Source organism: Natronomonas marina (assembly GCF_024298905.1).
GTDB lineage: Archaea > Halobacteriota > Halobacteria > Halobacteriales > Haloarculaceae > Natronomonas > Natronomonas marina.
Map to the genome: position 1 here is coordinate 57,672 of NZ_CP101155.1, position 89,606 is coordinate 147,277.

The following is an 89,606-nucleotide window of genomic DNA, read 5'->3' on the forward strand; positions in this document are numbered from 1 at the left end:
CGACACTATTCAAGGAACAGCCGACTCCCTCCTCCCCCTCCACGCAAACACTTTCCACGGAGTCGTCATCGTCGACGCGAACACCGATCCCATCGAGTATGCCGACGAACACGACCTCGATGTAGACGACATCATTCGGGAAGCCCAGCTCGATAACCACATCCTGCCCGCCGAATACGGGATCACTCTCCCGGCACCGCTTCTCGTCGGGGAATTCGCCAGCGGGTCCACTTACGCATTCCTTCCCTGGTCAGACGCTGTCGTCTGTGGCTGTCCCTACAAGCAGACGAACAAGTGGGCGGTGATGTGCAAACACGAACTGGCGGCTGCGTCTTGTCTCGCCAACGCTTACGAAGGAGACGTTGATGCCAAGTACCTTCTCCCGATCGACGTCGGTGTTGACATCCCGCAGCGCGCCCGTCGGTTCGTCAGCCCGACCGTCGCCGCCACTCACACGCCCCGGAAGCAACGGTGATCACGATGACGCACTCTATCGCAGACTCGGGGAGCCACCCCCAACTGCAGTGGCTTATTCGCGGGTCGCCCGCGATTACGCTCACTGAAGCGCTCTACGACGCCATCCCTGTTGAGGTCCTCGACAACACCGTTGTCGACGCTGACGTCTATTATCACGTCGCGACTGACACCATCATCGTCGTCCAATTCGATACGGTCCAAACCGTCCTCGAACGGGACGGTGCTCCTCTCCGTTGCCCACACGACAACGACCCTGCTTCTTGTCCGTCGTGTCCCACTCAAGGCAATACGACCGATTGCGATTCACTCGATAGCACCGACCACCAGCCACACGACCCGTCACCAGCCTGTTCATGAGTCCCGATGTCCTGCAGACTTCACACGGTCGACGAGAGCCTTCCCAAGCACCCCACTCCTCCTGACTATGCAGATCGACACAGCCACCTTCACCAAGATCCAGACTTATCGCGTTACCGCTGACCCGGTCGTCGCGAGTGACCACGCCGCCGGCGCCGCTAATTTCGAAGACGGTATCCACGAGGAACGCTGCGCACTCGTTGAGGACACTCCGACAGGTGAGCGTGTACCCGTCGCAACGTGGGGCGAGCTCGCGGCACTCTGTTCGACGGCCTCCCTCACGCACGCCGCATTCACGAACGCGGAGTTCGTCAGCCTCTACCAGTACGCCTTCCGCCAGTACCTCGACGGGATCGCCGGCAATGACCAGGAAATGGACGCGATGCTTCCCTCGAACTCCCCGATCCTCCCCGCAGACGACGAAATTCGCGATAGAGCCCGTGACCTCCGCGAAGCGCTCAAGCGCGACCGCGACCGCTGGTTCACCGAGCACGTCAATGAACTCGACATCGAAACCGACGGTGTCCCGACGGCATTCTGGCTCCACGATTCCACGACAACGGCAGCAGAATTTCTCGCCGAGTGGTTCGCGGCCGGTGAGGACTCCGAACGGCTTCTCCAAAGCCTCCCCAGTCTCCCCGGACAGACACTCGGCGTCGAAGTCGAGACGTCCGAGAGTACGTCCACTGGGACAGCAGGTCCAACCGACCCCGTGCAGGCCGGTCTCGATATGTTCTAATGGGATTGTAAAAAATCCAGAGATTCATTTAGTACAACTCTAAGGACTGATAGGATAGGTGTGCGATATACACTGTGTTTGAGTAAAAACGCCTCTCGAGAGATTTTAGAGGTGCTCGAGATCTACGTAACGTTCATTCAGGAGAACAGAGATATTGACAACTTGGGCTAGGTGAGATCGAGAACCAAGTACCTTCACCCAGCCAATTTATTGTCATCCCAGTGGCTGAATCTCATATGGCTGACGAAAAATACGGTCGAATGAGTGAGGAGGCACGTTCATCCTTAGACCACTTAATCGAAAATCAGAATCAATTCAGTGATCATTCGATTGAGGTAATTAAAATTAACCTCTTAGTAGGGAGCCTGGTTCTTACAGCAGGTTCGTTCTTAGCAAACAGTGTCGGTATAACTCCAATCCCGACGAAGGCGTACATATCTGGGGGTGTCGCGGTCTTAGCGTGGTTGGGTTCAATTCTGATGGCTGAACTCACCTATTTTGGAATCCGGACGCACATCGGCGTTAGTCACTCGGCTATTGAGCACTTTCCCGATGTAGAAATTGAAGATATAGAAGAAGTATTATTGAGGAGTTATTCAGATATGCTCCAATATAGCGCTGAAGAGAACCGATCCACCGCTAGGCACATTATGCTTTCATTCGCACTCACGACGCTCTCGATAGTTGCGTTCTGTTTGACCGGAATCTTCCTAACCTGATACGTTGGGACGGATCTCAGTCGAAGCTGAGGGTCAAATTCCGACTCAACGGGTATGAGACATTTTATTTTGTTGCTGTTTGAATTCGAGCACTATGAGTCGTGTGATGACTTTCCTCTCAAATAAGAGGCTGACTCTCTCGTTCATAGTGATTCTCCTCATTACCTATCTACTAGAACTTCTCACCATCGCCCAGTTGGGAATAGAGACGTTCGAGTTCTGGTTTCTCTTTACTCCAGGATTCGATCCCACACCGGCATGGATACTCTCCTTGTTTGCTCACGGAACAGTCCGACACCTGGGCATCAATATCGTTGGGATTCTGGTATACGGACTGGTGCTGGAGCGATACGTAGCGCGGAAGACGTATCTTGGTGTCTACGTCTTAACTGGTCTCCTCGCAGGACTCATCCACACAAACCTGACTGACAACATCGGAGCTGGGGCGAGTGGTGCAATTATGGGAGTCGTCGGCTTCTATGCCATCGTGTATCTGGCGTTGTACCGGCCGAATGGGTGGAACGATCCATTGGAGAATGTCCGCTATGTCCTTGCCATCCTCGGGCCATTCGTAATTGGTTCACAGTACGCTGTTGACATCTACGTCAACAATGGTGGATATGCCCATGTCTCCGGTGGAATCATAGGAATTCTTCTGGGACTCGTCTACGCGAGGTCTCAGGTGGAGAGTTCTATCTCCAGAACAATCGAGGCAGCCAGAGAGTCTCCGTTCCGAACGGCGCTCTTGGTACTGATCTTGGCCGAGACAGCAGTGATAGTCTACCTCCTGATAGTGATTCCAGAGAACCCAGCAACCTCAACGGCAGTCCAAGCCGGAGCCACGATCATCCTGGTTCTCATCACGATCTGGTACGCAGACCACACGAGACGGAGCGCCGACCTCTTCCGACGTGAACTGGAATTGGAGACCCAACGGAACCATGCCGATACCCTCCAGATTCGTACTGACAAGTGGTTAGAATATTTCCCATCCGTTCGTGAGACTGATGTCCCGCTATTCGTAGATAGAGATTCGATGCACGCAGTTCCGGTGAGTCTCCGAGGGGATCCGTACTTCGAAGATCTCACAACGAATCACGCCTCAGACCTCCGAGACTCTGTAGATCATATAGACAACCTATACTCTGAATTTTTGGATATTCGCGATGATTTCGTGAATACCCTAAGTATCGACGTGTATCCTGATATGAGGCAGGTCGATGTTCTTGAGGAGAACTACGCCAAATGGCTGTTCGAGCGAGTGCTACTGTTGGAGCGGACGGGCAAGGACAAAGAGGATCTCAAATCAGCAGTCGGTGACGCCTTCGAAACCAGCGCAGAGGAGGAAGACGAACACTTCCGATTGCTTGGAGATACTGACCAATTTCGGAGGAGACCGATCATGCTCTATCACTACAAGCGGTCCCTTGCGAACAGCCGAAAGGAACCGTACATGTTCCGTATGTACGCCAGAGCTCCGCAGATGCATATTGACGATATTGAGTCGGTATCAGGATACTCTGATGCAGTCGACGCTGCTGAACTGCTTGACGACATCGAGATGGAACTCGGGGAGTTAGAAAAGAAACTGATTGAGTATAATGAAGCTCCCAGGTTCGAGGGTGAGTGCGGTCTGATACTGGACATCGAATAGGTACTGGATTCTTTCACGTCTGGACAGCTCCCGATGCCCCTCAATCAGTCGCCGGCTTCGACCACTTCGACAAGGTAGCTGTCAAAGCCATCGACGACCGCGTACAAGACTTCCACAACCGTGCTCCGGTCGCGACCGTCGACGCCGTGGAGGACCACCGTTCGGGTAGTGTTGTCCGAGCGATCGACAAAGCCGTCGATTGGATGGAAGCAGTCTCTCCCGGCGCTTGGAAGCACCCTGCTGATAACGAGGCTGTGTTCGACCCTCCACCCGGTTATGAACTCACGCACTACTACATCGAGAGCAGAGAGGAAATCGTCTACTACCATAGAGAAGGTACTCACGAAGGTCAGCGACCTACGGGGAGCACGACCGCAGTCGGTCTCGAAGTGACCACTAAAACAGATCCATACTTTGTCGTCAAAGTGGGGCGAGACAGCGGTAACGCTACCGTCGCGCTCGCCCCGTGGGACTATGCACACGAAACTGAGATGGTCGACATCCGAAATCCACCCGACGGATACGGACCCAACATCGCATTAACGATCGCTCGCAACTATGCTGCCGCCGTAATCGGCAATGACACCGATCCGCCTGCCGTCCGGCAAGCAAACCTCACAGCGTGGACACAGTAGTTTACCATCTATACGCTGTACATCACACCCTTCACCGAGAATTTCTCACCCTCCACGAAGAGTGGAGGTTCCATCGATAGATGCACCAGCTTATCCGCGTACTTGTTCCCGGTACCACTCAAGACGACGCCCTCGCCCGCGCTCACAGCGCCCTCGACAAACTCGTCGGTGTCGGCGTCGATACTGCCAGTGTCTACGACTACTACGGGACGTTCGATCAATCGGACTCACGTTACAAGCCGCACGTCGCGAACGTCATCAGTGATGGCAGCTCTGAGACTGTCGACGAGACAACGGTCGCTCCAGCGTTCCCACTCGACAGCGAAGAGGGACAAGCACTCCTCGATGATGCGCTCAAGGAACAAACGGAGGAGTTCGGAGATACATTGTCAAAATTCCAATCGGAAGTCGACGATCTCTCCGTTGAGGACGTGATGAACAACGTCGACGGAGTACGATTCCACCTGGGACAGCTCGCCGAATGTCGAGGACCGTCAGTGTACATCTATAACGAATACGGAGGCGGTCTCGTATCACCGACGGCCGTCGACAAATACGTCGATCGCCTACACAACGCCTCGTCCGGTACTTCCGGCGGCGACGGTGACGCCGCAGCGGCCACAAAAGAAGATGATCAGATGTCCCGGGGATGGCTCGTCCCCGCCGACGTCCATTTCTAGCGCTTTATGCCGAGTGAGCCACAGCTCTTCGAGACGCTTAACGACCCGAATCGGATAGCCTTCCGGGTAGAGCTTCCGGACGGGAAATTAACAGCGTTCGCGACGACTGGACGGACCGACGTTGCAATCGGCGAGCGGTACTGGAATTCCTACGACGGCGAACTATACCGCGTCACGATCGTCGACGACAAGACGGTCGAAGCAGTCCTCGAATTCGGCTGTGGGGATATCCCCCGATCAGTCTCCTTCGACTGCGAGTGGTTTACCCCAGACGGTCACTCCCTCCACCACATCGCTCCGGAGACCGAGTAACCGCCATCACTCTGTCGACTCTTCAGTATGTCAGAACTTGCTTTCCCCGTTCGTGACGGGTCAAAACCAGCACCTCTTGACCATTCCTCGCTGGCCAGCAACAAACCAACCGAGCTCGCATCGACGATTCGCGCCGGCGATCACATCTTTGAGCGAACCGTCATCGACTCTCGAAGTCGATTCCCAATTCCCGAGGTGAAGGCTGTTTACCGACGTCGCGTCATCACTAACATTCAGCTCACTCGAGGAGGCCGTTCATTGGTCGTTCACTTCCAGGAACGGCTCCCTGCCGATGAGTCGATGGTCGCAGCGCTCCATTCGAGTGATCCTGAGTGGCGTACATACCCACCAGCGGGAATGCCGGATTTCCCACGGATGGACGTCGAACCTGGTGAAAAACCGGATTGGAGGGTCTCCCATTGGGAACCCGAGCGTGTCACGCCACCGCCTCTCGAGGACGTCACCGACCTCACAGTCCACCGCGTTTGTGGACGAGGGAGTCGGCAACTCGTCAATCACCTTCTTATCGGTGGTCCGGACGGCCGCATCGACCACCGCCTCGGCGGTGTCGCGAAATGGAAGGCCGGATTCATCGCTACCCACGAGGGGCATCCGTACTCAGTGGCGGTACTCGCACAGCCGTACACATACAGTTACGACGGGGCTCGTGAAGAGCTGTATGTTACACGGCTTGCGAATCACCCGAATCGCCCACCGAATACGTCGAGTTGGATGCTTGCGCGTCTTCGAGACTGGGTACGTGAGAATACCGACCGAAAGCGGCTCGTCGCGATCGCCGGCGTCGACGACAACACTGGAGTCTGCTACCGAGCCGCTGGGTTCGAACTCGATCGGATCAAACCCGTCTCGAGTACTGATTGGGAGAACCGTGAAGGACGTACTGTGCCCCGTCGCGACGAGTGGACTAAACGAAGGTACATCTCATCAGTATAACATCTAATTAGTCAGGCGAACCGTTTCAGCGAGGATTTAGAGATATCTCCGAATCGAGAATCCTCCATTACGATATCAAGGATAGCCTCAGGATTGTGGAGTAACCGATGAGAGTTGTGGCGGCCACCGCCTTTTCCCATATTTACCTCCTTAGTTTCGATTACCTGGCTGAGCTGCATCTCATCAAGAATATCCCGGAACCGCCGTATCCCAATCGTGTCCATATCTATCGCGTTAGTGATCTGCTGGTACGCATCGTAGAGTTCACCTGTGATGATGTAATCATCACGCGAGTAAAGTGACTTAGCAGCGATCGAGAGACAAGCCGCTTTCATTTGAGTGGGGGTTCCCTGGAGGAAGTCGCGGAATCGATCCTTTTCAAGTGCGTCTTGGGCTCTTCGCACGTGGTCTTCTTCGACCATGTCAGCTCCCTCACGATCGGCTAGCTCTCCTGCGGTCCTGAATAACCGCATTGCTTTCCGTGCATCTCCGTGTTCCTGGGCTGAGAAAGCCGCGACAAGAGGAATGACCTCATCAGTAAGAACACCATCACGAAATGCGTCATCACGCCCGCGAAGAATCTCTTGAATCTGATTTGCATTATATGGGTCGAAATTGAGTTCTTGAGTCTGGAAGGCACTCTTGGTGCGTGGGTTCAACTCGTCGAAGAAGTTGATTTGATTGCTTATTGCTATAATTCCGATTTGACACGACGTATCATTTGATTCGACTGCCTTCGCGAGACTCATCAGAACGTGGTCGCTCTTGAGAAGGTCGACTTCGTCGAGAATGATGATAGCCGAATCGTAGTGATCGAGAATCTGCCAGAGGCGTTTGTAGAACTTGTCTTTCGGTAGCCCGGTATCGGGCATTTTCACGACGTCCTCATCCTCGTCATAGATATCCTCGTCGTTCAGCTGTTGGCCGATTGTCGAGATGACTTGGACTTCAGTTGAGGATTTCGAGCAGTCTAGATACGTATGGCCTATTCGGATATCATCAACTGCCGCATTGACAGCTCGACGAGTGACGTATCGGGAGACAAGAGATTTTCCCGTTCCTGTTTTCCCAGTAATTGAGATGTGATTTGGGGCACCACCATAGACAGCGTCGTTCAGACAGCTGCTGATAGTGGAAATATAATCGTCACGTCCGACAATTCGATCGCCATCAGGTACCCAACCGACACGGACCATCTCCTTATTTTGGAAAACTCCCTTCCGTTTAGAAAAGAGCGGGTCGTCAACCTTGAATTGTTGACCGTCCCCGTCGCTTGATGGCGGTTTTCCATTCTCGTCTGGACTCCCCTTCGGTTCCGATGTTTGGACGCGAGATTGGTCGTCTTGACCGTCTGAAGACGTAGAATCCAAATCTCGACTTTCATCGGAAGTCGAGGTGCCGTTTGACATAGAGGCACCGACGAAACCCGATTACTTAAAAGTATTCCCACCTCGACTTCCGACGTAAATCTACCACGAAAGAAGGTCTACTGGAAGGACTATCTCGATTTTCGAACAATCACGGAACCCAACACACACACCCCTTCGGTTCCGTCGTTACCGATGAACGTGTACCCCCCACGGGAAGGATACGTACAATCGCGGTTTAGTGGATAGAACGCGTCTCTACGGCGTTTCTGGACGTTCCACCCCGTTACTGATTTTCATCTCGAACCTACCAGTCGCTCCGCTTCCTCCTCTCTAGTATTTCGTCCCGCGGAGTTATTCAAGCTGTATTGTAATAAAGCTAGGGTTAACTAACTCAACTTTTACATATTCTTATCGTGGGACAGAATACAGACGGCTTCTGCTATTCTCAGTCTAGTTACCGCTTTTCACGGCCGCTAACGTCGGAACCGGTGGGGTGTGTCTGGTCATCGTGATCTTGAGCTGCGTTGCCCTTGTCTATCTAACGACGGAACCGAAGGGGTGTGGGTCCGTCATCGAGTAGTGATAGGATTTTCCCGAGACCAATTCTCGTCTCTCATCTGTCCGTGGTATCCTAAAGTATTCATTCTTGACGAGGGTTCTGGAGCTATTCTTCCGTCTTTTGGTTCCACTCATCCCGCTCTTACTTTCATCTAAAGAGAGTAAATTCGCACGCTAACGCCGGAACTGGTGGGGTGTCCCCTCCCGAGATCTGGAGACTTCATACGATTTGTCCCTCGTTTACGACGGAAGTCTAGGGGTGACCCCATTGCGATAACGCCGGAACCGGTGGGGTGATTTTCGCCTCTCCTTACGCCGGAACTGGTGGGGTGTCCCCTCTCTGGATTTTTCCCTCCCCATGTTGAACTGAGGCGATTCGTCGATGGCTTCCATCCCTGACCCGAGTACATACGAACCAATCACCGAGCATCTCGATGAAGTCCACAAGAAAACGGGCCTTCGCACATACGACATCTTCACGAACTGGCTAAACTTCATCGTCACCGCTCTTAGTCGAAACGACGACGACTACCTTGAACTCGTTCACGACCTCACAGATCGTCTCCACGATGACGACGATCTCACCAGAGATGTTCTCGAGACCTATGGGACTGCACTCGGAGCCCTCGTCAATACAATGGAAGAAACGACCGTTCCGGGATACCCGCACTCGGCGGAACTCCTCGGTGGGATTTACGAATACTACGGAGCTAACAGTGATGCCTTCGGCCAGCACTTCACATCCCAGAATATCGCCATCGCGAAGGCTCAGATGCTCTTCAGCACCCCCGAAGGCATTCGTGATGCCTCTCAGGAGGACCCTATCACGATCAGCGATCCGGCGTGCGGGAGTGGTCGACTCCCGTTCCACGCTGTCCAGCAGCTCCGTCACATCTCACCTAACACGCCCACCGTTGTCGTTGCACGCGACATCGACAAGACGTGCGCTCATATGGCCGTCATCAACTTTGCACTCCACGCCATCCCCGCGTACGTCGTCCACGGAAACTCCCTCACCTACGAGACGTGGCACGTATGGCGAGTAAACCATCCCACGCGAATCCTTACCGACTCAACCGTCAACGGGGCTATCACTGAACTCGACCCTGACAACGCACCCATCATAACGAGCTTTGAGAAGGCCGATGGCTCCGCTCAGGACGACACCAACAACGATAGCGACCTCTCCGAAGGAAACGTTGAGGACGCCGTCACGATTGATGATCCCGATACCATCGAGAACGTCACGCTTGACGCCTTCAGCGAATAACTATCTGTATTCCACACTCCACAATGTCCGTTGTTCTCCAATCCGAGGCGAACCGGCGTCAAGCCCTTCGAGAACTTTTCCAGGCCCTTGAGGACCATACGCCGCCTCCACGAGGTCTCGCACAAACCGAGTCTGGCGTCGTAGCTGCAATCGGGCCCGCACCGATGACCACCCGTGCGTGGTTCCTCGAGCGAAACCCTCATCTCAAGGCCAGCGAAGAAACCACCGAAGCGCAGGTCTACCGAGCGTACTGTTTCGGCCCGACTCACATCCGAAAACCAACTACGGATCCCCGCGATCACGTCCAAGGGAACTTCGTAGACGATCAGCTGGTCACCTGTCAAGTGTTCGTCCTCGACCTTCCTGCTACCCACTTCGAAAATTGCACGAGATTGGACGCCATCCTCCGGATCGCCAGCGAGCAATTCTCTCCTATCATCCGTGACGGGCGACGTGTCCTTGAGAAGACGATTGTTGGCTCCGCTCGAGACGTCCACACACTCTATCAGCGCACTCGATATCAACCAGCTTGCGACCCATCGACGAATATGTGAACAACACTGCTACCTCGATAGGAACGACGACTACACGCTCACTCGCGTCGACGACCAGCCCGATCCCGCTGCTCGCTCGTAACATCACGGAGTTCACACGATGCCATCGAATTCCCAATCCCAGCTTGATGCGTTCACGACGACCGAGGAATCGACACCCGATCGCTCAGCAAGTACTCCCGCAGCCGCGTCGACGACTGACAAGTCTGATACGACCCAATCCACGGTGGAAACGCCGCTGGACGACTTCTACGAGGTGGTCCGCGCGTCCTTCGAGGAGACATCCCCCTCGGCGCTCTTGGATGTCGACCAGGTCATGGCACTCACCCCCGACCGTGACGTCTTCAGTACGTCCGATCTTCCCGACGGCCTCGAGGTCACCCCGACTCGTGTCGGCCAGTGGGAACTCGACTATCACGACGACACAACCGTCACCTACCGAGCCTCGGGACGCGTCTTCGACGAACGATGGGGAGAAGGCGGGTCGATCGTCCGTCACCGCGTCTACTTGAACGACTCCGGAGCGAACCGCGACGGGATGTGGCACTATATGACCGAACTCGTGACCGGCTACGGGAACCCCTCACAGGTTCGGAAGGCAGACACCAGCGATAAGGCGCGACTCTCCGGGATACGCGGCCACAGCGTCCAGAACAACGACGGCGACTACGGCGTCTCCGGAGGGACGAACGCACGCTTTGAAGACATCAAGACCGCAGTCGCGACGGTCGTTGCCCAACTCCATACAGAGCCCTCCACAATCCGAACGCACCTCCCCGACACCGACGAACAGGAATGGACGCTCACCAAATACGGCCTCAGAACGGCTACTTACGAGCGGCTGGCACCAAACGAGACAGATTACGACTACTTGCGTCTCACCGCGACGCAGGATCGCGTCTACCTTAAGGGGGCCAAGGAGAATGAGCCATCAGCTCACCACGACCGCGTGCCTGTCCCCATACCTGATTCGATCCCGCCCGCCTGTGCGACTCAGACCGAGCGAGCGACCACCGTTGTTGCCTCCTCGCTTTCCCCGCTGCTCATCGAGCCTATCCTCAAACAGCCAGTCGAGGAGGTTCTTGAAGCCATCGCGCTTCCACAGTGAGGATGAGACATTATCACCCCCCGGAATAGTCTTTTTGTCGGACGAAGAAGATGGAGCTACGGCTCCAGAGATGCATCGACGTGGTCATTACGGACTCGCTCTTCTCGTCTTCTCATCGCTAGCGTTTTTCCTTACCGTTAGTCACGCATCTGGAGAAGCCCTCGTAGGAATTCTCATCGTCGCCGGCGTGGCACCGATCCCTGATATCGACCAGCGTATCCCCTTCGTTTCGCACCGGGGCATCACGCACACCGTCTGGTTCATTATCGTCGCGTCCACGATCGCTACGGCCGTGACGTGGGCCGCGGCGCTTCAGGGAACACATACAGTAAACGGGACGCTGTCAACAGCAAGCGCTCCATCTCTCGTTCTTCCTGCACTCGGCGTCGGTTTTCTCGTCGCGCTGGGGCTCACGACGCACCTCCTCGGTGACGTGATCACGCCGATGGGGATCAAACCGTTCGCGCCCGTGGACGACACGGAGTACACGTGGAAGCTTACGACGTCAGCGAACAGCACGGCAAACAACGCCCTCTTCGTCGCTGGACTCGGTGCCACAGGAGCGGCCATCTATATCCCGCAGGTCCTCGCGACGATTGGCGCGTAACCGTGGCTCTAACGCGCTTATCGAGCAGTCTGTCTCTAATAGTTACCCCACGAGAAGGGGAGGACCGCCCCCAACGTGGGGTAACTCGGATAGATCATCGAGCGAATTTCTATCTCCCCTCTGTTGATGGAGGAATTCACGTATGGGTAGTCTTTCCCGACACCGCGCAGAGCAACGCTTCCGCAAGGCTCTCGACCAGCGACTTCCAGATACGTCGAATCCGACCGGGACGCGTTCCGCCTACGAAGAAGCCACCGAGGAACTCCTCGGGATCGCCGTCGACACCAACGAACTCAACAAGGCAGCTTGCCACCTCGTGACGGTTCCCGACGCGATCGACTTCCCCGACTGACAGCACACATATGTCTGAATCCGACCTGACCGACGACCGATGGATCGACGCTCACAGTGTAACCTGCGCCATCTGTGGTGGGCTCGCTGACGAACGCGAAACGAAGAACCTCTATGAAGATGACGACACCCACCTCGAGGGCGAGACACACTGGGATTGCTGGGAAACCCACGAATGCCTCGAGGGTGGCTGGCTGATTCGCGACCCCTCCCCCGACATTGAGGCAGACATCGATCCGCAGTCTGAAACTGTCTCACTTCCCGTCGTCTGCAAAGTCTGCGGGAAGGCCTACCGGATGTGCTACGACTTCGCTGCTCTCTACGATCCAGAAGCCGATACCTTTGAAGAACAGATGCAGATCAACGCGCACATCCAAGCCCTCCACAATACCGTCAACAGCCTGGTCAACAACGGACAGATCAACCCCCAAGAAGCCCAGTACCTTCGGGACAACATCATCGCGGTCAAGGACCGACTCGAACAGCATCGCTCACACGAGTAGTATAAGCCGTAATTCAGTAATGACGATCGAAACCGCACACGACGCTCCCGAGACTGTCATCGCCCCGGCCGAAGAGATCCACGATTTCCTCGCGACTCGATTCGGTCGCGAAGACGTCCTCGTCGAAGTTGAGTCATCCGGCGCTGTCCAGACCACAATCAATCAGGACGCTGGGATTGAGTACCCCAGTGAATGGGACACTCCTCAAAATACCATCCCCTCGCCAACTAAGACCGCCTAATAAGGTGTCATAGAACAGTTGTCACACTATTTCTTCACCTCTCGTTCACTCAATACAACGGCCTCCTTGATTGAATCATCGAGTCGGGAACGTCCCGATTCCCGAGAACCAGAAGGAAGACCTTTCGTGGTACAGCATCCGTCACGGGGTCGCAATGTATTGGGCGAACCACGTTGACCCCACACCACGTGAAAGAACAACTCCGGTACAAAAGCGTCACGACGACGATGAAGTACCTCCACTCAGACTCGGACACCCGAGGGAGTGCGGTCGAACAAATCTGGTAATCTTCGCAGTTTTTCTCTATCTCTTTGACACCCGCAAAACTGATATATCGAGATTTACAGCTTTGATGTATGAGTGGAGACGATAGAGAGCCAATTAAGCGATATGTAACTTGTTCAAAGCCCGGTTGCGACAATCAAATTGGCCGGGAACACGATTTCTGCCCCCTACATCGAGAATAATGTCAGATGATGAGAGGCGGATGCTCCAAGGAGTTTGTAGGGAAAATGGCTGTGACAATCGCATTGGTCGGGAACACGATTACTGCTTCAAACACCGGGAGGCTTAATCTACTCCGCTATGTCTGATGATGAAGATAAACTGAGTATATCGGCTAATGTTAAAGTGTGCCTCGAAGACGACTGTGAAGCCAGCATTGGGCGAGAACACAAATTCTGTCCGAAGCACCGAAGGTGATTATGTCGGACGATGACCCCTTTGAGATAGATCGAAAGCTTAGCTTGTGTGCTAAGTCGGGATGTGACACTCCCATAGGCCGAGAACACGAATTTTGTCCAAAACACCGAGATTGAGTATGTCTGACGACGAATTTGAAACCGAGGCATTACAGAAGACCTGTGCTGAATCGGGATGTAAAACCGCAGTAGGGCGAGAACACGACTACTGCTTTGAACACCGTGAATAGTTAGATGATTTCCATAGGATTGGTATATCTCATTTTACTTGGCGCTTTTATATCCGTTCCCGCTGGTCAGATTTTGATCAATCCAGCATCGACTACCGAAGCTCCCTCCTCTGAGGATTCAATGTCGGTGGTTGATAGAACAGCATCAGAATCGGTCGCCCTGTTTGCTATCGTATTAGTGGTGATTCAGTTTATACTGGAAGATAACCAGATGGGCTACTATCAGGAACTTACGATTGGAGTTCTGACTGTCTGTGCTGGTTTCTTGATGCTCACGTTCATTCTAGAACTCTTTAGTGACATTCGAGTAGTCCTATTTCATCTACAAATCACAGCTCTCAGATACTCCGGACTGCTTCTGTTTTCTGGACTGTTTTTCCTCCTCCAATCATACCAATTGAATCCGCAAATACAGTTACTATTCGGTGTGTTCGTTCTCCTTTCGTGGGTCACTTGGATAGTCCACGAGCTGAACTACCTATTCAGAATCCAGCGTAGGGAGTGGGATAACAGAGATATAGATAGAGGTGAGTGGTTCCGCAAAGCAATTCGCAAAAAGCTCCCATCCTCGTGAGATCTGGCTCTGTTGAAATCCTCAGCATATGATATATTCTGACCCGGTTGCGGTCAATACAGACAATTAAGTAATCACTTGATGGCGACGGCGAGCGCGAAGACGCGCAGAACCAGATCAATAACCATGATTCGCGTCGGGGCGCGTCATCCCGGTCACCCAACGAGCCCGGATTTGTAGTCGTCGCGGTCGTCGGACAGTTTATCTAACCGGGCTTGCGGGAGGCGCAGCGTGAATTCCGTATTCCCAGCTGATTTCTCGTCTATGTCTGAGACGTGGCCTTCGAGCGGCTTGTCCTTGATGACTTTCGTTGTCCCGACGAAATTCGACCCGGTGTAGGTGAGCCCGCTCTCTTCGACCGTGAGCTCGACCGCTGTCACCCCCGCGGTGTGCGGCGTGCCGCTCGTCCGCCATTCCTCGACCGTTACTTTCGACCCTTTTGAGATATCCACAAAGTCTTCCATAGTAACGTCGAGCTCAACGCGATCCACGCCCTCCACGTCGTCCAGGTTCGGCGTCTCGTCGGGCGACTCAATAGCGTTGTACAGCTTCGCAGTGATCTCGTTGATATTGTCCTCGGTGACTTTGTCGCCGATTATATTAGCGAGACTCGGACTTTCCTCTTGGAGTTCTTCAAACTCCATCCCGTGCAGTAGTGGGAGAATGACGTTCTCGTCCGCTTTATTGTGCTTCTGCACGAGACCATCGAGCTCCCATTCGGACATCCCCTCGAAATACGACGGGGAGATGAGGATGACAGCGTGTTCGGATTCCGTGAGGGCGCGGTCAATTGAGGAGCGGATGTTGTCTCCAATCCCGAGTTCGACGCCGTCGTACCATACATCGAGGCCGTACGCGGTGAGTTCGTCGTAGAGCGCGTTTGCTACGGGTTTGGAATCTTCGTGCGAGTAGGAGATCATCGCGTCGTATTCTTCCTCCCGTTCCTCCGCGGATTCGCCGGTTTCAGGTTCTTCGGTCATTATCTCCCACGTTGCGTGTGATGCATTAAAAATTCACCAACCAGCACACCAGTTTGGTGACGTCCTGTTGTTATGGCCGGTATTCTTTGATGATGTCGGGTGGTTCTTGCCATTGCAGGAACCGGTGGAGTGGGTACGCGAGGAGCGCGCCGAACACCACCATTCCGGCGAGCGCCGCGATGAAGACCATCAGGAAGGCGACTAGTGCTTCGAGTGATGGGAGCGTGTACGAGGTGGTGGCAATGCCGTTCACTGTGAGCATCCCGGCAAAGAGTACGGCGGCAAAGAGCATTACGCCGATCCCGCGGGTCGTACTCCAGTTGAATGCCTCGTCGCGTATGAAGCGGTTCATGATTGCGTAAGCCGGCACGATGCTCGCGCTCACTGCAAATGCGCTGATGAGTAAGATGCTCGCCGCGGAGACGACCTCAACCATTTACTGAAGGGAGTTCTCAGGGTCAGATATTCAATTTTGTTCTGCTAGATGGCTCAAACTCTTTCTCCAAGAAGAGATCAAAATCCCATTACTCACAATTAACTTGCACACCTTACTGAGCAACGTATTCAGCCAGTCCACGCTGAAATAACTACTTTGTGAAGAGCCCTCTGAGGCCCTCACCGTCTAACCCCATCATCCCAGCAGTCTCTCGATTAACGCGTCTTTGTTTGCGGCCACGGACCTGAACCGCTTATGGCAACCCTGCAAGCAACTACCGCATCGAACCATCCAACTGTCGACCCCGACGCTGTCGAGACAATTGAAGCAATAATCGACGACTACGACTTCTACGGGAGTTTCGATTCCCTGACCATCGGCGTTGTCGAACCCAGCCAGGAGGACACTAACCCGTACCTCGAACTCTACGGGTACGTTGCCTTCGAGGTCACCAAGCCCATCCTCGACGAAGATGGGACTGTCGTTGATCGGGAAGACCACTGCACTGAGGAGTTCCTCGAACGTCTCGCGCCCCACCTTGAGGAACAACTCGTCGTGGAGACCGTCGGCTTCGAGAAGTGTCGCTTCCCGCTACTTGCCGGCCAGTGGGTCGCTTGGCCCGATGGGACTATCACCTATAATTCGTTCGATCACGCTCCCGAGAACCCGTCCGTAGAGTCGGCTACGGAAACTCCCGACGCTCGGTCTGAATCGTCCGCGTAATCCCACACCCAGCTCATCATTATGGAATCTACTGATACGGCGTCCGAGAACAACGACACTGACGAGCAAGCAGACCAGGCCGCTGAGCCGACATACATCAGTGTACAGCCAGCGTGTCCAGTCTGTCAGAACTCCAAGTTCGAATCTACCGAAGAAGGGGTGCCGAACAATTTCGACACCCACTACGTCCACGTCAGATGTGCGAGATGCAAGACCCAGCTCACCATCGAGTATCGCGCTATCGATGTCTTCTGGCACGGCGGATTCGACGGCCAGCACAGCGCCGTTTCGCAGGACCTCCTCACCCCAACCCAGAACGAGTACATCGACGAAGCATCGTATGGGGTACTTCCAGCCAGCGACCTCCTCTCATCCCTCGACTGGCCGCTCACCTGTGACTGCGGCGAGAAACTCACAGGGAACGAGCTCGTCTCCGATCCGACCGTCCTCCCCGACCACGATGTCGACTACGACGATCCCGACTGCGAGACCATCCTCTTTCGATGCGTGAACTGCGAAACCATCGTCACTGTGTAGCGTATCAAACGGCGGCTACAGAAAGTGCAGATAACAACAGCGAATCAAACGAAATGGGGTGACGAGATCGGATTAGAGGTCTCGAGTTTGAACGGTCTTCCTGTCGTTCGCTTCTGCACGACGCGCAGCATCGTCAAGGAGTTCAGCGACTTCCTCGTCGAGCACGTCGAAGAAGTCTGCCGAGACATTCATTCCGTCGAGGTGCTCTCGAATCTTCGATTGGACAATCAGGTCTGCCATACGCGTTCCTAATTCTCAGACCCTAACTTAATAATTAACGCCTCTATCGCCTGTTTTCTCTCGTCCTATATGCTCCGAGGACTCATCATGCTCGACATCGAGTCTCCCCCGTCTGGTAACTCACATATCTCACCACCATCAGATACCTCAGATACATATGATACAATCTCGGTAGAACCGGCCAAGCCTCCAACGTAACCCCTCAGTAACACTCACCCCTCCTCACAGCGCCCGCTCCGCAAACCATTCTCCACTCACCAGATGCCTCCCTCGCTCTCCTACTGGACGGTCCAGCCTGACCGCTGGACGTTCGGCGCACAGAAGCTCCGCGACTGGGTCGAATCGCAACTCGACGGTCGCGTCCTCAATGCGTGTGCTGGACGGACCCGGCTCACCCACGATGGGCGGATCGTCCGGAACGACATCAATCCCGATATCGACGCCGACTATCACGTTGACGTCCGCGACCTTCCTGACATCCTCGAGGCTGAATCGTTCGACACGATCGTCCTCGACCCGCCATTCTCGAAACGACAGAGCACGACCACCTACGACTGCGAGGAGGACACACTACCCACAGTCACCGAACTCGCTCGCGTTGTCGACGCCCTCCTGAAACCCGGTGGTCGCGTTATCCGGCTCGGTTATACGACGTCGCTTATGCCGCCTGAAGAGGAGTACACGCTCGAAGAAGTCGCCGTCTGGAATACCCTTGGCCGCCAGCACGACTGGCTCAGTGTCGTCGCTCAGAAACCCAAAAACGAGATCACGTCGGCACGCCGCCCAATACACGAAACCGACGTAGCACTCCCGAACGCAGAAGCCACCGCGTCAGGTGGCGCCGCGACCAGCGGAAATGGGAACACGCCCCTCACCCTCGAGTACATCCGCCTCAGCCCTGAGATTATGCCTCAAGCCGGCGTCGCCGACTACCTTGCCACCCACCTCTCCGGGCGTGTCCTCAACGTCTCGACGCGTGAACGGTCACTCCCCCACGACGGCCACCTTGTGCGGATGAGCGTTGACGAATCCGTCGACGCCGCGTACCACTTCGACGAGCGCGAACTCGCAGCCGAATTCGCTGCCGGCATCTTCAACACCGTCCTCGTGGACCTCCCGAGTGAGGCGTTCCAGCAGACCACCGATTACGCTGGCCGCACTACTGGCCGGGATACAGCACTCAAACAGGAACTCCATCCACTCATCGCCGCGGGCGGCCAGATAATCCAAGTCGGCCACACCGCGACCTGTATGCCGCAGCGCCTCGACTATCGTCGCTCCCACGTCGCCGTCATCGAGCATCCCTGCGTCGAGCAGGACTGGATCATCAGTATAGACATGAAACAGAACACGGGACTCGATGTCCACGCGACCGACCGCTCACCCCTGGACATCCACGTGCCCGACTCAGACGCCGAGGCACAGCACTCGTGTATTCGGTGTGGCGAGGGCTGGTATCTCCACCCCTCCTGGTACGTCGACTGTCCTACCTGCGGAGCGCGACCCGAGAACTACTGCGTCACCGACGACGACACCATCCTTTACCGCCCACACTCCGAGCGCCTTGACTACCTCGAAGAGCACCACAACCGACACGAATGCGATCCCGGCGTCACTTCCAGAGCGCCATCCACTCTTTCCACCGACCAGGAAGACGACTCCACAACCGCCTCGACAGCCCCAACCGAACAGGAATCCCTCGAACAGTTCGCTTCACAGAAGAACTAATCTCTGTCCCCCACCCTTCCCAACACTATGTCCTCTCGCGCTCACTCTACGACAACTCGCCGCCAACACCATCAGCGCGCCTCAGCCCACGCCTGTCCCGAATGCGGAGCTGATCCGCTCATCATCATCTTCACTGACCCCGCCCCGAACGAGGACGCGACCTACTGGTTCGACTGTCCACACTGCACCTTCGCTTCGGCGCTTCGTGCGATCCCAACAACTGACGACGAACCCACTCCTCATGCCCCGTTACCACAGGAAAATATCAACGAGTACGTCGCAGCGATCGACGTCGAACCACCGTTCTAACCGCCCCCTCCTCGCTCGGTGTGTTTTTCTCGCTCTTCGAGCCTGAAAGCCCGTCGAACGGGCTGCGTGATCCATATGACCGAGACAGGCTCCACCACGTCCCCCGACACCCGCAGCGAGACCTCCTACCAGCTCACTGGGCCCCGTCCAAGCGACGAACCGTACTCCGTCACAGCCATCGCACGCGACGACTGGGAGCCGGGTCAGCCTTGTCCCGAGTGTGGGACGTCCCACCTCCACGAGATGCATCTGAACGAGGAATGCGCGATTCATCACGATGGGTCGAGCGCGTTCAGCGCCGCCCTCAATCGACTCGGCACCGTCGAGTACTGGTGTCCCGAGTGTGAGACCGTCCTCTACCGCCACGCCGCATACGCTCTCTGGCTCGCCCTCACAAACAACCTCGACCACGACGCCTCAATATGAGCTCTACTGCCGCCGTCTCGTCGACGTCGGACTTCCGGCTGGGTTTCCCCGACGACGTCAACGCCGAGGCTGCGAACACCGCTCGTCGCGTGATCGAGGCCGCCCCTGAAACAGACCGTGTCTACGCGCTCGTCTCTGGCGGCCACGATTCATTGACCGCGATGCACGTCGTCTATCAATCTCACTACCTCGATCTGGATGGTGTCATCCACATCAACACCGGGATCGGCATCCCGGAGACGACCGCATTTGTCGAGGAGCGAGCAGAAGCGCTCGACATCCCGTACTACGAGGTCGGGGCACCCTGCGACGATCCGGGCCGAGAGCACGAGTACCGTCGGCCGCACGAGGAATACACGGCGCTCATCCAGCGGTTTGGCTTCCCTGGCCCCGGAGCGCACAAGTATATGTACTGGAATCTCAAGGAGAAGCCGCTCTCGCGCTTCCTGAAGATGCTTGAGGACGACCTCCTTCTCATCTCCGGTGTCTCCCGGCACGAATCGCAGAACCGGATGGAAAACGTCGACGCGAGCGGTCAGCAGGAGTTCCTTGGCTATCCGACGATCTCTCCGCTCGTCGAATTCACTCCACTCGATGTTCGCCGCTACCGACGCAGCCTCGACCTCCCGATGTCACCCGTAAAGGAGACGCTCGAAATCTCGGGAGAATGCCTCTGTGGGGCGTTCTCCAAACGGAAAGAACTCCGGATGATCCGGCTCTTCTATCCCGATGTCTATCGGCGCATTCTCTGTCTCGAAGCAACCGTCGGCGCGTTCGCCGCCCTGGACGACGGACCCGACGAGGCGTACAACCGCTGGGGCCATAACCGACTGAAAGACCACGAACGCGAGGCGATGGACGATCCCGACCAGATGCTCCTCTGCCAGAGTTGCGAGCAGCGCCATCAGTGCAATACCTCCTAACCGTCGCACTAGACCACAACTCGTCACCTGAACGCTCGAGATATAAATTCCTCCATCTATCGGGACAGTACCTGTCTCGCGAGTCTTTCTTCACGGCAGCTGGCCTGAGCCGCTGCACAGCACGGCATCCGTATCGTTCGTCAAGAACCGTCGCAACCAGCTATTCACACTTCCCGCGTATGGCTTCCAGTTCTCTTCAGGTAGCTTCGGCTTCGACCGAGATACAACGTCCGTTCCCACCACCGCACGCGGCACCCGAGCCGGACACCCTCGAGTCGGCCCGTCGCCCCGCATATATCGGCTTCCTCTTCAGAGCGCCGTTCGCGACAGACGCCTACAAACTTGGCTTCACCACGGGCATCCGTGAGGACTATCGCCTCCAGATCGACTCCTACCGGAACGTCGACCTCCCGGTGGTTATGCTCGACAACGAGTTCCACGACCCCGATCCCGACCGATACGTCGACCGGTTCCGCGAGTACGAGCCCGATGTAGCCGTCATCGGTGACGCTGACACGCCGCAGGACGCTCGCGAGTACACCCAACTCGCTCGCAACCTCCGCGAAGAGTACCCGTCGACAACGTACATTATCGTCCCGAAGTGCCATGAGGCAATCGAGATTATCGACGACGACCAGGTCCTCGGGTATCCGCTCGGCTACTCGTCCCTCCACGCAGACGACTACAGCGACCCTGTGGACTGGCGTGGCCGCCATATTCACCTCCTCGGTGGGAGTCCTCCCGTCCAGTACGAGGCGCTCCAGGATCTCACGCAGCCAACGCTCACAGGTGCGCCGCCGGCGAACATCGTCGGGATGGACTGGAACGGGCCGGCGAAGGTCGCCTACCTCGGAGAGTACTGGAGTCGCGATGGCTGGCAATCCGCTGACAGTCTCGGGATTCGTGAAACTGTCCGTCGGAGTCTCCGTGAGATGCGTGCCTTCTGGCAAGAACGCGACCTCTGGCCGGAGACGACCCCCTGTGACGTCTACGGAGAAGCGATTCAGGAGCCACAGGACCCCGTCTGGGCAGCGAGCGGGCGAAACATCTACGAAGAGCCGAGTCCGTTCGTTCCTGACGATGCACCGGTCTACGACCCGGAGGATCCCGACTACGATCCGCTCGAGGATGCGATCGTTATCGCGTACGAAAACGGATGGACGCTTGCGTACCGCAACGAGTCGGAACGGCAGCGTATCGAGTACCAGGAGGGACTCACGCCCGTCAACGGTGATTAGTCTCTCTCAAGTTACCCCACGGCGAGGCATCCGCAACGTTCTTCGTGGGGTAACTACGGAGACCGCTATCACCTCTGAACGGGAATTCACCCAGACACGCGGGTTTCTCCCCACCGCCAAGCAGGTGAAGTGTTTCATATGTCAACAGCTGCCTCTACCGTCGACCCGGACACGATCGCACAAGCCGGTGACTCGCCTGAAACCATCCACGACAAGGTTCTCTACACGCTTTATTACACCGTCCCGGGAATCGAACTCGAGGATGTCCTCGAACTCCGGGTGCTCATTGACCTGCCGACGAACGAAGATTCACATTCGAGGCAAGCGCAAGCCGTCCTCACAGCCGTCCAGGAGGAAGTAGAGTCGTGGTCTGACCCGCCGGCGATCCACACCTCACCCCCTGCCTATGAGTAAGGCGTCATCCAACGGAGGTGAAGACATCGTGACTGACTCAGACGACAAGATCCTCGAGGAACTCCCACCGGACCGATTTCTTGACACGTCCAACGCATGCCTCATCAAGGCGGGCCTGCACTGTATGCACTCCCGAGAAACAGTCCAGCAGTACCTCGCTTACGAGAACCAGCACGAAAACCGAACTTGGATACAACGCCTCCTCGCGAGACGAGCTCGCGAACTCGCCGACGAACAGTCGGAGTAGTCCCGAACACACCACTGCTTCAAGTGGTCACTCAGAACACAAAAAAGAGTTCCATCAACTCCGTCCCAAAGAACTACTACACAATCGGACATCAAGGGTATACAACTACAAATGTCGGCTGAACCATTCAGCGAGTTCTCTACTCAGGCCGTGAGAATTCTGGAAGACGAATTGACGGATATTGGTGGTACCAAGCTCCAAGTCTCTCCAGAACTCCGATTATCCTACTTCAACCCGTTCCTCTTTGACTCCGGTGAGAAATTCACCAAGCATCCATTCGACGCCATAGTATACCGCGAAGTAAGCTGGGAACCGACTGGGTTAGATCAGATTGACGATCTCGAAAGATGGTTCCTCGAAGGAACCGACTCCGTTGAGATACCGATCGCAGTCGTCGAATTCACCGAAGAACAACCACTCACATCGAGTGCAGCGGTAAATCAGATCGCTCTCGAATCTCTTTCGAAATTTGACGCTCTCTTACCGATAAGAGTACGATACGCACGTTTCGGTAGCTCTTCTCCCACCTTCGAAAAAGACAACAACATCGTCTATTCCAAATTAAACTCAGCGAATTATTCCACAATACAGCACAGCATAGTCGAACCGATCAAGGCTCATATAGCCAGATATTCCGATCAAGAACTGCTTGAAACTTTCAATTTAGAAGAAAAGGTCCGACGATCCGATCCCGAGATATTCTACCACTTCAACGACGTCCTCTGGGCCTACAATCACGACCGAAACAATATACTCGTAATCCTGCTGTCTGTCTACTTCGAGAACTATGTCAAAGACTCGCTAGAGGATTACTTTGAGGAGGCTCAAGACAACCCTGCTGCCTCAAATTTCTATGACGACGACTGGGGATTCGACCGATGTCTCAACGGGTGCAGAAGCTTCGGACTCATCGAAGATGAGGACTACAACACCATCAATAAAATCCGAGACGCAAGAAACGACTACGCCCACGACATCGAATCTTTCGACAGCACCTATAGCACTGACGCAGAAGACGAAGGACTCATCGAAGACGGAATCCAATTATACGAAGAGCTGATTGGCGTCAAGAAATCTATTATAGACGAATAGCCCTAACTCACTCAATACGTCTACATTTCCGCAGGGTCTCGAGCCCGTTTCCGATAGTGATTATAGAGCTCTTCACCCCATTGGACTACCGCTTCATTTGAACTGAGGATCATCGCGATATGTTCTCCCTCCCCAATTTTATTGTACGCCCCAACCGCGATCTGCTCCCTATCGTAGATACCAATGCCGAGCGTCAGTGGTTCGTCGAGACAGAATATCTGAAAGTTGTCGTAGTTTGAGTCGTCCAGAAAGTACTCCATCTCTTCTTCATGGAGTCGCTGGTAGAGCGAGGCGTCGACGATTGCCTCCCCTTTCAGACCAAGTTTGAGCAGTTTATTGTACGCGCTAAAGAGCGTCGGGTTGAAAATCGATGTCAACACGCGGAAGTGGTCAAGCCGTGGATCGCAGAGTTTGAGAGCTGTCGCCAGGACGATTCCCGGAGAGTGGGGTGAGGAGACATACAGCTTTGCGTCAGCGAGGGCTCGAACTGGAATATCCGTTCTAATTGGATTGAGCCGTTGGAACCAAGGTGCTTTATCCAACACCTGCTCGATTGTCTCGGCCAGTTCCTCATACCGTTCTACTGTTTGTTGCCCAGCGGGCGTGAGCCTGTGAACACCGTCGCTCTCTACACTCCATCCTTCCGTCTCAAACATCCGTAACGCTCTCCGAACAGTTGCGCGAGACGGAGACCCGTTGGTTATGTCCACCAATTCGCTCGGGCGGCTGGGTTGCTCTGCAAGCGTTTGTAACAGCGGGATGGTATGTTCTGACCGAGTTAGCTGGGTGAGTGGCTCGCGATCGAGACCATTTGGACACGATTCAAACGCTTCCAGCGTGATTTTCCCACCTGCCGTCAGCTCATATCCACCAGTATCAGCTGTTTTCGTCAACCCCAAATCGGTGAGTTGCACGAGATGTTTCGATACCGTCTGTCGGGTGATCTCTCCCGATTGTGCGATAGTCGAGGCCGTCTTTGCGCCCTCGTCGAGTGAACGCAGTATATCTAAAGAGGTGGACCCAGCAAGATCACTAATGAATTCACGGACGACAATCCGTTCGTCCGTGAGTGGATTTGTGGTCGCACGCTCGGACTGCGTCACTTGTTTTCACCCGTTACTAAAGTGCACACCCAATGCTATGAATATATCGCACAAATCTGATATTGATTCGAGCTTATTGGAATACCCTTCCTTTTCAAAACCCACCCGAAACCCATCTCTCAGCGGTACTTTTTACATATACTGATACAAAGAGCGACTATCGTGAGCTCCCAACTACCACCGGCACCGTCGGGTTATCCGGTCCTAAAAAACGCTGTCCAGTTCGCTCGCGATCCATTCACGTTTGTAGAGAGGGCGACGTCGGAGTGCGGAGACATCTACCGGATGGCTCTCCCGGCAGTCGACGATGTTTTTGTTTTCACTCACCCAGACCATCTTGACCGTGTCCTTGTGTCCGATGTCGAAGTCTTCGGGAAAACCGAGGACTATCAACGCGCGTTCGGGAACGGTCTCCTTTCGGTCGAGGGCCAGAAGTGGCGACAACAGCGTGATATGTTGCAACCGCTCTTCTACCGAGACCACATAAGAGACTACACAGAGCAGATGGTTGCGTGTACCGAACGACGTCTCGAAACGTGGATTGAGGGTGAAACACTAGATATGGAGCCTGAGATGAAGAACCTCACTCTGGAGGTTCTCTTTTCCACGCTGTTCGGTCGTTCGTTGGTCCCTGGCGAGGATCAAGAACTTCGTGATGCCGCTGACGGACTCAACGAATGGTTCACACCATCATCATGGATTCTGCCACCGTGGCTCCCGACACCAGCACGGCATCGATTCAATCAATCCACGAAGCGCCTTCGTCAGGAGGTTCGAAGATTACTCGAAGAAGGAAGCGACCGAACAAGAATCTCAGAAGACGAGACAGGTGGGTCCGAGGGCCAATCGAACTCTAAGCAGGGTGCTCACTCAAATACTCCAGACCTGCTCACACAGCTCCAAAAGGCGCGTAATAGGGCGGATGGATCAGATCTTACAATCGAAGAGATCGAAGATCAATTGATCACTATGGTTTTTGCGGGGCACGAGACGACCGCCGCAGCTCTCGCATTTACTTGGTACGCGCTGGCGACGAACCCAGACCTCCAAGAGCAACTTCATACGGAACTGGTCACAGTTCTCGATGGAGACTCGCCCACTTACGACGACCTCCAAGAGTTGGAGTTCACAGACCGAATAATTACTGAGGCGCTACGGCTCTACCCACCAGTTCATACGATTCCGCGCCGGACGCTCACTGATGTCGAAGTCGGTGGATATCGGATTCCCGAGGACCACGAAATCCACCTATCGATAATCCATATCCATCGAGATGGACGGTTCTATGATGAACCTATGGCGTTACGCCCGGAACGATGGACTGATGAGTTTGAGGAAGAACTCCACGACTTTGCGTACGCCCCCTTTGGTGGTGGACGTCGAACTTGCATCGGTCGGGAGTTCGCTCTCTTAGAAGCAAAAGTAGTCCTAGCAACGATCGGGCAGAAATTCCAATTTGATTGGGAGAACGACGAAGCAATTGAACTCGAACCACGGGTTACAACTCAATCAAAAGAAGGCATCCCATTGCGAATTCGACACCGTTGAGGGTACAATCTTACACCTGATCCGATACACATTCCCTTCGTAATCATCGATTAAAGCTCCGTCTTCTGTACCTGTGTATGTTCATACATTTTGACGGTGTAAACACGGGTGAGTATAACACACAATCCGGTAATATTCAAAAGCGTATCTCATGAACCGGAATTCAATCGTCGATTTCCTACTCTTCCCATCTCTAAAGCAGTCATTACGGATCGATATCCGCCTGCCCGTTCCATCCGAATTAGATAATGTCAGCACACCACTAGTTCAAAACACACCACTCCGGAAGTACCGCCCTGCCAACCGCTCCCTGCAATAGTAGAATGCCCCCATGACGACCATCGTCATCACACTGAAAAACGGAAAGATATCCACCGACGGAGGAATCGATGTTTCATCCAGCCAGTCGACGGCTCCGACCACTGATTCTCACAATATCAATCGTCACCTCGACCTCGACACAGTGGTCGACCTCATCGAACAAATGCCCGAAGATGAGATCTGCGCCCGACAGAGTACCAAATATCCAAACTGGTCCCGAGGTGACCCTTGCCCTATCTGTGAAAACACCGAACTCGCTATTATGGAACTTAGAGAAGCCACCTACACTTCCTCTGACGGCGAGTTCGACTTCAATCACTTTACAGATAACACAGGACCACAGCTCTCGATCGTCTGCAAAGAATGCCGGACACACCTCCTCCACATCCCCTATCACACACTAACTGAATAGGCCGGCAGCAACTCGCTCAGCGTTACGAAGCACAGATATTGAGAACACATCTCCAAAGTACTCACCGCTCAATTAGGCACTCCTTGGACGAGAAACGGATATTTAGCACCAGTCTAACTGAATGTCGGGCGGTCTGAAGAACACTTCGCTTTTATTGATGTGGACATAGAATTCCTCCCCGGAGATGTGCAAAGTCGACGATCTCATCGCAGAGTATGGGTTAACAGCCCCCGGATCTGACTATGACTCTGTAGATGACTACCTCGCGAAACGGTGGACTGGAACTGACGGCCGCACTTCAGAAGGATATAAAAAACTCACAGACTGGTTCAACAAACGTGTTCTCAAGTCGATATATGAAAACTACGGGAGATCAACTGTTAGCATCCATCTGGACCGAGAATACGATGTTATTGTAAACGAAGATAACATCCAACGCGCCGAGCTCGCGGCCGACCTCGAAGGCGACGGGATGGACATCGACGAACTCAAGAAAACTCTCGTCTCTCACGGTACAATCCGAAATCACCTCAAAAACTGTCTCGAAGTCGAAAAAGACACTCAGTCCACAGCCAATTCCACTACTACGACTCGAGAGAAAGCCATCGCGTCGGCGAAACGAATGGCTGCCTCAAAAACAGAAAACATCCTTCCAGAACTTGCCAAAGACGGCGTTGTTCCTTTTGCAGACCAAGCCACCGTCGACGTCGAAATCAGACTACAATGCCCCAAATGCGACACACGGGTCCCCATCGAAGATGCAATCAAGCGAGGATACGTCTGTAACGACCATATGACGGATCCAACTAATACAGACCCACCCAACAACTCAACTCCAGATCCGTCGGAGAATACCGAATCTGACGAAAACGATTCACACCACCAATCAGATACAACGATGAATTCTGTGCCCTCATCACAAACCTCTCTCCTGCTCTCTCTACTGGCGCTCGGAGCCACTTCGTTCTCGTCCCAATCGCCTATGCTAATAGATAGTATGCTCAACACCGCGTAACCATGACCTGGAATCTAGAAATCGAAAATATCGCAGGCATCCATCGAGGGGAGGCTACGATCGAATCCGGTGTGAACGCCGTCCGAGCGAGCAACTGGCAAGGAAAATCGAGCTTCCTCACCGCAATTGAAACAGCCTTCGGGACTGAAACAAGCCTCACTGAAGGCCAAGATCACGGTCACGTTGAGCTCGAAATCGACGACACCACCTACGCTGTCGATCTTGCCCGTACCAACGGCACGATTACACAATCCGGCAATCCATACCTCACCGATGATGTCGATCGTGTCTGTGCTGCCCTCTTTGCGTTCCTCGATGAGACCAATGAGGTCCGGCAAGCCGTCCGTATGGGTGAAAACCTTGAGGACCTCCTCACACGTCCCCTCGATTTCGAGAACGTCGACGAGCAGATTGCCGACCTCAAAGCCGAACAGAAACAGGTCGAGGCCGAACTCGAGCGAGCCCAAAACGCTGCTAACCGCCTCCCGCGCCTCCAAGAGAAGGTCACAACGCTCGAATCCCAACTCGAAGACCTCCAAGAAGAGTGGAACGAGCTCGACAACGAAGCTTCTTCAGATAGTGACGCTCGAGACGAGCTGAGTAACCTCCGCGCCCAGCTCGAGAAGACCAAGACAGACATCAACCGGTACGAATCAACCGCAGATCGCGTCGGGGATGAACTTGAAGCAAAGAAAGAGGAACTTGAGATGTTGGATGTCCCAACACACGAGGAGCTCGAAGACGACCTCGAGGATCTCCAATCTGATCTCCACGAAATCGAACGCGATAAAGAACTCCTCCAGTCGATCTATGAGGTAAATCAGCGCGTTCTCGAAGAAGACCGTCTCTCGCTTCTCACAGACGTCTCTCACGATATGCTCTCTGACCAGCTTGCGTGCTGGATTTGTGGGAACGACACCTCTAGTGAAGAGGTCGAGGCACAGTTAGACAGTATCTCTGACCGTCTTAACTCACTTCGCGACCAAGAGTCGACTCTCCGCAAGAAGGTAAACGAGCTTCAAGAAAAACAACGGACCGTACGGGACGCGGAGCGGAAAGAACGCGACCTTCGCGACCGCATCGGAGAGCTTGAATCCCAGCTTGATGACGCACAGACGAATCTTGAATCGGCCAGAGAACGAAAAGCTTCCCTCGAAGCACAGATTGACGAACTCGAAGGTCTGGTCAGTGAGACGCAAGACCACGCGACTGACCTCCAGAGTGAGATCAAATACATGGAAGCCGAGCTTGAAGACGCTCGTGGCGAACTTGAGACAGTCAAGTCGGAAGCCTCGCAGCGTGATGTCCTCGAAGAGGAACTCGAATCTCTCCGCTCTGAGGTCGAGGACCTCCGAACACGCAAAGAGCGTGTGAAGCGAAATACTCGGGACGCATTCGATTCGGCGCTCTCCGACATTCTCACGAGATTCGACGTTGGGTTCGAGACAGCACGCCTCACCAACAACTTCGACCTCATCGTCGCACGTGGAGGCCGCGAAGCTAGACTTGACGCTCTCAGTGAAGGCGAGCGGGAACTCCTCGGCATCATCGCTGCCCTTGCCGGCCACGAAGCATTCGATGTCGCTGACCGGGTTCCCGTTATGCTACTCGACGGGCATACCGGTCTCGACGATACCAACATCCACCATCTCGTCGATTACCTCTCCGAACGCGTCGATGTCCTCGTCCTCTCCGCCTTCCCCGAGTACGACGCCTTCGAGGGTCACGAAGTCACTCCAACCAACTGGGAGACCATCTCCTACGGAGACGATGTTGAGGAAGTCGTAGGATAGCTCTCGCTGCTCACTATTGATTTTATACCCCCGCGGGGGGTTAATCTCTCAACGACTTTTTGCGAAGACGCGACTTCTGGCTCCCATATACGACTCTGTCCGACCGCCCTGGCGTTCACTCATCACGCCCACGAGTAGCTGCTCTACTGTTTCCCAATCGCGGAAAACACTTTGTCGCCGGACCACATATTCGCAGGTAAGTTCGCCCCCTATGCGGCCAGTAGCACTCGAAGCTACCATCATCCGGGTTACTATCCAGTCCCGGAGTGGTGATGTATGACCTCCCGGTTTGATACCCCCGCGGGGGATCAAGACAACCCCCGCCCATCCGACGAGCCTTCGGTGACTATCACTAGGGCTACACCTCGGCAGTTTTCCAGCCTCTTCGTCGCCTTCCTTCTCCTTTCGAGTGTCTGCTTCTCCACGATTGCGGTAGTCGCGACCAACGAATCCAACTCTACCGCGCAACCGCCGGTTGACGGGAATGCTCGTGTATTTGTCGCGAGTGACCGCGATACGGAGGCTCTCGGCATTCCGGGTGGCGGTCGTGGTGGCATTCTCCTCCAGTATGTTGTGGAGGCCAACGCGTCGACTGAAAATCTCTCTCGTGCTGTCGACACCTACACGCTTACGACCAATCCAGAGACGCGCGTCCGTATTGATGGCTCACCCCGGACACTGCAGGAGTATCGACTTGACCAGTTGGCGAGAGTTGAACGAACAAACTCAACGAGTCGGTGGCCGGCAAGCGCACCGGACCGGGAGGATAGCATATTCATCAAAGACGGCTTCATCGCGTATATGGGTGCGACCAGCGCTGCCGAAGTGAACGCCCCAGGAGCGGAAACAAACGGCACTTATCTAATGGGGCCAGACGGGCGTGTCCTTGAGTACGTCGACTACCGCGTCGCCCTCCCAGAACCAAATACGACTACCCGCTATGTCCGCGAAACAAAGGATGTCACCCTCAACATCCCTGCGCCGGAGGATAACTCGTCGGACGACGTACAGACCGTCACCAAGACAGTTGAGTTCGAGACGCTCGACGGTCACACTATCACGCGTACCGTCAGCGCCACCGGTCGTGGCCCGCTAACCGTAAATCGCTCTGTGACGGCCGTCGTCGGCGGCTATCGCACTAACACCACATACGATCTCGCCTCACAACGGGTTGAGCGTAACCTCAGCATCGACGATCAGACGTGGTCGAAACACACGACACCAGAAACATCGGCACGAGAGGCCCGGTATATCGACTACGCAAACGCTCCCCCTTCGGATGGTGAGAGGCAACGTCTAGAGCTTCAGGCGACGATCAACGTCACCGCGGAAGTCACCACTGATCACTATTTCTACCATCCGCACAACGATACGTGGACGTACACTCACACGGAAGTCAATGCCACCTATGATGAGCTCACCGTTACCGACGATCGGCCAGCCCACGTTGTCCCACCAGACAGCGTCTCGATTTCCCAGCGCGTAATTGAGGAACCACACGACCGCCGCTCCATCGTCCTCTCTATCGAGGGCCCGGAGCATCTCTCTGAACGGGCACTTTGGAGTTGGGCCGCCCTCAACGTAGAAGGAGACTCGAATGCTAGTGCCCAACGCCTAACGAACGTCTGGCAGGTCTACGGTGTCCGTCAGTACCGCTGGGGCGAAACAACGTCGAACTGGGACACAGACCCACAACGTACGGAGTTCCCACCAACACTTGCCCTCCGACTCACTGCTCGACAACCGTCCCCAAGTGTTGAGGCCGTCGGAGAAACGGATGTGTATCGTCACGGACGGGTGACGGATCTCCGCCAGCGCACTGTTCCTGGCGTCTCGAAGCGGGCGACCCTGGCGGAAAATGTGAATCTCACTACGGCGACCGCCAACCAGACCTCGAGAATTGTCATCAGGGATGCCCCCGGTCAGATCACCTCAGTAACGTCGGTCTTCGGGGATGAAATACCCGTCTCGACAACAGAGGTCACCTCGATGGAGGATTCGTCGCTCACCTACACAGTGATTCCGCCGGCAGAAGGGGAAGAAAACGAGCCGCCGGAACTCAGACTCCGTCTTACTGGCCCAGACGGAACTCCACTCCCGGATCGGAAACTGATCTTGACCGGGGCGGTCGAATCCTCAGTCACTACAAACGACAACGGTGTCGCCTACGCTACGTTCGATAGTGTGACGATCACCGCGCGCTTCCCTGGTGACCCATACACAGAGAATCACGACATCTACTACTCGTCCAGCCACACAACCGCGATCTCTCCCGGAAACGGGAGCCTGATTGTTGATCTCTGGACGTTCTTTTTACAGCCAGTACAGGCCGCTCTCCTCTCGCTGGCTGTGAGCGTAGGCTTGCTCGTCGGGGTCGGCTGGTATACCATCAAGTAGCCATCCCTCGCAATATTCTCTCAAGATTGACGACACCCACTTCTTCGTCATTCAGCCGGCCTTGCGAACTTCAGTTGACGATGAGATCGTAGCGCGACTCACTGTCCTCGGTCAATGGCTATCTCCGATTGGTTCGGGGATAGAAGTTATAGGTATTGGACAACGTATTCTGACACAGCGATTCACATGGAGCGCTCTCCAACCACCCTTAGTAGGTGGCTCTACCGTGTCGGTCGCCGTCTTCGCCACCGAAAGTCTAGGGACTCAACAGAAACCTCCGCAATGGAACCGTCGACGTCATCCAGCATCCTCTCGGCCAAAATTCAAGACCGTCTCTTAGGTATCGCACCTACAGCTCAACAAACCGTTTCCTCCACTGCGGCGATGGCTGCCCTCCCGATCATTCCGCTATTTAATCCCCTTGACCCAGAGGATTGGTTCGAGGGGATCGTCAACACGCTCGCGACCGGCTTGACGAACGTCCTGGGCGAGGTTTTCGTGGGAATGGTCCAGGAGTTTCTCGTTATCGACCCGTTGTACTACCAGGAAGGAGCGAATGCAACTTTTATACAGAATCTCCAGTACTCGCTGATTCTCTTTCCGACCGTCATCGTCCTCGGAACGATCGCGGCACTCTTTTCGGAAGCCCCAGAGGGCTCCTATTTACGGCAGGGAATCCGTATTGTTAAAGCCCTCTTCGCACTCGCTCTCATCCGTCCATTCCTCCACGTCGCTGTCGTCTTCACGAATAGCGTTACGAAGCTCGTGATGCCCGAGACTTACGCGGTCTCCCTCGCCGGCCCCGCCCTCAACAACGCCATCGGCGATTTGATGGGCTCGGCTATCGCCGCTGTGCTCGTTTACCTCGCCGCCGGTACAATCTCTCTCATCGCTATCGCTCTCGTTGTGATGATCCTCTTCCTCCGCATCTTTATGATCCATCTCGTCTACACCGCTTTCCCGATTCTGCTTGTTATGTGGTACACCGACTGGGGACCACTCCGGTACGCGAACGACGTCGCTATGTTTGTCTTCAAGGTCACAGCGTATCTCCTCCTCGCGGGGCCGCTCATCGCGCTCGCTCTTCAGACCGGCTGTAGTATGTCTGCCCCGGACATCTGTGTGGCTAACGCGAGCGGGGCTCACGGCCCGGAAGCACTCACTGCCGGAATTGACCCATCGCAGAATAAGCTCGTCCTTTGGAAGCGGTTCCTCGGCTGGCTTTCCGGCCTCGGTCTCGCCGGTTTCGTCGGGATCCAGGCCCTGTCGATGGGTGGGAGTTCCGCCGGTCATCTTCTCGGGTTTAGTGGCCTGAGTGCGTTACGCGGCGGTGGCAGCGGTAGTCCGTCTTCGTCCGGAGGTAGTGGTGGAGGAGGTGGCGGTGGACCGACTCCGTCCGGTGGCGGTGGCGCCGGACAGCACACCCTCCGAAACTTCGGCGGCGGTAGCGGAACCGGCCCAAAGGCGTATGGAGCGACTGGCTCAGCAAAACCCGAATTCCACCCCCGACAGGCAGCTAGTTCGGCGAAAACTAATCTGAAACAACGTGTCTCATCGGCACGGGATACTGCACGGAGTAACGCGCAGCGCGCCTACCGTGGCGTAAAATCACGGAAAGAATGGATGAGTCAGGCTACGTGGGGACAGGGCGCTCGAGCTGGGGCCGGATTAGCTGGCGGTGGCGTGGCGCTCGGTGCTCGCGAGGCAAAAGCGGGTGTGAGCCACGTGAAAAATAATCTCAACGAGCCGATTGCGAATTGGCCCGGCCACGCCTATCGGCGGGCGAAGAACGGCAATTGGAACCCACCGAATGACGATCTGGGTGCAAGTACGGAAAGCGAAGTCACAGCGGATAATGAAGTGTTGGCACTACCTGAGGGGGATCCGCCTCTCCCAGAGGGTGAGACTCTGACCCCAGAGTATGAAGACAGAGCACTCGATCCCAAGGAAGCTCAAGCGGTTGCTGGCGGGTCCGACATCGAAGACGCGAATCCGCATTCGGTCAACGAATCAGTCCAAGCTTGGTACGACCGCGTGAAGGCAAAGGACCAGCAAAAAGTGGAGGCGATGCGCCCTGACCTCATCAATCGAGATGTCTCCCCGCCTTCCTCCTCACCATCGGAGGAACAAATCCAGGAGTCCGTCGACGACTACGTCGATAGAACCCGCAACACAGACTCATAACGATTCAACCTGAATCCCTCCACTGGTACCGAGTCCCCTCCAGGACCACATTAGAACCAGTAATTGACCCTTCTATGCTGTTGCTCGAGGGGCTTATTCCCGGCTGATATTTTAAATAGCAGAACGCGGTAGATTAGTACAGAAACACAAACACATGGGTTCCGAAACGACCACCGCCCGTCGCGTGCTGGCGACTCTCCCTAGGCACCCACTCTCGATCTCGGATTTCATCAGCCTCCAAGCACCCGATAGTTTCGAATCCACCTCCACCTTGGACGGAACCGACATTCACACCCGAGTCGACAACTCCAACATTCAAAATCTGGGCGGCGTCGTCGCTATCGGTGATGACTGGGTCGACCGTGAGGGCATCGTTGGCTTCCGCTTCATCGCCGGAGACACTTGGTTCGGTGTCGGCTTCGAACCAGAGACTGGCTGGACCATCCTCACCGAGGATTCCATCGACGAGAAGTTCTCGCAGGCTATCGATGATCGTATCGCGACTTGGGCAACCACCTTCTACGAGGAGGAAACCGTCCGGCCGTCGTTCTATGATACTTTCGCGGCCGCCTGTGTGTCCCAGCTTCCACCGCGCCCGCTCCAGCACGGTGAACTCGGGGAGATACTCACTCCTGGGGGGATTTACCAGGAGTCCTTCGTTGAGGTGGTTCCCGTTCCCATCATCCAGATCGAACACACCGACAAGGTCATCGCCTTTTTGATGAAGGTTACTGCCCCTGATCGGTCCGGTCACGTCGTTGAGTATGGGTACCGCCTCCACACCGACGGCGTCTGGCGCAAGGCATGGGCTGACATCATCCCCGGCGAAGAGACCGAGGAAGTCGGTCTTCGTGATCGGCCAGTCGCCACTCTCATCGATGACGCCAATCAGGATTACTTGAATGAGATCGACTTACTCGTGGAGCCTCCGACCGATCACATCCAGATCGAGGTCTACATCGATGTGATGTCACCAGAGCCAGCACCCGGTGGTATGTGGACTGCGGCATCTGACTGGTTCCCATCCATCGAGTACGGTGCTCCTATCGTGGGCCTAAATACTGATGAGAATCCGGGCGAATTGACCGTCGTCGGCTACCTCGAGGGAACGGAGACCGCCGTTTATGTCGGTCTCAACCGCCAGGATGACACGTGGGAGGAGATCATTTCTTTCGACCGCCCCGCCGACAAACGACAGGACACGGAAGTTGTCAATGCTATCGACGGCTGGCTTCAGAGCCAGTACGGCGCTCTCGTTGGGCCGTCGCACCACCCGCTCATCCAGCTCACCGACTGGGAGTCGAAGGTTCCCGACCTTTTTGCTTCCAAGTAATCGACCTCGATGTCAATCGGGGAGAGAATTTTTAGGCATTCACGACACGTATTCACACGAGACGTCCCATGAAACGGTACCCAGTAGCCGGCCAGTTACTCGAGCATCGCCTCTTCTTCGGACTCAGCGTCAGCGATCTCGAAGTCGGCGTAATCCCACTCGCCGCTATCATCCTTGCGTCCGGTATCAACAACGTCTTCGAGCCCTCGTTCAGTGGGCTACTTACTATCGGAAGCGGGATTCTCGGCCTCCTCGTCGGCTTGTACGTTCTCTGGCGAACACCTGCCGGTCAGACCCCTCGCGAGTGGCTCTTCGGGGCTGCAAAACACATCGTGGGCCCGGATCGCTATCTCTGGCAACCCGTCGAACGCGGTCTCGTTTCTGGACAGCACCTTGACGACATCCGTACTCTACATTCTGAGGATTCCGAAACCTCCGACGACAACAGCGATCCGGACCCAGAATCCTCGTCCTCGAGTGGCCCCCAGCAGTCCGCCTCAGATGATAACAGCGGTCAGCAAATCGTAACTGACGGCGGGCAGATGCACTCTCGCGAACGCCCACAGCGTGACCCGAGCCAGTACTACCACCAGCTCACGCAGGAGGAAACAACAACGCAGGCGCAACTAGCTTTCGAGTATGTTCGCGAAGACGGCATTCTAGTCACGGAGAGCGACAACGAGGAACCTGCGTACGTCGGCCTTGTTCACATCACCCCGACGAGTTGGCTTTCCCTCGACGATGAAGGACGCCAGTCTACGATCAACGCGTACGCTGACGTTCTCCGTGGAATCTCCTACCCCTTCCAAGTGCTCGCCCTTCCTCGTGAATTTGATCTGACGACGCACTTCGAGGAGATCGAACGTGCAGCCTACGAGGCCGAGGATCCGCCAGACATTATGCAGCTTGGTCGGTCGACGTACATCGACTGGCTCAATGAGTCGGTCGGTACCCGGCGAGTCAAAGTTCGTGATTTCTACATCGCCGTTAGGGTCGAGAGTTCGCACGTCCGAGAACAGTCCTATGGACACTCTACAGACGTTGTTTCGGGATCTCTCTTCCAGCGAATCGTCGGCTGTGTCAATTCTGTCACCTCCTCAGTTCGTTCTCGGATTGGCTCGAATACCGACGACGACGTCATCGAACGACAGTGTATTTCTGAAGTTAGAAGTCGGCAACACGAGTTTGCCGAAGCACTCCCCAGGACCGGTGTTCAGACCGAAGTGATGGACGACCGGGCAGACGTTCTGGACGTCCTCTACCGCTACTACAACCACGCTGACTCACCACTCGACGAGTATTCTCCCAAATCCTACGCGGAAGTTCTCCCAGCTCGCCGGTCGTAGTGATTCCCGACCATCTCAGCATTTCTTCCTCCATCTTCTCGACTGTTCCTGCGGCGCTTGAGGTATCACCACTGCCAGCGTTACCCCACGAGTGAATTATCTCCGCACTTTGTGGGGTAACTCGCTGTCCTCCCTCAACCCACTTGCCGAAACGTCTACTTTGTGGAAAGCTATCAACGGGCGAAACCATTTACCGAGGCACTACGTATCCCACGATAGCATGAGTAGCGTCCCAGTAGCCTGGGTACTCGGAATAGCATCCGCTACCGGGCAAGTGCAACAGATCATTCAGACGATCCAACGAGCGATTCAAGGCGGCCCGAACGCCCCGTCACCATTCATTCTTATCGGCGTCGCCGTCGGCGTCGCCCTCCTCCTCGGTCTTGGTATTCTTGCGTCACGCCGACTTGTCGGTTCGAGCCAACATCCATCTACAAACGCAACGAACGGCGCACCTGAGACGGAGGTCGACAGCGGCCGTCTGAATCGTCTTCTCTCTTGGCTTCCCGGTGGTTCTGGATCTATCCCTGGTGCCGGTACCTCCGCCCGAACAGATCCAGCCAACGTCAACCTCGAGAAAATCGACGACGAAACCTTCGACCGCGCCGTCAGCATCCTCGAACAGGAAGGCCGAGAGACGAGTCGGGCAAACATCCGTGAACAGGTTGCTCGCCTCATCGACTTTGAGGCCGCAGACCCCGACGAATTCCGCCTTGGACTCATCCAAGACGCCGACAGCCAAGCCCAGATCGACCAAGCGAGCGTCGCCCCACCAAGTATCGTCCCCGAAGATCCAACCACTCTCTACCGGAACGGCGAATTCGTCCGTATCCTCACTCCCGCAAGCGCTCCTGAGAGTGTCTTCGGTGGCTGGCTTATCAACCTCACCACGACCAATCTTGATGTCCGCGTCAGCTATCATCACACTCCCCGCGACCCCACGACGATTCGTGGTGCCCTCCAGGACCGTCTCACTGAACTCCAGATCGCCCTTTCTCGGAAGGAGGAAAAGGGCGCGACAGACTATCACGAAGACCTCAACCGCCGGGAAGAACTCGATCGTCTCCTTCGTCGCCTCACCGAAGGGACGACTCGACTCTACGACATCGGTATCTACATCGAAGTCGCTGGCAGTACCCGCGATGAACTCGAAGAGACCGCTCGGAAGGTCCAGCAACTCGTGGCTGACCGAGACGTCGAACTCGTTCCCCTTGAATTTCGCCAACTTGAATCCCAAGACGCGATCGCACCTGTCGTCTCCGACCCCATCCAGAACACGGACCTTATGGAACACGACGCGGCGGCCACCCTCTTCGGCTTCGTCGAGCCCGCCATCGCTCACGAGGACGGTGTCCTCTATGGCTTCGATGAGACTGGAAACCCTGTCATCGTCGACCGATACAGCCTCTCCGGCTTCTCTAAAGTCATCACTGGGAAGATCGGGTCCGGAAAAACGTTCGCCGCGAAACTTTCTCTCTGGCGCCGTCTCCTCATCGACCCTGAATTCACGGCTATTGCATTCGACCCCACCGGTGACGACTTTGTCGACTTCTTCGAGACCCTCGGTGGCGATGTCGTCACCTTCGGTGGCGACGTCACCATCAACCCGCTCGAAATCCACCGCGGTACGGGTGAGGCTGAAGACCCCTACAAGGACAAACTCCGTTCCTTGACGGGGATGGTGCGGACGTTCTACGATCAGAGCGGCGACAGCCTGAGCGCCGAACGTGCTGGTCTCATTCAGCAGGTCTTCCACCTTGCATACCTTATGTACGGTATCACTTCCGAACCCCGCACTCACGAACGCGAAAACCCCACTATGGAAGACGTCCTCGACATCCTCAAGGCTCTTGCTGATGGTGAGGACCCACTTGAATTCGTCAGCTACCAAGGAGACGCTACCGAACTTCACCGTGAGGAACGCGACGAGCTCGATGAACGCGTCGACGAAGTCACCTCCCGACTTCAGTCGAAGGACGATAGCAACCTCAAGTCCGAAGCTAACAGCCTCCTCCGCTCGCTCGAAGCCTTCCAGCCAGGTGGCGTCGCTGCGAACCTCTCTGGGAAGACGACCGTCGACCTCGAGGACGAGCGGCTCATCGTCTTCGATATGAGTGCCTTCCAGGATACCAATCAAGCCCCTCTCCTTCAACACGTTATGCTTGATTGGAGCTACCAGCGGGCTCGCGAGAACTCCCGCCGGATGGAGGTCATCTTCGAGGAGGTTCACTACCTGCTCAGTCAGAAATCTGCCCGCTCGCTCATCGGCCTGTTCACCCGCCATTCCCGACACTTCAACGCTGGCTTGACGCTCATCTCCCAGACTGCAGAAGAATTCATGCAGGAGACCGACGATGTCCACTCACCACGCGCGATCTACGACCAGTGCGACATCAAGCAGCTGTTTTACCAGGAATCAATTTCAGACGAGGTGATCGACTACTACGACCTCTCCCCAGCTGATGTCGAGGCCATCCAGAGCTTTGCACGTGGACAGGAGTCCGAGTTCAGTGAATGTCTCCTGAGCGTCACCGGAATCGCGCGTCGACACCTCGAAATCCACGCGAGCGAGCTCACGGTTGATCTCCTTACTGAACCTGAGACGGCCGCCGCAACCGCTCAGTTGGTTGAACAGCGTCGCCAACAGGCTGCCACCGCCCGCAGTGAACAGACTACCACCCAACCAGAGGAGAACGCCGAGACTGCCGGTGGTTTGGGCGAAGAAGCTGCTGAGAAGGAAACTACTGACTCCAGTACGACACCCAGCGAAACGAGTGAGCCACCAACTGACCCCATCACAGACGGAAGTGGGGGCTCATCCTCCTCTGGGGACACTGCTGACGACACTAATTCCGAATAATACCCTTCCCTTCTCTTCTCGCTCCGTCTACCTTGCCTCTCGTCATTTCACACCTTCCCTGTAGTCCACCAGTACAATCGGAGAGAGCGGGTTTTCGCCTGTACCCCCGGTGGAGTTAAGTGTTAGACCAGCATGGTTCAAACTAACCGGGAGACAGATATGACCAGCGTACTCCTCGGTGTCCAGCTCGCAGCTTTTGCCATCGCGGATGCCCTCCCTGGTGGCCTACGCGGGCTTGGACTCCTCACGGCTGCCCGCGCACAGTTCGCGACCATAAAAGCCGACCTGATGGCTCAGGCCGCGCCGATTTGGACTCGGCAGATGAGTGTGATCTTGCAGGCAGACTGTCCAGATGGGACTGAGGTTAGCTCAAATGAAGTCATCCAGTCCATCCACAACATCAACGACTTCATCTTCCTCCTTGGATGGACGCTCGTGCCCGGAGGATTCGTCCTCGGAGGTATCCTCTACTTCTACGGCTGGAACCAGTCTTGGAAAAAGCGGGGCCTCCGGCTGATGGTTGGCGCGGTCGCGATCGCCGGCGTCATCCTTCTTTGGGGCGCTATCGCTAACCTCATCCAGTGGGCGACCGGCGGCACTTGTGCGCCCACCACGTAACGGCGTTGAGTCGATTATTGGCGCTGGCAGACTGCCGCCTTGCCGTCCCCATCTTCTCGGCATCATCAGTAACTACAACCTGTGACCACGCTCTTGTTAAGGCGAGCTGTCACACCCCTGTCGCTCTCGGAGTACCGCAATCCTGTCCTCGACTGAGGGGTGCACTCGAAGGAACCACTCGATAACAAACGGAGCCCCCCATGGAAGGGACGACGTCTCCGTCTTTTTCGAACTCTCCCTCGCTCGGAGATCGGCAACCGACTGCAATGCGGTTATCGCGGTCTCACTTCCCACCCGTTGTCGTTCGTATTCGTCGGCAGCCAACTCAGCTCGGCGAACCCACCGTACGAGGCCGAACCGGAACCCGAACGCGAGAATGCCCATCACCACACCGAGTGTCTGCATCGATGGCGAAACAACCGCGAGTATCCCACCGACACCACCGAAGAAAATCAATCCGGCCCCAGCAGCGAGGCGAAGATGTCCAAGAACGTGATGCCCGTGCTCGTGGTGGAGGATTGCGCGGAGTGATTCTGGCGAAATACTGTCATCTTCGAGGAGGGTCTCGCCAACGAAGACCCGGCGAAAGGGCCAGATACCCGCCGCCATCGCCGTCGAACGAAGCCCCACCGTGGCAACCCAAATCGACGTGTGGGGGTCAGCATCGATCTCCTCTGGTACGATCGCTGCGTATTCTTCAGGTGTGAGCGGCCGCGCCATATTCAGAAACGGCAAGAGCGTGATTGCGAAGAACAGGTAGGTGAACGTGAGCGCCCAGGTCACCGGCATTCTGAGCTCAGATGGAATCGGCAGCGCCGTCCACGGTGCTACAACTAATATAAAGAGTCCACCAACGACCAACGCAACCCGGAGAGCGTGATCGTGGCGCGCCTCCGGCGTCTCAAGATGACTTGTCGTCTCCCTCCAAAACATCGAGATGAACGGCGCACCTGTCACCGCCAAACACCCGAAATAGCTCGCAAGGATGAGCATCGGAAAGAGTCCTTTGACGACGACATTCGGTGAGGGCATCGGATATTCTGGCGTTAGTCTAACAAAGAACACCCAGACCAGAGTGGTGAATCCACCACTGACGATAGACCCCCCTAAGAACAGCACGAAGAAGTTGTTCAAGTGATGTGGAAGCCAAGAGACCCACCGAAAGCCTTCGGACACTTCATATTCTTCCGAGGCGGTTTGATCCGTGTTTTCCGATGATTCCGTCGACGCCGATGCCTCTTCGCGGTTCAACCTATACTCATCGTAACGGTTTACCGCAGCACCGATCTGCCAGCCAAGTGCCACTGCGATAAGCATCGGGACCGTCACCCCGACGAAGAGCAGCGCCGTCGCCGATGTAACCCCAAACACGAATCTGACCAGAACATAACTGAAGCCCGCCACTATAGGGGCAGTAAGAAATACACCCAACCCCCACCAGACCAACGTATCGACCGGCGAAGGTAGCCACGCAAGCGACGAACGAGCCTCGGATAGGACTCGTCGCCACCGTGGACAGGGGCTTGAGTCGCCATTCGAGGGCATCTTTTACCGTAGATCATGCTATCTGAACCCAAAAATTGTCCGGGGGAACTCCAGTCCCTCGACCCACTGGCTATGAAAACGATTGCTTAGGAGACATCAGCGCATCGACTGAGCGAGCAATCGACCGGCCCCAAACTCCCGAATAGTATTTTACGCTGAGCAGATGAAATATCTGTAGAGGTCACTACTGGCTATGCCGACGCTCCCAGCCTTCACTCGAGCTTGGCTCTCGCCGGCCCCGCTCACCGATGACCATACCCAGTCGCCGCCCGATGCAAGGACAGATCGTACTTCGCATTCGTCGCGGTCGGTAGAGCCGACCCAGACGTCTCGATCCACTCGCTTAGGCCGCCCGAGGAATCGCCGTCCCCTGTACGGTGTTCTGTTGACCCTGAGCGTCATCGGTATCCTACTCACGGCGGCCACTGGCCCAGCTCTCGCAGCACACCCCGCTGACTCCACGAGTACCACAGAGAGCCAGGACCTCTCTTCTACTTCGCTGCAATCCACGAATACAACCTCGCCGTGCCAAACTCAGAACAATAACTCGTACGGATGGACGGAACACTACGCGTGTATCCAAGTTCATCTCTACCAGCAGGATCAGGATCTCTCGATCTTCCCAGAAGACGCAACACAGGCCCGGGAAGCTGCGAAGAACGGAGAGTCGGCTGAAACCATCGAGGATTGGCTCTTCCGATACTATCGTACGGAGCAATACCCCGACTGGTGGATGCCGTCAGAGGAACAGATTGAGCAAACCCCGAAGCTCAAGCTCTACCCACTCACGAACGAAACAGTTCACGAGTACGAGACCACTCAATCTCTCTCCGTGTTTCCGGAGGAAGCTCGCGCCGTCCGATTCGCGGCAACTCATAACGCAACGGTGAACGAACTCCGGATGGCCCTCCTCAACTACTACGCCGTTCAGTGGGATCAGGGCTGGCGCCCGGACTCAGAATCATCCACGACCACCACAACCAACACAACTGCAGGAGGCGGCTCAAACGGAGGAGACTCGGAGGCTACGGCCAAGCCGAGTTCAAGCCCCGCTTGGTATGCTCCGTATCTTAGTGGGATCGTCGACGCCGTAAATCAATTTCGTGGATGGATGAGTGGAGTGCAGGAGTTCATCGGTGGGCTCCTCATTTGGAGCTTCAAGAATCCCATTATCGCAGGGATTGTCATCTTCACGTCTCTCGTCGTGTTCCTCCTTCTCGGAGTCGCACGGCGGATGCGGCGGACGTGGACGGCGATGCTTGCGGTCTGGTCTCGATTCGTCCGCGCGATCGTCTGGGTGGCCGACACTATTGGCATCGGAACGATCCGGCGAACACAAATCAAATTCTTCCGATTCCGTCGCACCCTCAACGTCTATGCTCACGCGTTCGCAGCGATGACTGGCTGGGCAATCCGCGAAGGGTTTCACCGTGTCGACCGTACGATCACAGACTACGTCACCGACGAAGACTCCAGCACGTGGTCGTATATCGCACCACCCGCTCACGCACGCGCCAGTAGCGCAGCTGATGCCGCCGTCTCGGAGACAACGTATGCGAAGAGCAAGCGCCTCCTTGATCCTCTCGATGCACCAGCCGTGTACGAACTCGATGAGGATGAACCACCGCGACCAGGAGACGACCTCTGGTACCGCATTACGGCCTCCGATCAACCGGCCTCACCGGAGACAATCACTAAACAGATCGAAGGTCTACCCAATCTCACTGACGGGCTGGAAGTCATCATCCGATCGGCACCTCATGACCCCGAGATCGGAGGAGAAGAAAGCGAGCTTCAAACTACTGAAGGCGATGGCACCCGACTCGCAATCGAGGTTCTAATCCACTTCATCGAGGACGGCCAGACGAGCACGCTCGACCGGACGAAGCACAACTGGGTACGACAAGCCTTCGGTGGTCCCGACTACGACGTCACGCCCGTCTCGACGACGCTCCAGCGACTCCTCCGCGCCCGGCCGTACCGGCGGTGCAAGCATCTTCTCGGGAATGATGCGCCCCCATCAGCGACGTTCCCTTGGAGTAACGCGCAATCATCGGACGCCGCGACAGACGGTGGGCGGACTATCGGCGAGGACACGCCCACACCGAGCGAACGCGCAGCTGCAGCCGAGGCGATTCCTCAACGGTACTTCCGAGAGCATCTTGAGGATCAGTTCACTGCGGTCTGCCCGGAAGCGCCCGTGAGCTATCCACTCGGCTCCCGAGGAACCCGCCGCTGGGACTTCCTCCAGCGACTCAACGTCTTCGACGAAACCGCTGCCGAAGAAGCCCCTCCGATGGAAGCCGCTCTCGATGCCCTCCTTGAGACCGACGAACCCGCACTTCTCCGTGCCCGAATTACATCCGTAGGCGACCTTAGTGATCTCATTCGGCAGAAACTCGACGTCATCGAGGGTGAGGAAAGTACCCAGTTCGACAAACGAACGAATCGCCGTGGGCGTAGCCGTGCGACACCAAGCTCAGGAGAGAATACCACCGAGGAAGACCGGGCTGCTGCTCGAGAACGAGAGAGTAGTCGGGTCCGTGGGGAAGTCGCGAGCGCGGAAGGGACACGGAACGAAGAACTCCAGAATAAGGGTGTAACTCGGAGTTTCAAAGTCACGATGGATGTCTTCACCCAACCCACACCCTTCTTGAACGATGCTCTCGAAGAGACTGCTGGAGGGTCAGTTGAACCCTCCTCAGAGGCCCACCCCGTCCCCTCCCCCCTCTTCCATTCAGATGGGGACTCCACCTCTGCCTCGACAAATACGGCGAGTGACGGGGGCGTCTTCACCGAAGAACAGCCCGACCTCAACGAGATAGACAGTACTGCCGATCTATCTGGCTCCGACGCCGACATTGAGACCTTAGCGAGTCGTGGTGACACTCTTCGAGTGACTCCCGAGACGCTTGCCGAAGCCGCAGCCAGCCAGCGGACTACGGCTCGCGACGACGCCTGGCGGCTCGCAAAAACGTGGGCGACTGCTGCTGACGGCGAGTTCAACAAGCTCACTGAACCACCAGAGAACAGCCGCCTCGCAAAGTGGGCACGGCAGTTTGGATGGCGGAGACATACGCTCGGACAGCTCCGTGACTCGTACCGTTTCCACCGCGCTCAGGAGTATGCTGGTAGGGCACCCACATTCGGCCTACACTACTCTCTCCGTCGCCGCTGGCCGATCGTCCTCGCCGCCGCCGACGAACTCCCTTCGTTCACAGCACTCCCGAGTACCAGCGCTGTCTCGGACGACCTCGCAGCCCATATGGAACGCCAACTCTCCCACACAGCCCCACTCTCTGAACTCTCTCCTGCCGAGGACAACGAAATCATCGGTACGGACATTGACGGGGCCACGCTCGGCTATGCGTTCGATCGTCTCCACACTCGCGACCTCGCTCGTCCCGTCAAACATCGCACGGACTATATGGACCGGTCGATCCTCCACCAAGGGCTCCCCGGCTCCGGGAAGTCTGTCGACCAAGCTCACGAGATCGTCGAGCGTCGGAAGGCCACGAACGGCCCCATCATCATCTACGCCGGCCCTGGCGCAAACGTCGGTGAACTCGCTGTGCGCGGTCTCTTGGATGAATTCGGCGAAGACTGGGTGCGCGAGCACGTCCACTGGTTCGATATGCCCGAGGTCCTCCCCGGACTAACGGTCTTCGACACACGACCCGCCCAACAGGCTGACGACGCCCACGGCAACCCCGAGGCCGCAGAGAGCGTCGCGACCGAAAACATCTCTCCCCAGCGCCCTGATATCGCTTCCAACGACACCAGGTGGGAGACACACGGCTCACAGGTTATGCAGACTGTCCGGAAGATAGCCGAACTTCTGATGGGTGAGAGCGACTTCCAGAACGCCCGCGTGTCCCGTGATGTCCTTCGAGCCCTTGGAACAGCCGGTTTCTCACCGCACACATACCCGACAGGCGTCGACGGCACGCCTGCGTACCAGCGGAACGGTAGCGACACCAGCAGTAACACACTCCCAACTGCTGACGACCTCGTGAGCGGCGAAAGTCACTCCAATGATGGAAATGAGGACGATTCAAGATCGCGCCAACCGACTGTGATGCCGTTCCGCTGGGGATACGACGCCAGCCCGTACGTCTACCCTCTCTGGCAGCTCCAAGAGCAGACCCAGCAGGTCACCGAACTGACGAGGTTGATGGACCCGGACATCCCGATCAACCCCAAGGAAATACTGCCTGATCCGGGCTCGCACGCAATCAAGCGGAATATGGAGACGCCGTTTAACAACCAACAGCACACCGCCCAGCAGATCCTCGGCGGTGTCACTAACCGTCTGAACGCGCTTACGACGGACGCCCGTCTCGCACCCCTCTTCAATAACACGACCCGGCGGTTCTCCTTCGCCGACTTCCTTTCTGGCGACCGCCAGAACGACGTCCTCGTTTTCGACGTCGAGGACCTTGACCCGGATGCCCAGCGTGACTTCGTCCTTACACACGAACTCCTAATGCAGTACGAACTCGAACTCTACAAGTCCTTCCTCAAAGAGGAGGCAACTGCGGACGATTACTACGTCAGCGTCTTCATCGACGAGGCCGGCCGCCTCGTCGAGCCGGATGACCTTGCAAAGATGATCGCCGTCGCCCGCAACCACTCTGTCTCCCTCTCACTTGCCGTCCAGACGCCCGACCAGCTCTTCGACGCCGACACCGACAACAGTGTTGGTGACGACCCGACGTACGCCGAGATCATCGGTAATATTCAGACGACCGTCGTGCGTGCCGGTGAAATCACGCGTCAGCAGGCAAAGGCGCTTTGTCCGGCCGACCTCGAGGTCGAGGACTTCATGGATCACGTCCGCGATCTCCCCGTCGACCACCGGCTCGTCCAGTATCCGACACCTTCCGAAGGAACACGGTCTCAGACCATCGAAATCGCCCGCATTCCCCTTCCGAACTGGCATCAGGATGCCGAGGAAGCCCCCGAAGGATACGATTCTCGCGAAGATTTCGAGGAGGCCTTCCGAGAGGTTCGCGCCGATGTCATCGACCAGACGAACGAAGAGTACGGAATCCCCGACGACGAGTCAGAATCGGCTGTCCGTAACCGGGCGATTCTCAACATCCCCGAACTCGCCCACCATCTCACAATAGACGACCCACTCCTCCCGGTTGTCCTCGCGTGGGCGACTTGGATAGTCGCTCGTGACCCACCCAACGGGCCCGGTGAAGAAACTCTGCACAGCGTCTCCAACACCGACAGCAAGCTCCCTGACCTCGAAGACCCAGTTGAACCAAATAATGATTCGACGATAGAGGACTCCCCGGCTGAGGAAGTCAGCGCGATAGATGTCCTATCGGACGATGCAGGACCCGATGAATACACAGCTGAATCGGTATCTACCAGTCGCGAGAACGATTCTCCATCCACTACGAGCGAGCAGCCAGATACGCTGTTCGACTCAGGTGGGTGGGCTCGCGACCAGTGGGATGAGGCGAAGACCGAGCTCACCCAATCCAATACCGAGCGCCAGACTCCTCCCTCGGCCGCTGAGAGCTCAGGCCCTGCGTCCAGTCTTCATCACGTCCTGAAGGGCAGTATGACGACTGACGAGTGGGAGGAGCTTACCGACCTCCTCGAGAAGGGGAAGTCGCTTTCCCCAGAAGAATGGGCGATTCACACCGACCTCCCGACGTACCGGAAAGACGAGGAATCCATCCAAGCCCGTGCGCTCAACAGCCGTGTCGCGACTCTCCTCAACCAAGGTATCCTCACCGAGGATGAAGTGGCCCGGATTCAGGAACTCATCGATCTCGCACGGGATACCGGGAACTGGCCACCGACTGCGGTTCGTGATCGTCTCGACACGGAGTCCGAAACTGCGCCAGCAGACAAATCGTCTCCCGAACAGCAAAGCGCAACTGTGGATAACGAGAGTGTGTCCGCGGCGATCGAACGCCGCCGGACCAGTGAGAGAAATTCTGTTGGGATCGACCCGTTCGATGGGGAGGAACCACGACCCGGAACGTACCGCTGGGTGCGCCTTGACGAGATGTACCGCCGGCTTCGCCTCGAAGTCGAGAAAGTCCTCGCCACAGAGGGCCTCAACGAGGGAGAACGTAATCGTCGCCGCGATGCCCTCCCCTCGCTCAAGGCGTGCGCCGATGAGATCGAGGCGTTAGGCACCATTATGACCCATCGGGGCGTCGCTGGCGACACTCCCATCCCGGAAACAGACGGTATCTTCGAGATTGAACTCGCGAAGCACCGTGACGACGTCCCCGGCGACGAGGGCTACGCCATTCGGTTGACTCCCGAGGGTGCTCGTCTCCTTCTCGAAAACGTGTTTTCGACTGGCTGGGTCGCAACCGCTGGGACCGATACTCACGATACCGGCCTTCGAGACGCTATGACGGCACTCGAAGACGCAGTCCCCACCCGAGTCAGTGGCCGGATCATCGACCAAGACACCGGGGACATCCCGGACGCCGTCCTCACAGTCTTCGCCAGCGAGCCTACGGAGTGCTTCGCTGACGACATCATCTCATGCACAGTCGAAGAGGAGACCGACCCACGTCGACACCCCACGAAGAAACTCCGTAACCTCAAGAAGGCGCTTAACACTACTACGAAGAGTGGCGAATGTCGCCTCCCCATCTTCGTCGCCGAAACGCCGTGGGACGAAGACGCGGGGTGCCCCGACCTTGGACCTGCAACCGCATTATCGAACATCCTCCGTGATCCGATGAACACTCAGTGGTCGGGTCGCCGGTTCTACTCGCAATCGAACACGCCAATCGAATTCGACGGCGGCGCCCGCGACGGCGGTGTCACCGCTGTCGTCCCCCGATCGATCGAAGAGGGCGCAGGCACGTCAATCTGGATTCGCGACCCGGACCCCGACTCGAACGATTGCCTCCTCGTCGACCCGACTGCCGACGACATCGGCCACCCCGACGACGAGGATATTCACCTCCGTATCGCCCCCGGTGACTTCCAGAACCTCACTCCTTCGAGCATCCCGTACCGGGCTACCTGTCCCCCGGGAAGTGCAAACGAGTCAGCTCGCTACATCGTTGAGACTCCGGGAAGCGAGCAGACGTACAAGTACGAGACGGAAGAGCGGTTCCGTGAGGATTGGGTCCGCGTCAACAAGCCATTCGTACCCGACATCAAGTTCCGGCACCCGGACTATCCGGAAACCGCATATGCCATCCTCGTCCGATACGAGCTGCCCCGCGCCGGCGACGACGCACAGGCACGTATTGCCTGGTTCGATCATCGGACCTCGGGCGACGAGGAGATGGGGACGCTTCGGCCCGTCGAGGACCTCATCGAAGCGATTCAGACGGGCGAACTCAAGCCGGCGTCTGCTGGCCCTGGAACGGCACCCGAGAGGACTCACGAAGACGAAGTCTCGACCGACGAAGCACAAGACTCTGAAGTGGATGAGGAAGACACTGGCGCGTCATCATCGACGGACGAGGCACCAGACGAATCCACTCCCGAGCCATCCGACAACAAGGACGAAGAGCTTGACGGCGATGATACTGACACAACGCAGTCCGAGGAGGGAGAGACAGACGATACTTCCGAACCACTCCAGGATGAGGGGAAAGCAGCTACCGCCGCGTTCATCGCGGCTTACCTCCGTCCTGCACCGAACAACGTCGTGGACGTGGATATCGCCTTCGACCGTTGTCAGGAATTCGCGAGCACGCACAACCTCGTCTCACCAGAATCAGAGGACGAGTTCGCAGAAACGATCGATTCCCTCTTCGATGCGTTCGACACGGACACCGGAATCGACGGAGACCTCTTCGACATCGATCGCGACGTCATCAGTGCCCTCGAAGAGGGATTCAATATTGTCTCAACGTCAGGTGGAAACGAAGACAGCACTCGAACCGTTATATTGGGTGTGAAGATGGTTGATCCCACAGAAGAAGACACGTCGTTCTTGACGGAAGCAGCGCCCGAGCAGTCGGCAGGTGGTGCGGCGTTCATTGCGAACCAGCTCACGTCCGACCCTGACGGAGCGCTTCCGAGTTCGGAAACCTATGACGAATACGTCGACACCGTCACCGACTGGGGATTCGAGTCTCTCCCTGACCGAGGTTCGAGTGTGACGTTCAAACGGTTCCTCCAAATCTGGGGTGCGGTGCTGTTCGGCGTCTCGGTCGAACGGAAACGCCGGCGGATCGACGGGTCGCCTACGCGGTGCTATACGCACCTCGAGTGGCGCGAGTAGCCTCTTGATTTTCTCTCTCAGTCTACCGCCTCGATCTCCCGTCTAATACTATGAACTCAAACTGATATTTCCGATAATTTCCCTTCTGACGGTGTCCCTTAATCCTCGATTTTCTAGAACTATTACTGAATAGCATATTTTGGATAAACCACCGGACGGAACGGTAATACAATACTGGAACGGTAAATCGGAACGCGAATCTCTGAGGACTCACAAAATCACCATATAGCGTCGGGATGGTAAACTGGAACGTCAATCATTAGCATACACTCCCGAAAGGACCGGATCCTTTTGCAAACTGGAACACCGTGCAGTCTTGCGGTTTTCACCGGAAACCTGGACACATCTACGCACCACCACACACCAGCATCTCGATAAACTGGAACTCCGCGCAGTCTTGCGATTTCGGGCCTATAGTCAACTCCGTGCTCAGAACACCCTTCGAGCGACTCTCCGCACTCTCGAAACTGGAACGCTACGCAGTCTAGTGATTATCCCCGGCTATTGAGAAACTGGAACACCCCCTTTCCCACTAGTATAGAGGGGGCAGATTCGTGTGAAAGGGGGGTACCGATGTGTTCCGGCGAGCGGGTACCCTGGCAGCGGGTACAGGCTGGCCCCCTGGGCGGTCGTCGAAGACGAGTGTCTGATGCGTATCAGATTGTGGAGAAGTCGGTAGCCGAAGCCGAGGTGAATAGCCGTTGTGTGTCGCGTGGAGAGCGCGGCCTGTCGTAACGTAGGAGCTGGTGGGTGGCGTCGAGGTGTAGCATCGAGCGCGCGTGGGGAACATACGGCTTTGCGTACGAGCGAGTGGGAGTGGATGGTCGTGTCGCGGTGGTGCCTACACTAGGGTCTGCTGGCTATCGCACGGGGGCGTCAGGGTGCGTATCTCAAACAGGCTAGGGACGTGCTGCGTATCGCGGCTCTCGCCTCGTGGTTCGTTCTCAGCGTGAGGATTGGGCACGGTGACGTCGACTTCGCGAGGGGCTGTCGGCTGTACTCGAGGCGGGGGGGTCGCGCCGTCGTGAGACGCCGTGGGCTGTCGATAGAGCATAGTGGTGTGGCCTCGGCGGCCGAGTGGTCGCTGTCGCCACCGCGTTCCGGCGTGACGGCCGTCGGCTCGCTGCTCTGGCGCGTATGGATGCCCAATCGGTGTGTCTCGAGAAGGGTGCCGCGCGCGTCGGGGTCGCGCGCGCTTTGGATCGAGACCGCCGCGACGAGCAGAGCTCGTCGGACGGTCTCCGTGGGTGAATTAGGACCGCGTCGTAGCGGCGGCTGATTTCCGGGACCTGCTCCACACGCTCTGGCCGCTGACGGCGGGCCACGATTTCGGGGAATCGCGTAGCTTTCCCCGAAATCGGCCGCCTCACCGGCCAGTCCGTGGGAGCCGATGTCGTCCACTCACCCGCCGAAGTCCGCGGATTGCGCGGTCACGAGACACCGACGCGAACCGGACCCTACCCGCGAGCGCAACCCGCTCGCGGGTCCCTTCCAGTCCGCGACGGCGCCTCGTAACACCGCTCATCGAGCGGATTCGGCGGCCTCGGGAGACATCGGGTCGTGCTACGACCAGGTTTCCTCACTCGGTCGCCCCCCTTGCGCTGGCGCGTGCAGTAGCGCGCGCCGCGCACTCACCGGGAGGGGCCGCCGGAGCCACCAGCGATTTCCGCGGACCCTACCCGCCCCCACCGGGGCGGGTCCCTTCCACGGAAATCGGGCGCCTCTGTCGGCCTCCCGGCGAGTCGGGGCGAAGCCGGGCACGGGGCCTGCCGAGCCGAAGGCACGGGAGATCGCGTCGCTCACTCCGTTCGCCTGAGTCATACGTCGCCAGCACGCTGAACCGGACCGGGTCACGATTTCGCGCGGATACCTTCCCGCGCTCGCAAGCTCGCGCGGGCCCCTTCCACACGAAATCGACCGGTTCAGCGCGCGGCGACGCACGACTCAGCCCGGCCATATGCGGCCGATTCATCTGCGTTCACCGACCCGCACCCGGACCTCGATTCCGGCAGACACTACCCGCCTTCGGCGGGTCCCTTCTCCCGGAATCGGCCGTGCGCGGCTGGTTCACGTTGTTCATCGGCCGCATCTGCCGGGTTCGCGACTCCCGTACCTCGGCGGGCAGGGCCCCGCACCGGGCTTCGTTCTGGCGGTACGGGCCACCCGCCAGAAGCCGCCGAGCAAAAATTAATTTCTTTCCTCTTAAGCGTCCACGGGACGGGCGGGGGAAGCCGCCGTGCCGTTCCTGACCTGGCACGATCTCAGCGGACCCTACCCGCGCTCACACGTTCGCGCGGGTCCCTTCCACTGACATCGGCCAGCTCACGACGGCAGCCGGCTCCCCTGCCGGTACCCGACGGCGCTCGCGCTATCACACACGCGCGAGCGCCGTCGTTCCGACAAACTCGAGGCCCTGACGCGGGCCGCGATTCCGCGGAGATACTTCCCGCGCTTCGCGCGGGCCCCTTCTCCACGGAATCGGCCGCCTCAGTACCTCTCGCCGTGTCGGAAGGAACGCTTAAGAGGAAACCATCCCCCCCACTTGTCGGATATGAACTGCACGTCTTGGGGAGACCACTTGCCGGATGCCTCTGGCGCGTGCATTCCCCTGATCGCGGCCGCCTTCGGCAGACACTACCCGCCTTCGGCGGGTCCCTTCTCCCGAACGCGCCCGCGTCAGGGGTGCACCCGCCGGACGCCTTCCAGCTTGTGGCGCTGGGCGCGGGCCTCGATTCCGGCAGACACTACCCGCGGCGCATCCGGTCGGTGCGCCGCGGGTCCCTTCTCCCGAAATCGGCCGCGCCAGCGGCCAAGACGCACAGTCCCTTCCAACTGTTGAGGGGGATTGAAATCATAGAGTCAGGTAGCCCGTGACAGGGCGTCGGGCCGTCGGCAGGCGGCGCCGGGCGGTCGGCGTGCGGAACGTCGGCCGCTCCGGCGCGCCCCGCGGTGGGTTTGTTCGCCCCTCCGCGGGGTGAAGGGTGTACGAATACACCCGTCGGTCGGCGGTCAGAAGACGGGCGCGATGGAGCGCGCCCGACAGGGGATCACTCCCCGGATACAGCAATGTCTAGTTTCAACTCAGGGCAAAAAAGCCCATCGGCGGTTGGACAGCCTGACAAGTACGACGAACTCGAGATGGATCTGCTCTACAGCAGTCCCCATCTGGAGAACGGCGATAACGTGGTCGGTGTGGACATCGACAAACGGCCCCCGACCCCGAACGACGAACCGGTCGAGGACAGCCAGGGGCAGGAACTTGTCCCCGGAAACTACGCGCGAGAACGCTCGGCGCGGATGGACGCGCAATACCGGGCGGCTGCCTCACAGCACGAAACGTCGGACAAGGACGACCAAGCTGACGAGACGGGGCTCCCCCACAGGCGCGAGATGACCGGCCGCGCAGGTGGCACCTACGCTGACGTTCAGGCAGTGATGCACGGCCAGCAGTTGGGCGACGTCGTCGAGGGCGATGTCGGCGAGTTGGTGCGTGGTGTCTCCACTGGGGTCTACTGGGAGCAGGCACTCGCGGAAATGGACGTCCCCGAGCCTCGACGCGACCTGCAAGCGCCGTTCGCGGAGGTGTCCCCAGAACACTACACGCTGGCGACTGAAGAGCGAATGCGCGGGGAGTTCGAGGCCGATGAGCGGAACCGCGCGAAGGCGATCGCGGCAGAGGTGGCGGGCATCAACCGGGCAGCGCGGTCGCGGGACGATATGCGGACGCGGCAGCCGATTCGCCACTCCGTCTCAGAGAGTGACGACCCGTGGGAGGGCCCGCCGGCAGAGACGGTCGGCGTCAAGCGGGTCGACCCGGCAGACGACGAACCGGTCACGACGACGTCCGTGAGTGACGCCCCTGACCCACGGGCGTCACTCGACCAGGAGACGCTCGCTCAGGTGAACAAGGGTGCCGCGCGACTGGCCGAGCACTTCCAAGGCGAAGCAGCGATGTCCAGAGCGACGTTCGGGAAGTGCATCGCCCGGCACATCCAGGACGGGTCGGACGTGATGAACGCGACGATCGCCGTCAAGGAGACACTCGAGCGGATGTTCGAGATCAAGCAGCCCATCGGGTCGATCGATCCCTACGAGCAGTGGGAGACGACGGTCGAGGCGGAGGTGACCACGCTGTGGACGCCGAAGCATCGGTCGCAGTACCAGGTGGGACTGGTGCAAGACGAGGCCGGCGACACGGCGAAGTTCACGGTCTGGTTCGCGGCGGGTGACAAGCCGACGCTCGCGGTGGGCGACCGGATTCGGGCGGAGCGGGTGCGTGTCAACGCCTACAAGGGTGATGCGACCCTGGCAGTCGTCGGTGATACGGACCTCACCATCCTCGACCGGGGTGACGGCCCGATGACGCGGCGGAAGCGGCAGTCGGATGATCCGACAATCGCTCCGTGGTCGGCCGATAGCGACCAGCACGCGTGGATCAACCACATCGATATGGAGCGGGCGATCGAGGTCACGCTCGGACGGCGGGACGACGAGTAGGCCATCGCTCGGCCGCTTTTTTGCGTGTGCCGCGAGTAGTCCTCAGGTAGGCATCGCAACCGGCTGGTTAGTGTGTGGCTCCCGGCACCCACTACCCACCGCCCCGCCCACCGCTCCGTGCTCGCGACGCGAGCGTCGCTGCGCGCGCAGCCACAACCTCGACAGCACCGCGTGGCCCGTGGGGGCGCTCGGCGACGCCATCACCCGTGGCGACCGACGTGAGTTTGTCCCTCCCAACAGGGGGTGAGGTGACTTCACAGATGTCCAGCGCAGCAGCTCCCCGTGAGCGATCGCGACCGCGTCAAGCACAGCTGTCCGACTTCCGTCGGCGACCCCGCGAACCGGGGCTCTACGAGCCACCGACGATCGAGGACGACGACTGGTGGCCTGGGAAGGCAGGTGAAGATCGATGACCGAATGGACGCTTCGCATCGAACGGGCGGTCAACGAGCTGATGAACGACCTTCCAGCTGACGTCGCGTCCGAGGACATCGTCGACCAGCATATGCAGCGACTCGTCGCGGACTACGGCCTCTCTGTAGATCGTGCACAGACAGCCACTCGGCAGTACCTCACTGCGTCCCGCGAGGGAGTGGCGGAGTACCTCGTCACCCATTTCGCTCGGACGACTGAGCCGCCGCCGACCCGTGACGCGGTCGTCGAGGATCTCGAATTCCTCGCCAACTGGAGTGTCCCTCTTGAGGACGCCTCTGCTGTCGTCCGCCGGAAGTACGACCCCGCGGACCCGGCCGATCCCGACTCTGGCCTCGACTCGGCAACGGGCGTTCCAACGGGTGCAACCGATGCTGAGGTCGCGGCCGCGATCCCCAGTCTTGACGACCACGAGTGGTCGTCCACATCCGACCGCGCCCACCCTGGCCCCGACGACTCAGATATCCTTGACGCCGATTCGCGGGAGACAGATGACGGCACCGCCGCCTCTACCTACAGACGCATTTGGAGGACACGGATTGTCGCCCGTCTCGCCTCGACGATCCGCACCGCTCGCCGGAGGCTGGCCGAGCATCGCCTCTGACCAACGACCGAACGCACCGCACGCGGTTTATCCCCCCGCGGGGGGTGAAGGGGGACTCACGACTATGCAGGTAATGAGCCGAATCCCGGCGCGCGTGGCGACACCCACCACCCGCGTTCCCGTCGCAACGGCGGTTTATTTCCCCCGGATTGGGGTGCAGGGGCGTGAGCAGGAAGGCGCGCAGGGCGTCGACCTGACTCGAGACGTCCCACAAGCCGATTCCAGAATGCGAATCGGAGTGACCAACGATGGCAGTAGCTAATTCCATTCCCGACGAAGCGGCAGAGCTCGCTGACCAATTCCCGGACGAAGTCGACGTAGATGAAGCAGAGATCGCCGAGCGATTCTCGATGCTCGTCGACGAGTACCGCGTCCCGAAGGACGAGGCCGTCCGCACCACGCGGAACTACTTCCTCGACGCGTACGGACTCGAGTACGACGATCTGGACGGCCAGAGCGGTTCTAGCGGTCCGGCCGACGAGCGCGAGATCGCGACCGTCGAGGGTCCGAACGAGTGGCTCTCGGTCACGGCGAAGGTCGTCCAGCTCTGGGACAACGACGTCGACTCCATCGCTCAGGTCGGCCTCATCGGTGACGAGACCGGCACCATCAAGGTGACCGTGTGGGAGTCCGCCGACGCACCGACCATCGAGGAAGATGGCGTGTACCGATTCGAGAACGTCGTCTCCGACGAGTACCAGGACCGACTCAGCGTCCAGGTCAACTCCGCGTCCGACATCGTTCCCGTCGACGACGAGGACGCCGCCGACCTCGACGTCGGCTCGACCGATGTCGAGGCCGCTGGCGCAGTCGTGGCTGTCCAACCCGGAAGCGGCCTCGTCAAGCGATGTCCCGGCGAGGACTGCACGCGCGTTCTCCAGAACGGGCGCTGCTCCGAACACGGCGAGGTCGACGGCGAGTTCGATCTCCGCGTGAAGGCGGTCATCGACGACGGCCAGACGGCCTACGACGTCCTCTTCAATCAGGAAGCCACCGAGGATCTCACCGGCATCACCATCGAGGAGGCCAAGCAGATGGCGATGGACGCTCTCGACACGAGCGTCGTCGCCGATGCCGTCGAGGAGGAGATCCTCGGACATTCCTACACGGTCTCAGGGCCGGTCATCGGCAACTACCTCGTGGTCAACGACTGTGAGGCGGGCAACACTCTCTCCGAAGACGCTGTCTCGCCCGGCAGCGCAGCGAATGGTGACCGCGAGGTCGCCAAGCGCGTCTTTGCCGAGGAGTTCAACAACGCAACAAGCACCTTCACCGAATCCGACGAAGACCGTGCGCCCGTGTACTCGCTGCTGCCGTCGGGTGAGAAGGCCAATCGTGTCTTCGTGGTCGGAACGCTGACCGAGACGACGGACGTCGGCAACGACTCCGAGTACTGGCAGGCCCGCATCGTGGGCCCGACCGGGACGTTCTTCGCCTATGCTGGGCAGTACCAGCCCGAGGCCGCCAGCGTCCTGCGGAATGCGGAAGCCCCGGCGTACGTCGCAGTGGTCGGCAAGGCGCGCACCTACGAGACCGACGACGGTGACATCAACGTCTCCATCCGCCCCGAGTCGATCAACATTGTCGACGGTGAGGCTCGGGACGCGTGGGTCGCGGAAACCGCCGAGCAGACGAAGGCACGGCTCGAGGCGTTCGACCCCGACGACCCCACCGAGAACGACGACGAGCGCAACTACGATGCGATGGCGGTCGACCTCTACGACCCTGACATCGATGCCTACGAGGCGATGGTCAGCAACGCTCTCGACGACCTCGAGGCTGGCGAGATCAACGAAGGAGAGGACGACGAGTAGGGCGGCGCACTCCCCGCTGACGCTGTCTCTCCCTCCGTCGTTCGACTCGTCTCACGCACTTCCATATCCACGCTTCGGGGGGTTTCTCCCCGGCAAGATTTTTTCGCAAACGCTCCCGACCCACCCCGAGCTCGGTCACGATGTAGAAGCGGCTGTCGACGCCGCGAACAACTGGCTCATCGACGAAGCGCAGTCCCTCGCATCTGTCGACGAAAAAGAATCGACCGTGGACTACTCAATCTCCGTCGAGTACCTCTACTCCTCTAGAGCCGTCCGCTCGCGTATCGGACAGGCAGTAGTTTGTTCTCCCCTGCCGAGAGTGAGGGATTTCCTATGACCGACAATCGTGACGGACAGTCTCCGAACCAGCACTCGGATAACTCCGTGCTCGCCGATGAGGAGTACGACCCCCTCGCGGAGTACAAACCGTACGCCGTCACTTCGCCGAGCTCGAATGGCATTGCTCATCACGTGCATACGAGTCGCCGTCCGGACTGGAAGCCGGGGCAGCCGTGCCCGCACTGTGGATCGAGACTGATCGTGTCCTCCTTCATCGGGACGGAAATTGCGCGGCATCGTGGCGGCAAAGTCACGCGGCTCGGCGGAGGTGACCGGCTCGGCGCCGTCGAGTATCAGTGCGCGGACTGCGAGACTGTCCTCTACAAGGACGCCGCATTCGATCTCTGGACGACCCTCCACTTGGACTGACCGTCGAGACTACGATGCCTCCACCAAGGACTCACAGGTCCGTCCAGTACGGCCGTTTTTCGCACTCCACGAGAGATGTAAGCTCGAGTGAGACGTCCCACACCACCCTCGAGAACAGTCTACTCGCGTCTACCGACAATCACGACGATCCCAACGATCACAATCCATCACACCTATGGCAGAATCCACACCCGAATCACCCAACGGTACCGACACCGACCCAAATGAAGAGCCCGACATCGACGTCGAGGCCGATACTGAGGTTGACGCCTCTGACACGGAGGCCGAAGCCCCCGACGCTGACGGGACGGAAGTCGAGAAAGCAGATGACGCAGAGACCGATAGTGACGGCAGCGATGAGGAGTCGCCGTCCGACTCCCGCCCACCCCAGGCGTTCTCGGCGATCATCGAGGCTGACCGCCTCGACCAGACGATCACCACGCTTAGCGTCCTCGTCGACGAGTCTCGCGTCCACCTGAACGATCTCGGCCTTCGCCTCGCCGCTGTCGATCCCGCGAACGTCGCGATGGACGAGACGAACATCACCGAAACCGCCTTCGAGTCTTACCAAGCCGATGGTGGCGTCCTCGGCGTCGACCTCACCAAGCTCGCCGACGTCGTCGGTATGGCTGACAACGACGACCTCATCCAGATGTCGCTCGACCCGGAGACCCGCAAGCTCCTCATCGAGTTCGGCGGTCTCGAGTACACGCTCGCACTCCTCGACCCCGACACGATCCGCCAAGAGCCCGACATCCCCGACCTCGACCTCCCAGCACGTGTCGTCCTCGAAGGTCGCGACATCGACCGTGCTGTTCGGGCCGCCGATATGGTCTCCGACCACGTCGAACTCATCGTCGATCCCGACGACGAGGCCTTCCGCGTCCACGCCGAAGGCGATACCGACGATGTCGACCTCGAACTCGGTCGCGACGACCTCATCGACCTCGAGGTCGGCGCTGCCGACTCGCTCTTCTCGCTGGACTACCTCAAGGATCTCAACAAGGCGATCCCGAAGGACGCCGAAGTCGAAATCCTCCTCGGCGAGGACTTCCCCGCGAAGTTCAACTACGAGTACGCCGACGGCGCCGCCACTGTCACCCAGATGCTCGCCCCCCGGATTCAAAGTGACTGAGATCGATAGGCCCACCCAAACCATCTACCCTCTTCAGCCGGTTTATGAGTCCTGTGCCACCTGCACAGCAGTCTTTAACACACCACCGTGTGATGGTTTAGAAGGATGAGACGCGTCAATACATTCGATGTCTGTCCTCACTCCCGTAGGGACAAGCTTGCACTCATTGAGCTGTTGGACGCGTCCACCGCGTGCTGGAACCAAGTCCAGTATGCTCGCCGTCAAGCCTTCCTCAATAGGAAAGAATCAGAGGGCAACGCAACTGTCTCACAGCTTAAACAGGCCGTCAAGAAGACCGCTACCCAAGAAGAATACCGTCAGAAGTACATTCAGCAACTCTCCTCAAGCATCCCCCAGCAACTTGTCCAGAAGAATTGGCAGACGTGGGACGGCTTCTTCGAACTCTTGAAAAAATACCGTAACCCGGAGGATGACAGCGTGACAGACCGTCCCGGCCTACCGGGATACTGGAAGGAGGACGGCGTCCGAACGCTCCATACGCTCCTCCGCAACGATACATATACGCTTTCGCTAGGCAAGCGTTCGCGACTGCGAATTCCACTGGGAAAGGAGCTCAAGGAGAAGTACGGCATCGGATACCACGAAAAACTCACACTCGAAGTTCGTGGCCGCCCGCACTGGGAGGGCAAGCAGGGCCGTCTTGAACTCGTCTACGACCGTGAAACCGAATCGTTCACCGCACATCAGTCCGTTGGCGATGACACGCATACACCGTCGAGACGGACCTCTACTCACTCCCACTTACTGGCCACTACGGACGGCGAGGACGTGGTGGCAGCGGTGGACATCGGTGCGAACACCCTCGCTGCCTGTACGACGAGTCGAGGTGACCACTGCTTGTTCCACGGGCGCCCATGCTTCGAAGACTTCCACGCATACACCCGAGAAATCAGTCGTCTACAAGCTATGCTCCCCGATGGCCGGTACTCAAGCAAGCGTATTCGGGAAGTGTACCGGAAGCGTAGCGTGAAACGCGATCACGCGATGGATGCACTCATCCAGCACCTCGCGGAGTGGTTGGCAGAACACAATGTTACCGAGTTGATTGTCGGCGATCTCTCAGATGTCCTCAAAACGCACTGGTCGGCGCGGGTGAACGAGAAAAATCACTTGTTTTGGGCACATGGGCGATTTCGTCGCCGGTTACACGAGGTCGTAGAGGCTGAGTACGGGATTATGGTGCATGAAAAGTCCGAGGCAAACACGTCCTCGCGGTGTCCTCACTGTGGAGCTGAGAACGTTCATCGAAGCGGTGATCTCTTGCAGTGTCGAACGTGCGGCGTGGAAGCGCACGCAGATGTAGCGGGAAGTATGAATTTCCTCGTCACTGAAACCGCAGTAGAGTATCGTGATTTGAATCAAGGTGGGTCGATGGCTCGGCCCGCGGCTTCCGGTCAGAACAGGCTGGGAGACGCAGTTGCGTGCTTCGAGTGGGACGATCACTGCTGGCGACAGCGTGATCACTCGACCAAAGAGGAACCCGCAAACCACACCCGTCAGGGGAAATTTCCCTCCGGTGACCCAGGCACGGCCTGATTCACTCACGCGGAGGATTCCACGGCATGACCGCCGTGGAGGAAGTCAATGATGTCTCTAGAATCCATGACGTCCGATTCGACTCCACCACTCGATCCTGAACTCGAAACGAGCGCCGAACAGACTGGCCTCGATGATTCCCAGCTCGTCGAGGGTGAAGCCATCGTCGACCTCAACATCCCCGACGACGTTGCCTACGATGTCGACGATCTCGGCAACGGCCGCCTCGCCATCCAGTACTGGGAAGTCGATCCCTGATCCCCGCTCTCGTACCGCCCGGCCCCGGCTGCACCCCTGAGGTTAAACGTCCGGGCAACGCACTTTCGATTGATTGCCCGTGAAACCCTCTGCTGCTGCCCCCGCTGGTCAGATCCTCGCGTACAGCTGCCCCCGTTGCGAGCACAAGGGGATCTACTACTACACCGATCTCGCCCTCTACGACAACGACCGCGATCCTGGTGAGGACAGCATCCTCCCTGAGCACGCGCCCGCCGTCCCCGGCAGCGCGATCGACGCCGACGCCGATGCCATCGTCTGTCCGAACGAATCGTGTGGGCTCGTGCAGTTCCGCCATGTTGCGTTCGAACTCCTTCCCTCGACGGCTGTCCGCGCACGTCGCTCGACATCGGCGGACGACGGGACGAGCGCGCTCGTTGAGACTACTCCGTAGTCGGCCTCGGGAACACCTCACTCCGCTCGTCGAAGCACCGTCATCCACGGCTCTCTGAGGTCTCGCACGGCATTTCTCTCCCTCCACTGGAGGTGAAGGAAGTTATGACGAAGGAGTCACCACCGTCAGAGTCGGACGTGTCGCGTGCCGGCTCGAAGAGTCGCTCAAAGACGAACGCCGACGCGGCTGTCTCTCAGAATGTGGAGCTCGAAGCGGGGACACGCGCCTTCGATGAATCGGCCGGCGAACGCCCCTCGATCCACGATACTGTCGACTGGCTTGCCGAGAACGAGGCCACCGTCGGTGGAAGCCTCGTGAACCACCGCGTGATGACCGGGCAATCCGCGCAGACTACGGATGTCCCCCTGCGCCCGGAGCTCTCCGAGGCGATCCGCGAGAAGGGCATCGATCAAGTCTACGACCATCAGGCGGAAGCGATTCGGCACGCTCGACTCCGCAAACACGTCACCCTCGCGACCCCGACCGGGTCGGGGAAATCACTCCCGTATTCGATTCTCGCCGCCGAGCGCGCCCTCGTCGACGACGCCCGTACTCTCTATATCGCACCGACGCGCGCTCTCATCAACAACCAAGCCGACGATCTCTACGACTTCCTCCAGAACGTCGACTCCAGTCTTGACGCAGGGCGCTACACGGGCGGACTCTCTCGACACCAGAAACGTCGCGTCCGCGAGCGGCAACCGCACGTTCTCGCGACGACGCCTGATATGATCAACTACTCCATCCTCCCGTTCGCCCACAAACTCTGGGGCTGGTTCCTCTCCAACTTGGACCTGATCGTCATCGACGAACAGCATCAGTACCGTGGCGTCTTTGGTAGTCACGTCGGCGTCGTCCTTCGACGACTCCGTCGGGTCGCGAAAACCTTCGACGCTGACCCGACAATCGTCGCCTGCTCAGCCACCATCGACAACCCTCGCCAGCACACTGTCCAGCTGACTGGCGTCGACCCAGCCGACGTTCACGTCGTCGACCAGGACACAAGTGCTGGCGGCTCAACGCACTGGCTCTTCTGGCAACCGCCCCGCGGCCAGCAGGGGCAAGCTCGATCGACACACCGGACAACTGCACGTCTCGCAGCGGCGCTCGTCGAACGCGGTCTCCAGACCATCGTCTTCACGCGAAGCCGACAAGCGGCCGAACAGTACGCTCAGGTCACCGCTCGCCGCCTCCAGCGTGACGGTTATCCCAGCCTCGCCGACGACGTGGCCGCGTATCAAGCCGCACTCTCGGACGAGCGGCGAGAAGAACTTGAAGCCGGGCTGCACTCCGGCGACATCCGCGTCGTCTGGAGCACGAACGCCCTCGAGGTCGGGATCAACATCGGGAACCTCGACGCCGTCCTCGTCGACGGCTATCCGGGAACACGGATGGAACTCTTCCAACAAGCCGGCCGTGCCGGCCGGGGGACCGACCCGAGCATTGTCGGCCTCGTCGGCGGCGCAGATCCGCTCGACCAATACGCACTCGACCATCCGGACGATCTCCTTGACGGCAGCGTCGAATCCGTTGAATGCAACCCCCAGAACCCACGTGTCCTTACCGAACACCTTCCGGCAGCCGCCGCCGAAGCCCCCCTCTCCACCGACGACAACACTTGGTTTGGCGACGACCTCCCGAAGTACGTCTCAGCACTCACCAATGCCGGCGTCCTCGACCGCTCGCTCACATCGACAGATCTCACATGGACGTACGTCCCCGACGGGGGACCGCCGCCGAGCCAGCACGTTTCCCTCCGGTCGATCAACTCGCGCTCGCTCCGTATCGTTGTGACACCGGACGACCAGTCCTCCCCGGATATCCCCGCGAGTAACGAGCTCGACGTCCTCGGTGAACTTCCACTCGCCTCCGGTCTTCGTGATGCCCACCCCGGCGCGATCTACTTCCATCAAGGCCAGCGATACCGCGTCATCGACGTCGATCTCGATCCGGAAAACTCGCCGGGAGCATCCGGTTCTGCTTCGCCAATCGCGTGGGTCGAGCCTACAAACGCGACCTACACGACTAGCGCGGTCACAGACCGCACGCTCACGCTCCAAGACGCCGACGAGTCACGCGGCCTTCCCGGCACAGCCGACCCTGAGGTTGCGACTGACGGCGGTGACGCAAGCGCCGACACAGCACCTCCCGCCGTTCAGCTCACCGAGTTGACCGTCAGCGAAACCGTCGTTAGCTACTACACCCACCAGTCCGGGAGTTCGAATGGACCTGTTCCCATCGAGACCGACCTTCCGGAAACCGAACTCTCCTCGGATGGTCTCGTCATCAGCATCCCGCCCACCATTCGGGATGCCTTCACCGAGGAGCATCCCAACGCGGATGACCCTGACGCGCCATCGCCGTCCTTCGAGGGGAGCCTCTACGCCCTCACGAACGCACTGCTGGGCGTCCTTCCAGCAACCGTCCTCTGCGACCGCAGCGATATGCGCGGGCTCGCAATCTCGCGTCTCGACACAACCGGCCACCCTACGATTGTCCTCTACGACGACCATCCTGGTGGTGTCGGCCTCGCTCGTCGCGTCTTCCAGCACCTCGAGGATGCCCTCGAATTCGCACAGACTCGCGTTGCCGACTGCGAATGTGATGAGGGATGCCCGGCCTGTATCCACCACCCTCACGACGCCTCGAGCAACCAGACGCTCGACAAGGTCGGCGCGCGTCTCCTTGCGGATCTCCTCCTCGACGATACGCACGCGGCCTGACCACTGCATCATCTCCCCTTCGCGACACCCTCCCATGGACTAAAGTCAGAGAACTGCATATATTCTGGCGAGTTGACTACTCATGGCGAGCGATCTCCCCGCCCCACCAACCGAGTCAGGCGTCTATCCCGAGGACCGTATGAAGGTCTCACGATGGCTGACCTGGAAGGAAGCCGATGACGGCCGCAAGATTCCCCGCGCACCCTACCACAACTCAAACCAGCCAGATCGGTACGTCTCCGCGCAGGACCCAACCATCTGGACGGACTTCGAGACCGCAGCAGAGTGGGCGGATAAACTCCCTCATCACCAACTTGCGTACGTTATTCCCGACCGCAACGACTTCGAGACCGACCTCGTCGTCATCGACTACGACGACGCCCGCGATCCCGAAACGGGTGAAATCCATCCCCTCGTCCATGATCATCTTGCTGACGCCGATTCCTACGCCGATGTCTCTCCGTCTGGAACAGGTGTTCACATCCTCTGCCGCGGTCAGCTCCCCGAGCGCGTCAAGACCATCTCTGACGACCTCTCCGAACACGAGGCCCTTCCCGAGGCGTCGATCGAGGTCTACGAGTCCGCGCGTTTCATCACGATGACCGGCAGACACATCGCCGGTACACCCACCGAGACGCGCGACTGCCGGACCTTCCTTGATGGGCTCGTCGAGGACTATGCGACCGTCTCCGCAGCGACCCCCGATGAAGTCGCCTTTGAACCGGATACTACTCGCGAGGACATCGAAGACGTCGAGACCACGAGTGACATTCAGGATGTTTTCGACGCCATCCAGCACGTCCGACCGAGAGACATCAGCCTCCGCTCGACTGTCACTGAGGAGCGCGCTGACGGTACGCAGTCACTGGATCCATCCTGGGCGAACTCTTCGTCTGGCACGCGCCTCGCCCAGCTCGATGAAGGCTGGGTGTACCGCGATGGTCTCATCGGCCTCGACGCTCTCCAAGTCGTCGCCCTTGAGGAAGGCATCATTACTGGCGAACGAGATTATCCCTCTGGGGAGGACTTCTGGGAGGCCGTCGACGAGCTTCGTGCTCGCGGCGCGCACATCCCCGAGTACGAGGAGGACAAGTCGGAGGCCGCCCCATCGGCAAGCGACTGGTCGCCTGCTCCTGACTACACCCCTGACCGCGATGCCGACGCCCCGGCGACGGGCAGTTCATCACCGTCCGATCTGGGGTCATCCCACAGTAGCGGTCGGACGCGTGGCCGCGATTCTCCCCGACGCGGCGAGGGCGCAGAATCACTCTACAAGGCAGAAATCGACCGTCTTGAAGCCGAACTCGAAGCTCGAGAGGAGCGGATAGACGAACTCGAAGCCGAACTTGATGAGCGAACAAAGAAACTTCGGCGTATCCACGTCCGTAACTCCCAACTCGAAGACGCCCTCGAGAACGACGCCGAAGTCCAAGTCCGTGCCCTCGATACTGACATGCTCGTCGACATCCTGGATGACCAAACGCTCGTTGCGATCGTTGAGTATGTCGCCGACACCCACGCTGACGACGATGGCAATCTCGAGCTCTCCACAGCCGACGACTCAGGTGGGCGTCTCGACCGTCTCAAGTCCTTCCTTCGCTCGGACTCCTCGTCCTCAACTTCCCGCTGAACACCTGGTGATTTTCACTCGGTATCAGGGGTGTCCTCCCTATCTTAGAGCCGCATCCACCGTCTTACCTCCCGGTTCCTGTTTTTCTTCCCCAGACGTGAGGTGGCGGGAGTCATCACCGATCCCTCTCCGTCCCTCACTATGACCGAGAACGATTCATCCACTCCCGATAGCAACCGGGTTCGGACTCGCAAGATACCCGACTCGGAACGTACGACTGGACCATCCGAGACCACTGACGCCGCCGTCGCTGCTAGGACCGCTACGTGTCCCGAGTGCGACGGAGATCTTCACGTCGACCACGTTCATGGAGAAACCCGGTGTGCTGACTGTGGACTCGTCGTCACGGAGAATGCTATCGACCGCGGCCCCGACTGGCAGGCCTTCTCTGCGGACGAACGGGAACAGAAGTCCCACACAGGGAGTCCACTCACGCCAACCCAGCACGACTTTGGCCTCAGAACCGAGATCGACTGGCGCAACAAGGATGCCCACGGGAACACCATCTCCTCACAACGGCGAGCGCAGCTGACCCGACTTCGCACGTGGCAACAACGGTCCCGGACTGGGAACTCGAAGGAACGCGGCCTCAAGGCGATGCTTTCAGAAATCCAGCGTATGGCCGCTGCTCTCGATCTCCCCGACGATGACCACGACATCGCCGCCGTCATCTGCCGCCGGGCCAGTGATCAGGACCTCCTTCCCGGTCGGAGTTACGAAGGCGTCGCGACTGCCGCCGTCTACGCCGCAATCCGGCAAGCTGGCCTCCCACAGGATCTCGAAGCCCTCACGCAGGTCAGTCGAATCGACGATAAAATCCGTATCAAGCGCACCTACCGATATCTCGTCCGCGAACTCGAGCTCGAAGTCCCGCCGCCCGATCCACGAGACTATCTCTCCCGCCTCTGTTCGGAACTCGATCTCAGTCAAGAGACCAAGCGGTTTACGATGGAACTCCTCAAGGACGTTATGGAGGCAGGCATCCACTCCGGGAAGCATCCCGTCGGTATCGCCGCCGCTGCCCTCTATGTCGCCACGCACCACTCAGATTCTCCTTCCAGTGACTCGTGTACGCAATCCGAACTTGCGGAGGCCGCGAACGTGAGTGTGGTCACGATTCGCAACCGCTACCACGACATCCAGGATACGTGTTTCCCGATGGTCGAAGCCTGACTTCTCGAACGTGGCCGACCACATTTTGACGACCGACAAATTCAACCAGAGGATATCGAATTACGCACCAATCTTTATGAAGTCATATTCTGAATTTCAGCTATGCCGACAGTTGAGGTGTGGTCACTGTGGCTGCACATTGCTGCAGGCATAGCCGCTCTGTTCGCTGGCCTCGGCGCACTCGTGACCAAAAAGGGAGGAATGAGACATCGTCAAGCCGGGAAGGTCTTTCTCGTATCGATGGGCGTTGTTGTTGCCACAGTGTTCGTCCTAGTAGCTATCGACCCTGTGGCGTTCCGTATCATCCTCACCCTCGTTGCGATCTTTAGTGGATACCTTGCGTTCTCAGGATACCGTGTACTCTCTCGAAAACGCCCGACCAGTACTGCCCATATGGTCGACTGGGGAGCTGCTGGGAGCGTCGTTCTTGCGTGTGCTGGACTTGGTCTGTGGGGCATCAACTGGTTTCTTGATGGGAATTCTTTCGGGGTTGTGATGATCGTCTTCGGTGGAATCGGCATTGCGTTCGGAACACTGGATATTCATTCATTCTATGGTGAGAATTCTGGGGAATGGATGGTCAGCCACCTCCAACGGATGATTGGTGCGTTTATTGCTACGGTTAGTGCCGTTTCAGCTGTCAACCTCACGTCCGAACTGGGAATTATAGCGTGGTTGTTGCCTACTCTCCTCGGCGTTCCCCTCATCGCATACTGGTCAAATAAGTACAGTTCTCCCTGAATATGGGTGCTTCTGAATCTAATTTCAAGCCGACCACATCGATTTCAAACAATCAAGAAGATGGATCATTTCAAAATATACAGCCGTAGGCTAATCCACACGACTGCCGACGCAATGATTTTCTCCTCTAGGCCACCGCGTTAGGTTGTCCGACGGCAATCACTGAACCGTTGCCCCTGTAGATCCTCGTCGATTCATTTACTGGTTTCTCCTGCGCGATCGGGATAGACGCGCAGATAACATCGTCACCTCCCTTCCTCATATCCCACTATGCCATTCACGAGTCCCCCGACCCCTGCGCTTGAGACGGCCACTTATCCAGCAGACTGTCGTGACCACGACCAGTGGTTGACCTGGAAGCCAACCGACAACGACCGAAAGGTCCCACGAGCGCCCTATGCCTATCCGGACTGGCCCAAGCGGTATGTCGATGCTCAGAACCCCACGGTCTGGACGGACTTCGAGTCCGCCCAAGACTGGGTCGAGAAGCTCTCCGCCGGTTTCGCCCTTGCGTACGTCATCCGCAACCGTGACGAGTACTCCGACGAAGACCTCGTTGTCGTCGATTACGACGATGCTCGTGATCCGGGAACTGGCGCTATCCATCCTGTCGTTCACGAGCACTTGCAGACTGCAGACTCGTACGCCGACGTCTCCCCCTCTGGAACAGGCGTACACATCCTCTGCCGCGGTCAGCTCCCCGATGACGTCACGACTGTTGCCGACGATCTTCCCACCCACGACACCTTTCCGGACGCCTCTATCGAAGTCTACGACTCCGCCCGCTTCGTCGCGATGTCCGGCCAACATCTCGTCGGGACGCCCACCGAAACGCAGCCGGCGCAGGCGTTCATCGACGACGTTGTCGACGTGTTCACGACCCCGCAGCCACAGGCAGATACCTCATTTGAGGTTTCAGAGTCGCCCATGGACGCGTTGCCTGAGGCCCCCTCGCCGTCTCCATCTCAACGGTCACCGCCAACATCCACGACCAACATCGAAGACGTCTACCGGGCGGTCGAGACGACGCGACCGTCCGAAATCCGCCTCGACTCGCCAATTACGGAAACTCGTAGTGACGGCACGAAATCACGGAACCCCTGTTGGACGAACTCGGACTCGGGGACGCGCCTCGCCGAGATGGACGACGGCTGGATCTATCGGAACGGCCTCATCGTTCTCGATGCCCTCCAGATTGTTGCCCTCGAAGAAGGCATCGTCACAACTACCGGCGAGTATCCCTCTGGAAAGGACTTCTGGGAGGCTGTCGAGGAACTCCGCGCTCGCGGTGCCGACATACCTGAGTACGAAGCCAGCTCCGACCGTAAGGAAGCGTCCGACCAACCCACGCCGCCCCCATCCCCGACAGCTGGCCGGTCGCTGCGGGACCTCCACCGCAAACTCAGAGTGAAAACCATCGAGCGAAACCAGCTCAGAGACGAACTCGTCACTCTTCGTCGAGAACTTGCCGCTCGAATCCGTGACGTCCGCTCGTAACCCGGCGTCCTCCCCGTGAGTGATCCCAACGAGAACTCCCCATCACTCGATCGGGTTTCTCTCCGGCCGTTACAGGTGACCCGCGAGGAGACTCATTATGGCCAACACCAGCCCACGTACCTTCACAGCATTGACCGAGCACCCGCTCCCGCTCGACGAAGACGAGGTCGCGGCGTTCGCCGAAGACCATTCCCAGCTCGACCCGGACACCCACGTCGACGCACTCCACGAGGACTATATCACCCTGCTCGCGGAGACCGCCCAGTGGCGCGTCTTCACCATCGATCTCTACGGTTTTGATGGTCGCGTCTACCTCTGGAACGGCGCTCTCGGCGAAGGTCTCGCCCTCCCCACGAACGAGTGGGCAGCAGGGAACCTCGCCGAAGCCTTCTCACTCTACCGGCAGGCCATCGCCGACAATGTCAGTCGCGACGACCTCCCCGTCACGCTCGACGAAGACGCCGAGTGTCCCTATTGCGGAGGCGAACTCTCCCCCTCGACGACGCCATCCGGTTCGATCGACCAACGCTGCACGGGTTGCGGCGAACATCGAAGCATCGGGTGACTCGGCTTACCGTCCTGACTACGAAAACATCGAGCCGCCTGCTGATCGAGATCGGACCTCTCACCCCGGCTTTCTTTCCACCTACGGGAGGTGAGGCGTATTCAAATATGTACTACAGAGTCCGATTCCCCGACGTCGGCGCAGGCGCGACGCGGCTTGCGTGCTTTATCGAAGGCGAGAGCGAAGCCGCGGTTCGCGAGCTGGCAGCCGACCACCCGCACTTCCGAGGCTGGGACGCTTCGAAGGGGAGCGTCCGGAAGACGAATCTCGCGAACCGGAAGTCACTCGAGAACCGAATTATGGATGTCAGCAATCCGAATGCGGCCGTCCTCGAGGACGGCACCGTGCTTTGTCGGTCCCTGAAGCGCGACGAGGTCGTCGAGCACCACCCCGAACGGACGTAGGCGCTCCACGACCGACCGAACCCCCACCGCCCCCCGCACAGCACCGCACGGCGTAGGCGGATTTCTTCCTCCCATCGAGTGGTAGAGGGCGGTGAAAACGCCCCTCAGCGCACACTAGGCGGACGACAATCCTCCCACGTCAAACTCAATCCTAGAGGTTATTCACGATGTCAGCTGAAAATCAGCCCAGTTCAGAGCACCGCGATGCGCCACGAAGTGACCGTGATTTCGCGGTCGACGAGAGTATCGATGTCCGATCACTTATTGCGAAGGAACAGACGCTTCCCTTCCTCGGGCTCACTCCCGCGGACGCAACAACCGTCGACTATCCGGACGGTATCGAGCCTGCTGGCCGCCGCTTCCTCAACGCGGACGCGAGTGAAGCCCGCTCACTCAAAGCCATCATCAAGGCGCTTCCGCAGGCCAGCAGCGGCGAACTCCGCGCTGTCAACGAGTTTGTCGATCCAGCGGACGAGACGATCGACCCTGAGGAGATTCGTGACGTCGACGGCCTCAACGCCGATCTTCTCGAAGCCGCAACTGGCCAGTCCGTCGAAGAGCTCGCCGCGAACGCACCAAGTGACCGTCTCCTTGATGTCACCGATCACCAGGACATCATCGACCGCCGTCGTCTCGCTCTCGCGGCACTCGGCTACCCTGTCAAGTTCCGCTGGCAGATCGCGACCTCCAGGTACTCGATCATCAACCCTGAAGAGGCCTACCTTCCGCTAATGGGTGCGCTCCAAAAGCACGGTGCCGACGAGGCGTTCGGATGGGCGGATATGCGGGACTGGGGTGGCGTTGCGAAGCTCACTGTCATCCTCCCGGGCTTCCGCCGCGAACTCGATATGAGCCAGTCGGATGGCTCAACGAAGGCCGCTATTCGCGAATACGATGCGCTCGCCGACGTCGACCCCACGATGAGCGACAGGAGTGACGAGGACGATAGAGATGACGAGACGGGGACTATGACGGTCTACGGTGGTATCCAGACCGGCTACGACTTCCGTGGCTCCCAGACGATGTGGGCGAAACCCCTCCTCTTCTTCCCGGGATCGGGGACGGTTATGTACGGTGTCGGCCAGCGGTACTCACGGCGACACGTCGGCGATGTCACGAACGCTGCTCACGAACGCGCGCATGACCGCGTCCCCATCATGGAGTGGTGGGGAAACATCTATGACGATCTCGACGCGCGAACGACCACCGTCGACGATGTCCTCGTTCGCGCCCGCTCGGTCGCGATCGACTTTGAGGAACTCCCCTTCGACGTCGACGACTTCTACGTTTATCTCGGAATTCCCAGCACGTACGCCGAGAGCGCGAGTACTCGAGCTACGCGCATCGCGATGCCAGATTCCTGTCCCACACTCTGGAACCTCCAGTTGTCACTTCTCGTTGCCCTCGGCGAGTTCGAGGGCTCGCGAGCCTCCGACACCTTCCAAGCCTACAACGAGGTCGCCCGTGACATCCTCTTCTCACCCGGGAAATCTATACAGCTTGCCGCCCGCGAGCACGACCTTCAGGCCGATGACGACGAATCGAGTATCGCGCCCGACCAGCAGACGCTTAGCGATGCTCTCGGTGAGGCATTCGCTATTCCCGGCGTCGAAGCCGCCTCTGAGCGCGACCTCTCAGATACTGACGCCCAGCGCGTCCAGAACACCATCCAAGAATCTCTTAATCAGTAGCCCGAGATACTCTCCCCAATCGAAATTAGCCCAAGTTCTCATGGTTTTCTTACGTAGCATGCCTTGGATGAGCTAAGATCGGCGTGACCGATACGGTGTACAAAGGGTGCTGCGAGACCACTCTTTCGGGTTGGGTCCACACAAGATACTTATTATACCTTTCTCAACTAAATGATATGCAAATAGAACTCGATGGGGAGTCTTATGCTGTTACCACTGGGGGGTACGAATCTCCAATCCCCTCGAATGCCATTCTTGATTTAGAGGAGGCAAAATACCAAACCCGGTCTTGGAAGGGTTCGTTCTCGTCTGATCAAGTTGATCTAGCAGACATATACTCATCCAATATTTGTCCGGACAGCCCGATGTTCACTATCCAATTCGGCCGGTCGTCTGATGTAGATGAGGATCCAACGTACCAGGTTTTTGGAGAAGGAGTGGAATCCTTGACGCACGGGACAGAAAACATTCCAGAAATAGCATCAAAGGTTGAAGAAGTATTCCGAGACAGGGAGAACTTCTCACTCCATCGTCCATTCATTCGTGCACACTCCAGACTTGCTGATGGTTCAGTCTTGTATACCGGCGTCTATTATTATGGACGTAGTACTGACTCAGTGAAACGATTTGAATTACGAATATTCCATCCAGATATACCGTTTGGAGTGGACCGATACGACGAGATCTTCGATTCAAGCCCGGTGAAGAAACCTCCCTATCTTGAGGAAGTGAACACAAAACGATATAGAGTGACAGATATTCCAGAACGAGCTACAGAGGTTGTGAAACCTATTATTTCCATTAGTGATTCAAGTGTTGAGACCGTAGCAATTGAAAACCCCATCACCTCAAACAATGTTCCTGAAAATGCATGGGGGGCGTTCAAATCTCCAAACCAGTTGTTTGCAAAATCATATCTGGTAGAGAACGAAGCTCAATCTGCGAAGATATCTGACTTCCGCGCGGTTTCTATAGATGATTTAGAGCCAATCTTTTATGAAGCAGAAATTCAGTAAGCCTTTCTAAGGTGCTGTATTCGAGAAAATAGATTACTTGATGATTTTGACGTTTGATTTTGTATACCACCTGAATCGGTTCTCTCCTACCTACCCACGCTCGTATGGCGGTGCTATCTGCGACTAGTGAGCGATCCATTCTCAACTCCACTTCCTACTACGGCTTCACTGTAGTCCGTTTTTCCCGCACCTCAGTCCGTGAACGCGATTGACCAGTTATGCCACAAGTAGCCCCACAGTCCATGAGTACCGACGACCAGCAACGGTTCCTCAGCCACCTCGCTGCCGGCCTCATCAAAGAAACCGGCGGAGATCTCCCAATCGAGACACTTCACCTCCGCGCCAGCGATTATCTCGACCTCGATGGCGACACCGTCACCCAGCTCGTCGAGGACGGGGCTAACAACGGAATCTACACGCTCGACCGCGACAGCGACGGCGGTCAGCGCATCACGAGCGTCACCCCAGAAGGCGACTGCCCGACCGAACTCGCCGCACACGTCGACGCTCTCACTGCCTCTGCCGACAGTATTGATTTCACCGTCTTGGACGGCGTCGGCGAGAGCGTCGAGCAGAACCTCATCGACACGGGGTACACCACGTTCGGCGAACTCCACCGTGCAGACCCCGAGGACCTCACGGATATCCCGACGCTCACAGGGAGCAAAGCCCAACTCATCGTCCAGCAGGCCGGCCAGTACGTCCAGGTCGAGACAAAGATCGCCGAAGACGCCCTCGCTCGCTACCGTGAACGCCTCGGCGATGACACCTCCGGCTCGGCGACCGTCTACTCCATCACTGACGTCGATCAGGACGTCGGCGACCCGCTCGCAGTCGTCGACTCCTCGATGCCAGTCGAAGAGGCAACCTTCCACGGGCTCCCTATTCTCGAGGACAACGACCACCCACATATCGTCCGGAAGCGCGATATGCCCACGCGGGCCGATGAGGTAATCGCACCGAAGACAACGACGATGGAGGATGTCCAGCTCGACACGCTTGAAGCGACCGCGATGAAGCTCGCCCGCGGCAACCGCGGTCTCCGACTGGTCGGCCCCCACGGCGCCGGGAAGAACTACCTCCTCAAATACCTCCACTACAAGACGAATCGCGTCCTCGTCAGCGTCGACGCCGACGCCTCGATGCTCGCCCAGGACCTCCTCGGTATCTCTACGGTCAACGAGGACCGCATCGTTGTCTTCCGCGACGGCATTCTCACGAAAGCGATGAAGCACGGCTACACGATCGTCATCAACGAGGTGAACGCCGCGCCGGCGGGTGTGATGATGGCCCTCCAGAAGGTCCTTAATCAGAACGTCCTCACCGTCAAGGAATCCGGCGAGGAGATCATCCCGCACCCGGCCGCTCGAATCGTCGTCACGATGAACCCGCCAACGCGCGAATACCGAGGGAGCGAACCGATGAACGCCGCGACTCGTGACCGCTTCCAAACCATCTTCTTCGACTATATGGACCCCCAGGACGAGATCGACTTTCTCGATCAAAAGTACAACACGAGTCGCCAGCGCATCGACCGAGACAGCCTCCGTCGGATGGTCGAGTTCGCGAACGCCACCCGCGACAACGAAACGTGGCCGACGCTCTCCACCCGGAAGCTCGAAGACGCCATCGACTGGTACGATCTGGGGGCGAGCGTTCGCGGTGCCCTCAAACACGTCGTGAAGGCGAGCGCCGAACCCCACCAGAACCCCGACGATACCTACGACAAACTCGAAGACACCTGACTCCCCGGCCTGCTGTCGCCAGCAGGGGTTTCTCTCGCGCGACGGCACGTAGCCGCGTCCAACCGTCTTCATCAGAGGTGATTCCAGTTATGCCATCACTCACAGCCGCGTCGAGCGGCGCCGACACCGCACGGTCCGTTCTTCCCGACCGTCCAGCGCAAGCCCGCCGCTCCCAACAGCGAACCCGACGGTTGACCGAGTACATCCAAGCCCATACCGGCGAAAACATCGAAGTCGTCCTCACATCACACGTCCAGACTGCGTGCGTTCTCCCGGCTGACGCCGATCGCCTAATCGACGCCGATGCGACCGACTTCGACCAGCAGGCCGCCCAGCAGCTCGTCGATGCCGTCGACGGCGACTACCTCGTTCTCATCTCCACCAATCCGGCGAATCTCGATAACCTCCCGCTCGACGACCAGCTCACGGCCGACCGCGCCCAGCAGTTCGGCCTCTCACTACACGAACTTGGCCACATCCGCTACACGAACATCTCGACGGTCGCCGACCACCTTGACGAGCGCGTCGACGAAGAGTATCAGGAGTTCGTCCACGGCCTCATCAACTACGCCGAGGACGCCGCGATCGAACACCAACTCCGAGCGGCACAAAGTCAGCTCGCCGCCGACCGCCTCGAGCTCGTCAACCGGAGTCTCACTCAGATGGCGAGCGATCTCCCCGACACTGCTACTATCACCTTCACCTACCGGGACGCGATCCAGTCCTACCTCTACGACTACGGCATCTATGACTCTGGGAAGAGTGACGTCCTCATCGACCCAGACGACCCCCGGCTCACCTTCCAGTCCCAGGATGATGCGGCGGCATTCGCGCAGACACAAGACGCGCTCGACGACCTCCTCGCGACCGTCCTCAGTGAACCCGACTCCGTGAAGCGTGGGGATGCCGTGCTCGACTGCTGGGAACAGACTATCAAGCCGCTCCTCAACCAGATGGACGAGGACTACCACCAGAAGGGTCAAGAAGACGAAAACACCGCCGCAACGGGTGGCAGTAGTCCGAACACGCCCTCATCGCCCTCTCAGTCCGACTCGTCGATACCCGACGAGTGCGAACAGGGCGAGTCGATCGAACCGTCCGCTGACCCCGACACGGACGCAGAGGTACCCGATGAGTCACCGGAGGATGGATCCGGTGGGTACGGCGCCGCAGACGCCGACCCGAGTGACGTCTCGGAGTCGCCAACCGGCGACAGTCCGGAGACGTCCGGAGATACTCCTAACGGCGAGCAGGGTGAGTCGCCAGCTGACCGCGACCCCTCGGAGGCATCGGGTGACGACGCTTCCGCGGAGCCGCCGGCGGACTTCGACCCAGAGAACGTCTCTCTCGAGCAGACTCAGGACGGGCACTCCACAGACGTCCTCGCCTACCCGGAAATCGGGACGGCAGACACCGCTGACGAGCTCGCTCCCGACGACGCCGGGGCCTCTGCACACGACGACGGAGCCTCGTCCGAGTCCGATGTGGAGTCCGATGCCGAGCCTAACGCCCAGCCCGAGTCGACGGACGCCTCGCCGGACGAGTCGGGGACGGGTGCTGGCAGTGCAAACTCCGTGGAAGGAGAACGTGACAGTGGTGTTGGAGAGTCCAGCGCCAAAGATCTTGAATCCACGTCCGACGAGATCGGAGGGTCGGCGGCCGAAGAGAGCGGCATTGAGGAGCAGGGAGACGGAGAGCCCACCGAGGGCGCCGCAGACAGTAGCGGAGCGTCCGATGCGTCGAGTGCCCCGTCGAACGGGCAGGCGTCGCTTTCGGACTTCCTCGGCGGTGACAGCGCCGGGCGCGACAGCGGTGAGGCCGCGAGTACCGACGAGGAGGCGACCTCAGACGGCTCAGATACCTCAGATACGTCCGACACGACCGGTGGAGACACGGATGGCGCAGGAGCGCCCGACGATCGCGCTGACGGCGTTCCATCTGAAAATGATGGAGAGGTCGGAGACGCGGCTGGCGGCACAGACGGCGGCGACACGGACGACACGGAGAACGAAAGCATCGGCACGACGGGTGAGGATGAAGCGGATATCGACTCAGACACGCTCGACGACCCCGCCGCTGACGGCACTGTCCAAGACGGCGAGACGGACAACACCGGCAAGCCGGCCGAGGAAGCCGCAGCACCGCTCGCCGAGCCAGTGTACGATGATTCCATCGACGAACGAGCCGACGCACTCAGCGCGGACCACGACGCCGCTCACGAGGAAGCCAACCGCGCCACTCCCGATCAGGACGCGCTCGAACGCGACCTCGAAGAAACCGTAGCCGCCCTCGAAGATCTCGTGAGCGACGGCGACACCGACGAGAGCAGCGAGAGTCCCGACACGTCGACCGCACGGCACCGTGGCAGCACCGGCGCAGGAAAGGGAAGTATCGACTCGCTCTCGGTTCTCCCGCAGATCGGTGAGCAGGCACCTCCCGCGAGGTGGCAAGCTGCGACCGCGGGTGCAGACGCCGTCGGTGGCACTCTCCGGATGGCGCTCCGAGAGAGTCGTCGCGACCAGACCCGAAGCGGTGTCACCAGCGGGAGCTTCGACCGGCGCCGCGCTGGCGCTCTCGCCCGCGGCGACGTCGACGCCTTTAGCGTCCGCCAACAGGGTGACGAGAAACAGTACGACCTCGTCCTCGTCCTCGACCGCTCCAGTTCTATGAGCAATCTCATCGACACCGCCGAAGACGCCGTTGCACGGTTCGCTCTGGCCTGCGAGGACCTCGGCATCAACGTCGCCATTATAGACTTCGTCCATGGGGACGCCCGCCTCATCAAACCATTCAGCGTCGAGACCGAACACGTCCAAGCGAGTCTGCTGAGCGGCAAGACGGGCGGCGGGACGCCTCTCACTGATGCTCTCGGACTCGCCCGCCGCCTCCTCGAGCAGCGCCGCGACTCCCCCCTTGTCCTCATCATCACCGACGGCAAGCCCGGCTCCCCTGGTGACTACCAAGAGGAACTCCAACAGACGTACACGCCTGTATGCGGGCTCACGCTTGCTCTCGATTTACCCCGCGGGCAGGCTCCAGAGCGCGCGAAGGACGTCGAGCAGTTCTACGATCGCCACCTCTACGTCCACGACGCCATCGACCTCGACCGCCGCCTCGACCAGTTCGCCGTGATGTTTGACGGGCTGTGAGCTACCCCTGCTACTTGCTCGCTGACGCTCGCTCTTTGGGGCAGGGACTTCCTGTTTCAAGGACGCGCTTTGCAGGCACAACCGCAGTGTCCGCAGGAAGCGCAGTCTTCACAGGCGTTAATTCGGAGTATTCAACTCCTAGGTTGTCTTCCACGACGCAATCGAGTATGGTCAGGACGACGTGACTGTGAGAGTTGACCGTACAAGAGACGGCTTCTACGTTGAGGACACTGGACCTGGTATTCCTGAAAATGAACGTGACGATGTATTAGATAGCGGTTACACAACGAAACGAGAGGGAACCGGATTTGGACTCGCGATTGTCAAGCGGATCGTTGAGGCCCACGGCTGGGAGATCTATGTGACCGAAGGCAGTGACGGCGGTGCACGGTTCGAAATTATCGGTGTCGCCCAATCCTAAGCGCCACCAACGCCTTCATCGTCATCATCTCGCGAGAGAAGGAAGCCGACCCCACCACCTATTACCGCACCTATCGGTCCGCCAGCAGCGAACCCCATTGCAGCGCCACCACCAGTCCCAATGGCCTGGCGCTGGCCCTGTGTCATTTTTTCGTGCATCCCCAGGCTGACTGTCCCCGTGCCGTCGCACTTCGGACAGTCCCCAAAGCCTGTTTGCGGATCGGTCGTTGCGCCACTCCCGTTACAGGAGGGGCACTTCTTCGTCTCGCCCATGCACCATGATGGCCGTCAGAACGGCAAAGTTGTTCCGGTTACTCAACCCGCTCAAAATACATGTGCCCGTTGTTCTCACGGCCTGGGCCGGTGTAGTAGAGGCCTTCGAGTGTCTCTGTGTCTCCCTCGTCGCGGTACTCGAGAGAGGCGGTGCCGAAGTGCATGTCCAGGCCCTCGACCAGCGTGGAGCCCTCGTTCTCGTACTGGTAACTGATGCTCGGCCACTTTCCCTCCTCGGTCAGCATGGTCGCACCGTTACTGTCCGAGCGCGACTGTGTGGTCCTGAAGTGGACGTTGATCTTACGCCACGTCTGGTCGATGTCGAGCCACGCCTTCAGTTTCTGGCCGTCCTCGCTGGGATTGTCGTCGGAATGGAGCGCCTCATCGTCGATGTCTCCCTCATACGACGTGACGATCCAGCCCTCCCACTCCCCGTTGAGGTTCGGAACACGAGTGATGCCCAGCGCTCGCGCAGGCCAGGTCTTCCAGAACCACCCGACATGGGCTTTCCAGACGACGGCGAAGGCGAGACCCCACGAGACAACGAATCCAGCCGCAAACGGAAGAACAGTCGAAAGCTCCGAGGTCATAACCTCGACGAGGATCGTGAGCCCGTATGCGAGCAGTGCCAGGACGCCGTAGACCTTCGGGCGGAGGTCGTTGTCCGTGGAGTACGTGTGCATGGCTTACCAATTGTCCCAAAGGTTGATCATCGCGTCGACGTACTGGTCCGCGTACCGGGTGTTCCACTCGGCAGGTCCCGAGCCGAATATGTCGGTGATGCCGTTCTGGCAGGTCCAGTCGCTGTAGTCGGTCTCGTTCAGGTAGCGGATAATCTTCAACACCCGATCCTGCTTGTCGTACGTGTAGCGCCCATCCGGGACGTTGTACAGCAGATTCTCGATGAAGTACGACGGGACGTTCTCCTTGTCCAGCGTGTTGTTGTCGACGAGGTAGTTTCGGGCTCGCTTGAAGATCCGGACGGTCTCCTTGAAGCGGTTGTTCGTGCTCGACTGCTTGGTGCTCCCCTTGTCGATGTGCTGCTTGGGGTAGTTGACGATCTTCGTATTGCTGAGGTCGAAGAACGCGATCCCCGAGTGGTAGCCGTTCGGGTAGTGATAGTAGTCCCGGTGGTTCGCGCAGACGAGCACGTCGGCGTTGAAATTGCTCGTGTTGACCTCGATGGCCTTCCCGACCGGGTCGATAGCCGCGGAGCCGAATCGGGACTCCAGCACGTCGACGACATCGGTGCGGAACTCGTTCCAGCTGTAGTCCGGGTCGCCGGAGGTTCGTCGCCATCTGTCTCGCTCGTCTGGACTGAGCGCAGATACATCGGCATAGTACATGTCCGTGAGCTGGACAACGATGTCCACGTCGCTGCTCGCCCGCACGATGGTGTAGTTCGCGTAGGAGCCCTGCAGATACGTGTCAAAATCCGGGTCGGCGAGCGTATCACTCGACTGTAGCTCGTTCTGAATTCGGTTCTGAGTGCGTTTCGCCGATTCGATGGGGCCGTTATCGTATTGGGACCACGATTCGAGCGTCCCTGGGTCGATAGCCATAGGTCGGATATGGGTATCTTCCCCGTGGACGGGCAAAGACTTCCCGGTAACACTTTCACCCCGCTGTGCGAATCATTAAAAGTCGGTAAGCATTACCTACGTGTATGAACGACACGCTTTCTCTCAGAGGCTCCCATGGCCATTGATGAGGACACCCTCGAAAGCTGGACGGACCCGAAACGAGCCGCCCTCCAGTCCGCGCAGGACACCCACACCAAGATCCGGAACGCGCTCAACGACAGCGATACGTTAGACGACATCGACTTCCACGACTTCCTCCAGGGCTCGTATGCGAACAACACGATCATCCGCGACTCAAGCGACGTCGATATCGTCGTTCGGCTCGACGAGTTCGAGTACTTCAATCTCCACGACCTTGACCCGGAAGATCAGGAGGACGTGGACGTCGAGGATTTCGACTACGGCTACGACGAGTTCCGCGACGACGTGCTGAGCGTTCTACAGGATACATATCCCGAGGGGACGTTCGACCCGTCCGGGAATGCGATAGAGGTCTCCGCGCCGGGGCTCCCACTCGACGCCGACGTCGTGGTCTGCGCCCAGTACAAGCACTACTACAACTATCCGCAGGGTTACTACGAGGGGATCGTCTTCTGGCCGACCGACTCGATCTCCTCGGTCGTGAACTACCCGACGCGCCACCGAGACCACGGGTCGGACAAGCAGGACGACACTGACGACCGGTTCAAGGAGACGGTGCGGATGTTCAAGAACGCCCGCAAGGAGATCGTCGCGGACGGCTACATCACTGACGATATCGTTGCGTCCTATTTCATCGAGTGTCTCCTCTACAGAGTGCCACCGGGCCGGTACGTCGACGACCTCCAGGAACGGTATCTCAAGATCGCCTCCTACCTGCAGGAGACCGACTACTCCGACTGGCGGTGCCAGAACGGCGTGACCGATCTCTTCGGCAACGGGTCGACGAAGTGGGACACCTGGCACGCCAAGCTGTTCATCGACGCTCTGGAAACGTACTGGGAGAACGCCGAGTCCAATAGCATGAATGCACGTCTATTCCAGCGATAACGAGTTCCGGTCGACGTTCCTGGCGATCCTGGGCGTGATCGCGTTCGTCATCGTGTTTGTATTGAACGTCTATGTCTTCCCGTGGCTCTACCAGCAGGTTCCGTTCGAGATCCCGCCGCTGATCGTTCCGGGGCTGGCCTTCGGAGTCGTACTTGGGCTGATCCATCGAGTGTTCGACCGGCGGTTATGGAACAAGCCCTGGATGCCCGATCTCATCGTCGCCGTTCCCGATCTGACCGGTCACTGGGAGGGCGAGATCAAATCCAGCTACGATGGCGAGATTCCGGACGACTACCTCGCTGACGGCGGGCACCAGCCGATGTCGGCAACCCTGGATATCGAGCAGACATGGAGCAAGATCATTGTTCACTTCGAAACCGAGCGGTCACCCTCGGTCAGCACGGGTGCCAGTTTCCAGACCGACGGAACGCTACACACAAAACTCGCCTATCTATTCGAAAACGAAGGTGCAGACGTCGATGAGCAGGCGGAAGATGAAGGGCCATACGACGGAACGGCGCGACTCACATACCGGGAGTCAGAGGACCGGTTGGCGGGTTACTATTACACTGGCCCTGCCCGTGCTTCTGAGCAGGGTGGTAGCCAGAAAACGACGTATGGCACGATGGTGTTCACTCGCGAGAGCGACGAACCCCGGAAGTGAAACCGATTATCCGGACTATCGGTCAGCCGCCGACGCGACAGCTCCGTCTTCGATCAGCGTTGCTCGACCGTTACCGACGACTCATCACAACAGAACAGGTGGCTCAGGTCAGGCTAACTGGCGATGCCTTGTGAGGTACTGAGTTTCTTTCCCACAGCTGTCTTAATGACTAGGCCAAGAACCGCCCTATCCTCGTATTTCTCCTCGCCCACACTGAGTCGAACGGTGCGATCGAACTATGTCCACACACCTCCCGACGAAGATCTTCTGCCACTGGTCGACGATGGTCGACACTACGACCAACGTCGCCATCGACTCGAACGACCAGTCCCATCGCGTCGTCATCCGCGAATGGCCCGACCGCCTCCAAACCGACGTCGTCCACGAGCAGCGCGTTGGCGCAGGCGACGACTGGCAGGCCGCGGATCTCGAGGAAGTTCACCCACTCGTCCATCGAGGCGAAACCACGCTCTGTACGTGGACAAAAACGCGCTACGACCGAGGGATCGCGATGGCGAGCCACCGGAACGACACCGAGCATCGCATCGTTATTCGTACTATTGAAGCCGACAACGGCTTCGAGGTTGTTCACGAGCGTCGCGGGTCCAGCGAGGACACCTGGACGGCTGTCGACGACCATCAGATCACAGCCTAGCCACACCCAGACAGATGCCACGAGACAGATTCATCGGCAACAGCCCTGAGGACGCCCTCGAAGCGTTCATCGACGGGTGGTGTCGCGAGCACGAACGAGACAGCTACAGTTACGCGTACAAGCACAAGCGAATCACCGAGGATCCAGAGGACAAGCCGAACGCCGACGCGAAGTTCCGGTTCACGCGAACAGAGACGTTCTACTCACCGAGCTATCGAACGTACGAAGGCTACATCTACGAAACACACGGCGGTCGGTACGCGGTCGAGCATTGGAACAGTCATGTCGATCGTAACACTCCGCCGCCGAAGCCGCCAGGAAAGACGCCGGGCCGCCTCCGAGGGCGGCGACCACGTGACACTCGATACTGATCGAGTACGTCGAAATACCCATTTCTGTTGCGGTCTGACTACAACACAAGACGATAGCCCCCGACCACCACACCAACGCGGACGGGGGCGCTGAACTACGATCCCGACTGGCCCGTTCCCTCGCTACCAGCGGTTTCGAGGACGTCTTCGTCATCGAGCGAGCGACCGCCAAGAAGATCCTCACGGAGAAGTGCCAGCAACTCATCGCCCGCATCCGTGAAGGCGATATCGAGTCCGTCCGCGCCCTCGCCGATGACCTCGATCGCGACGTCTCCGGTGTCAGTCGCGACCTCAATCTTCTCTTTGAGGCCGATATCATCGAGTTCGATACCGACGGCCAACGCAAAATCCCCTACCTCAAGCACGACACTGTCGTCGCCGAACCCATCGCGTAGCGACCTACGGACTCGGGCGAACGCTGTCCGGGAGACTCGGGACACGGTCACGAAGCTCAGTGAGGCAAGTTTCGAGGATTGCCATCGGATTCGAGTCTGTGAAGGATGCAGACTCACGGTGCGGTGCTGGCCACGCTTCGTGGTCAACTTGGAAATGACTTGGGCCGAGCTTCTCGTGGGTTTTGTCTTGATGCCAGCCACATGACCACGGGGTCCCCGGTTCATTATACTGAATGCGGAACTCATCGCGCTTGGAATGGGGGCGCCACTCGAATTCAAGTGTCGCGTCGCCAGCGTCCGTGTTCTGGTCAAAAAAGACCGCGCGATCGAGGGTCGCTACGAGACGGACTGGCCGCATCGGACTTGGTTTGGCTTCTACGGTCGTCACGCCAGCTTCCCGTTGAAGTCGATTTGTGACTCGTTTGTGGACCTCGTATCGGTGGAGATGCGTGTCTCCAGAAATCGGCGGATTTCCCATTTTACTGTCACCGAGTCAGTTGGCGGAGGCAATACGACTCTCACGAGTCGCCTCAATCGTATCATAGAGCTGAATCGCCTGCTTGATGAGCATCGCTTGGTGCTCATAGTAGTCCCAATCCTCCGCGTCGTGGCGCCGCTGCTGGCGTTCGGATGCCGGGATATCATCACCGACGGTCGCCCGAAGTTCGTCAGCGGACTCCACATCGTACTCCTCTTTCCACTCGTCGATATCGTCCCGGATTGCATCTAGTTCAGCCGTGAGTTCGTCTTTTCGATGGTCGTTGACGAGGTCACGGATCTGATCGAAATACTGGGTGACTGGATCTGGATAGTAGCGGGTCTCGCGGCCCCGCTGGATCGTCGCGAGTTTATCCGCTTCGACCAGTTGCGTGAGATACTTTTCAGCCGTGTTTCGGGCAACACCAGCAGCCTCAGCTATCTCTCCCGCATTTTTTGGTTCACGAACCGTCATCGCAACCTCCCGAATCCGGGCGACCTTTGCCGTGTGATCCGTGGTTCCAGAGTCGCTCATACACGTATTCGGATCTCCAGCACCATTACTGTTTTGAATCCTAGTTCAAAATATTGAATTAGTCTTGTTTTTCGCCCGCATACCGACGAACGGGCCTCGCATCCATCGCTGCGACGCCGTTCGAAGAGGAGATTCGCTATGATCGACTTCGAGTCCGCAATCCAGTCCACACTCATCCAGCTCAACAACGAGCATAGCCACACCGAGCTCGACCCCTACACCTTCCACCCGAGTCAGCTCGCGAAGTGCCCCCGCCAATGCTACAACTCAAAACTCGGTCTTCTCGACCATACCGACGCGCTTGGCACCTTCCATACGGGAACCACCATCCACGAGTTTATGGAAAACGAGGTCACCCCGGACCTTGACGTCGAAACCCAGAGCGAAGTCGCAATCGAGATGGAGATGGATGGGCTCACGATTATCGGCCATGCCGACCTGTACGAGCCTGGCACCAACACTGTCTACGACTACAAGTCGCGAGCAAACTGGTATCGGTTCAATCCACCCATCAAGCGCCATCTAGATCAGATCAATCTCTACATGAAGGCGCTTGGTGCGTCTTAGGGCCAGATCGTGTACCTCGCGAAGTCAGATCTCGAAGTTCGGACGTGGCCACCGGAGAGTGCCGGCATTGATGGCTTCGGTCCCGACCCGGGGCGCGTCCAGGACCTTCTCGAGAAAGGCAAGCACATCGCCGCCACAATTATCGACGAAGGCTACCCGACGAGCAAAGAAGATATTCCCTTTGAGAAGTGTGTCTGCTGGCTCTGCGAGAAGGAATCCCTTCGCTTCGATCATCTCCAAATGGATGCTGATTCGACCGAAGCGTGCAACGCACTCGGAGTAGAAGGCGACGATACAACGGACTTCGAATCGGCTGAGGAAGACAACAGTGGGGACGCCACAAGTAGTAGTGGCGTCTCCCAATCTCCTGCTGACGTCTGAACACTATCATCTACCGCCCCCATTCTCATCTGTCTCCGGCCGACCACTTCGATGGATTCTATCGAGGAATCAGATTAGCTCAGTAATCCAAGATCGTTGAGTCGATCTTCGATGTTTACCAGGGCTTTTTCAGCGTCATCGAGTTGTGTTCCACCAGTGATGACGAGTTTCCCACTTCCAAAGAGGAGTGCGACCACGTCCGGGTCATCGAGTCGGTAGACAAGCCCCGGGAACTGTTCAGGTTCGTATTCGACGCTTTCGAGGCCCAGACCGATCGCGATGGCGTTCAAATTGAGGGTGTGGTCGAGATCCCCACTTGAGACAATATTCTGAATTTCAATCTCTGGCGAGGCTACGACATCGACCCCCAACTTGCGGAGTTCGTCGAAAACGTGGTTAAGCGCAGTCGTCACGTCGTCAACGCTGTTTGCTCCCGTACAGACGACTTTTCCCGAGCGGAATATGAGTGCTGCAGCTTTGGGATCGTGCATCCGATAGACGAGTCCCGGGAAGTTATCGGGATCGTAGTCGGTCGCTCCTAAGTCTCCAGAGAGCGTTTCGAGGTCGAGTTCTTGACCGATATCGGATGAGGCAACGACGTTCTCGACTTGAATTGACTCCGCTGTCATACTCATAGAGATATCTACCAGTCACGAGTGTCTTAAAAACAGGTGGGTGAATTCGGGCAATGGGTGTAGTACTTTCCAGCCGAGCTAGAGGTCGCGGGGCTGGACAGTTTTCCGATCGTTTTCCTCGGCACGCCGGGCTGCATCTTCGAGCACTTCAGTTACTTCGTCGTCCAGTGCTTCGTAGAAATCCGCCGAGACGTTGTGGTCATTGAGCGCTTCTTTTACGGCCGATTTGACGATCAGGTCTGTCATACGCAGCGGTATTTCTCACGTCCTCTGTATAAACATACAGGTATCCGATTCGGCGCTTGCAGAGGTTTTACCGCCATCTGCAGGACAACAGACGTATGGGATAGCACTTCGTATCAGGGAGCGGGACGATGCACGACCTGACCGGATTCCAACGGGACCTCCTGTACGTGATTGCTGGCCTTGATGAGCCCCACGGCCTCGCCATCAAGGAGGAACTCGAAGACTACTACGAGAAAGAGATCCATCACGGCCGACTCTACCCGAACCTCGACACGCTTGTTGAGAAGGGACTCGTCGAGAAAGGCGAGAAAGACCGGCGAACGAACGTCTATACGCTCACCCGTCGTGGCCGTCGTGAAATTGAGGCTCGACGCGAGTGGGAGTACCAGTACGTCGAACCCGCAGAGTCCGCTCCTGCATAGATACGCTTAAACAGTTAATCCAACCTATCGAACGAAGTTTACTCCCCTCCACCATTATATCCATTCAGATGCACGACGAGGCGTTCTTCGAACAGCTACGGTCAATTTGTTCAGACGCTGTTGATGCGTACCGGAAGGAGTACCCGGACGCACCACCCCTAACCGATTCACTCCTACAGAGTTCCGATGGTCCTCTCGCAAGCGAGGCTGACCTTCACGAACGCTTCGATGAACTCACGCGATTTTACGACGACCTTCTCGATGTCGATTCCACACCGTACCGCGAGATGTGGCGTGAACATCTTGTGTACGACTGTTCGCGTAGGGAGCGTCTCGCACTTCTCACGAGCGATCTGCCGGCCTCATTAACGCTCGTGTTCATCGGCGGGCGATATTCCGCGCGGACGGGCAGAATCGGCGTGAGCCCAGGGCAGCTCCCCGAGACGACGGCGTACACGTATTTAGCGTCGGAGTTGTGCCACGCGTATCAGCACCAGTTCGACTCACCAACGTGGAAACACCCGTACCTGCAGGAAGGTTTCGAGCAGGCAGTGTCAGTCCGTACGCAAGCACATTTCGCCACTGAGCTACAGTACGACTTCTTGACTCATCTCGCGGAGAGACAGCATACGAAGACACTCTTGGAGGGCGTCCTTGCCCACGGAACGCGTCGAGGCGGGATCACACCGACGGCCGTTCGTGAACTCGGTGTTACCGACGAGGAGCTGGCTGCGCTTCGATCTCACCGTTTGTGGCGGCCTCTCGGATATCTTCGCCCGCGGTACTTGTGGAGTGATGTTGCATTCCTCCCCGAATACGCCCTTTTCGGCTCATTGCTCCTTGTGAGTGAGGCAGCGGACATCTCGGCTCCCTATGCCCGGGCGTTCCACGGCAACCACCCGTGGACATCAGTTATCGACGAAATCACTGCCTCAACACCCGGCTGGCTCTGGCGTCTCTATCATCAATAACAACCATCCTGACGCACGAAGGCGAGTCTTCAGCTAGCTTATCGACCTGTTCAAGGTCCTACTCCTAGGGATCAGCGGCTGTCCTCAATAGGTTTCATCGTGGCGTAATTCCGATGGGGACCATGGCGTGACTGATCGAGAAACCAATTACAGGAGAGCAATTATGCTCGACTCGCTCTGTTACTGTGGATACTGTTATCGGTATGGATTCCACTCGTAGACAGTTTCACCATCATCTGTCTCGGAGGCTTGATAATTGACTGAGTGGTCCCAGCCACCATGTCGCCAGAGTTGATCGAACGTCTTCCGCATCACATCCGGGACATCGACATCTGGATTGTCGATTTGGACGCGATTCAACCGTATCTCGTCCTCGGTGAAAGGTCGCACATTGCTGGGGGGTCGGTTTGATCCACTTGGTCGGGAAAGTGTGTACCCCTCGGCACCCAGTATGCTGACGTACACATAGTAGGGCGGGTAGATGTCTGCTTCGTCAAACGTCCCGAGAGCAGTGTGGACGAAGTTCGCTATGAGTCGATCAATAGATGTCCGGAGTTGGGGGTTGTCGCTGGGATACAGAGCTGTGAAGATACCTTCAGTCCACCCGTCCCGATGGATAGCAGTGTATCTCTCCCTCTCGGTGCCATCATGGAAGCGTCGATTATTTTCGGTGATCTTCACCTTCGGTCGTGTTACAGCGTATGCATCACGTTTTTCGAACTGAGGTGGGTGGGGGAGGTCGCCTGCATACCGGTCGTGATGGTCGTCAACGGCTTCCTGAGGAATGACATGGACGACAACCAAGGCTGGGTCCTCGACAATTGTCCCATCGGGAGCTTGTCGGCGCTTCACACGATCCAGCAAATCCTCATAGAGATCATCTACTTCTGACTCAATGTCTACGAACGGTCGATTGGGGTCGACACGGAGGTGTTCCCGGATCAGATCGTTGTTCTCACGATCGCCCACCAAGCTGTTCCGGATTTTCGAGAAGTCCCAAACCGTCGTGGGAATTCCCCATTCCTCGTGGAGCTCCTCTTCAACCCGATCCCGTTTGGTCGTACTGGGGTCTTGTGTTGTGGCGAAAATGTAGAAGTCAAAGTCACGATCGAAGTTCTCAACAGCTGTTTCGATGTCGTCGTGGGCTTTCCCGACCCAATTGTCTTTCTGCACGGAGCAATGAAGGATCCCGTCTCGGTCACCATCCACGAGGAAGGCGTCGCGACCGCCATCGGGACCGCTTGTCCCCGTTGGATCCACTGTGTATCCTTCCCGCTCCAATAAATCGTGCATCAACCGTTCAAACCGGTCACTGCCTACTGTTTGGAGAGCGACCTCAATTCGGCTGTTCGACATAGTTGTGTATACTCTTTGTTTTAGTTAGTTGTATTGACTTCTTTGAGGATATCGACTTGAACGCTGCTTTCGAGCTGAAGACGCCGTTATATCCTATTTGTGGGCCTATTGCACACACGGTATTCTCCTGCTGTAGCAACTCTTCTCGTTCAGTCATACGAGGATGCTAACTCGGGATTCACCTATTTGTTCCATCGGTGGAAAATCCCAACCAATTGGAATTTCCAACCCGACTATTATTCATACACTCCATTCTTCCCTCCTCAGATACATCAGATATCGC

General features: G+C 57.9%; 75 protein-coding genes and 1 pseudogene (1 of these 76 only partly in view). 62 read left to right on the forward strand and 14 right to left on the reverse strand.

From position 1 onward, the window contains the following. From NLF94_RS20360 to NLF94_RS20375, 4 genes are all read left to right on the forward strand, one after another. On the forward strand, nt 1–475 hold the 3' portion of the coding sequence (locus NLF94_RS20360; RefSeq protein ID WP_254841545.1) for a hypothetical protein. 407 nt of this gene lie to the left of the window's left edge; 475 of the gene's 882 nt are visible here — the last part of the coding sequence; its start codon lies off the left edge, out of view; it ends in the stop codon at nt 473–475. A gap of 426 nt (nt 476–901) precedes the next feature. After that, nucleotides 902–1,573: a hypothetical protein gene (locus NLF94_RS20365; RefSeq protein ID WP_254841546.1), complete on the forward strand. Its 672-nt coding sequence runs from the start codon at nt 902–904 to the stop codon at nt 1,571–1,573. Nucleotides 1,574–1,809: 236 nt separating this feature from the next. Continuing rightward, nucleotides 1,810–2,292, forward strand: coding sequence for a hypothetical protein (locus NLF94_RS20370; protein WP_123622939.1), 483 nt, complete (start codon nt 1,810–1,812; stop codon nt 2,290–2,292). A gap of 94 nt (nt 2,293–2,386) precedes the next feature. Continuing rightward, a complete protein-coding gene (locus tag NLF94_RS20375; protein WP_081926997.1) occupies nt 2,387–3,946 on the forward strand; it encodes a rhomboid family intramembrane serine protease in 1,560 nt (519 codons plus the stop codon). A gap of 44 nt (nt 3,947–3,990) precedes the next feature. On the opposite strand, the gene NLF94_RS20380 is transcribed toward NLF94_RS20375, so the two are convergent. Continuing rightward, on the reverse strand, nt 3,991–4,275 hold the full coding sequence (locus NLF94_RS20380; RefSeq protein ID WP_254841547.1) for a hypothetical protein: 285 nt from the start codon (nt 4,273–4,275) through the stop codon (nt 3,991–3,993). Between the two features lie 386 nt (nt 4,276–4,661). Here NLF94_RS20380 and NLF94_RS20385 point away from each other — a divergent pair, with 386 nt between their 5' ends. Next, nucleotides 4,662–5,261, forward strand: coding sequence for a DUF7995 family protein (locus tag NLF94_RS20385; RefSeq protein WP_254841548.1), 600 nt, complete (start codon nt 4,662–4,664; stop codon nt 5,259–5,261). A 6-nt stretch (nt 5,262–5,267) separates the two neighbouring features. Then, a complete protein-coding gene (locus NLF94_RS20390) occupies nt 5,268–5,573 on the forward strand; it encodes a hypothetical protein (RefSeq protein ID WP_049984742.1) in 306 nt (101 codons plus the stop codon). A gap of 255 nt (nt 5,574–5,828) precedes the next feature. On the opposite strand, the gene NLF94_RS20395 is transcribed toward NLF94_RS20390, so the two are convergent. Next, complete coding sequence (locus tag NLF94_RS20395) at nt 5,829–6,176, reverse strand: hypothetical protein (protein ID WP_254841549.1); 348 nt, start codon at nt 6,174–6,176, stop codon at nt 5,829–5,831. A gap of 362 nt (nt 6,177–6,538) precedes the next feature. After that, nucleotides 6,539–7,936 carry a Cdc6/Cdc18 family protein gene (locus NLF94_RS20400; RefSeq protein WP_123539434.1) on the reverse strand — a complete coding sequence of 466 codons (1,398 nt, stop codon included), beginning with the start codon at nt 7,934–7,936 and terminating at the stop codon, nt 6,539–6,541. A gap of 901 nt (nt 7,937–8,837) precedes the next feature. Here NLF94_RS20400 and NLF94_RS20405 point away from each other — a divergent pair. From NLF94_RS20405 to NLF94_RS20430, 6 genes are all read left to right on the forward strand, one after another. Beyond that, complete coding sequence (locus NLF94_RS20405; RefSeq protein ID WP_254841550.1) at nt 8,838–9,725, forward strand: N-6 DNA methylase; 888 nt, start codon at nt 8,838–8,840, stop codon at nt 9,723–9,725. Between the two features lie 654 nt (nt 9,726–10,379). Then, nucleotides 10,380–11,387, forward strand: a complete 1,008-nt coding sequence (locus tag NLF94_RS20410) for a hypothetical protein (RefSeq protein ID WP_254841551.1) — start codon at nt 10,380–10,382, stop codon at nt 11,385–11,387. A gap of 70 nt (nt 11,388–11,457) precedes the next feature. Next, entirely contained in the window at nt 11,458–11,994 is a 537-nt protein-coding gene (locus NLF94_RS20415; RefSeq protein WP_254841552.1) for a metal-dependent hydrolase, read from the forward strand. 142 nt (nt 11,995–12,136) lie between these two features. Beyond that, nucleotides 12,137–12,346 (forward strand): hypothetical protein, encoded by a 210-nt coding sequence (locus NLF94_RS20420; RefSeq protein WP_254841553.1) that lies wholly within the window; start codon nt 12,137–12,139, stop codon nt 12,344–12,346. Between the two features lie 10 nt (nt 12,347–12,356). Next, nucleotides 12,357–12,848 (forward strand): hypothetical protein, encoded by a 492-nt coding sequence (locus NLF94_RS20425; RefSeq protein ID WP_254841554.1) that lies wholly within the window; start codon nt 12,357–12,359, stop codon nt 12,846–12,848. Nucleotides 12,849–12,867: 19 nt separating this feature from the next. Beyond that, entirely contained in the window at nt 12,868–13,089 is a 222-nt protein-coding gene (locus NLF94_RS20430; protein WP_123539439.1) for a hypothetical protein, read from the forward strand. 1,660 nt (nt 13,090–14,749) lie between these two features. Here the strand turns inward: NLF94_RS20430 and NLF94_RS20435 are convergent. Both NLF94_RS20435 and NLF94_RS20440 read right to left on the reverse strand, forming a co-directional pair. Continuing rightward, nucleotides 14,750–15,574 carry a toll/interleukin-1 receptor domain-containing protein gene (locus tag NLF94_RS20435; RefSeq protein ID WP_123539442.1) on the reverse strand — a complete coding sequence of 275 codons (825 nt, stop codon included), beginning with the start codon at nt 15,572–15,574 and terminating at the stop codon, nt 14,750–14,752. Between the two features lie 70 nt (nt 15,575–15,644). Next, the gene (locus NLF94_RS20440) at nt 15,645–16,010 is read right to left on the reverse strand and encodes a hypothetical protein (RefSeq protein ID WP_254841555.1); all 366 of its coding nucleotides are present in this window, start codon (nt 16,008–16,010) and stop codon (nt 15,645–15,647) included. Between the two features lie 255 nt (nt 16,011–16,265). Between NLF94_RS20440 and NLF94_RS20445 the strand changes: the two genes are divergently transcribed. Both NLF94_RS20445 and NLF94_RS20450 read left to right on the forward strand, forming a co-directional pair. After that, entirely contained in the window at nt 16,266–16,733 is a 468-nt protein-coding gene (locus tag NLF94_RS20445) for a hypothetical protein (protein WP_254841465.1), read from the forward strand. A 159-nt stretch (nt 16,734–16,892) separates the two neighbouring features. After that, on the forward strand, nt 16,893–17,270 hold the full coding sequence (locus NLF94_RS20450) for a hypothetical protein (protein ID WP_254841466.1): 378 nt from the start codon (nt 16,893–16,895) through the stop codon (nt 17,268–17,270). A gap of 72 nt (nt 17,271–17,342) precedes the next feature. Here NLF94_RS20450 and NLF94_RS20455 read toward each other — a convergent pair whose 3' ends face one another. Then, nucleotides 17,343–17,510: a DUF1931 domain-containing protein gene (locus NLF94_RS20455; protein WP_254841467.1), complete on the reverse strand. Its 168-nt coding sequence runs from the start codon at nt 17,508–17,510 to the stop codon at nt 17,343–17,345. 261 nt (nt 17,511–17,771) lie between these two features. Between NLF94_RS20455 and NLF94_RS20460 the strand changes: the two genes are divergently transcribed. The 7 genes from NLF94_RS20460 (at nt 17,772) to NLF94_RS20490 (ending at nt 23,887) form a co-directional block, all read left to right on the forward strand. Continuing rightward, nucleotides 17,772–19,238: a TRM11 family methyltransferase gene (locus NLF94_RS20460; protein ID WP_254841468.1), complete on the forward strand. Its 1,467-nt coding sequence runs from the start codon at nt 17,772–17,774 to the stop codon at nt 19,236–19,238. A 384-nt stretch (nt 19,239–19,622) separates the two neighbouring features. Continuing rightward, nucleotides 19,623–19,973 carry a hypothetical protein gene (locus NLF94_RS20465; protein WP_254841469.1) on the forward strand — a complete coding sequence of 117 codons (351 nt, stop codon included), beginning with the start codon at nt 19,623–19,625 and terminating at the stop codon, nt 19,971–19,973. Then, nucleotides 19,970–20,896, forward strand: coding sequence for a phosphoadenosine phosphosulfate reductase domain-containing protein (locus NLF94_RS20470; protein WP_254841470.1), 927 nt, complete (start codon nt 19,970–19,972; stop codon nt 20,894–20,896). Before NLF94_RS20465 ends, NLF94_RS20470 begins: the two co-directional genes overlap by 4 nt. After that, complete coding sequence (locus NLF94_RS20475; protein ID WP_254841471.1) at nt 20,881–22,134, forward strand: DUF6610 family protein; 1,254 nt, start codon at nt 20,881–20,883, stop codon at nt 22,132–22,134. Before NLF94_RS20470 ends, NLF94_RS20475 begins: the two co-directional genes overlap by 16 nt. A 138-nt stretch (nt 22,135–22,272) precedes the next feature. Continuing rightward, nucleotides 22,273–22,548, forward strand: coding sequence for a hypothetical protein (locus tag NLF94_RS20480; protein ID WP_254841472.1), 276 nt, complete (start codon nt 22,273–22,275; stop codon nt 22,546–22,548). A gap of 28 nt (nt 22,549–22,576) precedes the next feature. Continuing rightward, the gene (locus NLF94_RS20485; protein ID WP_254841473.1) at nt 22,577–22,795 is read left to right on the forward strand and encodes a DUF8129 domain-containing protein; all 219 of its coding nucleotides are present in this window, start codon (nt 22,577–22,579) and stop codon (nt 22,793–22,795) included. A 111-nt stretch (nt 22,796–22,906) separates the two neighbouring features. Further along, entirely contained in the window at nt 22,907–23,887 is a 981-nt protein-coding gene (locus NLF94_RS20490) for a hypothetical protein (protein WP_254841474.1), read from the forward strand. Between the two features lie 20 nt (nt 23,888–23,907). Here NLF94_RS20490 and NLF94_RS20495 read toward each other — a convergent pair whose 3' ends face one another. Beyond that, the gene (locus tag NLF94_RS20495) at nt 23,908–24,990 is read right to left on the reverse strand and encodes a transcriptional regulator FilR1 domain-containing protein (protein ID WP_254841475.1); all 1,083 of its coding nucleotides are present in this window, start codon (nt 24,988–24,990) and stop codon (nt 23,908–23,910) included. A 162-nt stretch (nt 24,991–25,152) separates the two neighbouring features. On the opposite strand from NLF94_RS20495, the gene NLF94_RS20500 reads away from it, so the two are divergent. From NLF94_RS20500 to NLF94_RS20545, 10 genes are all read left to right on the forward strand, one after another. Continuing rightward, nucleotides 25,153–26,538, forward strand: a complete 1,386-nt coding sequence (locus NLF94_RS20500; protein ID WP_254841476.1) for a cytochrome P450 — start codon at nt 25,153–25,155, stop codon at nt 26,536–26,538. Nucleotides 26,539–26,869: 331 nt separating this feature from the next. Then, nucleotides 26,870–27,271, forward strand: a complete 402-nt coding sequence (locus NLF94_RS20505; RefSeq protein ID WP_254841477.1) for a hypothetical protein — start codon at nt 26,870–26,872, stop codon at nt 27,269–27,271. 184 nt (nt 27,272–27,455) lie between these two features. Further along, the gene (gene rdfA, locus NLF94_RS20510; RefSeq protein ID WP_254841478.1) at nt 27,456–28,286 is read left to right on the forward strand and encodes a rod-determining factor RdfA; all 831 of its coding nucleotides are present in this window, start codon (nt 27,456–27,458) and stop codon (nt 28,284–28,286) included. A 2-nt stretch (nt 28,287–28,288) separates the two neighbouring features. Beyond that, nucleotides 28,289–30,079: an archaea-specific SMC-related protein gene (locus tag NLF94_RS20515; RefSeq protein WP_254841479.1), complete on the forward strand. Its 1,791-nt coding sequence runs from the start codon at nt 28,289–28,291 to the stop codon at nt 30,077–30,079. 276 nt (nt 30,080–30,355) lie between these two features. Further along, the gene (locus NLF94_RS20520) at nt 30,356–32,476 is read left to right on the forward strand and encodes a DUF8186 domain-containing protein (RefSeq protein ID WP_254841480.1); all 2,121 of its coding nucleotides are present in this window, start codon (nt 30,356–30,358) and stop codon (nt 32,474–32,476) included. 384 nt (nt 32,477–32,860) lie between these two features. Beyond that, nucleotides 32,861–34,660 (forward strand): TrbL/VirB6 family protein, encoded by a 1,800-nt coding sequence (locus NLF94_RS20525; RefSeq protein ID WP_254841481.1) that lies wholly within the window; start codon nt 32,861–32,863, stop codon nt 34,658–34,660. Between the two features lie 154 nt (nt 34,661–34,814). Continuing rightward, nucleotides 34,815–35,993 carry a hypothetical protein gene (locus tag NLF94_RS20530; RefSeq protein ID WP_254841482.1) on the forward strand — a complete coding sequence of 393 codons (1,179 nt, stop codon included), beginning with the start codon at nt 34,815–34,817 and terminating at the stop codon, nt 35,991–35,993. 68 nt (nt 35,994–36,061) lie between these two features. Then, the gene (locus tag NLF94_RS20535; RefSeq protein WP_254841483.1) at nt 36,062–37,339 is read left to right on the forward strand and encodes a TraC-like domain-containing protein; all 1,278 of its coding nucleotides are present in this window, start codon (nt 36,062–36,064) and stop codon (nt 37,337–37,339) included. Between the two features lie 220 nt (nt 37,340–37,559). Continuing rightward, nucleotides 37,560–40,199 (forward strand): VirB4 family type IV secretion system protein, encoded by a 2,640-nt coding sequence (locus NLF94_RS20540; protein ID WP_211087391.1) that lies wholly within the window; start codon nt 37,560–37,562, stop codon nt 40,197–40,199. A gap of 159 nt (nt 40,200–40,358) precedes the next feature. After that, nucleotides 40,359–40,817 carry a hypothetical protein gene (locus NLF94_RS20545; RefSeq protein WP_089768562.1) on the forward strand — a complete coding sequence of 153 codons (459 nt, stop codon included), beginning with the start codon at nt 40,359–40,361 and terminating at the stop codon, nt 40,815–40,817. Between the two features lie 96 nt (nt 40,818–40,913). Here the strand turns inward: NLF94_RS20545 and NLF94_RS20550 are convergent, their stop codons facing one another. After that, complete coding sequence (locus tag NLF94_RS20550) at nt 40,914–42,221, reverse strand: M48 family metallopeptidase (RefSeq protein WP_254841484.1); 1,308 nt, start codon at nt 42,219–42,221, stop codon at nt 40,914–40,916. An 874-nt stretch (nt 42,222–43,095) separates the two neighbouring features. Between NLF94_RS20550 and NLF94_RS20555 the strand changes: the two genes are divergently transcribed. From NLF94_RS20555 to NLF94_RS20665, 22 genes and pseudogenes are all read left to right on the forward strand, one after another. Then, nucleotides 43,096–50,592 carry a hypothetical protein gene (locus NLF94_RS20555; RefSeq protein ID WP_254841485.1) on the forward strand — a complete coding sequence of 2,499 codons (7,497 nt, stop codon included), beginning with the start codon at nt 43,096–43,098 and terminating at the stop codon, nt 50,590–50,592. Between the two features lie 3,138 nt (nt 50,593–53,730). Further along, nucleotides 53,731–55,089: a hypothetical protein gene (locus NLF94_RS20560; protein ID WP_049987564.1), complete on the forward strand. Its 1,359-nt coding sequence runs from the start codon at nt 53,731–53,733 to the stop codon at nt 55,087–55,089. Between the two features lie 409 nt (nt 55,090–55,498). Next, nucleotides 55,499–56,125, forward strand: coding sequence for a hypothetical protein (locus NLF94_RS20565; protein WP_254841486.1), 627 nt, complete (start codon nt 55,499–55,501; stop codon nt 56,123–56,125). Between the two features lie 248 nt (nt 56,126–56,373). Further along, nucleotides 56,374–57,282 (forward strand): annotated as a pseudogene (locus tag NLF94_RS20570) (replication factor A); the annotation flags it as partial. Then, nucleotides 57,265–57,939 (forward strand): RPA family protein, encoded by a 675-nt coding sequence (locus NLF94_RS20575; RefSeq protein WP_434084213.1) that lies wholly within the window; start codon nt 57,265–57,267, stop codon nt 57,937–57,939. The pseudogene NLF94_RS20570 and the gene NLF94_RS20575, both read left to right, overlap by 18 nt. A gap of 333 nt (nt 57,940–58,272) precedes the next feature. Continuing rightward, complete coding sequence (locus NLF94_RS20580; protein ID WP_089768574.1) at nt 58,273–58,647, forward strand: hypothetical protein; 375 nt, start codon at nt 58,273–58,275, stop codon at nt 58,645–58,647. Nucleotides 58,648–59,050: 403 nt separating this feature from the next. Continuing rightward, nucleotides 59,051–59,782, forward strand: coding sequence for a DNA polymerase sliding clamp (locus NLF94_RS20585; RefSeq protein WP_254841559.1), 732 nt, complete (start codon nt 59,051–59,053; stop codon nt 59,780–59,782). Nucleotides 59,783–59,887: 105 nt separating this feature from the next. Then, nucleotides 59,888–61,339 (forward strand): RNA-guided endonuclease InsQ/TnpB family protein, encoded by a 1,452-nt coding sequence (locus NLF94_RS20590; RefSeq protein ID WP_254841487.1) that lies wholly within the window; start codon nt 59,888–59,890, stop codon nt 61,337–61,339. A gap of 51 nt (nt 61,340–61,390) precedes the next feature. Further along, nucleotides 61,391–61,597 (forward strand): hypothetical protein, encoded by a 207-nt coding sequence (locus NLF94_RS20595; protein WP_254841488.1) that lies wholly within the window; start codon nt 61,391–61,393, stop codon nt 61,595–61,597. A gap of 73 nt (nt 61,598–61,670) precedes the next feature. Continuing rightward, a complete protein-coding gene (locus NLF94_RS20600; protein WP_254841489.1) occupies nt 61,671–62,009 on the forward strand; it encodes a hypothetical protein in 339 nt (112 codons plus the stop codon). A 104-nt stretch (nt 62,010–62,113) separates the two neighbouring features. Beyond that, nucleotides 62,114–64,732 carry a DEAD/DEAH box helicase gene (locus tag NLF94_RS20605; protein ID WP_254841490.1) on the forward strand — a complete coding sequence of 873 codons (2,619 nt, stop codon included), beginning with the start codon at nt 62,114–62,116 and terminating at the stop codon, nt 64,730–64,732. An 82-nt stretch (nt 64,733–64,814) separates the two neighbouring features. Beyond that, a complete protein-coding gene (locus tag NLF94_RS20610) occupies nt 64,815–66,362 on the forward strand; it encodes a hypothetical protein (protein WP_254841491.1) in 1,548 nt (515 codons plus the stop codon). A 141-nt stretch (nt 66,363–66,503) separates the two neighbouring features. After that, complete coding sequence (locus NLF94_RS20615) at nt 66,504–67,535, forward strand: transcription initiation factor IIB (RefSeq protein WP_254841492.1); 1,032 nt, start codon at nt 66,504–66,506, stop codon at nt 67,533–67,535. Between the two features lie 102 nt (nt 67,536–67,637). Then, entirely contained in the window at nt 67,638–68,276 is a 639-nt protein-coding gene (locus tag NLF94_RS20620; protein WP_254841493.1) for a hypothetical protein, read from the forward strand. A gap of 348 nt (nt 68,277–68,624) precedes the next feature. Next, nucleotides 68,625–69,773 (forward strand): hypothetical protein, encoded by a 1,149-nt coding sequence (locus tag NLF94_RS20625; protein WP_254841494.1) that lies wholly within the window; start codon nt 68,625–68,627, stop codon nt 69,771–69,773. A 97-nt stretch (nt 69,774–69,870) separates the two neighbouring features. Continuing rightward, nucleotides 69,871–70,338 (forward strand): hypothetical protein, encoded by a 468-nt coding sequence (locus NLF94_RS20630; RefSeq protein WP_254841495.1) that lies wholly within the window; start codon nt 69,871–69,873, stop codon nt 70,336–70,338. A gap of 107 nt (nt 70,339–70,445) precedes the next feature. After that, the gene (locus NLF94_RS20635; RefSeq protein ID WP_254841496.1) at nt 70,446–70,742 is read left to right on the forward strand and encodes a hypothetical protein; all 297 of its coding nucleotides are present in this window, start codon (nt 70,446–70,448) and stop codon (nt 70,740–70,742) included. 167 nt (nt 70,743–70,909) lie between these two features. Beyond that, complete coding sequence (locus NLF94_RS20640) at nt 70,910–72,433, forward strand: hypothetical protein (RefSeq protein WP_254841497.1); 1,524 nt, start codon at nt 70,910–70,912, stop codon at nt 72,431–72,433. A gap of 176 nt (nt 72,434–72,609) precedes the next feature. After that, complete coding sequence (locus tag NLF94_RS20645; protein ID WP_254841498.1) at nt 72,610–73,449, forward strand: hypothetical protein; 840 nt, start codon at nt 72,610–72,612, stop codon at nt 73,447–73,449. A 242-nt stretch (nt 73,450–73,691) separates the two neighbouring features. Continuing rightward, entirely contained in the window at nt 73,692–75,194 is a 1,503-nt protein-coding gene (locus NLF94_RS20650; RefSeq protein ID WP_254841499.1) for an AAA family ATPase, read from the forward strand. Nucleotides 75,195–75,385: 191 nt separating this feature from the next. Continuing rightward, nucleotides 75,386–78,343, forward strand: a complete 2,958-nt coding sequence (locus NLF94_RS20655) for a VWA domain-containing protein (protein ID WP_254841500.1) — start codon at nt 75,386–75,388, stop codon at nt 78,341–78,343. 160 nt (nt 78,344–78,503) lie between these two features. Further along, a complete protein-coding gene (locus NLF94_RS20665) occupies nt 78,504–78,764 on the forward strand; it encodes an ATP-binding protein (RefSeq protein ID WP_255152965.1) in 261 nt (86 codons plus the stop codon). Nucleotides 78,765–79,074: 310 nt separating this feature from the next. Here NLF94_RS20665 and NLF94_RS20670 read toward each other — a convergent pair whose 3' ends face one another. Together NLF94_RS20670 and NLF94_RS20675 are read right to left on the reverse strand one after the other, a co-directional pair. Further along, entirely contained in the window at nt 79,075–79,719 is a 645-nt protein-coding gene (locus NLF94_RS20670) for a Cap15 family cyclic dinucleotide receptor domain-containing protein (RefSeq protein WP_254841502.1), read from the reverse strand. Nucleotides 79,720–79,722: 3 nt separating this feature from the next. Next, nucleotides 79,723–80,598 (reverse strand): nucleotidyltransferase domain-containing protein, encoded by an 876-nt coding sequence (locus NLF94_RS20675; protein WP_254841503.1) that lies wholly within the window; start codon nt 80,596–80,598, stop codon nt 79,723–79,725. A 135-nt stretch (nt 80,599–80,733) separates the two neighbouring features. Here NLF94_RS20675 and NLF94_RS20680 point away from each other — a divergent pair, with 135 nt between their 5' ends. From NLF94_RS20680 to NLF94_RS21155, 5 genes are all read left to right on the forward strand, one after another. Next, a complete protein-coding gene (locus tag NLF94_RS20680) occupies nt 80,734–81,648 on the forward strand; it encodes a nucleotidyltransferase domain-containing protein (protein ID WP_254841504.1) in 915 nt (304 codons plus the stop codon). Continuing rightward, nucleotides 81,626–82,312, forward strand: a complete 687-nt coding sequence (locus NLF94_RS20685) for a Cap15 family cyclic dinucleotide receptor domain-containing protein (protein ID WP_123623044.1) — start codon at nt 81,626–81,628, stop codon at nt 82,310–82,312. The genes NLF94_RS20680 and NLF94_RS20685 overlap by 23 nt, the downstream gene beginning before the upstream one ends. Before the next feature lie 283 nt (nt 82,313–82,595). After that, nucleotides 82,596–82,967 carry a hypothetical protein gene (locus NLF94_RS20690; RefSeq protein WP_254841505.1) on the forward strand — a complete coding sequence of 124 codons (372 nt, stop codon included), beginning with the start codon at nt 82,596–82,598 and terminating at the stop codon, nt 82,965–82,967. Nucleotides 82,968–82,981: 14 nt separating this feature from the next. After that, nucleotides 82,982–83,338, forward strand: a complete 357-nt coding sequence (locus tag NLF94_RS20695) for a hypothetical protein (RefSeq protein ID WP_254841506.1) — start codon at nt 82,982–82,984, stop codon at nt 83,336–83,338. Between the two features lie 227 nt (nt 83,339–83,565). Continuing rightward, complete coding sequence (locus NLF94_RS21155) at nt 83,566–83,733, forward strand: HVO_A0114 family putative DNA-binding protein (RefSeq protein WP_491543656.1); 168 nt, start codon at nt 83,566–83,568, stop codon at nt 83,731–83,733. A gap of 493 nt (nt 83,734–84,226) precedes the next feature. On the opposite strand, the gene NLF94_RS20705 is transcribed toward NLF94_RS21155, so the two are convergent. Then, nucleotides 84,227–84,745, reverse strand: coding sequence for an ArsR/SmtB family transcription factor (locus NLF94_RS20705; protein WP_123538938.1), 519 nt, complete (start codon nt 84,743–84,745; stop codon nt 84,227–84,229). 138 nt (nt 84,746–84,883) lie between these two features. Here NLF94_RS20705 and NLF94_RS20710 point away from each other — a divergent pair, with 138 nt between their 5' ends. After that, nucleotides 84,884–85,312, forward strand: a complete 429-nt coding sequence (locus NLF94_RS20710) for a PD-(D/E)XK nuclease family protein (RefSeq protein ID WP_254841508.1) — start codon at nt 84,884–84,886, stop codon at nt 85,310–85,312. A gap of 9 nt (nt 85,313–85,321) precedes the next feature. Further along, on the forward strand, nt 85,322–85,693 hold the full coding sequence (locus tag NLF94_RS20715; RefSeq protein ID WP_254841509.1) for a hypothetical protein: 372 nt from the start codon (nt 85,322–85,324) through the stop codon (nt 85,691–85,693). A 74-nt stretch (nt 85,694–85,767) separates the two neighbouring features. On the opposite strand, the gene NLF94_RS20720 is transcribed toward NLF94_RS20715, so the two are convergent. Next, nucleotides 85,768–86,328, reverse strand: a complete 561-nt coding sequence (locus tag NLF94_RS20720; RefSeq protein ID WP_254841510.1) for a TATA-box-binding protein — start codon at nt 86,326–86,328, stop codon at nt 85,768–85,770. Between the two features lie 78 nt (nt 86,329–86,406). Further along, complete coding sequence (locus NLF94_RS20725) at nt 86,407–86,574, reverse strand: DUF1931 domain-containing protein (RefSeq protein ID WP_123538936.1); 168 nt, start codon at nt 86,572–86,574, stop codon at nt 86,407–86,409. Between the two features lie 128 nt (nt 86,575–86,702). On the opposite strand from NLF94_RS20725, the gene NLF94_RS20730 reads away from it, so the two are divergent. Together NLF94_RS20730 and NLF94_RS20735 are read left to right on the forward strand one after the other, a co-directional pair. Continuing rightward, on the forward strand, nt 86,703–86,996 hold the full coding sequence (locus NLF94_RS20730; RefSeq protein WP_089768627.1) for a PadR family transcriptional regulator: 294 nt from the start codon (nt 86,703–86,705) through the stop codon (nt 86,994–86,996). 68 nt (nt 86,997–87,064) lie between these two features. Continuing rightward, a complete protein-coding gene (locus NLF94_RS20735; protein WP_254841511.1) occupies nt 87,065–87,967 on the forward strand; it encodes a hypothetical protein in 903 nt (300 codons plus the stop codon). Between the two features lie 195 nt (nt 87,968–88,162). On the opposite strand, the gene NLF94_RS20740 is transcribed toward NLF94_RS20735, so the two are convergent. Next, on the reverse strand, nt 88,163–89,323 hold the full coding sequence (locus NLF94_RS20740) for a restriction endonuclease (protein ID WP_089768631.1): 1,161 nt from the start codon (nt 89,321–89,323) through the stop codon (nt 88,163–88,165). Between the last annotated feature and the right edge of the window lie 283 nt (nt 89,324–89,606).

What these genes read in the sequence shown, in the direction of transcription:
- NLF94_RS20720 (WP_254841510.1), bottom strand. Translation starts at nt 86,328, where the DNA reads ATGAGTATGACAGCGGAGTCAATTCAAGTCGAGAACGTCGTTGCCTCA.
- NLF94_RS20385 (WP_254841548.1), top strand. Translation starts at nt 4,662, where the DNA reads ATGCACCAGCTTATCCGCGTACTTGTTCCCGGTACCACTCAAGACGAC.
- NLF94_RS20505 (WP_254841477.1), top strand. Translation starts at nt 26,870, where the DNA reads ATGACGACCATCGTCATCACACTGAAAAACGGAAAGATATCCACCGAC.
- NLF94_RS20455 (WP_254841467.1), bottom strand. Translation starts at nt 17,510, where the DNA reads ATGGCAGACCTGATTGTCCAATCGAAGATTCGAGAGCACCTCGACGGA.
- NLF94_RS20370 (WP_123622939.1), top strand. Translation starts at nt 1,810, where the DNA reads ATGGCTGACGAAAAATACGGTCGAATGAGTGAGGAGGCACGTTCATCC.
- NLF94_RS20420 (WP_254841553.1), top strand. Translation starts at nt 12,137, where the DNA reads ATGGGTAGTCTTTCCCGACACCGCGCAGAGCAACGCTTCCGCAAGGCT.
- NLF94_RS20515 (WP_254841479.1), top strand. Translation starts at nt 28,289, where the DNA reads ATGACCTGGAATCTAGAAATCGAAAATATCGCAGGCATCCATCGAGGG.
- NLF94_RS20435 (WP_123539442.1), bottom strand. Translation starts at nt 15,574, where the DNA reads ATGACCGAAGAACCTGAAACCGGCGAATCCGCGGAGGAACGGGAGGAA.
- NLF94_RS20595 (WP_254841488.1), top strand. Translation starts at nt 61,391, where the DNA reads ATGTCTCTAGAATCCATGACGTCCGATTCGACTCCACCACTCGATCCT.
- NLF94_RS20630 (WP_254841495.1), top strand. Translation starts at nt 69,871, where the DNA reads ATGGCCAACACCAGCCCACGTACCTTCACAGCATTGACCGAGCACCCG.
- NLF94_RS20460 (WP_254841468.1), top strand. Translation starts at nt 17,772, where the DNA reads ATGCCTCCCTCGCTCTCCTACTGGACGGTCCAGCCTGACCGCTGGACG.
- NLF94_RS20710 (WP_254841508.1), top strand. Translation starts at nt 84,884, where the DNA reads ATGATCGACTTCGAGTCCGCAATCCAGTCCACACTCATCCAGCTCAAC.
- NLF94_RS20565 (WP_254841486.1), top strand. Translation starts at nt 55,499, where the DNA reads ATGACCGAATGGACGCTTCGCATCGAACGGGCGGTCAACGAGCTGATG.
- NLF94_RS20380 (WP_254841547.1), bottom strand. Translation starts at nt 4,275, where the DNA reads ATGGTAGTAGACGATTTCCTCTCTGCTCTCGATGTAGTAGTGCGTGAG.
- NLF94_RS20635 (WP_254841496.1), top strand. Translation starts at nt 70,446, where the DNA reads ATGTACTACAGAGTCCGATTCCCCGACGTCGGCGCAGGCGCGACGCGG.
- NLF94_RS20680 (WP_254841504.1), top strand. Translation starts at nt 80,734, where the DNA reads ATGGCCATTGATGAGGACACCCTCGAAAGCTGGACGGACCCGAAACGA.
- NLF94_RS20560 (WP_049987564.1), top strand. Translation starts at nt 53,731, where the DNA reads ATGGATCTGCTCTACAGCAGTCCCCATCTGGAGAACGGCGATAACGTG.
- NLF94_RS20615 (WP_254841492.1), top strand. Translation starts at nt 66,504, where the DNA reads ATGACCGAGAACGATTCATCCACTCCCGATAGCAACCGGGTTCGGACT.
- NLF94_RS20465 (WP_254841469.1), top strand. Translation starts at nt 19,623, where the DNA reads ATGACCGAGACAGGCTCCACCACGTCCCCCGACACCCGCAGCGAGACC.
- NLF94_RS20545 (WP_089768562.1), top strand. Translation starts at nt 40,359, where the DNA reads ATGACCAGCGTACTCCTCGGTGTCCAGCTCGCAGCTTTTGCCATCGCG.
- NLF94_RS20470 (WP_254841470.1), top strand. Translation starts at nt 19,970, where the DNA reads ATGAGCTCTACTGCCGCCGTCTCGTCGACGTCGGACTTCCGGCTGGGT.
- NLF94_RS20675 (WP_254841503.1), bottom strand. Translation starts at nt 80,598, where the DNA reads ATGGCTATCGACCCAGGGACGCTCGAATCGTGGTCCCAATACGATAAC.
- NLF94_RS20645 (WP_254841498.1), top strand. Translation starts at nt 72,610, where the DNA reads ATGCAAATAGAACTCGATGGGGAGTCTTATGCTGTTACCACTGGGGGG.
- NLF94_RS20730 (WP_089768627.1), top strand. Translation starts at nt 86,703, where the DNA reads ATGCACGACCTGACCGGATTCCAACGGGACCTCCTGTACGTGATTGCT.
- NLF94_RS20445 (WP_254841465.1), top strand. Translation starts at nt 16,266, where the DNA reads ATGGCAACCCTGCAAGCAACTACCGCATCGAACCATCCAACTGTCGAC.
- NLF94_RS20620 (WP_254841493.1), top strand. Translation starts at nt 67,638, where the DNA reads ATGCCGACAGTTGAGGTGTGGTCACTGTGGCTGCACATTGCTGCAGGC.
- NLF94_RS20695 (WP_254841506.1), top strand. Translation starts at nt 82,982, where the DNA reads ATGCCACGAGACAGATTCATCGGCAACAGCCCTGAGGACGCCCTCGAA.
- NLF94_RS20440 (WP_254841555.1), bottom strand. Translation starts at nt 16,010, where the DNA reads ATGGTTGAGGTCGTCTCCGCGGCGAGCATCTTACTCATCAGCGCATTT.
- NLF94_RS20685 (WP_123623044.1), top strand. Translation starts at nt 81,626, where the DNA reads ATGCACGTCTATTCCAGCGATAACGAGTTCCGGTCGACGTTCCTGGCG.
- NLF94_RS20425 (WP_254841554.1), top strand. Translation starts at nt 12,357, where the DNA reads ATGTCTGAATCCGACCTGACCGACGACCGATGGATCGACGCTCACAGT.
- NLF94_RS20690 (WP_254841505.1), top strand. Translation starts at nt 82,596, where the DNA reads ATGGTCGACACTACGACCAACGTCGCCATCGACTCGAACGACCAGTCC.
- NLF94_RS20490 (WP_254841474.1), top strand. Translation starts at nt 22,907, where the DNA reads ATGTCGGCTGAACCATTCAGCGAGTTCTCTACTCAGGCCGTGAGAATT.
- NLF94_RS20415 (WP_254841552.1), top strand. Translation starts at nt 11,458, where the DNA reads ATGCATCGACGTGGTCATTACGGACTCGCTCTTCTCGTCTTCTCATCG.
- NLF94_RS20405 (WP_254841550.1), top strand. Translation starts at nt 8,838, where the DNA reads ATGGCTTCCATCCCTGACCCGAGTACATACGAACCAATCACCGAGCAT.
- NLF94_RS20400 (WP_123539434.1), bottom strand. Translation starts at nt 7,936, where the DNA reads ATGTCAAACGGCACCTCGACTTCCGATGAAAGTCGAGATTTGGATTCT.
- NLF94_RS20410 (WP_254841551.1), top strand. Translation starts at nt 10,380, where the DNA reads ATGCCATCGAATTCCCAATCCCAGCTTGATGCGTTCACGACGACCGAG.
- NLF94_RS20605 (WP_254841490.1), top strand. Translation starts at nt 62,114, where the DNA reads ATGACGAAGGAGTCACCACCGTCAGAGTCGGACGTGTCGCGTGCCGGC.
- rdfA (WP_254841478.1), top strand. Translation starts at nt 27,456, where the DNA reads ATGTGCAAAGTCGACGATCTCATCGCAGAGTATGGGTTAACAGCCCCC.
- NLF94_RS20735 (WP_254841511.1), top strand. Translation starts at nt 87,065, where the DNA reads ATGCACGACGAGGCGTTCTTCGAACAGCTACGGTCAATTTGTTCAGAC.
- NLF94_RS20365 (WP_254841546.1), top strand. Translation starts at nt 902, where the DNA reads ATGCAGATCGACACAGCCACCTTCACCAAGATCCAGACTTATCGCGTT.
- NLF94_RS20480 (WP_254841472.1), top strand. Translation starts at nt 22,273, where the DNA reads ATGTCAACAGCTGCCTCTACCGTCGACCCGGACACGATCGCACAAGCC.
- NLF94_RS20535 (WP_254841483.1), top strand. Translation starts at nt 36,062, where the DNA reads ATGAAACGGTACCCAGTAGCCGGCCAGTTACTCGAGCATCGCCTCTTC.
- NLF94_RS20610 (WP_254841491.1), top strand. Translation starts at nt 64,815, where the DNA reads ATGGCGAGCGATCTCCCCGCCCCACCAACCGAGTCAGGCGTCTATCCC.
- NLF94_RS20375 (WP_081926997.1), top strand. Translation starts at nt 2,387, where the DNA reads ATGAGTCGTGTGATGACTTTCCTCTCAAATAAGAGGCTGACTCTCTCG.
- NLF94_RS20705 (WP_123538938.1), bottom strand. Translation starts at nt 84,745, where the DNA reads ATGAGCGACTCTGGAACCACGGATCACACGGCAAAGGTCGCCCGGATT.
- NLF94_RS20555 (WP_254841485.1), top strand. Translation starts at nt 43,096, where the DNA reads ATGCCGTCAGAGGAACAGATTGAGCAAACCCCGAAGCTCAAGCTCTAC.
- NLF94_RS20740 (WP_089768631.1), bottom strand. Translation starts at nt 89,323, where the DNA reads ATGTCGAACAGCCGAATTGAGGTCGCTCTCCAAACAGTAGGCAGTGAC.
- NLF94_RS20525 (WP_254841481.1), top strand. Translation starts at nt 32,861, where the DNA reads ATGGCTGCCCTCCCGATCATTCCGCTATTTAATCCCCTTGACCCAGAG.
- NLF94_RS20640 (WP_254841497.1), top strand. Translation starts at nt 70,910, where the DNA reads ATGTCAGCTGAAAATCAGCCCAGTTCAGAGCACCGCGATGCGCCACGA.
- NLF94_RS20540 (WP_211087391.1), top strand. Translation starts at nt 37,560, where the DNA reads ATGAGTAGCGTCCCAGTAGCCTGGGTACTCGGAATAGCATCCGCTACC.
- NLF94_RS20590 (WP_254841487.1), top strand. Translation starts at nt 59,888, where the DNA reads ATGAGACGCGTCAATACATTCGATGTCTGTCCTCACTCCCGTAGGGAC.
- NLF94_RS20520 (WP_254841480.1), top strand. Translation starts at nt 30,356, where the DNA reads ATGACCTCCCGGTTTGATACCCCCGCGGGGGATCAAGACAACCCCCGC.
- NLF94_RS20725 (WP_123538936.1), bottom strand. Translation starts at nt 86,574, where the DNA reads ATGACAGACCTGATCGTCAAATCGGCCGTAAAAGAAGCGCTCAATGAC.
- NLF94_RS20650 (WP_254841499.1), top strand. Translation starts at nt 73,692, where the DNA reads ATGAGTACCGACGACCAGCAACGGTTCCTCAGCCACCTCGCTGCCGGC.
- NLF94_RS20670 (WP_254841502.1), bottom strand. Translation starts at nt 79,719, where the DNA reads ATGCACACGTACTCCACGGACAACGACCTCCGCCCGAAGGTCTACGGC.
- NLF94_RS20530 (WP_254841482.1), top strand. Translation starts at nt 34,815, where the DNA reads ATGGGTTCCGAAACGACCACCGCCCGTCGCGTGCTGGCGACTCTCCCT.
- NLF94_RS20580 (WP_089768574.1), top strand. Translation starts at nt 58,273, where the DNA reads ATGACCGACAATCGTGACGGACAGTCTCCGAACCAGCACTCGGATAAC.
- NLF94_RS20390 (WP_049984742.1), top strand. Translation starts at nt 5,268, where the DNA reads ATGCCGAGTGAGCCACAGCTCTTCGAGACGCTTAACGACCCGAATCGG.
- NLF94_RS20430 (WP_123539439.1), top strand. Translation starts at nt 12,868, where the DNA reads ATGACGATCGAAACCGCACACGACGCTCCCGAGACTGTCATCGCCCCG.